Annotated in this window: 104 protein-coding genes and 2 pseudogenes (2 of these 106 cut by a window edge); 53 read left to right on the plus strand and 53 right to left on the minus strand. The window is 70.7% G+C overall.

Annotation, left to right across the window (positions count from 1 at the left end; all coding sequences use genetic code 11):
• The 7 genes from SA2016_RS06095 to SA2016_RS06125 form a co-directional block, all read left to right on the plus strand.
• Window positions 1-283, plus strand: partial view of an APC family permease gene (locus SA2016_RS06095; protein WP_084249348.1) — the 3' portion only. It extends 1163 nt beyond the left edge of the window; 283 of the gene's 1446 nt are visible here — the last part of the coding sequence; its start codon lies off the left edge, out of view; it ends in the stop codon at window positions 281-283.
• Between the two features lie 58 nt (window positions 284-341).
• Complete coding sequence (locus tag SA2016_RS06100) at window positions 342-1157, plus strand: MoaF C-terminal domain-containing protein (RefSeq protein ID WP_066496590.1); 816 nt, start codon at window positions 342-344, stop codon at window positions 1155-1157.
• A 40-nt stretch (window positions 1158-1197) separates the two neighbouring features.
• The gene (locus tag SA2016_RS06105; RefSeq protein WP_066496591.1) at window positions 1198-2610 is read left to right on the plus strand and encodes an aldehyde dehydrogenase family protein; all 1413 of its coding nucleotides are present in this window, start codon (window positions 1198-1200) and stop codon (window positions 2608-2610) included.
• Window positions 2611-2712: 102 nt separating this feature from the next.
• The gene (locus tag SA2016_RS06110) at window positions 2713-3561 is read left to right on the plus strand and encodes an SDR family NAD(P)-dependent oxidoreductase (RefSeq protein ID WP_066496593.1); all 849 of its coding nucleotides are present in this window, start codon (window positions 2713-2715) and stop codon (window positions 3559-3561) included.
• The gene (locus SA2016_RS06115; protein WP_066496595.1) at window positions 3552-4325 is read left to right on the plus strand and encodes an SDR family NAD(P)-dependent oxidoreductase; all 774 of its coding nucleotides are present in this window, start codon (window positions 3552-3554) and stop codon (window positions 4323-4325) included. Before SA2016_RS06110 ends, SA2016_RS06115 begins: the two co-directional genes overlap by 10 nt.
• 131 nt (window positions 4326-4456) lie before the next feature.
• Window positions 4457-4780, plus strand: a complete 324-nt coding sequence (locus SA2016_RS06120; RefSeq protein ID WP_066502077.1) for a YciI family protein — start codon at window positions 4457-4459, stop codon at window positions 4778-4780.
• Entirely contained in the window at window positions 4777-6015 is a 1239-nt protein-coding gene (locus SA2016_RS06125; protein ID WP_066496600.1) for an RNA polymerase sigma factor, read from the plus strand. The genes SA2016_RS06120 and SA2016_RS06125 overlap by 4 nt, the downstream gene beginning before the upstream one ends.
• Window positions 6016-6066: 51 nt before the next feature.
• Here the strand turns inward: SA2016_RS06125 and SA2016_RS06130 are convergent, their stop codons facing one another.
• Entirely contained in the window at window positions 6067-6612 is a 546-nt protein-coding gene (locus tag SA2016_RS06130) for a flavodoxin domain-containing protein (protein ID WP_066496606.1), read from the minus strand.
• A 294-nt stretch (window positions 6613-6906) separates the two neighbouring features.
• Between SA2016_RS06130 and SA2016_RS06135 the strand changes: the two genes are divergently transcribed.
• A complete protein-coding gene (locus tag SA2016_RS06135) occupies window positions 6907-8358 on the plus strand; it encodes an amino acid permease (RefSeq protein ID WP_066496609.1) in 1452 nt (483 codons plus the stop codon).
• A 75-nt stretch (window positions 8359-8433) separates the two neighbouring features.
• Here SA2016_RS06135 and SA2016_RS06140 read toward each other — a convergent pair whose 3' ends face one another.
• Complete coding sequence (locus tag SA2016_RS06140) at window positions 8434-8694, minus strand: hypothetical protein (protein WP_066496613.1); 261 nt, start codon at window positions 8692-8694, stop codon at window positions 8434-8436.
• 154 nt (window positions 8695-8848) lie between these two features.
• Window positions 8849-9769, minus strand: coding sequence for a LysR family transcriptional regulator (locus SA2016_RS06145; RefSeq protein ID WP_066496619.1), 921 nt, complete (start codon window positions 9767-9769; stop codon window positions 8849-8851).
• Between the two features lie 114 nt (window positions 9770-9883).
• Between SA2016_RS06145 and SA2016_RS06150 the strand changes: the two genes are divergently transcribed.
• The 5 genes from SA2016_RS06150 to SA2016_RS06170 all read left to right on the plus strand — a co-directional run bounded on the left by SA2016_RS06150 (window position 9884) and on the right by SA2016_RS06170 (window position 15007).
• Window positions 9884-11074, plus strand: a complete 1191-nt coding sequence (locus SA2016_RS06150; protein WP_229710824.1) for a PrpF domain-containing protein — start codon at window positions 9884-9886, stop codon at window positions 11072-11074.
• An 85-nt stretch (window positions 11075-11159) separates the two neighbouring features.
• Window positions 11160-12557 carry an MFS transporter gene (locus SA2016_RS06155; protein WP_066496622.1) on the plus strand — a complete coding sequence of 466 codons (1398 nt, stop codon included), beginning with the start codon at window positions 11160-11162 and terminating at the stop codon, window positions 12555-12557.
• A 67-nt stretch (window positions 12558-12624) separates the two neighbouring features.
• The gene (gene tcuA, locus SA2016_RS06160; protein ID WP_229710825.1) at window positions 12625-14118 is read left to right on the plus strand and encodes an FAD-dependent tricarballylate dehydrogenase TcuA; all 1494 of its coding nucleotides are present in this window, start codon (window positions 12625-12627) and stop codon (window positions 14116-14118) included.
• Between the two features lie 92 nt (window positions 14119-14210).
• Window positions 14211-14654 (plus strand): helix-turn-helix domain-containing protein, encoded by a 444-nt coding sequence (locus SA2016_RS06165; protein WP_229710826.1) that lies wholly within the window; start codon window positions 14211-14213, stop codon window positions 14652-14654.
• Window positions 14651-15007, plus strand: coding sequence for a HepT-like ribonuclease domain-containing protein (locus SA2016_RS06170; protein ID WP_066496628.1), 357 nt, complete (start codon window positions 14651-14653; stop codon window positions 15005-15007). Before SA2016_RS06165 ends, SA2016_RS06170 begins: the two co-directional genes overlap by 4 nt.
• 84 nt (window positions 15008-15091) lie before the next feature.
• Here SA2016_RS06170 and SA2016_RS06175 read toward each other — a convergent pair whose 3' ends face one another.
• On the minus strand, window positions 15092-15916 hold the full coding sequence (locus SA2016_RS06175) for a DUF6994 family protein (protein ID WP_066496632.1): 825 nt from the start codon (window positions 15914-15916) through the stop codon (window positions 15092-15094).
• A 330-nt stretch (window positions 15917-16246) separates the two neighbouring features.
• Between SA2016_RS06175 and SA2016_RS06180 the strand changes: the two genes are divergently transcribed.
• Together SA2016_RS06180 and SA2016_RS06185 are read left to right on the plus strand one after the other, a co-directional pair.
• The gene (locus SA2016_RS06180; protein WP_066496635.1) at window positions 16247-16888 is read left to right on the plus strand and encodes a biotin transporter BioY; all 642 of its coding nucleotides are present in this window, start codon (window positions 16247-16249) and stop codon (window positions 16886-16888) included.
• Window positions 16889-16898: 10 nt separating this feature from the next.
• Window positions 16899-17228: a CHY zinc finger protein gene (locus SA2016_RS06185; RefSeq protein ID WP_229710827.1), complete on the plus strand. Its 330-nt coding sequence runs from the start codon at window positions 16899-16901 to the stop codon at window positions 17226-17228.
• Window positions 17229-17255: 27 nt separating this feature from the next.
• On the opposite strand, the gene SA2016_RS20760 is transcribed toward SA2016_RS06185, so the two are convergent.
• The 3 genes and pseudogenes from SA2016_RS20760 to SA2016_RS22145 form a co-directional block, all read right to left on the minus strand.
• Window positions 17256-18482 carry an HIRAN domain-containing protein gene (locus SA2016_RS20760; RefSeq protein WP_229710828.1) on the minus strand — a complete coding sequence of 409 codons (1227 nt, stop codon included), beginning with the start codon at window positions 18480-18482 and terminating at the stop codon, window positions 17256-17258.
• 228 nt (window positions 18483-18710) lie between these two features.
• A pseudogene (locus tag SA2016_RS22620) lies at window positions 18711-18887 on the minus strand (DUF4236 domain-containing protein); the annotation flags it as partial.
• Between the two features lie 155 nt (window positions 18888-19042).
• A complete protein-coding gene (locus SA2016_RS22145) occupies window positions 19043-19312 on the minus strand; it encodes a hypothetical protein (RefSeq protein ID WP_229710829.1) in 270 nt (89 codons plus the stop codon).
• A gap of 37 nt (window positions 19313-19349) precedes the next feature.
• Between SA2016_RS22145 and SA2016_RS22150 the strand changes: the two genes are divergently transcribed.
• The 3 genes from SA2016_RS22150 to SA2016_RS20770 all read left to right on the plus strand — a co-directional run bounded on the left by SA2016_RS22150 (window position 19350) and on the right by SA2016_RS20770 (window position 21508).
• Window positions 19350-19790 carry an excalibur calcium-binding domain-containing protein gene (locus SA2016_RS22150; RefSeq protein WP_066496645.1) on the plus strand — a complete coding sequence of 147 codons (441 nt, stop codon included), beginning with the start codon at window positions 19350-19352 and terminating at the stop codon, window positions 19788-19790.
• Window positions 19791-20402: 612 nt separating this feature from the next.
• On the plus strand, window positions 20403-20579 hold the full coding sequence (locus SA2016_RS21355; protein WP_157089117.1) for a hypothetical protein: 177 nt from the start codon (window positions 20403-20405) through the stop codon (window positions 20577-20579).
• 107 nt (window positions 20580-20686) lie between these two features.
• Window positions 20687-21508 carry a protein NO VEIN domain-containing protein gene (locus tag SA2016_RS20770; protein WP_229710831.1) on the plus strand — a complete coding sequence of 274 codons (822 nt, stop codon included), beginning with the start codon at window positions 20687-20689 and terminating at the stop codon, window positions 21506-21508.
• Between the two features lie 26 nt (window positions 21509-21534).
• Here SA2016_RS20770 and SA2016_RS06200 read toward each other — a convergent pair whose 3' ends face one another.
• Together SA2016_RS06200 and SA2016_RS21360 are read right to left on the minus strand one after the other, a co-directional pair.
• Window positions 21535-22596 carry a PDDEXK family nuclease gene (locus SA2016_RS06200; RefSeq protein WP_066496648.1) on the minus strand — a complete coding sequence of 354 codons (1062 nt, stop codon included), beginning with the start codon at window positions 22594-22596 and terminating at the stop codon, window positions 21535-21537.
• 93 nt (window positions 22597-22689) lie between these two features.
• Window positions 22690-23394 carry an 8-oxoguanine DNA glycosylase OGG fold protein gene (locus tag SA2016_RS21360; protein ID WP_141305685.1) on the minus strand — a complete coding sequence of 235 codons (705 nt, stop codon included), beginning with the start codon at window positions 23392-23394 and terminating at the stop codon, window positions 22690-22692.
• 701 nt (window positions 23395-24095) lie between these two features.
• Here SA2016_RS21360 and SA2016_RS21365 point away from each other — a divergent pair.
• Window positions 24096-24545, plus strand: a complete 450-nt coding sequence (locus SA2016_RS21365) for a DUF3761 domain-containing protein (protein WP_141305686.1) — start codon at window positions 24096-24098, stop codon at window positions 24543-24545.
• An 81-nt stretch (window positions 24546-24626) separates the two neighbouring features.
• Here the strand turns inward: SA2016_RS21365 and SA2016_RS06210 are convergent, their stop codons facing one another.
• Window positions 24627-25295, minus strand: coding sequence for a hypothetical protein (locus tag SA2016_RS06210; RefSeq protein ID WP_066496654.1), 669 nt, complete (start codon window positions 25293-25295; stop codon window positions 24627-24629).
• 368 nt (window positions 25296-25663) lie between these two features.
• Between SA2016_RS06210 and SA2016_RS06215 the strand changes: the two genes are divergently transcribed.
• Window positions 25664-28468: an AAA domain-containing protein gene (locus tag SA2016_RS06215; RefSeq protein ID WP_066496657.1), complete on the plus strand. Its 2805-nt coding sequence runs from the start codon at window positions 25664-25666 to the stop codon at window positions 28466-28468.
• Window positions 28469-28486: 18 nt separating this feature from the next.
• Here the strand turns inward: SA2016_RS06215 and SA2016_RS06220 are convergent, their stop codons facing one another.
• The 5 genes from SA2016_RS06220 to SA2016_RS06240 are packed head-to-tail and all read right to left on the minus strand — an operon-like array spanning window position 28487 to window position 31640.
• Window positions 28487-28777, minus strand: coding sequence for a type II toxin-antitoxin system RelE/ParE family toxin (locus tag SA2016_RS06220; protein WP_066496660.1), 291 nt, complete (start codon window positions 28775-28777; stop codon window positions 28487-28489).
• Complete coding sequence (locus tag SA2016_RS06225) at window positions 28774-29007, minus strand: type II toxin-antitoxin system ParD family antitoxin (RefSeq protein WP_066496675.1); 234 nt, start codon at window positions 29005-29007, stop codon at window positions 28774-28776. The genes SA2016_RS06220 and SA2016_RS06225 overlap by 4 nt, the downstream gene beginning before the upstream one ends.
• Window positions 29008-29065: 58 nt before the next feature.
• Window positions 29066-29827 (minus strand): IclR family transcriptional regulator, encoded by a 762-nt coding sequence (locus tag SA2016_RS06230; RefSeq protein WP_066496689.1) that lies wholly within the window; start codon window positions 29825-29827, stop codon window positions 29066-29068.
• A 44-nt stretch (window positions 29828-29871) separates the two neighbouring features.
• On the minus strand, window positions 29872-31194 hold the full coding sequence (locus tag SA2016_RS06235) for an MFS transporter (RefSeq protein ID WP_169803054.1): 1323 nt from the start codon (window positions 31192-31194) through the stop codon (window positions 29872-29874).
• A 32-nt stretch (window positions 31195-31226) separates the two neighbouring features.
• The gene (locus SA2016_RS06240) at window positions 31227-31640 is read right to left on the minus strand and encodes a cupin domain-containing protein (protein ID WP_066496691.1); all 414 of its coding nucleotides are present in this window, start codon (window positions 31638-31640) and stop codon (window positions 31227-31229) included.
• A gap of 129 nt (window positions 31641-31769) precedes the next feature.
• On the opposite strand from SA2016_RS06240, the gene SA2016_RS21370 reads away from it, so the two are divergent.
• Together SA2016_RS21370 and SA2016_RS21375 are read left to right on the plus strand one after the other, a co-directional pair.
• Window positions 31770-32699, plus strand: a complete 930-nt coding sequence (locus SA2016_RS21370; protein ID WP_066496692.1) for a DUF6282 family protein — start codon at window positions 31770-31772, stop codon at window positions 32697-32699.
• Entirely contained in the window at window positions 32699-33466 is a 768-nt protein-coding gene (locus SA2016_RS21375; protein ID WP_066496695.1) for an HpcH/HpaI aldolase family protein, read from the plus strand. Before SA2016_RS21370 ends, SA2016_RS21375 begins: the two co-directional genes overlap by 1 nt.
• A 76-nt stretch (window positions 33467-33542) precedes the next feature.
• Here SA2016_RS21375 and SA2016_RS06255 read toward each other — a convergent pair whose 3' ends face one another.
• Complete coding sequence (locus SA2016_RS06255) at window positions 33543-35264, minus strand: DUF2075 domain-containing protein (RefSeq protein WP_066496697.1); 1722 nt, start codon at window positions 35262-35264, stop codon at window positions 33543-33545.
• On the minus strand, window positions 35251-35580 hold the full coding sequence (locus tag SA2016_RS06260; RefSeq protein WP_066496698.1) for a nucleotide pyrophosphohydrolase: 330 nt from the start codon (window positions 35578-35580) through the stop codon (window positions 35251-35253). Before SA2016_RS06260 ends, SA2016_RS06255 begins: the two co-directional genes overlap by 14 nt.
• Window positions 35581-35601: 21 nt before the next feature.
• Between SA2016_RS06260 and SA2016_RS21380 the strand changes: the two genes are divergently transcribed.
• Together SA2016_RS21380 and SA2016_RS06265 are read left to right on the plus strand one after the other, a co-directional pair.
• On the plus strand, window positions 35602-35778 hold the full coding sequence (locus SA2016_RS21380) for a hypothetical protein (RefSeq protein WP_157089118.1): 177 nt from the start codon (window positions 35602-35604) through the stop codon (window positions 35776-35778).
• The gene (locus SA2016_RS06265; RefSeq protein WP_066496702.1) at window positions 35778-36407 is read left to right on the plus strand and encodes an aldolase/citrate lyase family protein; all 630 of its coding nucleotides are present in this window, start codon (window positions 35778-35780) and stop codon (window positions 36405-36407) included. Before SA2016_RS21380 ends, SA2016_RS06265 begins: the two co-directional genes overlap by 1 nt.
• A 96-nt stretch (window positions 36408-36503) precedes the next feature.
• Here SA2016_RS06265 and SA2016_RS06270 read toward each other — a convergent pair whose 3' ends face one another.
• The 5 genes from SA2016_RS06270 to SA2016_RS21730 form a co-directional block, all read right to left on the minus strand.
• Complete coding sequence (locus SA2016_RS06270; RefSeq protein WP_141305633.1) at window positions 36504-38582, minus strand: hypothetical protein; 2079 nt, start codon at window positions 38580-38582, stop codon at window positions 36504-36506.
• Window positions 38583-38637: 55 nt separating this feature from the next.
• Window positions 38638-40836 (minus strand): hypothetical protein, encoded by a 2199-nt coding sequence (locus SA2016_RS06275; RefSeq protein ID WP_141305632.1) that lies wholly within the window; start codon window positions 40834-40836, stop codon window positions 38638-38640.
• Window positions 40833-41522, minus strand: a complete 690-nt coding sequence (locus SA2016_RS06280) for a hypothetical protein (RefSeq protein WP_066496705.1) — start codon at window positions 41520-41522, stop codon at window positions 40833-40835. Before SA2016_RS06280 ends, SA2016_RS06275 begins: the two co-directional genes overlap by 4 nt.
• Before the next feature lie 61 nt (window positions 41523-41583).
• On the minus strand, window positions 41584-41997 hold the full coding sequence (locus SA2016_RS20785; protein WP_306505427.1) for an aldehyde dehydrogenase family protein: 414 nt from the start codon (window positions 41995-41997) through the stop codon (window positions 41584-41586).
• Window positions 41998-42353: 356 nt separating this feature from the next.
• Window positions 42354-42650, minus strand: coding sequence for a hypothetical protein (locus SA2016_RS21730; RefSeq protein WP_066496706.1), 297 nt, complete (start codon window positions 42648-42650; stop codon window positions 42354-42356).
• 469 nt (window positions 42651-43119) lie between these two features.
• Here SA2016_RS21730 and SA2016_RS21975 point away from each other — a divergent pair, with 469 nt between their 5' ends.
• Window positions 43120-43308 (plus strand): DUF3761 domain-containing protein, encoded by a 189-nt coding sequence (locus SA2016_RS21975; RefSeq protein WP_229710833.1) that lies wholly within the window; start codon window positions 43120-43122, stop codon window positions 43306-43308.
• A 195-nt stretch (window positions 43309-43503) separates the two neighbouring features.
• Complete coding sequence (locus SA2016_RS20795; protein ID WP_084249353.1) at window positions 43504-44433, plus strand: HNH endonuclease family protein; 930 nt, start codon at window positions 43504-43506, stop codon at window positions 44431-44433.
• 26 nt (window positions 44434-44459) lie between these two features.
• Here SA2016_RS20795 and SA2016_RS06295 read toward each other — a convergent pair whose 3' ends face one another.
• From SA2016_RS06295 to SA2016_RS06325, 7 genes are all read right to left on the minus strand, one after another.
• On the minus strand, window positions 44460-45299 hold the full coding sequence (locus SA2016_RS06295) for an NAD-dependent epimerase/dehydratase family protein (RefSeq protein ID WP_066496708.1): 840 nt from the start codon (window positions 45297-45299) through the stop codon (window positions 44460-44462).
• Between the two features lie 72 nt (window positions 45300-45371).
• Window positions 45372-46202: an alpha/beta fold hydrolase gene (locus tag SA2016_RS21735; RefSeq protein WP_066496709.1), complete on the minus strand. Its 831-nt coding sequence runs from the start codon at window positions 46200-46202 to the stop codon at window positions 45372-45374.
• Between the two features lie 77 nt (window positions 46203-46279).
• Window positions 46280-47353: a DNA polymerase IV gene (locus SA2016_RS06305; RefSeq protein ID WP_442758772.1), complete on the minus strand. Its 1074-nt coding sequence runs from the start codon at window positions 47351-47353 to the stop codon at window positions 46280-46282.
• Between the two features lie 78 nt (window positions 47354-47431).
• On the minus strand, window positions 47432-49120 hold the full coding sequence (locus SA2016_RS06310) for a glycoside hydrolase family 13 protein (RefSeq protein WP_066496711.1): 1689 nt from the start codon (window positions 49118-49120) through the stop codon (window positions 47432-47434).
• A gap of 34 nt (window positions 49121-49154) precedes the next feature.
• On the minus strand, window positions 49155-49979 hold the full coding sequence (locus SA2016_RS06315) for a carbohydrate ABC transporter permease (RefSeq protein ID WP_066496712.1): 825 nt from the start codon (window positions 49977-49979) through the stop codon (window positions 49155-49157).
• A gap of 2 nt (window positions 49980-49981) precedes the next feature.
• Window positions 49982-50920, minus strand: a complete 939-nt coding sequence (locus SA2016_RS06320) for a carbohydrate ABC transporter permease (protein ID WP_084249355.1) — start codon at window positions 50918-50920, stop codon at window positions 49982-49984.
• Window positions 50917-52266 (minus strand): ABC transporter substrate-binding protein, encoded by a 1350-nt coding sequence (locus SA2016_RS06325; protein ID WP_066496713.1) that lies wholly within the window; start codon window positions 52264-52266, stop codon window positions 50917-50919. The genes SA2016_RS06320 and SA2016_RS06325 overlap by 4 nt, the downstream gene beginning before the upstream one ends.
• Window positions 52267-52376: 110 nt before the next feature.
• Between SA2016_RS06325 and SA2016_RS06330 the strand changes: the two genes are divergently transcribed.
• From SA2016_RS06330 to SA2016_RS06345, 4 genes are all read left to right on the plus strand, one after another.
• Complete coding sequence (locus SA2016_RS06330) at window positions 52377-53408, plus strand: LacI family DNA-binding transcriptional regulator (RefSeq protein WP_066496715.1); 1032 nt, start codon at window positions 52377-52379, stop codon at window positions 53406-53408.
• 62 nt (window positions 53409-53470) lie between these two features.
• Complete coding sequence (locus SA2016_RS06335; RefSeq protein WP_066496716.1) at window positions 53471-54865, plus strand: FAD-binding oxidoreductase; 1395 nt, start codon at window positions 53471-53473, stop codon at window positions 54863-54865.
• 138 nt (window positions 54866-55003) lie between these two features.
• A complete protein-coding gene (locus SA2016_RS06340) occupies window positions 55004-56308 on the plus strand; it encodes a S53 family peptidase (protein WP_218030613.1) in 1305 nt (434 codons plus the stop codon).
• Between the two features lie 247 nt (window positions 56309-56555).
• Entirely contained in the window at window positions 56556-57848 is a 1293-nt protein-coding gene (locus SA2016_RS06345) for an NAD-dependent epimerase/dehydratase family protein (RefSeq protein WP_066496718.1), read from the plus strand.
• A gap of 42 nt (window positions 57849-57890) precedes the next feature.
• Here the strand turns inward: SA2016_RS06345 and SA2016_RS06350 are convergent, their stop codons facing one another.
• Entirely contained in the window at window positions 57891-58991 is a 1101-nt protein-coding gene (locus SA2016_RS06350) for an aminotransferase class V-fold PLP-dependent enzyme (protein WP_066496720.1), read from the minus strand.
• A 243-nt stretch (window positions 58992-59234) separates the two neighbouring features.
• Between SA2016_RS06350 and SA2016_RS06355 the strand changes: the two genes are divergently transcribed.
• A complete protein-coding gene (locus SA2016_RS06355) occupies window positions 59235-60479 on the plus strand; it encodes a S53 family peptidase (RefSeq protein WP_066496722.1) in 1245 nt (414 codons plus the stop codon).
• A gap of 96 nt (window positions 60480-60575) precedes the next feature.
• Window positions 60576-62135, plus strand: coding sequence for a polysaccharide deacetylase family protein (locus SA2016_RS06360; RefSeq protein ID WP_066496723.1), 1560 nt, complete (start codon window positions 60576-60578; stop codon window positions 62133-62135).
• A gap of 50 nt (window positions 62136-62185) precedes the next feature.
• Here SA2016_RS06360 and SA2016_RS06365 read toward each other — a convergent pair whose 3' ends face one another.
• The 5 genes from SA2016_RS06365 to SA2016_RS06385 form a co-directional block, all read right to left on the minus strand.
• Entirely contained in the window at window positions 62186-62422 is a 237-nt protein-coding gene (locus SA2016_RS06365) for a hypothetical protein (protein WP_066496724.1), read from the minus strand.
• 118 nt (window positions 62423-62540) lie between these two features.
• Window positions 62541-62777: a hypothetical protein gene (locus tag SA2016_RS06370; protein ID WP_066496725.1), complete on the minus strand. Its 237-nt coding sequence runs from the start codon at window positions 62775-62777 to the stop codon at window positions 62541-62543.
• Between the two features lie 12 nt (window positions 62778-62789).
• On the minus strand, window positions 62790-63119 hold the full coding sequence (locus SA2016_RS06375) for a hypothetical protein (protein ID WP_141305631.1): 330 nt from the start codon (window positions 63117-63119) through the stop codon (window positions 62790-62792).
• 323 nt (window positions 63120-63442) lie between these two features.
• Window positions 63443-66670 (minus strand): UvrD-helicase domain-containing protein, encoded by a 3228-nt coding sequence (locus SA2016_RS06380; protein WP_066496729.1) that lies wholly within the window; start codon window positions 66668-66670, stop codon window positions 63443-63445.
• A complete protein-coding gene (locus tag SA2016_RS06385; RefSeq protein ID WP_066496734.1) occupies window positions 66667-69363 on the minus strand; it encodes a PD-(D/E)XK nuclease family protein in 2697 nt (898 codons plus the stop codon). Before SA2016_RS06385 ends, SA2016_RS06380 begins: the two co-directional genes overlap by 4 nt.
• Window positions 69364-69529: 166 nt before the next feature.
• Between SA2016_RS06385 and SA2016_RS06390 the strand changes: the two genes are divergently transcribed.
• From SA2016_RS06390 to SA2016_RS06405, 4 genes are all read left to right on the plus strand, one after another.
• Window positions 69530-70948, plus strand: a complete 1419-nt coding sequence (locus SA2016_RS06390; RefSeq protein WP_066496736.1) for a wax ester/triacylglycerol synthase domain-containing protein — start codon at window positions 69530-69532, stop codon at window positions 70946-70948.
• A gap of 9 nt (window positions 70949-70957) precedes the next feature.
• Window positions 70958-71758: an alpha/beta fold hydrolase gene (locus SA2016_RS06395; RefSeq protein WP_084249356.1), complete on the plus strand. Its 801-nt coding sequence runs from the start codon at window positions 70958-70960 to the stop codon at window positions 71756-71758.
• A complete protein-coding gene (locus tag SA2016_RS06400; RefSeq protein WP_066496737.1) occupies window positions 71755-72531 on the plus strand; it encodes a maleylpyruvate isomerase N-terminal domain-containing protein in 777 nt (258 codons plus the stop codon). The genes SA2016_RS06395 and SA2016_RS06400 overlap by 4 nt, the downstream gene beginning before the upstream one ends.
• Before the next feature lie 65 nt (window positions 72532-72596).
• Window positions 72597-74090 carry a long-chain-fatty-acid--CoA ligase gene (locus SA2016_RS06405; protein ID WP_066496738.1) on the plus strand — a complete coding sequence of 498 codons (1494 nt, stop codon included), beginning with the start codon at window positions 72597-72599 and terminating at the stop codon, window positions 74088-74090.
• A gap of 16 nt (window positions 74091-74106) precedes the next feature.
• Here the strand turns inward: SA2016_RS06405 and SA2016_RS06410 are convergent, their stop codons facing one another.
• Both SA2016_RS06410 and SA2016_RS06415 read right to left on the minus strand, forming a co-directional pair.
• Complete coding sequence (locus SA2016_RS06410) at window positions 74107-74901, minus strand: ion channel (protein ID WP_084249357.1); 795 nt, start codon at window positions 74899-74901, stop codon at window positions 74107-74109.
• Window positions 74902-74976: 75 nt separating this feature from the next.
• Window positions 74977-76023: a LacI family DNA-binding transcriptional regulator gene (locus tag SA2016_RS06415; RefSeq protein WP_066496740.1), complete on the minus strand. Its 1047-nt coding sequence runs from the start codon at window positions 76021-76023 to the stop codon at window positions 74977-74979.
• Between the two features lie 110 nt (window positions 76024-76133).
• Between SA2016_RS06415 and SA2016_RS06420 the strand changes: the two genes are divergently transcribed.
• From SA2016_RS06420 to SA2016_RS06425, 3 genes and pseudogenes are all read left to right on the plus strand, one after another.
• Window positions 76134-77078 carry a dihydrodipicolinate synthase family protein gene (locus tag SA2016_RS06420; RefSeq protein WP_066496741.1) on the plus strand — a complete coding sequence of 315 codons (945 nt, stop codon included), beginning with the start codon at window positions 76134-76136 and terminating at the stop codon, window positions 77076-77078.
• Window positions 77079-77229: 151 nt separating this feature from the next.
• Window positions 77230-77487 (plus strand): annotated as a pseudogene (locus SA2016_RS22625) (hypothetical protein); the annotation flags it as partial.
• A 77-nt stretch (window positions 77488-77564) separates the two neighbouring features.
• Window positions 77565-78542: an MFS transporter gene (locus SA2016_RS06425; protein WP_257125854.1), complete on the plus strand. Its 978-nt coding sequence runs from the start codon at window positions 77565-77567 to the stop codon at window positions 78540-78542.
• Window positions 78543-78637: 95 nt separating this feature from the next.
• Here the strand turns inward: SA2016_RS06425 and SA2016_RS06430 are convergent, their stop codons facing one another.
• The 6 genes from SA2016_RS06430 to SA2016_RS06455 form a co-directional block, all read right to left on the minus strand.
• Complete coding sequence (locus SA2016_RS06430) at window positions 78638-79894, minus strand: ABC transporter substrate-binding protein (protein ID WP_066496742.1); 1257 nt, start codon at window positions 79892-79894, stop codon at window positions 78638-78640.
• Complete coding sequence (locus SA2016_RS06435) at window positions 79891-81006, minus strand: branched-chain amino acid ABC transporter permease (protein ID WP_084249358.1); 1116 nt, start codon at window positions 81004-81006, stop codon at window positions 79891-79893. Before SA2016_RS06435 ends, SA2016_RS06430 begins: the two co-directional genes overlap by 4 nt.
• Window positions 81006-81887, minus strand: coding sequence for a branched-chain amino acid ABC transporter permease (locus SA2016_RS06440; RefSeq protein ID WP_066496746.1), 882 nt, complete (start codon window positions 81885-81887; stop codon window positions 81006-81008). The genes SA2016_RS06435 and SA2016_RS06440 overlap by 1 nt, the downstream gene beginning before the upstream one ends.
• Window positions 81888-81892: 5 nt before the next feature.
• Entirely contained in the window at window positions 81893-82603 is a 711-nt protein-coding gene (locus SA2016_RS06445) for an ABC transporter ATP-binding protein (RefSeq protein ID WP_066496748.1), read from the minus strand.
• Window positions 82590-83372 carry an ABC transporter ATP-binding protein gene (locus SA2016_RS06450; RefSeq protein ID WP_084249359.1) on the minus strand — a complete coding sequence of 261 codons (783 nt, stop codon included), beginning with the start codon at window positions 83370-83372 and terminating at the stop codon, window positions 82590-82592. The genes SA2016_RS06445 and SA2016_RS06450 overlap by 14 nt, the downstream gene beginning before the upstream one ends.
• Window positions 83373-83462: 90 nt before the next feature.
• A complete protein-coding gene (locus SA2016_RS06455; protein WP_066496753.1) occupies window positions 83463-84254 on the minus strand; it encodes an NAD(P)-dependent oxidoreductase in 792 nt (263 codons plus the stop codon).
• Window positions 84255-84341: 87 nt separating this feature from the next.
• Here SA2016_RS06455 and SA2016_RS06460 point away from each other — a divergent pair, with 87 nt between their 5' ends.
• Entirely contained in the window at window positions 84342-85046 is a 705-nt protein-coding gene (locus tag SA2016_RS06460) for a GntR family transcriptional regulator (RefSeq protein WP_084249360.1), read from the plus strand.
• A 59-nt stretch (window positions 85047-85105) separates the two neighbouring features.
• Here SA2016_RS06460 and ligM (SA2016_RS06465) read toward each other — a convergent pair whose 3' ends face one another.
• Window positions 85106-86521, minus strand: coding sequence for a vanillate/3-O-methylgallate O-demethylase (gene ligM / locus SA2016_RS06465; protein ID WP_066496754.1), 1416 nt, complete (start codon window positions 86519-86521; stop codon window positions 85106-85108).
• 186 nt (window positions 86522-86707) lie between these two features.
• Here ligM (SA2016_RS06465) and SA2016_RS06470 point away from each other — a divergent pair, with 186 nt between their 5' ends.
• The 8 genes from SA2016_RS06470 (at window position 86708) to SA2016_RS06505 (ending at window position 95937) form a co-directional block, all read left to right on the plus strand.
• On the plus strand, window positions 86708-88129 hold the full coding sequence (locus SA2016_RS06470) for an aminomethyltransferase family protein (protein ID WP_066496756.1): 1422 nt from the start codon (window positions 86708-86710) through the stop codon (window positions 88127-88129).
• A 22-nt stretch (window positions 88130-88151) separates the two neighbouring features.
• Complete coding sequence (locus SA2016_RS06475) at window positions 88152-89282, plus strand: 4-oxalomesaconate tautomerase (RefSeq protein ID WP_218030629.1); 1131 nt, start codon at window positions 88152-88154, stop codon at window positions 89280-89282.
• 36 nt (window positions 89283-89318) lie between these two features.
• On the plus strand, window positions 89319-90272 hold the full coding sequence (locus tag SA2016_RS06480) for a VOC family protein (protein ID WP_066496757.1): 954 nt from the start codon (window positions 89319-89321) through the stop codon (window positions 90270-90272).
• Window positions 90273-90317: 45 nt separating this feature from the next.
• Window positions 90318-91820, plus strand: a complete 1503-nt coding sequence (locus SA2016_RS06485) for an aldehyde dehydrogenase family protein (protein WP_066496758.1) — start codon at window positions 90318-90320, stop codon at window positions 91818-91820.
• 281 nt (window positions 91821-92101) lie between these two features.
• The gene (locus SA2016_RS06490; protein WP_141305684.1) at window positions 92102-92920 is read left to right on the plus strand and encodes a methylenetetrahydrofolate reductase; all 819 of its coding nucleotides are present in this window, start codon (window positions 92102-92104) and stop codon (window positions 92918-92920) included.
• An 8-nt stretch (window positions 92921-92928) separates the two neighbouring features.
• Window positions 92929-93801 carry a formyltetrahydrofolate deformylase gene (purU, locus tag SA2016_RS06495; protein ID WP_066496762.1) on the plus strand — a complete coding sequence of 291 codons (873 nt, stop codon included), beginning with the start codon at window positions 92929-92931 and terminating at the stop codon, window positions 93799-93801.
• Between the two features lie 39 nt (window positions 93802-93840).
• Entirely contained in the window at window positions 93841-95253 is a 1413-nt protein-coding gene (gene ligM, locus SA2016_RS06500; protein ID WP_066496763.1) for a vanillate/3-O-methylgallate O-demethylase, read from the plus strand.
• A gap of 63 nt (window positions 95254-95316) precedes the next feature.
• Window positions 95317-95937 (plus strand): PadR family transcriptional regulator, encoded by a 621-nt coding sequence (locus SA2016_RS06505; protein ID WP_066496764.1) that lies wholly within the window; start codon window positions 95317-95319, stop codon window positions 95935-95937.
• A gap of 13 nt (window positions 95938-95950) precedes the next feature.
• On the opposite strand, the gene hxlB is transcribed toward SA2016_RS06505, so the two are convergent.
• The 5 genes from hxlB to SA2016_RS06530 are packed head-to-tail and all read right to left on the minus strand — an operon-like array spanning window position 95951 to window position 100210.
• Entirely contained in the window at window positions 95951-96505 is a 555-nt protein-coding gene (gene hxlB / locus SA2016_RS06510; RefSeq protein ID WP_218030628.1) for a 6-phospho-3-hexuloisomerase, read from the minus strand.
• Window positions 96495-97142 carry an orotidine 5'-phosphate decarboxylase / HUMPS family protein gene (locus SA2016_RS06515; RefSeq protein ID WP_066496765.1) on the minus strand — a complete coding sequence of 216 codons (648 nt, stop codon included), beginning with the start codon at window positions 97140-97142 and terminating at the stop codon, window positions 96495-96497. Before SA2016_RS06515 ends, hxlB begins: the two co-directional genes overlap by 11 nt.
• Window positions 97143-97162: 20 nt before the next feature.
• Window positions 97163-98125 (minus strand): sugar kinase, encoded by a 963-nt coding sequence (locus SA2016_RS06520; protein ID WP_066496766.1) that lies wholly within the window; start codon window positions 98123-98125, stop codon window positions 97163-97165.
• Window positions 98122-98886, minus strand: coding sequence for a fumarylacetoacetate hydrolase family protein (locus tag SA2016_RS06525; protein WP_066496767.1), 765 nt, complete (start codon window positions 98884-98886; stop codon window positions 98122-98124). Before SA2016_RS06525 ends, SA2016_RS06520 begins: the two co-directional genes overlap by 4 nt.
• 1 nt (window position 98887) lies before the next feature.
• A complete protein-coding gene (locus SA2016_RS06530; RefSeq protein ID WP_066496771.1) occupies window positions 98888-100210 on the minus strand; it encodes an MFS transporter in 1323 nt (440 codons plus the stop codon).
• A gap of 161 nt (window positions 100211-100371) precedes the next feature.
• Here SA2016_RS06530 and SA2016_RS06535 point away from each other — a divergent pair, with 161 nt between their 5' ends.
• From SA2016_RS06535 to SA2016_RS06555, 5 genes are all read left to right on the plus strand, one after another.
• Entirely contained in the window at window positions 100372-101133 is a 762-nt protein-coding gene (locus tag SA2016_RS06535) for an IclR family transcriptional regulator (protein ID WP_066496772.1), read from the plus strand.
• A gap of 301 nt (window positions 101134-101434) precedes the next feature.
• Window positions 101435-103030 carry a Kelch repeat-containing protein gene (locus tag SA2016_RS06540; RefSeq protein WP_066496773.1) on the plus strand — a complete coding sequence of 532 codons (1596 nt, stop codon included), beginning with the start codon at window positions 101435-101437 and terminating at the stop codon, window positions 103028-103030.
• Between the two features lie 103 nt (window positions 103031-103133).
• Window positions 103134-103511 (plus strand): hypothetical protein, encoded by a 378-nt coding sequence (locus SA2016_RS06545; protein ID WP_066496774.1) that lies wholly within the window; start codon window positions 103134-103136, stop codon window positions 103509-103511.
• 16 nt (window positions 103512-103527) lie between these two features.
• The gene (locus tag SA2016_RS06550; RefSeq protein WP_066496775.1) at window positions 103528-104307 is read left to right on the plus strand and encodes a C1 family peptidase; all 780 of its coding nucleotides are present in this window, start codon (window positions 103528-103530) and stop codon (window positions 104305-104307) included.
• A gap of 1 nt (window position 104308) precedes the next feature.
• Complete coding sequence (locus tag SA2016_RS06555; protein ID WP_066496777.1) at window positions 104309-107110, plus strand: hypothetical protein; 2802 nt, start codon at window positions 104309-104311, stop codon at window positions 107108-107110.
• Window positions 107111-107116: 6 nt separating this feature from the next.
• On the opposite strand, the gene SA2016_RS06560 is transcribed toward SA2016_RS06555, so the two are convergent.
• From SA2016_RS06560 to SA2016_RS06575, 4 genes are all read right to left on the minus strand, one after another.
• Entirely contained in the window at window positions 107117-108448 is a 1332-nt protein-coding gene (locus SA2016_RS06560) for an FAD-dependent oxidoreductase (RefSeq protein WP_066496780.1), read from the minus strand.
• A gap of 135 nt (window positions 108449-108583) precedes the next feature.
• Window positions 108584-109798: a formaldehyde dehydrogenase, glutathione-independent gene (gene fdhA / locus SA2016_RS06565; protein WP_066496781.1), complete on the minus strand. Its 1215-nt coding sequence runs from the start codon at window positions 109796-109798 to the stop codon at window positions 108584-108586.
• Window positions 109799-110157: 359 nt separating this feature from the next.
• Window positions 110158-110805, minus strand: coding sequence for a LysM peptidoglycan-binding domain-containing protein (locus SA2016_RS06570; protein ID WP_066496782.1), 648 nt, complete (start codon window positions 110803-110805; stop codon window positions 110158-110160).
• Between the two features lie 301 nt (window positions 110806-111106).
• Window positions 111107-114238: the 3' portion of a DEAD/DEAH box helicase gene (locus SA2016_RS06575; protein ID WP_066496783.1), read on the minus strand. The gene runs 252 nt beyond the window's last position; only the last 3132 of its 3384 coding nucleotides appear in the window; its start codon lies beyond the right edge, outside the window — the gene reads right to left on this strand; the stop codon is at window positions 111107-111109.

A 114238-nucleotide genomic window follows, 5' to 3' on the forward strand; every position in this document is an offset into this window, starting at 1 on the left:
CGTCATGATGGGCTTCGCCTCCGTCTCCATCCTCGTCTTCTTCATCCGCGAGAAGCTCGAGCGCGGATTCTGGAGCACCCGGGTCGCCCCCGCCGCCGCGATCGTGCTCATGGTCACCGTCCTGGTGATCGCCATCGCGAACTACGACGCGATGCTCTCCGGCGACGGCTCCATCGCCAGGCAGCTGCTGTGGTTCATCCCCTTCGCCTTCGCCGGCGGGGCGGTCCTTCCCCTGGTCAAGAAGGACATCGACTTCGACCGCATCGCCACGGCGGGCGGCTGACCGGGCCTCGGCGCCCATCTCACGCTCCTCTGCAGAACCACCAACGTAAGGAACCTCCATGTCGACCACCCCCCAGCAGCTCGCCCCGACCGAACAGGGCTACGTCCCCACGGACCAGTGGCCCGACGTCACCGTGATGCTCGACGGCTTCGGCGAGCCCACCCTGCCGGCCAGCGACAGCCTCGAGGGAGCACCCCTCGAGGTCCGCTTCGAGAACGGCTGGACGATCGAGCACACGTTCGCCGACGGACAGATCACCTGGACGATCACCGACGGTGAGGGCGCCGGGCAGTCGGGCACCCACCCCTACCGCGCCGTCGAGGTCCGCCCGGGCATCTTCTTCGTCGACTTCGTCAAGGGCGACGGCGCCCACTCCAGCGATGTCTCCATGGTCATCGACCAGTCGGACGGACGGGTGACCGTCGCGGACTCCTCCTTCGTCGACCGCGACGGCAAGGTCCGCATGCACACCGAGATCCTCTCCGGCCGCGTCGCCGGCACCGGCGAGATCGAGCCCCGCCGGCGGACCAGCGAACTCGTCGGCAAGCGGATCTACTACCGCTACAGCCCGACCGAGCACTACGAGCACATCTACCTCAACTCCGGCACCTTCGTCTGGCACTGCGTCAAGGGCGGCGAAGTGGGCCTCGCCGACGCAGACCCCATCCAGGTCTTCGAGCTCGCCGACGGCATCGTCATCCTCCACTGGAGCGAGACCGTCATGCCCGTCGAGTCGATCGTCGTCATCGACCTGGCCAACAAGCGCTCCATCGGCCGGATGTTCTGCTGGGACGGCCCGACCCTGGACACCGTCCACCTGCCCTTCGACAGCCAGTTCACCATCCTCGAGGACACCGCCTACCCGGCCGAATGAGCCCCAGGCGAAGCCCACGAGAGCACTACAGGAGATCACCATGACCACCACGACGTCGTCGATCCTCGACGCCATCACCGTCCCCGAAGGCCACGGCCGCCCCATCCCCGATGCAGCGACCCGCGAGACCATCGGCCATGCCCCCGTCCACGGGCTCGACGACCTCGAGGCAGCGATCGCCGCCGCCCGGGAATCCCAGCCGGCCTGGAACGCCCTCGGTCACGCAGAGCGGTCCCGCATCCTCAACGCCATCGCGGACGACCTCGAGGCCAACCTCGAAGAACTCGCCCGCATCCTCTCCCGCGAGCAGGGCAAGCCCCTCGACGGACCGAACGCCCGCTTCGAGGTCGGCGCCTGCGCAGTGTGGACCCGCAACGCCGCGAACACCGTCCTCGAACCCGAGGTCGTCTTCGAGGCAGGCGCCGCCCGCTCCGAGGTGCACTACGACGCCCTCGGCGTCGTCGGGGCCATCGGACCGTGGAACTGGCCGATGATGATCACGGTCTGGCAGATCGCCCCCTCCCTGCGCATGGGCAACACGGTCGTGGCCAAGCCGAGCAGCTTCACCCCTCTGTCCGTCCTGGCCCTCGCCGAGATCTTCAACCGCCACCTGCCCCAGGGCGTCCTCACCGTGGTGTCCGGCGACCGGGAGGTCGGCGCCGCGATCGCCGCCCACCGCGGCCTGGACAAGATCATGTTCACCGGCTCGACCGAGGCCGGACGCAAGATCGTCGCGTCCTCGGCCCAGAACCTGGCCCGGCTCACCCTCGAGCTCGGCGGCAACGACGCGGGCATCGTACTGCCCGGCACCGACGTCACGGGGATCGCGGAGAACCTGTTCTGGGGGTGCTTCATCAACACCGGCCAGACGTGTGCCGCGCTCAAGCGCCTCTACGTCCACGACTCCGTCTACGACGACGTGGTGGAGGCCCTCGCCGAGCTCGCCCGCGCACTGCCCATGGGGCCCGGCCTGCAGGACGGCAACGTCCTCGGCCCGCTGCAGAACCAGAGCCAGTTCGACATCGTCAAGGACCTGGTCGACGACGCCCGCGCGCGCGGCGCCCGCATTGTGGCCGGCGGAGAGCCCGCCCCCGAACTCGGGCCCCTCTTCTACAAGGCCACCGTCGTCGCCGACATCGAGGACGGCGCGCGCCTCGTGGACGAGGAGCAGTTCGGGCCGGCCATCCCCGTCATCAGGTACACCGACGTCGACGACGCCATCCGCCGCGCCAACGCCTCGGAGCAAGGACTCGGCGCGTCGGTCTGGTCCGACGACCTCGATGCCGCGGTCGCGGTCGCCAAGCTGGTCCAGGCCGGAACCGTGTGGATCAACCAGCACGGCACCCTCAACCCGGATGTGCCCTTCGGCGGGACCAAGCAGTCCGGCTACGGCCAGGAATTCGGCGTTGCCGGCCTCAAGGCCGTCGCTGCCCCCAAGGTCATCAGCCGCTGACCCGGGGGGAGAGGCCTCCGCACCGGGCCACGCGCCGTCGTCGGACGCGGCCCGGTGCGGAGGCGCGCCATCCACCACCACCAGGATTCGGAGGAACACACCATGGCCTACGCCGGCTCCCACGTCGACGGGCACGTCGTCGTCGTCACCGGGGGCGGCACCGGGATAGGTGCCGGCATCGCCGCCCGCTACGCCGCAGAAGGCGCCCATGTCGTCATCCTCGGGCGCCGTCCGGGGCCTTTGGAGGCCGTGGCAGCCGAGATCGGCGCCCACCCTCTCGTCGCCGACGCCGACGCCGGCGACCCGGCAGCCGTGGAAGCGGCTCTCGCCGCCGTCCTCGAGCGGTACGGCCGCGTCGACACACTCGTCTGCAACGCAGGCGGCCCCGGCTTCACCTCAGTGGGCGAGACCAGCGACGCCGGCTGGGCCGAGGCGCTTCACTCCAACCTCACCACCTCGTTTGCCATCGTCCGCGGATTCCTCCCCGCGCTGATCGAATCGGCCGGCCGGATCGTGATCGTCTCATCGCTCTCCGGACTCTTCGCCGGCCCCTCGATGGCCGGCTACGTCACGGCCAAGCACGCCCTGATCGGGCTGACCAAGTCCCTCGCCCGCGACTACGGCAGGCACGGCATGCGCGTGAACGCCGTCTGCCCGGGATGGGTGCGTACGCAGATGGCCGACGAGGAAATGGACGAGCTCGTCCAGAACACCGGGCTTCAGACGCGGCAGGCCGCCTACGACGCCGTGACCGCCGACCTGCCGCTGCGGCGCCCGGCGGCGGCCGCCGAAATCGCCGCCGCCGTCCGCTTCCTCGGCTCTGACGAATCCTCCTACATGACCGGCGCCACCCTCGTCGTCGACGGCGGAGCCCACATCGTCGACCTGCCCACCCTGGCCTTCGACAAGGCCCGGGCGGGCCAGAAGGGAGTCACCTCCGCATGGAACTGAATCTGGACGGACGCGTGGCACTGATCACCGGTGGCGCCTCCGGCATCGGACTCGCCTGCGTGGACGCCTTCGTCGCCGAGGGCGCGCGTGTCACCATCATCGACCGCTCCTCCGAGGGCCACGGCATCGCCGAGGCCCATCGGGAACGCGGCGCTGACGTGGACTTCGTCCAGGCCGACCTCACTGACGAGGGCGACGTCGGACGCGCCGTCCAGCGCATCGTCGCCGCCCGCGGTCAGATCGACACCGTGGTCGGCTGCGCCGGAGTGTCAGGCCCCGTGGGGGCCCGCCTCGAGGAGATCGGCGCCAGCGACTGGGACCAGGTCATGGCGGTCAACGTCCGCGGCAACTTCCTGGTCACCAAGCACACCCTTCCGCACCTGCAGGCAAGCAGCGTCGGCACCGTCGTCTACCTCGCCTCCGACTCGGCCTTCGTCGCCTACGAGGGCATGGCTGCGTACAGCGCCTCGAAGGGTGCCGTCGTGATGCTGACCAAGGCCGTCACCGCCGACTACCCCTCCATCCGCGCCAATGCGCTGTGCCCGGGCATCGTCGACACCCCCATGTCGCGGGCCGACATGGGCCACCGCGAGGGCTTTGACGGAACAGGCTTTCCCGTCATCCCGGCCCGTCAGATCGCGAACCACGTCCTGTTCCTCGCCTCGCCCGCCAGCGCGCCGATCAACGGGACAACCCTTGTCTCCGACTTCGGCTACCTCGCCCGGCCCGCCCTCGGTTCCCTCGACTTCGCAGCCCTAGGGTAGCTCGGAGCTCCTCCGGCGAGCCGGTTCTTGAACCCGTCCGCCCGCCGGTGTCCGATAGGGGCAGGCCCGTTCGTTGCAGGGGTGAGCGGCCGCCCGTCCAGGGCGCCACCGAACCACAGGAGATGATCCTCATGCAGTACCTGGTGTCCGTCCTCAACGACAGCAACGAGCTCGCGACCCCCGAAGAGGACGCCGCGATCGACGCCTTCAACGACAAGCTGCAGGCCGAGGGCCACTGGGTCTTCGCCGGAGGCCTCGGCGCCCCCGCCTCCGCCACCGTCATCGACAGCCGCAACGGCGAGCCGGTCATGACCGACGGTCCCTTCGTGGAGACCAAGGAGTGGATCGTGGGCTTCTGGATCATGGAGGCCCCGGACCTGGGCGCCGCGCTCAGGCTCGCCGCCGAGGGCTCCAAGGCCTGCAACCGCAGGATCGAGGTCCGGCCGTTCCTGTGAGCGCCGCCGACGCCGGGGAGGCGGGGGAGGCGCTCGCCCGGACCCACCGCCAGGAGTGGGTGCGGGTGGTCGCCTCGCTCGCACGGCGCTTCGGCGACCTCGACGTGGCCGAGGAGGCGGCGGCCGAGGCGTTCGCGGTCGCCGTCGAGCGGTGGCCCCACGACGGCGTGCCGCCCAACCCCGGTGCGTGGCTGACCACCACCGCGAACCGCAAGGCGATCGACCGGATCCGCCGCGAGAACAGGCGCGACGACAAGCAGCAGGAGGCCCTCATGCTGCGCGACGAGGCACCGCCGGAACCGCTCGGCGCGGTCGACGACGACCGGCTCCGGCTGATCTTCACCTGCTGCCACCCTGCCCTGGCGATGGAGGCCCGGGTGGCGCTGACCCTGCGGATGGTCGGCGGGCTGACCGTGCCGGAAATCGCCCGCGCGTTCCTCGTACAGGAGCGCGCCATGGCGCGGCGCATCACCCGCGCGAAGGCGAAGATCGCGCAGGCCCGCATCCCGTACCGCGTGGCGTCCGCCGAGGACCTCCCGGCCCGCGTCTCGGGCGTGCTCGCGGTCCTGTTCCTCGTGTTCAACGAGGGCTACCTGGCGACCGGACCGTATACCGACCCCCTCCGGCCGTCCCTGACGGCCGAGGCGATCCGGCTCGCCCGCCTGGTGCGGGACCTCCTCCCGGACGACGGCGAGGCGGCCGGCCTGCTTGCGCTCATGCTGCTGACCGAGGCGCGGCGCACGGCCCGGGTTGCGGACGACGGCGCACTGGTCCCCTTGGGCGAGCAGGACCGTTCGGCCTGGGACACCGCGCTCATCGCCGAGGGCCACCGTCTGGTGCGCGAGCGCCTGGCCTCCGGCGAGGCGCCCGGGCGGTACCAGCTCCTCGCGGCCGTCAACGCCGTCCACACCTCCGCCCGCCGAGCAGGGGACACCGACTGGCGGCAGGTCGTGGCCCTCTACGACCAGCTCGTCCGCCTCGACCCCTCGCCCGTGGTCGCGCTCAACCGGGCCGTGGCGGTGGCCGAACTCGACGGCCCCCAGGTCGGGCTGGCGCTGATGGAGCCGCTGGGGGAGGCCCTGGCCGGGTACCGGGCGTACCACGCCGCCCGCGCCGAGCTGCTGCGCCGCCTCGGCCGCAGTGCGGAGGCCCACGCGGCGTATGACGCTGCGATCGGGCTGCCGGGCAACGCCGCCGAGACTGCGTATCTGAGACGCCGCAGGGACGGGGCCTGAGCGGGGGGGGCAAAGCCGGGCGCCCAGACCGCCCAGCAGGTGTCGGCCGCCTTACCGGGCGGCCTTCTCCAGCCCGGCGGCGAAGTCCTCGGCGAACTGCCGGACGCCGTCCCACTCGGTGTAGACGTAGTCGCGGGAGACGTCTGTGCCGAGGTCCCCGGGCTTGCTCTGGACGATCTTCTTCATCATGTACCGCATGACGAAGTTGAGGTGCGTGTAGGGCAGGCCGCCGCCGAAGAGGCCGATTCTGCCCGGCCGCCACCCGGTCTGCTCCTCGAACCGCTCGACGTGGCCCTCCGCCTCCTCGATGTCGTGCCCCGCGGCGGCCAGGCTCACTGAGAAGAAGGCCGAGGGCGCTCCCGCCAGCGCGTCGAGGTTCTTGCGGACGTAGTCGACGACGCGCTTGTCGTGCTTGCCGCCGTGGACCGAGCCGCCGACCATCACGCCGTCGTAGCCGGACGGAACGGGTTCGGCCGGGTCCTTGAGGTCCGAGACGGTGACCTCGAGGCCGTGGCCGCGCAGGATCTCGGCGATGAAGTGCGCGATCTTCGCGGTCTGGCCTTCGTGCGTGCTGTAGACGACGAGAACCTTGCTCATGGCGGTGCCTCCTGGGGGCGTTTTCCCCATGGTCCGCCCGTCGTTGACGGCCTTGCAGTGGCGAAGGTCCCGCGGGCGCGGCCCGCTGTCGCCCGCAGAGACGCAGGCATTCGTCGGAAGAACCGAACGGTACAGTTCGGAAAAAGTTGCTTTACCTGATGGGATGGATCTCCGGATACTGTTCAAGGTCGATGTGGCCGGCGTCACGTTCGATGGGGAAGTCGCCGCCCGCGCAGGCCGCAGAGTTCGTAAGGGCCCGAACCGCGGGTCCGAAGCACAGGGTGGGAGTTCTCGATGAGTGGGCAGAATCCTCAATCAGTGTGGCGCCGCAAGCCACTGGAGGAGATGGAAGACGAGACGGTCAAGAGCGGGCTGTTCAGGAGCCTCGGGCTCTGGCAGCTCACGGCGATCGGCGTCGGCGGGATCATCGGCGTCGGCATCTTCTCTCTCGCCGGGCTCGTGGCGCACGGCGACGCCGACAACCCCGGGGTGGGCCCGGCGGTCCTGATCTCGTTCCTCGTCGCGGGCCTGGCCTCGGCCGCTGCGGCGCTCTCCTACGCCGAGTTCGCCGGGATGATCCCGCGCGCCGGGTCGGCGTACACCTACGGCTACGTGGCGCTGGGGGAGATCACCGGCTGGTTCATCGGCTGGGACCTGCTGCTGGAGTACATCGCCATCGTGGCGGTCGTGGCCATCGGCATCTCCGGCTACCTGGATGCGTTCCTGGGCGGCTTCGGTGTGCACCTGCCGGCGTGGATGGCCTCCACGGTGGATGAGGGCAAGGGCGGCCTCATCAACCTGCCGGCCATTCTTATCTGCCTGCTCGTCACGCTGATCCTCAGCCGCGGGACCAAGGCGTTCGGCCGCTTCGAGCTCGCCGTGGTGGCGATCAAGGTGGTCCTGATCCTGTTCATCGTGGGCCTGGGCATCTTCTACATCAACACCAACAACTACACCCCGTTCATGCCCAGCGGCTTCGGCCCGGTGATGAGCGGCGCCGCCACGGTCTTCTTCGCCGTCTTCGGCTATGACGCCATGAGCACCGCGGCCGAGGAGGCCACCGAGGGCAAGAAGCACATGCCCAAGGCGATCGTGCTGTCCCTCATCATTGCGATGCTCCTCTACGTCGCCGCGACCCTCGTCCTGACCGGCATGCAGAACTACAAGGACATCGACCCCAAGGCCGGCTTCGCCTCCGCCTTCGCCGGGGTGGGCCTGCCGGTGATCGCGAGCATCATCTCCGTCTTCGCCGTGCTCTCCATCCTCACCGTGATGTTGACCTTCCTCCTCGGCGTGACCCGCGTGTGGTTCTCGATGAGCCGCGATGGCCTGCTGCCGAAGTGGTTCTCCAAGGTGGACCGCGGGGGCACCCCGCAGCGTGTCACCTGGATCGCGGGCCTCGGCTCGGCGTTCCTGGCCGGCGTGTTCCCGATCCGCGCAGTGGCGGATCTGACCAACATCGGCATCCTCGCCGCCTTCGTGGTGGTCTGCGTCTCCGTGATCGTGTTCCGCCGGACCAAGCCGAACGTCCCGCGCACCTTCCGCCTGCCGTGGATGCCGGTGGTCCCCGCCTTCGGCGTCCTGGCCTCGCTGTTCCTGATCTCCCAGCTGCACTGGGAGACCTGGCTGCGCTTCGTGGTCTGGCTCGCGATCGGGCTGGCCATCTACTTCGGCTACGGGCGCAAGCACTCGCTCATGAACCCGGACAGCCCGCGCCGCCTGGAGGAGGCGAGCCAGCGCGGCTGACGCCCCCCCTCTGCGAGGCGGGCGGACGACGGCGGGCGCGCGCCCGCCGTCGTCCGCCCGCCTTTCGCGGTGGCGCTACTTACGCTTCGCGCGGGATTCCGTCATGGCCGCCGCCAGGATGGCGGCGGCGAGCTTCGGGGCATCCTCCCTGCGGAAGTGGATGGTGCGGCTCGTCTCGCACATGCACGCGTGGTCCGGGTCGATCTGCAGGAGCGGGTCGTCACCGGGCAGGATGGCCGGCCACACCGCGAGCACGTCGCCCATCTCCTCCGAATCCTTGTAGACAATGGTGGGGACCACCGGGTTCTTGGCGGGCTTGGACTTGCACTTGGCCATGGGGCTTCCTTTCACTGGCGGCTGCTGCCGCTACGCGGAACGCGCTCCGCGTAGACCCCACTGATTGCGCAGGGGCCTTCCCAGAGGTGAAGAGCAAGTCGGTGCCATACGAGGAGGGTGGCACACGCCTCCGACATTCCTCGGCACCTAGGCCTCAGCCCTGCGCGGCCTTCCACGCCCGCCCGGCCTCCATGAGGATCTGGCCCATGGCCGCCCCGGCTGGCGAGAGCCGCTCGCCGCGCCGGCGGGCGAGGACGATCCGGCGCGTCGGCGGGCGGGGCGTGACGGCGCTGATCACCGCGATGTCCTCGCGCAGGCTGTAGAGGGAGAGCTGGGGGACGAGTGCGATGCCCATGCCGACGGCCACCATGGCCTGAGCCTCCTGGTAGCTGCGCGCCTCGAAGGAGACGATCGGGGCGAAGCCGGCGGCCTCGCACGCCTCCTCGAGCACGGCCAGCACGTTGGGGGAGGTGCGGATGATCCAGGGCTCGTGCCGGAGGTCCTCCATCTTCACCGTGCGCCGCTGCGCGAGCTCGTGGCCCGCGGGCACGAGGAGCACGTTGGGCTCGCGGAAGATCAGCTCGGTGCTCGTGCCGGCGGTGTCCGAGGTGTCCTGCACCTCCCGCATCCACGTGATCGCGAGGTCGATCTCGCGCGCCTCGAGCAGGTGCCCGATCCCGGAGCGCTGGGCGCTGTGGATCCGCAGGTCCACGCGGGGGTGGCGCTCGCGGAAGGCCGCGATCGCCGCGGGCAGGAAGGACTCGGTGACGGTCGGGATCGTGCCCAGCCGCAGCGTCCCGGTGCGCAGTCCGGCGATCTCCTCGAGCTCCTCATGCGCGGCCTGCACCGCCCGCTCGATCTGCTCCGCGTGGCGCACCACCGCGCGCCCTGACTCGGTGAGCGTCACCCCGCGCGGCCTGCGCTCCACGAGCGGCTGGCCCGCCTCGTCCTCGAGCTGGCCGATCTGCTGCGAGACCGCCGAGACCGTGTAGTTGAGCCGCGCGGCCGCGGCCGTGAGCGACCCCGCCCGCGCCACCACGACCAGCACCAGCATCCGCCGGATGTCCATCGCCATGGCCTCAGCCTACAGCAGCGCTTAAAGAGCCTTCAGAAACTTTAGCTGGTGCGGAGCCACCGGCGGTCCCACGATGAAGTGAGGAACAGCCCAAGAGCCTGAAGGAGTACACCGGTGGAGGAACTGAACGGGACCGTCGAGGTCGCGGCGGCGTGGGTGCGCGGCGGGACCAGCAAGTGCTGGATCTTCGCCGCCGAGGCCGTCGACGCCGCGCCGCTGGCTCTGGAGACGCTGCTGGAGAACGCGCTCGGCTCCGGCGACGCGCGGCAGATCGACGGCGTGGGCGGCGCGACGTCCACCACCTCCAAGATCGCGGTCGTCGCCCGCTCGGAGCACGCCGGGGCGGACGTGGACTACCTCTTCGGCCAGGTCGGCATCGCGGACCGAGTGGTGGAGTGGGGCAGCAACTGCGGCAACTGCGCCACCGCGGTGGGGCTCTACGCGGTCCAGGAGGGCCTCGTCCGGCTCGGCGCGGAGCAGACCACCGTCCGGCTCCGCAACGTCAACACCGGCGCCATCCTGCGCACCTCCGTGCCCACCCCCGGCGGCCGCGCCCCCGAGCGGGGCGAGGCGCACGTGCCCGGCGTCGCCTCCGGCGGCGTCCCCGTGGACCTCACCTTCGAGGGCCCGTTCGGCCGCGAGGGGGCATTCCCCACCGGCCGCACGTCCGAGGGCGTCCAGGCGGGCGGCCGCACCGCCGAGGCCACCATCGTCAGCGCGGGGGCTCCCGCCCTCCTGCTCGACGCCGCGGGCCTCGGCCTCACCGGGGCGGAGGGCACCGCGGAGCTCACCGAGCGCGTGCCGATGCTCACCCCCTTCCGCGCCGAGGGCGCCGTGCTCCACGGCATCATCGCCCCCGGGGAGCCGGCGCCGAACGCGGTGCCGAAGACCGGCGTCGTGGGCCCCGCCCGCGACTACGTCGCCTCGGACGGGACCGCCGTGGCCGCGGGGGAGTACGACGTCTCCGTGCGCATGCTCTCCATGCACGCCCCGCACCCGGCGATCGGCCTCACCTCCGCCGTCGCCGTGGCCGTCGCCGCCGCGACCCCGGGCACGGTGGTCAGCCGCTACCTGCCGGCGGACGCCCGCACGGTGCGGATCGGCACGGCGTCCGGCGTCGTGGAGGCCTCGTGGACCACCGCGCCGGACGGGACGGTCGAGGCCGTCTCGCTCCACCGCGCCGCCCGCCGCCTCGCCACGGCGGTGCTGCACGTGCCGACCGCCGGCGCCGCCGGCCAGCCGGAAGCCCCAGCGGAAGGAGCCCAGCGCCGCCCCGCCGCGGCACCCCTCGCCGTCCCGGCCTGACCGGCCTTCCTGACCCGCACCACCTCTGGCGCAGACCATCCCGGGCTGCTTCCATCAAACTGAACTTCTATCAAGGAGGATAGAGTTGCTCACCGCATCTTCGGCGGCCGCCCGCGTGGACCGCCTGCCCATCACCAGAGCGCACAAGATCGCGCTCGTCACCCTGGCCTTCGTGTTCCTCTTCGAGTTCGGGGACCTGAACACCTTCGCCTACGTGGCCCCGGCCCTCGTCAAGCACCTCGCCTTCTCCGTCCAGGACGTCGCCACCGTCACCTCGGCGGCCTTCCTCGGCATGGCCATCGGCGCGATCTTCGGCGGCCGCATCTCGGACCTGATCGGCCGCAAGCGGGCCCTGCTCTTCTCGACGCTGATGTTCTCGACCTTCTCGCTCGTCAACGCCGCCGGGATCAACGTCCCCACGTTCTTCCTGTTCCGGTTCCTCACCGGCGTGGGCCTCTCCGCCATGGTCGTGGCCGCCACCACCTACATCTCCGAGGTGATGCCGGGGGCGCGCCGCGGCCGCATGCAGGCCGCCGTCATGGCCGTGGGCCTGGCCGGCATCCCGGCCATGTCCTTCTCCGCCCGGGGCATCGTCCCCCTCGGGCACGACACGTGGCGCTGGGTGTTCGTGCTCGGCAGCCTGGCCCTGCTCGCGGTCCCCGCCCTCCTTGTCCTGCCCGAGAGCCCGCGCTGGCTTGTGCACCGCAACCGCCTCGACGCCGCCGAGGCCTCGCTCGCCCGGCTCGAGGCCGGCGCCGGGCAGCTCCCGCCGCTCGCCGCCATCCCGGAGCGGACGACGCCGGCCGGTTCCGCGGGCGCGTCCAGCTACCGCGCGCTGTTCACCGGCAAGACGGGCCGGACCACGCTCTTCCTCGCCGTCGTGTGGATCTTCCAGACCCTCGGCTTCTACGGGTTCGTGGCCTGGGTGCCCACGCTGCTGGCCCAGCACGGCTTCAGCGTGGCCGAGTCGCTCGGGTTCTCCGCGCTGACCACCATCGGCGCGGTCCCCGGTGCCCTGCTCGCGTGGCCCGTGACGGACAGGTTCGGGCGGAAGCTGCCGATCGTCGTCGTCAGCCTCGCCACCGCGGCGAGCGGCCTCGCCTACGGGCTGACGTTCAACCCCGTGGCGATCGTGGTGTTCGGCTTCTGCGTGAACCTGCTCATCCAGACCTTCGCGACCCTGCTCTACACCTACAGCCCCGAGCTGTTCCCCACCGCCCTCCGCAACGCCGGGCACGGCCTCGTCTACGGCACCGGGCGCCTGGCGAACATCTTCGGGCCGATGATCGTCGCCGCGATCTTCTCCTCCTTCGGCTACCAGGCGGTGTTCGTCTACATCGCCGCGTGCTGGCTCATCGTCGCGGTGGCCGTGGCCGTGTTCGGCCCGCGCACCGGCCGGCGGCCGCTCGAGGAGGTCTCCGAGGAGGGCGTGGGGCTCCCCCGCTCCGCGGCCGCCGTCCGCACGGAGTCCTCGCCCGCCTAGGGCCGGCACCCCGCGCCCCGGCACCACCCGAAAGCACCACCCCACCCGGATAGAACGGAACATCTCTGTGACTGAGTCGAACCTGCCCCGCACCCAGGCCAAGGCGGCGGACGTGATCGTGGTCGGGGGCGGCAACGCCGCCTTCACCGCGGCCCACGCCGCCACCGTGCGGGGCCGCAAGGTCCTCCTGCTCGAGAAGGCGCCCCGCGAGCTCTTCGGCGGCAACAGCTACTACACCGCCGGCGCCACCCGGATCGCCCACGCGGGCCTGCCGGACCTGGTGGACTTCATCGAGCCGGACGAGAGGCACGCGGTCACCGAGGTGCCCCCGTACAGCGAGGCCGACTACGTGCAGGACATGGAGAAGGTCACCGACGGGCGCAACGACCCGGCCCTGACCGAGGTGCTCGCCGCCGAGGCCGCGCCCGGCCTGCGCTGGCTGCACTCCCTGGGGCTGAAGTACCGGCTCATGTACGAGCGGCAGGCCTACGAGCGCGCCGACGGCAGCTACCTCTTCTGGGGCGGGCTGCACGTGGGCAACGTGGGCGGCGGCGAGGGCCTCATGCAGGACCACCTCGCGGTCGCGCTGCGGCTCGGCACCGAGGTCCGGTTCGGGCAGGACGTGGTGGGGCTCGTGAGCGAGGGCGGGGCCGTGGTGGGCGTGACCGTCCGCGAGGCCGACGGCACCGAGGCTGAGCTGCGCGCCGACTCGGTGGTCCTGGGGGCGGGCGGCTTCGAGGCCAGCCGGGAGCTGCGCGCCGAGCACCTCGGGCCCGGGTGGGAGAACGCCAAGGTGCGCGGCACCCCGTTCAACACCGGCCAGATGCTCACCGCGGCCCTCGAGCTCGGCGCCGACCGGGCGGGGGACTGGGCCACGTGCCACTCCACCCAGTGGGACGCGTTCACCCCCGGCAACGAGTCCAACCGCGAGCTGACCAACCGGCTTACGCGCCAGAGCTACCCGCTGGGCATCATCGTCAACGCCCGCGGGGAGCGGTTCGTGGACGAGGGCGAGGACTTCCGCAACTACACCTACGCGAAGCTCGGCCGGGCGGTGCTCGAGCAGCCGGGGTCGGTGGCGTACCAGATCTTCGACGCGGCCCTGCGGCCCATGCTGCGCTCCGAGGAGTACGACATGCCGGGCGTCTCCGTCGAGACCGCGCCCACGCTCGAGGCGCTCGCGGAGCGGATCGGGGTGGACCCGGAGGCGCTGGCCAAGACGGTCAACGACTACAACACCTCGATCGACCTCTCCATCCCGTTCGACCCCAACGTCAAGGACGGCCGCCGCGCCCGGACCACTCCGGTCAAGAGCAACTGGGCCACACCGCTCACTGAGGGCCCGTTCTACGCCTACCCGGTCACCTGCGGGATCACGTTCACGTTCGGCGGGCTGAAGTCGGACACCCACGGCCGGGTCCTAGACACCGCCGGCGAGCCGATTCCCGGGCTCTACGCGTGCGGGGAGATGCTCGGCGGCCTGTTCGCGGGGAACTACCCGGGCGGGTCCGGCCTCGCGGCCGGGGTCGTGTTCGGACGGCGGGTGGGCTCGCTCGCCTGACGTCTCGCTCATGTTGGGGGGCGGACGACGGCGGGTGGGGACCCGCCGTCGTCCGCTGGGACAGGGTGTATATCAGTCGATATAATGGTGCCGTGGACGAAATCCGTCGGCTGCGCATGGCAGCCGGGCTCACGCAGGCAGAGCTGGCCGCGCGCTCGGGCGTCGCCCAGCCGAATATTGCGGCGTACGAGAGCGGGCAGCGCAGACCCTCCGCGGCCATGCTGGATCGTCTGAGGCGCGCGGCGCGGCCCCGCCCCTCGGCGGTCATCGCAGAGAAGCGCGGGCAGATCATCGCCATCGCCAGAAAGCACAAGGCCAGCAACGTGCGGGTCTTCGGCTCAGCAGCCCGAGGGGACGACACGTCGGGGAGCGACCTCGACCTGCTCGTGACGCTGGCGCCCGACGCCACCGTCTTCGATCTCGCGGAGTTCACGGTCGAGCTCGAAGAGATGACCGGCCTCCATGTGGACGTGGTCTCGGAAGGCGGCCTGCGCCCCGGGGTGAATCGCATCCGGGACGAAGCAGTCGCGCTGTGACGACGAGGGAGCAGGAGCGGACGGTTGCCTGTCTGCGAGACTTCCTCAGATTCAGCGACACCGCGGCGCGGGTCATCGTGGCCCGAGGCAAGGCGGCCTATGACGCTGACGAGGCACTCCGCCTCGCCGCAGAATCGATCCTCCACAAGCTCGGCGAAGCCGTCGCCCGGTTGCCCGACGACTTCACTGCCGCCAACCCGGAGGTCTCGTGGCGGGCGATGAAAGCAACGCGGAATCTCGTCGCGCACGGGTGCGACCACGTTGACTACGACATTCTGTGGGCTGCGTTGGCTCACCGGCTGCCGCTCGAGGCCGAGCGCGTGCGCAGGATCCTCGACCAGTTGAGCCCGTGACGGGACGCCCGGCTGCACTCTGAGGTCCTCGGCGACCTCCCTCGGGTCCGAGCCAGCGGGTTCTCGGGCGTCACAGGGTGCGAGTCAGTGGGGAAGGGGCTGTGCATGGCTGCGGACGACGGCGAGTGGGAGCCCGCCGCCGTCGGTCCAGCTCGGGGGTTGGTGGCGGACCTCAATCTCAGGGTGGTTCTTAACAACCCACTCGGCCATTCGGCGCCCCCGCCGTGCAACGAATTCCAGCGTGGCCTCCCGGTAAGTCACATACTCGGTCGCGGTGACCGGTGTCCTGGGATGCTCGAAGCTCTCAAACGGCAGGTAGAACTGGATCTTTGAGTAATCCGGCGTTACCAAGTCCTGCAGGTGGAAGAAGTCCACAAACTCTTCGAACCCGTTGAAGAGGCCGAGGAAATCCGCATAGGCGTTGAGGACCGCAGTCAGGGGGCTTTCGCCCTCTCCAGCGTAGTGACGACGGATGCACTCAAGGGTGAGGTCCATGCGGTCACCGATCGATCGACGGGCTTTGTTGATGGTGTACGGCTCCTGCGATTTCACGGGCCAGATCATGGCGCTACCGATCGTGTACGGCGGGTTGAGGTAGCGCGACCGTTGGGCTGGGCTGAGCGAGGCGACTGCGCCGGCCAGAGAGTTCGGAGTCAGCCACCCGGTGTAGGAATTGGTGATGGCATCGCTTCCGTACCAGTGCCTCTCCCCAGAGGCATCTGTGTAGATGAGGTAGCCGTTCCGGCGGGCCGATGGCGCCGTCGGGGCGAACAGCACGCCGGAGTTCAGTTTCTTGGTCCATAGCAGCTCGTGATCCACGCGGAGCTGCGGACTGTCGTTGTCCGCGTCGGGCCTGGATTTCGCGGGCTTGTCAGTCTTGTAGTCGAACGAAGTATCGAATACGCGCATGCCGGAAGCTTATGCATACGCGACGTCTTGAGTCAGCCTTTATTCTTATCCGGCTGGGCGCCATCAATTCATCACCACTGGTTCTGGTCAAACGCGCTCCATCGGTGCGTGCACCTCGTCCGGCCGCCACTTGGCGGGGATTGACGAGCCGACGCACAGCGGCACCTCCCCGGCAGGCTCAGCACAGGTGCCCTCGCCGCGCAACCCCACCCCTTTGTAGCGATCGATCCATAGACCGCCGTCATCCGTGGTCGGTTCCCTACAAAACGGACGCGGACCGCGCTTCGTAGCCTTCTTCCAGCACGCTTTCCCGGACCTGTTGGAGGAATCATGAGCAACCCGACGACGCCCGCCCCCGCGCCCCACCGCCCGGCCGAGGGCGGCCCGCGCAAGCCGCGCAGGATGTGGGACTCGCAGTCGCTGGCCCTCGTCTCCGTGTTCGCCGCGCTCATCGCGGCCTCGGCCGTCGTCCCGGGCATCCCGGTCGGCAGCTTCGGGGTGCCGATCACGCTGCAGACCTTCGCGATCATGCTCACCGGCCTGGTCCTCGGCGGGGCGCGCGGCGCCGCCGCGGTGGGGCTCTACCTCGTGGTGGCGTTCGCCGGGCTGCCGATCTTCTCCGGCGGCCGGGCGGGGCTGCAGGTCATGGCCGGCGGCTCCGCCGGGTACATCGTCGGGTTCGTCCTCGCCGCGTTCCTCGTGGGCGTCGCCGCCGAGCAGGTCATCCGGCGCGCCTCGGCCAAGCGCCGGGCCGTGTGGTTCTTCCTCGCCGCGGCCGTGGTCACCGTGGTCGCCTCGCACCTGCCGGGCGTGCTCGGCATGATGCTCAACCTCAAGCTCTCCTGGCAGGCGGCCTTCGCCGCCGACCTCGTCTTCTACCCGGGCGACCTCCTCAAGGACGCCGTCGCCGCCGTCGCCGCGGTGGCCGTGCACCGGGCGTTCCCGGATGTGCTCGTCCGCCGCGTGAAGTGAGGCGAGTGGGGTGAGCGGGGGAGTGCGGGCCGTGCGGGTCTTCGGCGCCACCGTGGACGACCAGACCCGGTGCGTCCACTACCGCACCGAGGTGGACGTGGTGGCCATGAAGTTCGCCTGCTGCGGGCGGTACTACCCGTGCCACCTGTGCCACGCCGAGGACGCGGACCACGAGGCGCAGACGTGGCCGCCGGAGCAGTGGTCGGAGCCGGCGGTGCTGTGCGGGGTGTGCAAGGGCGAGATGGCCATCGAGGACTATCTTGCGGCCACGTCGTGCCCGAGCTGCGGGGCGCGGTTCAACGAGCGGTGCGCGGCGCACCGGCACCTGTACTTCGGGTGAATTGCCTTCCTCCGGCCTAGCCGGTGGTCAGTGTCTTGGCACGTAGGCGGCCGGCACGCTGTAGGAGCGGGCCCACGGCGCAAGCCGCGGTGCTGGGTGGGGCGAGTTCGCCAGCCAAGAGTTGCTGATCTCACTCGCGCGCTGGGCCTGCAGCGAGAGCTTGGCTGCGAGCGCCGAGCCGGTGATCTTGGCATAACAGACGGCGAGCTCGCCAACGGTTTCCGTGTGTTCCAGCAGCGGCAAGTAGTGAGGCGAGGTGGTGCCGCTGAGTTCTCCGACCCGGTCCACGTCGAGACGCACCTCAACGAATGATCGGAGCGTCCCGTTCTTGAGTGTGCGCGTCGCCTTGTGGAGGCTCACGAGCACCAGGCCGACCCCCTCCTCGGGGATGTAGTCGAAGAGCGTGCTGAAGTGGTCCTCGGTCCGGAGCACCTGCACCGCTGCTCCCCACGGCACCAACGTGTGAGTGGTTGCGGGCGGCTCGTTGAGCGGCGCAATCAGCTCCGGCTCTGGGAGAGCCACCGTCACTCGGGCATCCGTCATCTGCGCTCCGTCCCACGCCCAGATCCGGGCGGCAGACACCGGGGCGAACCCGCTGGCGGTGATGCGGCGCACGGGTTGTGAGTACCGGGCAGCATCTTCTCGACTCAGGTATCCGATAGTCCTACCCGCCCACCGGACGCTGATGGCGTTGGAGTCGTAGGGGTTGTCGGGTTCGGGCACCAGCACGACCCGGAGGCCCTCCGCTTCTCTGGACGGCCCGCTCGCGATGCCCGAGGTTGCCGCCGAGCTCAGAGCTGCTCGTACCGCCGGAAGATAGTGCTGCACGCCAACGAGATCCACGTTGGGCCATTCTCCGCGCCCCAGCGATATCTGATACTCGGGGCCAGTGGGACATGGGCTTTGGGGAGCCCACGCCCCTGCGCTTGAGAGTGCTGGCGCGAGGCTCGTCGCCGAGTGCTCGCGATCCGCGTGGCCGGTGAAGGTCGGCGCCCAGTGCTCGTCTTCCCAAGCCTGCCGGAAGCGCCGTCGCCTGCGCCGCCAGACGACGATGGCGACGAGCGCGGCCGCAACAAGCACGCCCGGCGGCGCCGCAACGGTTACGAGCAGAAGAAGTGCAGCGAACATCGTCCACTTGCTGACAGTGGCCCATTTCTCGACTCGGGGATTCCCGCGGCCGAATCGATGAAGCTGAGCCGGATCGGCGCCCACGAACGCCAGTATGCGTTCCGCCTGGGCGATGGTCAGGCGCATCAGACTCGGACGGCACCCTGTGACCCGGGAGACCGCTGCACGGACGTAGTCCCGTTGAAATGACGAGGCAGGCGGAGTGGAGTCCGGCACCAGCATCGCCTGCCAGACGGCGTCGGCGACCGGCGGTCTGCTCGGACGAGGGGATTTCCTGGTTGGCGCGGAGGCCTGCTTCAGTCGTTTGCGCGAATTCCCGGCTCCCGTACTGCTCGTCGACACGTACGAGAGCCCGGTGCCTGGGACGCGCACCGTTTTGGTGATGCGTCCTCTGCTGGAAGCTGTCACCCGGAATGGGCCGCTGCCGGCGCTCACGCTCAGGCCTCGCTTGGATGCAGTCACCCGAATTGGCCCAAAGCTCTTCGACTTGCGAAACCTGAAACCCATAGCGCCGCCTGTTTCCCTTGCCATCGGTGCCGATCACCCTAGCCGGCTCCTCGCGAGTGGCCCTCGCCAGATCCGCCCTGCGTCGAGCCAGGAGCCGTTGGGGGAGGACACCTCAGAGTTTCATTTTACATGTCAAATACAAGTATGATCTGCTGTGCTCGACGCATTCATACAAGCCGCTATCGGCTTTCTGAGGAGAGTGCGGAAAGTTCGATCTTAGGGGGCAGTATGAAAAAGGTTCTGGCAGCCGTCGCGCTGAGCGCGTTGGCCTTGGCGGGATGCTCGGCACACCCGACCGCTTCGGTCGGGAACGCTGCGTCGGCGAGCCCGAGCGCGACAGCGACGACCGAATGTCCTTCACCGATGCCGACTGTCACAGTCACGATCAAGGCCACGCCGGCTTCAACCGATTCCTCGGTCGAGCCTTCGGCTACCTCGACTCCGGACACGACGTCCTTGGGTTGCCCAACCTCGACCGCGACGGTGGTGGCTGCGCTTTACTCAGACGGTGACGCCTGCACGGACGTCGGGGAGCGCTACACCCTGGCCGGGGCGGATCTGGCCTGCACGAAGGACCGTGACGGTTCGATCGTGTGGATGACCAAGTCAAAGGCAGACAAGCTCGCAGCCGATCTCGCCGCGGAGAAGGCTGCCGCCGACGCGAAGGCTGCTGCGGACGCCAAGGCGGCAGCCGATGCCAAGGCCGCCGCCGATGCGAAGGCTGCTGCGGATGCGAAGGCCGCTGCTGACGCGCAGGCGGCTGCGCAGCAGGCTCAGCAGCAGGCGGCCCAGCAGCAGGCCTCGTCCGTGTACTACGCGAACTGCACCGCCGCCCGTGCCGCCGGCGCGGCCCCGCTGTACGCGGGTCAGCCCGGGTACCGGATCGGCCTTGACCGTGACCACGACGGGGTCGCCTGCGAACGCTAAGACCTCGAGGGGGTCCTCAGGACCGCCGCTCACAGACGACGACGCCGGTGACCCGCCCGCTTGGGCGAGCCACCGGCGTCGTGCAATGTGTCTCAGCCGCGCTCGCATCGGGCGCACTATGCCAGAGGTGGGGCTAAGGCGACCTCTTCAATGACGCCATCGCCGCCCTCGCCGCTCAACGAGCGGTGCGCCGCGCACCGGCACCTGTACTTCGGGTGAAGCGACGCAGACGACGGCGGGTGCGCACCCGCCGTCGTCCGCTCGCCAGTTCTGTCGGTGGGGTGTGCTCTGATGAGCCCATGACGAAGACTTCACGCTGTGTCCCGGTGCTGCTGTCGCGGACGGCCGACCGCCCTGCGTCCGGGAGTCACCCGGATGATCGGCGGTCCTACCGTGAAAGGACACCAGCATGAACAGCGTGTGGCACATCTCGGCGGACATCCGCCTCCTCCACGTTCCTGGCGATCCCTCGCCAAGCCCGGTGGAGAGGGTCCGGGCCGTCATGGGGCCCGTGACGGAGGCCGGGGCTGAGACGTTCAGCTTCTCGCCGGACGCCGAGAGGCCCGAGATCGGCGTCGGCTTCAGCGTGGATGCCGAGGCCTTCGAGGAAGCGTGGAGCTTCGCCCGTGGGTGGTCGAGCTCCTCGGCGACCTCGTCGGCCCGGCGGAGGTCGTCGCCCTGCGCGTCTGCGATTACGCGCAGTGGCGCAGCGAGACCGAGCGCAGCTCCGGGAAGCCCGTCCTGCTGAGCCGGATTTGGCCGCCGGCTCGGTGGTTCAAGCGCGCCTAGCCTCGATCAACGTGAACAGCGGGACGGGGGCTTCATACGCGACGCATGCCCGTCCCGCTGTTGTTGGGTTGAGCATCAGGATGGCTCTCGTCAGCGATACTCAGTTCATGGTCATCAACATCAGGCTCATTGACCGCCAGGCTGCAGACCCAGCTGATCCTCTTGGTCGTGATTGGTGGGGCTACGACCCTGACGTCACGCCTGAGGTGCTGTGGGCGAACAACCGTGGCGACTGGCGATTAGATAGGACACGGATCGCAGTTGAGCGCTGGGCAGCGTTCAACTACCAGGATCGGGTGGTGCTGGTGGCGGAACTCGACGGGCCTGAGCATGAGACCGTTCCGGATATGCGTACAGGGAAACCGAAAAGGGCACTCATTGGTCGCCCTCTCTCCGCGGGCCACCCGGTACACGAGGCCTTGATTGGGGCTCAGGTCGAGTACCGGAGAAATCCGATATCGTATGGCCCGGATCCCGTCACAGTCGAAGCCGCAGCCACGGCTGAGAATCCAGATTTGCCGAGGGGAGCGGGCCAAGGCCGACAGATGGACCCAGGCATCCGTAGAGCGATTGAAGACGCTGCCCAAGACCGGCTGATGGACCATTATCGGAATCGGGGCTGGACCGTTACCGACACCAGACTGAACCGCCCTTATGACGCCGTCGCTCTTAGAGGCTTCAAGCGGCTCTACCTCGAAGCTAAAGGTACCCAGAGCCTAGGAGGCTCGGTCGTAGTCACGCGCAACGAGGTGGAACACGCGCGTCAGCATCCGGGAATGTGTTTCATGGGTGTGTGGTCTGGGATGCGTTTGGTGGACGGGAAAGTGGATCGGCACGCCGGGGAATTCAGGGTCGTTCGGTTCGATCCTGATGAAGGGCGCCTCAACGCGCGTGATTTCGATTGGACGGTTCCAGAAGGGACGTCGTGACCTGTAGGCCGTTTTACCTGATCGACCTAGGGTCGCCGCAGGACCGACGCCACCGCACGAGGTAGGGCGCGCAGCTGCTCCGCAGTCAGGTCACGTGCCGGCCGGTTGGGACGCTTCTTGAAGTCCAGCCTTCGCGCTTCTTGAACCAGCTCAACCATGCCCGCTTGAGCTTCGATGGAGTCGGCGATCGCTGGCGCCAGCCCATCTAGCTCCCTGTAATAGAGAAACCTCACCTCTACTGCCGCCGTCTTCGAAAGTCCCGATCCATATGTGAAAAGCGCCAGAGGCCACGTCAAGCCGATGCCATCGGCTGTGATCCCGAAATTCAGAGAAGGAGAGGCGCCCTTCCCGCCCTCGATCTGGAACCCAGCTTGCTTGGCCGCTGTGATCAGTTCGGCCACCTGCTTTGAAGACGCCGGATCGTAGTCCTCGCAGCTCTTTAGATATTCCTCCACGGTCCACGTCCTGCCGCTCGTCCTCGGCGCAGCGGCCTTCGCTTCGACCAAGTCCGCACCGTAAGAGGTAGGGATAAGTATCTCGACCTCCGCTTCACGGGCGTGGGCGAACTCAGCCACTATCACGCCAGTCTCCGGGAGCGTGACGGCGTTGAGGAACTCAACGATGCGCTTGACGTCGTCGTTGAGCCCATCGACTGCGAGTACTAAGTTGAAGTGCCCGCTTGCCAGGTGTTCCGCGACCGCAGCCCTTACCGCACCGTCATCGCTCAGTGCTTCAAAGGGGGACAAGCCGCCGTTGGCTTGCTTCCAGCGCTGCTCGAACTCTTCGACGTCCATACGCCAGATCCGGGATGCATAGTCGAGGACCTGACCGATCACCTCTCGACGGATCTGGGGGTTGGCGCCCAGCTTGCATTCCACGAGCGTGAGCTTCCCGTCCGAGTCGACGATGACAATGTCAGCCCGTCCGGCGCCGGACTGGAACTCGATGCAAGCGACCGCGTCCGCTGATACTCCGGGGACGAGCGACGGGTGGTCGTGGAGGATGTGCTGCAGTGCAGCCTCGCTGTCATAACCCTGAGTGCCAGGCTCATGCCACTGGCCCCCGGGTTGTCTGATCAAAACTCCCATACTGAGCCTAGCGTGCGCATGATCGAAGCATAGGGCTAGTTGGCTAATTGGGCCGTCCTTCAAGCGCCCGGGACGCCATCTGCCCGTCAGGTGTTAGTTGAGCGCCGCCCGCCCGAACGCCCATCGTTCAACGAGATCAGCGGTGCAGCCTGTGAGCTCGGGGTGGCCAGAATCTCGAGCTGACGCGGCGATCGCTTCTAGGGCGGAGCAAGCACGCAAATACGTTTCGCGTGGGTAGTTTGCCGCCGTGGAAAGTCCAGACCCAGGCTCGGTTCCTGCAAGAGTGGCGAGGACGCGGCGGTCGACGATGAGCGCGGGGTGCGTGGGCCTACCCTGTCCCGCGAAGTACATGAGTTTGGTGAAGTAGGCCGGACCCAGATAGGCAAAGGTATTGCGCCCTCGCGAGCGGAAGGCATCGAAAGCAGTCGAGGGACTGGTCTGTGCGGCCTGGAGTGCGTCCAGGAGGGCAGGCGAGGTTGTAGGTGCGATCAACGAGTCAATTCGGCCCCGGTTGTTTCTGCGAGTAGTCCCAGAACCCCACAGAAGCACATGGAAAGTGAAGTCACGGGGATCCCGGCTGCCGTCGATGACCTCGGATGCGAGCGCGAAGAGCGTCCTCCTGTCGAGATAGATGGAAGTGCTGTCTCCACCTAATGGAGGCAGCACTTCCATTCCCGCTCGCCGCAGTTCGTCCCGCCACCACGAGGTACCGAGTTCGAAGCCTTGGTTGAGCACATCCTTCTCGCGGGAGAGGCTGGTCAGCTCGTGGTGTACCTGATCGAGCGTCAGCGTCTCCATCGCGGGGTCCTCTCATCGAACGACTTCTTTTGTACATGTCTATCAGAGGAGCCTACGATCATGCAGGACTGGGTGATGCAGGTATAGGCGGCTCTGCCGGCAGGATGTCTCGTTGGGCTCCCTGAATTTCCCGGATCGTCACGTCTTTTCACTCTGTGTTGACGCTGCATGCCCGCGGCGTCGTTTGGGAAGGTAAGGAAATGAAGAACAGTCTTGGCAGCCAGCTGCCGCCTGCCGCAAAAGGTCCACGCCGTCGGACCTGGCGGATTCTGCTCACCGCAGTTGTGGCAGTCGTACTGCTCTTCACTGCTCCTGTCCTTCTGTGGCTCGTCGCAGTTGTTGTGTTCGTCGTCGGACTTGTGCGTCTGCTTTCTCGGAAGAAGCCGCGCAAACGTGCCGCCCTTGCGGTCATGCTGGCCGCAGGTGCAACCTTCATCGCCGCGTCAGTAGCTGTCGCGGCGACTGCGCCCCCGAACCCCGCGGTCGCAACGAGGTCAACTTCGTCCCCCTCGGCGGCGGCAGTTGTAGCAACTCCGAGCTGCCCGTCGTCGACACCGACCGCCACTGTGACGATCACTGCCACGCCCGCTGCGCCCAATTCCTCTGCGACGCCCGCTGCGCCCGGTTCTTCTGCCACACCGTCGGTTACCTCGACTCCGGACGCGGCGTCGATAGGATGTCCGACCTCAACTGCCACGGTGGTGGCTGCGCTCTACTCAGACGGTGACGCCTGCGCGAAGGTGGGGGAGCGCTACACCCTGGCGGGGACGGATCTTGCCTGCACGAAGGACCGCGACGGTTCAATCGTGTGGATGGCCAAGTCCAAGGCCGACAAGCTCGCTGCCGATCTCGCCGCGGAGAAGGCCGCAGCCGACGCGAAGGCCGCGGCGGACGCCAAGGCTGCTGCGGATGCGAAGGCGGCAGCCGATGCGAAGGCGGCTGCTGACGCGAAGGCTGCTGCTGATGCGAAAGCCGCTGCTGACGCGCAGGCGGCTGCTGACGCGCAAGCGGCCGCCCAGCAGGCAGCTCAGCAGCAGCAGGTCTCGCCGGCGGGAGCAACGGCACTGTGCGTAGACGGAACGTACTCGTACTCGGCGAACCACAGTGGAACGTGCTCGCACCACCATGGAGTCGCTGTCTGGTACAAGTAGCTCCGCGGTTCGTGGGTGGGGGCTGCACCGCCCGCGCCAAAGCGCCAAGAGCCCGCTCGCCCTCTCCGTTGACCTCGTCTTCTACCCGGGCGACCGCTCGGCATTGCGCTTGAGAACCGCGAGCATCCGGGCCTGCATCACCCACACGATCGGGGGGAAGATCCACTGCGAGAGCAGCCAGCGGGCTGCTCGCGGCCGGAAGGTCTCGTAGCCGCCGATCACGAGGCGCGTCCTGCCGCCGGCGAACTCCTTGAGCTGGAAGCCCCAGAGGCCTTCCGTGTAGGCCGAGGGGCGAGGCTGCGCGGGGTCGAGGGGCCTCCCCATGAGGTCGCTGAGCCCGTGGAGCCCGAGGAAGCGGTTCGGCTCGAGGGCGGCGACGGTCCAGGCGTCCACCGCCCCGTAGCGCTTGGTCCAGTACTTCACGGTGTCGCCGCGCTTGAGGTCCTGCCATTCGGGATGGATCCGGTCGGCGCTCGGCCGGCCGCCGTTGTCGAGGCGGTCCCACGAATACCAGCCGCCGCGGTCGCCCCCGAGCTGGACGAGCCAGGGCCAGACAGCCTCGGGCGGCGCATCGATCGTCACGGCCATCGTCGCGCCCCGTTCGCCGTCGGGGACGATGTCCGCCCCCGGGTAGGGGCCGGCGACCTCGTCACGGGTCGCGCCCCAATGCCGGAACAGGGGGCGGAGGGCTGCAAGGCACGCGATGGCCGCCGCGGTGGACGTGCCGAGGGCGGTGAGCACCTTCTTCATGCGTCCAGCGTCCCGAGCGACCCATGGACCCGCAAGGGGACAACGTCACCGCACGGTGCAGGGCCGTCTAAGGGCCGCAGACGTCGACTTGGCGCTCTATCAGCTCGGCCGGTAGGACGTACACGCGGCTGGTTATGTCTTGCCGGGAATTGTCCGGTGAGGCGCACGCGGCCTGTGCGGGGGAGAGCTGCGCCGGTGGCCGCCCCGCCTGGGTGGCCCGAGGGACTGGAGGTAGCCGGCGGGGGAGCCGGCGCGCCCGATGCCCAGCTCCTCGGCGGCTGCGTGAGCTGAGCTTTTGGCGCCGACCCCGTGACGCCCGCCGCTTCGATTGCGGCGATAGGCTCGGGGTGTACTCAGGGGGGGTGGCCATGATCGATCCGCGCGCCGAGGCGCTCCTTGTCTGGTCGACGGACCGAGGCGACTGGCAGGACAAGACCGCCGAGGTCGACTCTTACCATCGGGAGGGCCAGCACTTTCTCGTCCGGTTCGTGAGGGGAACCAGAACGTACCGCTATGGCCCGCAGAAGGTCCTGGTTCTCCAGCACCCGTCCTCGATGAGCCTCGAGGGCGCGTGGGTAGAGGCCGCCGGCCGGCGGGTCCCGGACCCCCGAGCGGCCTACCGGTTCGACGGACCCTCCGGAGCCTGGGTGCGGATCTTTGAGCGGCGCGGGGAGACTGAGCTGCACCACCTGCACCCCGAGCACAGGGTGCGCATCGAGGAAGACGTCGAACAGGCAGGGCTGGCGGGGCACGTTCTCGCCTACTGGCGGTCCATCGTCGCCGCCCTTCCGTCAGGGCCGCAGGGCCCCGACCCCCTCAAGCGTGAGTACGAACGCCTCACGACCGTGCATCCGGACAGCGTGCTTGCCCGGTACCTCACGGCGAAGCCGCTTGAACCCGCCGAACACGACGCCGTTCCGATCGCGCCGTTCTCCTCGAATCTCAGCCAACGTGCGGCCGTGGAGAAGGCGCTGCGCTTCCCCATCTCGGTGATCGAGGGGCCGCCCGGGACCGGCAAGACGCAGACGATCCTCAACCTCATTGCCACGCTGATCGCGAGTCCCGGCGCGTCGGTCGGTGTCGTCGCGTCTAACAACGCCGCCGTCGAGAACGTTCGGGACAAGCTGGCAGGGAGGGGCATCGGCTATGTCGTCGCGGATCTGGGGCGCGCCGAGAAGCGGGAGAACTTCCTCAAGAGCCAGGCGAACCGCAACCATGCGATCGGCGAGATGCTCGCCGAATCGACGGACGACCCCGCGGATCCGACGAAGATCCGGGCGCTCGCCGAGCGGCTCACCACGGCCCAGCGAGCCGAATGGAACCTCGCGACGCTCCGGCAGGAGCGAGATGCCTACGGTCTGGAACGCGAGCATTTCCTAGAGTTCCTCCGGAGCCAGGACGTCGTCGGCGGCGGCCCGCTGCCCCTGCTTGGCCGGTCCTCAGAGACACTCATCGACTTCCTCGTTGAGGCGGCGCTCGAAGGCACGCGGCCCAAGCGGTTCCGTTGGTTGCGAAGCATCGTACGCCGGCTCAAGTACGGGTCGCTAGGCGGTGCCGCGCTGGGGGATACCGACCTGAAGCTGCGCGTCCAGGCGGCGTTCTACGACCGCCGCATCGCTGAACTGGACCGGGACATCGCGGACCACGAACGCCGGGTGGAGGACGGCGGCCTCGCCGGCATGCTCGCCGACCACCGGCTCCTGTCGGAGCGCTTCCTGCGCTCGGCCCTCCGCGGGCGCTACGGCTCACGCGGGCGCGTCCAGTACAGTCCGGACGCGATCCGGGCCGGTTTCCGCGCTTTCACCGTCGACTATCCCGTCATCCTGAGCACGTGCCACTCCCTCCGCCGCAGCATCGGCCAGGACAACCTGCTCGACTGCCTGATCATCGACGAGGCCTCCCAGGCGGACCTGCTCACCTCTGCACTTGCGATGGCCTCATGCCGGCGCATCGTGGTCGTCGGAGACCAACGACAGCTGCCACCCATCGTCGGGGAGCGGCCCGGCGCAGGCGAGGTGCCGCCCGCGCCGTCGTACGACTACCGCACGCACAGCATCATGTCCTCGCTCCGACAGCTCTATGGAGATGCCCTGCCAGTCACGATGCTCCGCGAGCATTACCGCTGCGATCCGGCCATCATCGGGTTCTGCAATGAGAAGTTCTACGACGGCCAGCTCATCCCGCTCACTGAGGGCCCGCGCCGGCCACGGCCGATGATGGTTGTGAGGACGGCCGAGGGAAACCACATGAGGCAATTCCGCGACGGCGGTCGGGTCAACCGGCGAGAAGTTGACGCCATCATCGACGAGGTGATCTCCACGCACTGCGCCGGTATCCCCCGGGCAGAGATCGGCATCACGACGCCGTACCGGCGGCAGCTCACGGAGCTGCAGGGCCGCCTGGGCTCGGCGGCAGACCTCATGGACATCGAGGCAGACACGGTTCATCGGTACCAAGGCCGCGAGAAGCGTGCGGTCATTATGAGCGCTGTCCTCGACGACACCGCGGCCGGTCGAAGCGGCGTGAAGTTCGTCGACGATGCCCGTCTCGTGAACGTCGCCGTTTCTCGCGCGAGAGAGCGTTTCATCCTCGTCACCGATCACCGAATGCTGCCGACGAGCAGGAATCTGCGCGACCTGATGGGCTACATCCAGTACCAGGATCCGGCTCAGCTCGTCGACAGCAGCATCGTGTCCGTCTTCGACCTGCTCTACAGCAGCTTCTCCGCGCGCCTCCGGCCGCTTGCGGGGCGGGTGGCAGGGCATCTCGGGCAACGGTCGGAGGACATCGCCTGGACGGTGCTGCACGGCATGCTCGGCGAGGAGCCGTACCGGGGCCTCAAGGCGGTGCCCCAGGTGCTCCTTCGCCACCTCGTGCCCAGCCGCGCTCGGCTGAGCGCGGACCAGGCGGGATTCGTGCGCCGCGGGTCCTCGCTCGACATCGTGGTCTACAACCGGCTCACCCGGGCCCCGGTCCTGGCGATCGAGGTGGACGGCTTCGCGTTCCACGACGACAACCCCGTCCAGCTGGCGAGGGACGAGCTCAAGGACCGGGTCCTAGTCGCGATCGGGCTGCCGTTGTTACGGCTCTCCACGACCGGCAGCGGCGAGGAGGAGCGGATCAGGAATGCGCTGGACGCGGCGCTCGCGGGGATGCACCATGGCGTGCGATAGCCGGCGGCGGAACGGGACCTAGAAGTGCCGGGTGGGGTCCATGCGTTGGTGCAGGATGCGGATCACGTCGACCGTCGTATCGGTCTCGACGTAGAAGATCAGGTGGCTGCCGATCGCGTAGCGCCGGTACCCGGCGCGGATCTCGTCGCAGGGGCGGCCGCGATCGGGGCGGTCCGCGACCCGTTCGATGGCGCCGCGCAGCTCTCCTACGTAGATCTCGGCCTGGCCGAGACCCCAGCGGTCGGCTGTGTAGTCCCAGATGGATGAGAGGTCCTGTACCGCGGCCGGCGTGAGCCGGTACTGCTTCACGGGCGCTTCGCGGCGATGAACGCGTCGAAGTCGAAGGGTTCCGGCTCGCCGCTGGCCTCGCCCGCGCTCAGGGCTGAGCGCAGCGCGGAGAGTCGGGCCTCCTGATCCTCCAGAAGCCGGAGGCCGGCACGGACAACCTCGCTCGCGGACCCGTAGCGGCCCGTCGCGACCTCGTGGGCGAGGAAATCGGAGAAGTGGGCATCCAGGCTGATCGACGTATTGCGCGCCATGGACCAATGATACCAAAGCTTGGTACCCGGGACGCCAGATTTACGCCAGCAGGCTTTGCTATGCCGCCGTCGACGCCCCGAGCAGCCCCGACAGTGCGGCCGCGGAGGCCTTCAGGTCGGTGATGTGGCGCCCCTCCGCCGAGGTGTCCAGCACCCCGACGGGGGCAACGAGGGCGAGGGTCGCGATGATACTCCCGCCGGCGTCGAACACCGGCGCGGCGACCGCGGCAACGCCGTCGATCACCGCCTCGCTCACCGCGAACCCGGCGCCGAGGGCCTCTGTGAGCTTCCGCTCCACCTCGCCACGCGAGGTCCCGAGCTTCGCCAGCGCCCGCTCCCGCACGGCCGGCGAGCCCCACGCGAGGAACGCGAGCCCCTGGGCGGACTGCGGCCCGAGCGGCGCCCCGATCCGCACCGTCATGTTCACGGACTTCCCGGCAGGCTCCTTGGACGCGACGGCCACGGCGCTGGAGCCCGTCCAGAGCCCCAGCACCGCCGTCTGGCCCGTGCGCTCGGCGAGCGTGGCGAGGAGCGGCTCGGCCACGTCGATGATCTTGGGCCCGGTCAGCATCGACGCGGCGATGCCCATGATGAGGGGCCCGGGCCGGTAGTCGTTGTCGTTGATCCGCTGCAGGAACCCCTCGGAGGCGAGGGACTGGAGGTAGCGGTGGGCGGAGGTCCGCCCGATCCCCAGCTCCTCGGCGACGTCGTTGATGCGCACCTCGGTGCGGTCGGAGCTGAACATCCGCAGGATCTGCGCGCTCCGGCTCACCACCTGCAGCCCGCCGGCCGGCGCGGCGTCGTCCCTCTCCGTTGGCATAGCCCACACTCTAGCCCGTGCCACGGCCCGCACCGGCGCGGCCGTCACGGCCGACGCTCTGCGGCGATCGTGTGCTCGGCGAGGTTGCGGTCCTTGGTCTCCGGTCCCCACAGCGCCCCGACGATGAGGCAGATCCCGCCGACGCCGAGCAGCACCGTGGGCGTGAGCTTGAGCGGCATGAGCCCGGACAGCGCGGCCATGTAGAAGGCGTAGAACGAGGGGATGATGAGCGCCAGGGAGTAGCCGACGCCGTAGCCGGTCGCCCGGATCTCCACGGGGAACCGCTCGGACATGTACGCCCCGATGGCCCCGAACGCGGGCACGCCCAGGAGCGCGATCGCGGCGACGGCCACGGTCGCGGCCCAGAAGCCCCTGACCGCCCCGGAGGCGAAGAGCACGAACAGCGGGATCGCCAGCAGCGAGCCGACGCCGCACAGGACGAAGAACGCCCGGCGGCCGATCCGCTGCGAGAGCATCCCGAACAGCGGGTAGGCCACGGTCACCACGGCGAATGCGATGATCATCAGCGTCGAGGTCTGCACCGCGCTGAGCCCGGTCGTGGTCGCGATGGTGGGCGGCAGGATCACGATCGAGGCGTTCGAGGAGAACCACACGCCGGTCATGAGCAGGAACGCCTGCGCGAGCGGCTTGCGGTTGGGCCCGGCGAGGAGCTCCTTGAACGGGTTGACCCGCTTGGTGGACGTGTTCTCCCAGGCCGGGCTCTCCTCGACGCCGCGGGCGTACGCGATGGCGAAGCCGATCGAGATGATAGCGCCCACGATGAACGCGATCCGCCAGCCCCACTGCGAGTAGGCCGACGTCGGGCTGCCGGCGGGGGCGAACGTGAGCACGAGCAGCGTCAGCGCCGAGATCACCACGTAGGAGGACGGGAAGCCGAGCGCGATCAGGCCGGCGTTGCGGCCGCGGTTGCGCTTGGCCGAGTGCTCCATCGCGAGCGGCACCGCGCCGGTGTACTCGCCGCCGAGGAACACCCCGCCGATGAACCGCAGCACGATCAGCGCCACCACGCCGGCGATCCCCACGCTCTGGTAGCCCGGCAGCGCCGCGATGAGCCCGGTGGCCACTCCGGCGCCGGCGACGGCGACGACGGTCGCCTTCTTGCGGCCCACCTTGTCCCCGAGCCAGCCGAAGATGATGGACCCGAGTGGGCGCGCCACCAGGGTGGAGGCGAAGACGAGGCCGCCGAGGATCGCCGTCGTGGCCGGCCCAATCGAGGCGGGGGTGAAGAACGCCATCGCCGGGGCGAGGGCGATCACCGGCAGGTAGATGTCGAACATGTCGATGAAGAACCCGGCGCTCGCGCCCACCACGGCGCGGCGCTCGTGCCCGGATGCCGCGGTGCCCACGGTCCCAGTGTGGCCGTGCAGAGCCGGCGCCGTCATGACTGCGCCCCGATCGTGAGCGGCTCCTTGTGGGCCAGGTTCGCCACCCAGGCGGTGAGGTGGGCGTAGTCGGCCCGCGGCGGGACAAAGATGTCGATGTTTACGCACGGCCCGGAGGTCACGTCGATGTAGTGCTCCTTGCCGCGCTGAACGAGCATGAGGTCGCGCGGGCCCATGTGGTGGGCCACGCCGTCCACGTAGTAGTCGGCCTCGCCCTCGAGGATGAACACGAGCTGGTCGAAGTCCTCGTGCGAGTGGGGGCGGAGCTCGAGGCCCTTCTCCACGGTGTTCCACACGATCATGACCTCGTCCGTGGCGTAGGCCTTGCGGGTGATGCCCGGGCGGGCGACTTCGAGCGGGACGTCGTCGAAGCTGACGACCTCCGAGTAGAGCGATTCGTTGAGGGACACCGCGATCTCCTTTGACCTTGTGTTCCGTTTATCGGAACAGCTTGTGCGCAATGTGGAACGAGCGTAGCATCGCGATCACGGTCACTGTCAATGCCCCTCGAGGGCGGAACCAACGGAAGGACAGCAACGATGCTGAAGCCCGAAGGCCACGAGCCCGTCACCATCGACGACCCGGAGGTCGCCGCGATGCTGGACGGCGCCGTCGACCTCCACGTCCACCCCAGCCCCTCGCCGTTCCCGCGCCGGCTGCCCATCGCCGAGGCGGCGTGGCAGGCGCACGAGGCCGGGTTCCGCGCGATCCTGGTCAAGAGCCACCACCACTCGATGGTCACGGACATCCGCGCGGCGTCCGAGGCGCTCGGCGGCCTGCCGATCCCGGTGGTCTCCGGGGTGGCGCTGAACAACTACGTGGGCGGCCTCAACCCGTACGCGGCCGAGCTCGCGCTCGCCCAGGGCGGCCGGATGGTCTGGTTCCCCACGATCTCCTCGCACGCCCACATCTGCGTGCACGAGGCCGAGGGCCAGAACATGCGCTTCCCCACCAACAACCTGGGCCTGCGCCACACCACCGAGATCGGCATCCTCGACGCCGAGGGCGCCCTCAAGCCCGAGGTCCTGGACATCCTCGAGGTCATCAAGGCCCACGACGCGATCATGTCCTGCGGCCACCTCGACGCCGACCAGACGGAGCGGCTCATCGAACAGGCCTCCTCCATGGGCATCAAGCGGATCCTCGTGAACCACCCGAACTTCGTGATCGGCGCCGAGCCCGAGCGGGTGCGCCGCTGGGTGGGGCTCGGGGCGCGGATCGAGCACTCGATCTGCCAGTACGACGACCGCACCTCGTTCTACCAGTGGGGCCTGGACACCCTGCTCGGCTTCGTCCAGGCCGCCGGCGTGGAGAACACGCTGCTCGGCTCCGACCTGGGCCAGGCGAACAACCCGCTGCCGGTGGACGCCTACGCGCGGATGGTCCGCGGCCTGCTGGACGCGGGCGTGTCCAAGGAGGATGTACGCCGGCTCATCGCCGACAACCCCGCCGATCTGCTGGGGATCTGATGTCGCTGCCTGTGTCCCTGCGCGAGCTCATGGCCGAGCGACCCGTCCTCGGCACGTTCCTGAAGATCCCGCGGTTCGAGATCGTGGACGTCCTGGCCCTCTCCGGGTTCGACTTCGTGGTCTGCGACTACGAGCACTCGCAGATGTCGGTGGGGGAGGCGTGCGACGTGGTCCGGGCCGGCCGGGCGCGCGGCCTGCCGGTCCTCGTCCGGGTCCCCGCCCTCGACCGCGGCGACATCAACCGCCTGCTCGAGGCCGGCGCGGCGGGGATTCAGCTGGCCCGCGGCTCCGGGCGCGCGGCGGGGGAGCTGCGGAAGCTGGTCTCCTACCCGCCGCTGGGGACCCGGTCGGTGTCGCTGGCGCAGCCGGCGGCGGACTATGGGATGGGGGTTTCCTTGGCTGCGCACTTCGAGCGGTCGAACTCCACGGTGCTGGCCGTGGGGCAGTTCGAGACCGCCGACTACGGCGACGGGATCGACGCAGCCATGGCCGCCCTGGACGTGGCGTTCATCGGACCGGTGGACCTGTCCGTGGACCTTGGCACGCCGGGGCAGCTGGACTCCGCGCCCATGCGCGCGGCGGCGGAAGCGCTCGAGGCTGCCGCTGCGGCCCGCGGGGTGCCGATGGGGATCTTCGCCGGCTCGGCGGAGGCCGCGGCCGACGCGGTGGCGCGCGGCTACCGCTACATCGTCGCCGGCTCGGACCTGACGATGCTCGCCGGCGGGGCGACGCAGTTCAGTGGGCTGCTGCAGCCCGCGGCTGGTTGAGCAGAGTCACGGTGGTTGAGCGGAGTCGAAAACACGGACGACGGCGGGTGCCCGGCGCGGCGGGGCCGCTCGGCGATCACGTGGCGCGAGGGATGAACCGACTCAGGTACGCGCGAAGGGCGGGATCGCAGACGTAGACGTAGGTGCCTCGCATTCCACGGGTGAGCAGAACGCCGTAGATGTTGACGATGTACTCCAGTAGCTGCTCGTCTGAATACACGATGCCGAGACGGGGGTTGTTCTCCTTGCCCTTCTTGTCGTGATAGCTGCTGCGGTCCGACACGATGCGCTGCAGCATGGGGTCGTACTTCAGTTCGGGCCCGATGATGACCCCGGCGTAGTTGAGGTCGTACCCCTGGACTGTGTGGATCGACCCGACTTCGTTGACCGATTTCGGTGAGTTGATCCAGTCGCGGTCCGTCGAGTTCCAACGGAGCCGGCAGCCGTCGATCTCGATGTCGTATGCCTTGGGATTCTTCTTGCTGACCCAAGGCCAGGCATACCCAGCGACGAGTCTCGCCAGCTTGGACTCATGCTCCTTCTCACGGATCTTCCCGAGCATGTCTGTCAGATCCTCGTAGAGCGCGAACTCGTACTCGTCGAACCGCTGGGGCTCGGGCGCAGATTGCGTGAGCATCGACCTGACGTAGGTAACGTAGTCCTCACCAGCGTGAAGGCGCATCTGGGTCAGCAGGCGGTACAGACGGTGGTCGTCCTTGGCCCCGGAGAGCAGAGATTCCATGCGCTCTCTAGGCAGGTCGGCAGGACGGACGCTTTGGGCGGCGTCGACCAGGAAGATCTGGTGGGTGCTCTGCTTCTTGATCCAATCGAGCTGCGTAAGCGCGTCGTCGTCCGACCCGAACAGGCGCTCGTTGATCGTTTGGAAGTCCCTGTTGCGCACACCTGAGGACTGGTTCGCGCGTTGCGAGAGCCGATGGGCCTCGTCGACGATCAGCAGATCGTATGGTGCTTCGCTGAAGCCGACGTCGAACTGCGATACGACCATATTCTTTGTCAGGCCCGGTGTCTTGGCGAAGACATTCTGGAGCGACTGGCGTAGCGATTGCTGAGGTACCACAATTGCCACGCGGAAGTCGCGGAGAAGGTCGGGATACCCCTCCAGAAAATACTCCGCGAAGATCGAGTCACTCTCCACGACGTCTTCGTTGTGGTGCGATCGGATGTCGCTGAGCAGCTTCATAAGGTAGATCGCAACGATGGTCTTGCCCGTGCCGGGGTCACCTTGGATGACGATGGTGCTCGGCCGGCCGTCCTCAAGATCCTCGAAGAGGCCCTCCAAGATGTCGTTGACGGCTCCCGCCTGGTCTTGGGTCAGCGCCTTGAATGGAGAGAGCTTGAAGAGGTCGCTGTTGACGATCTGAGGAATCGTCTGACTGAACATGCCCTCCTTGCGGAGGGTCTCGAAGACCTGGTCGAACGTCTGCTGGTACTGGCCTCTGTCGTAGTAATCGGCATCGGTGATGCCCTCATTGCGGTTCTCCACCGTGAACTTGCCGTCGCCCGCGAAGAACCGAATGAGGTAAGACTCGAGATCGAGGCATGCTGACTTGTTGAAGCGGTCGTCCACGATGACCCGAACGGCGTTGAGGCTGCCGCGGCCGTTTGCGATGTGCTGCGTCATACGGGTCGCCGCATTTAAGGACTCGCCGACGTAGATGCTGCTGTCGTTGTTTAGCGTGTAGACCACCGGCCAGTTGCGGTGGCGTGTGTCCCCCGCAGCCCATAGTTTGACTGAGTCACTGTCGAGCGCGAGGCGCTCGATCCTAAAGCTGGTCATGCTTGGTGCTCCGTCCCCGCGAAAGCTCGACTGGGTATTTAGCGCGGGTGACCTCCAGCTTCTCGAGCACGACGTCTAGCGGGTCCAGTCCCAATCGGTCCGCGAGGAGCAGGCAATAGGTGAGCACATCGGCGAGCTCCTCCTGTACGCGTGAGCTATCCTCCGGTGGCCCCCACTGGTAGCACCCCAGCAGCTCACCGGCTTCAATGGACACACTCTTTGCGAGGTTCTCGGGTGAATGAAATTGCTGCCAGTCGCGCTCACGAACGAATTCGCGGAGCTCTCGCAGAAGGCGTTCGAGACGGTCCTGACTCACGCGCTCCACGCTATCAACAGCGTGCGACAATTCGGGCTGGCTGGAACTGGTGGCGGCTCGGACCTGGGCCAGGCGAACAACCCGCTGCCGGTGGACGCCTACGCGCGGATGGTCCGCGGCCTGCTGGACGCGGGGGTGTCCAAGGAGGACCTGCGCCGGCTCATCGCGGACAGCCCCGCCGATCTGCTGGGGATCTGATGTCGCTGCCTGTGTCCCTGCGCGGGCTGATGGCCGAGCGACCCGTCCTCGGCACCTTCCTGAAGATCCCGCGGTTCGAGATCGTGGACGTCCTGGCCCTCTCCGGGTTCGACTTCGTGGTCTGCGACTACGAGCACTCGCAGATGTCGGTGGGGGATGGGTGCGACGTCGTGCGGGCCGGCCGGGCGCGCGGGCTTCCGGTTCTGGTGCGGGTCCCCGCCCTGGACCGCGGCGACGTCAACCGCCTGCTCGAGGCCGGCGCCGCCGGGATTCGGCTGGCCCGCGGCTCCGGGGCGGCGGCGGGGGAGCTGCGGAAGCTGGTCTCGTACCCGCCGCTGGGCACCCTGTCGGTCTCGCTCGCGCAGCCTGCAGCGGACGACGGCATGGGGGTTTCCCTGGCCGGGCACTTCGAGCGGTCCAACTCGACTGTGCTGGCGGTGGGGCAGTTCGAGACCGCCGACTACGGCGACGGGATCGACGCAGCCATGGCCGCCCTGGATGTGGCGTTTATCGGGCCCGTGGACCTGTCCGTGGACCTCGGCACGCCGGGGGAGCTGGACTCGGCCCCGATGCGTGCCGCGGCGGAGACGATCGAGGCGGACTACGCATGGCAGGCCACCGGCAAATAGGAGGTTCCCTAGACCGGACCGCCGGAAGTCAACGATGAGCTGGCCGTCGCGCATGGCCTCCTCCATCAGAGCTTGATCGCACTCGCGGTCCGTCGACTACCTTGATTGCGACGGGGCTGTACGGCTGCCCGGCACAGCGACGAGCACCATGTGTCGACTTACCGGGTCACCCTCGATTTCGAACTCAGTGTGACTGATGAGCGTTTTGATGTGAGGGGGCGGACCTGTGGGATCGAAGGCCTTGTGCCGGAGAGCGACGAGGAACCCAATACGGATGTCGTTGCCCTGGTAAGTGGCGGCCTGCTTGAGATACGCAGTCCGATCTTCCATAGGAACGCGAGTAGCGTCGACCTTCATCTCGATGTGGAGGGCGAAGCCATCAAACGTCAGGCGGATGTCGACGCGGCCTCCGCCGATGTGCGAAACTTCGTACTCCGCGCGATTGCCGAGGTTTCCGACGAGGAAGTTATACAGGTCGTCGTGGATGGCATTTTCGTTAGCCGCGGGGTCGAACAGGTACTTGTAGTGATTCGACTGGCCGTTGGTCCGACTGGCCACGAAGTTGATGATGAGGACCAGGATCTCGTCGACGATCGGGATGACATCGCCCTTATAGTCCGGGCTCCTCGCGAGTTTCTTGCGGAGGATGTCGAGCAGCTCGGTGTGCACGAGATTGAGGTGACGGCGTGCGGTCGCCACGTGGTCGAGCCGTTCTTCGATCGCGGCGAGCGTCGCCGGTGTCATCTGTGCGATGAGTGAGGCGTCAGGCGAACCTGGGGGAACTAGCGTTCCGATCACGGGCGGTAGCGGCGCCGACCGGACGGCGCCGTCGACTTTTCCCGACGTCTCGCCACCCTTCGCCGCGCCTCGTGCCACTTTCAGGATCGTTCTCGCGGCGTCTAACCGCTCATGCAGATCCTTATCGTCACATGTGGTCGCGGTGCTGGCGAGCTCTGCCGTGTACTCCGCAAGGTTGCAGAGATGACTCGAGTTTGAAGCGAAGCCACACTCTATGACTGGCTGGATGAGGTCTTGAACGCCAGCAATATCAGCATCTCGACTGCCCACGCGGAATGTACGGGAACTGAGGTAGACGTTGAGGAGGCCATTGATAACGACCTCGGTTTGGTAAAATCCGTCCTTGCCCAACTGTGTATGCAGTTCATTGAGGTCGGCGGCGAGACTAGCCCAAGCCCTCAGCGCTGCGGTCTTGCTATTGCTATACCAGTGATCCAACCCGCTCGAGTCGACGCAGAATTGGCGCACTTGGTCCCGGATGCCACCGAGCGCGTCAGCAGAGAGAGATTGACCGCCGAACGCATCCATAGGATCGCCCGTAAGAATGCCTGCGAGTAGGTCCCGCAATCCGAGGATGATCGCGAACATCGGACGGGCGTCGGGGCGCCGGTAGGTTGTGGCCGCCACCTCAAAATACTTGGCCGCCTCTTCGAGACGCGGGTCCATGTCGGTGAGTGTTGGCGCCCGCAAAGCGGCGACGAGCGCTGCCATTGCAAGCGCCCATGCCGCGTCAGATTCAACCTCTTCGGCAAGGACTCTGTCACCACCATCTACTGGATCGATACCGCCGACAACACGAACCACGCGCAAGAGTGTCTCAGCCTGCGGCGAGATGTCGATCGCTGTGCTGATTGATCGGATCACGGCGCGCGCCATCGGCGCAACCACAGGCTTCTTGAATTTTTCAAGGATCGCCAATAGCCCAAAAAGAGAACCATGCCCGGCTGCAACTAAACAGGTTAGAGCCTCAAGGGCGCCAGCAGACAGCAAATCGGGTATGGGACCACGGGCGGGGTGCGCAAGGAACGCTGCGGCCTTGAGCTCTAGGCCAGCGGCCAGCGTGTCGCCAGCAAGTTTAACGGCGAACGCGCTGGTGAGCAGCGGCTCGATGGAGGCCGCGAACACTGCCGGCTGGTCAGTAATGAGAATTGCGTCTGCCACAGCCGAAAACGCAGCCGCAACGTCCTCACCGCCAAGATTTGCCTCACGTACGATGAGATTCGACACGATAGGAAGGGCAGGGGTCCCGGCAAGGGCTGTGGCTTCCGCAGCGACGCGAGTCCAGCCACCAAGGTCGGCCACCGCGGTGGGCGGGAACGGCTTCCCGCCGGAGGCCCGCGCCATATCCAGAACAGCATCAGCGAGGCAGTTGCTCATGTCCCTCCGTCCGTAATGTTGTTGCGCGCCATTTCTGCCCAAGGACTACCAGGGGTCACCAGACGAAGCTGTCGCCCTCAGCGATAAGCCGGTTATTCCCGGGCAACAACTCCACCAAGGGACCTGTGCTCCTGGTGGCGACGATGATCTGCATTGGTGCCTCCCGGGCCACATCCAGCAACGCCGACAGCATCGTGGCTAAATCTCCGTCCGGCATCTCCTCGGCGGCCGGCGAATCAAGCAGCAAGAAGCCTGGATGTCGTCCGATTCCCTCGATGTATCCGTGCTTGATCAGCGAGATAACAGTGGCAATCTTCAGCCGAAGTTGTTCACCGTGTGTCACCTGACCGTACGTCGATTGGTCGCCGTTCTGCCGCAACGTCATGTTTGCTGCGCCGTCGAGCTTGATGTTGCTCAAGCTGTCCGCTCCGAAGTTCACAACCAAGCGTTCGATCTCAGCCGAGATTCTTGCCAGTAGGGGGTCCTGATGGCCCTTTACCCATCTGCTGAGGACCCTCTCCGCGGCCTCGGCGACGGCCAACTGGATTGGGTCGATCGGAGATACATCAACGGGTGAGGCAGGAGTGGCGAGAGCTTGCGCCGCGCCTTCTGCGCGAGCCAATTCGATCTCGAGCAGCCGACGATCCTCGACCGCCTGAGCCAACACCGCATCCAGTGCGGTCTCGGTGACGAGCCCGTCGTGGGTCACCTGAAGCTCGTCGATCTGTTTCCGCAGTCCAGCCATGACGATCTCGACCCGCGCGGCGGCTTCCTCAAGCGCCTCGATCTCTGTCTTTGGTGCTAATTCCTCCCCATTGTCCTCGGACACGGCGGCAGTCGCCCCCACCAATGCGGTGGTGACCGCTTCGTCGACAGAGCTGGCAACGACGACGTTCACCTTCAAAGCTTCAAGGTTCAGGTCGCTAGTGCAGACCGAGCACTTATGCTGCTCCGGCTCGGCGGCTCGCCTGTCCGCCGTCACCCCGGCGGTACACCGAGGACACACGGTCGGCTCCATTTGATGGAAGAACTTGGTCAGCAACGCGTGCTCGTACTCGGTGTGATGTCGTGCCCTCGCCGCTTTTAACTGCTGCCGGACGGTGTCTGCGGCGACCGACTGGCTCAGCAGTTGCGTCTCCGATTCATGTATTTGGCGTACGAGGTCGCTGATTCTGGCATTCGTCTGCGCGAGTTTTGCTGGGTCGGGAGTGCCCTCCGGGAGTTCAGCGATTTTCGCCTCTACCGCCTTCGCAGCCTTCTGTGCGGCAGCCAGAGACCCTTCCATCGCTTCAGTCGCGGTCTTCGTTCGCTCAGCTGCGGCCTTCCGCTTCGCTTCTAGGGACCCGGCAACAGTCGATGCGGTGGCCAGAACTGGTACCCAGTCGGTACCGATGAACATCTGCATAAGCCGGACGCTGAGGGTCGCCTCCTTGCCGATGATCGACTTCAGGTCCTTCGGCCGAACCCACAGCGCGTTGACATATGAAGCCCACTTGTGAGTAACCGGCTTCCCTGATTGCGACACCGTGAAGCTCTCCAGGCGCAGCCGGTTCAACATCACCGAGCTCATCGCATCCTCGAATGCTTCGTCGTCGTCGAATGTCGCTATGACGGGGCCATGCGCCCCATTCTCTTCGATGACAGTTACCGAGCCGTTGCTAACATTGCCGTTGTCTGCATCGAATGCGACGCGAAGCCTCTCAGTGCCAACAACCCAGTCGATCTCCACGTGCTCGACCCACCGGCGTACTGCGACGGAGAACACCGCGCAACGGCCTGATAAGGACCACAGGAGAATCTCCACGACGCTCGACTTGCCTCGCAGGTTGCTGCCTGAACCGATGCCGTTCACACCGTCAGGAGGCTCCCACATGAAAGCGAAGGGCACTAGCGCCTGAAAAACAGCAGTATTGGACTCCACTCTCTCGGTGCCATCGCCCCGGTAAACATCCGGATCAGCGCCCACGATTTCCGCACAGCCGCCGCCCACGCTCACGATCTGTTGCTTGTCCGGGTCACCACCCATTTTCTCTAGAGGAAAACCGGCCGCCTCTGGATGCGAAGGGTGCAGCCGCTTCGTCCCTGAGAACGACACCCGGGACACTCTCAGATGAACTGGCACGCCCTTAGAAGCCGACGTAGGTATCCCCAGATCGTCCAGTATCGTGTCAACTGCGCGCACCTCTAGCTCTAGCCGGTTCTCCTTCTGGCGGCGCCGTAGGACCTTGACGATCTCCTCCGCGAGCGTGCTCACAGGCCGCTACCCCCGGCCCCAGCGACGTCTAGCGCCAGACTGTCCAGGCGCTTCCGCACGTGCTCAGCGATCGGCGCAATATCCAAGCCGAGCTCCGTGCCCGCGTAGGTCGCCTGCTCGTACTGCCGTTCTTTCAGCTTGCTACCCACTGTGTCTCCCGCTACCTTCGCCACCAAATCCGCCTGCCGCGCGTACCATCCAAGGACTGGGTCGGTCGTCAGCTCGACCACCGCCTGTTCTCCCGCAGGCGTCAGAAACATCTGGTTCCGATGGCTCTTGGCTCCTGGCTCTCCTGACCGCCGGAAGGTCGCCAAGCCGTATGTCTCCAAGAGTGCCATCGCGTCGTCGATTGCTTCGTATGCGCCGTAGAACCACCGCGGCATCGGGTAGTAGTGCAGATCCGGCTCGGGGTCGTTGAGCAGGCTCCGGGCTATGGTCAACATCTCCGTTCCCAGGGCACCTGAAGCAACCGCCGAAATCAATTCGTCAGCCAAGTAGTCCGGGTTCCTCATCCAGAAATCCATTGCTTGCAGGCGCAACTCGCTTCGAACCGCCTTCACCGCCGAAGGCGGATCAGCATCAGCCACCGCCTCCCCCGTCCGGTCCATCAGCACGAGGAGGCGGATCGCGTGCTGCGTGCGCGTGTGGGCCGGTCGTTCGATCGGAATGGCGACGTCTACCGCCATCAAGCACCCCCGTCTACTATGACCGTTCTGATCCCATCGAAAATATCGAGAAGAGTCGTCTTCAGCTGTAATTTTGGCGCGTGTCGCGGTGGCTCAAGTTGTTCGAACTATACTCGCGGCCGTCATGACGGACCCAACGACCCCCCTGATCGAGGATGGGCCGGCATAGCGGCTGGTGTCTCCGGGGTGATGAGCGCGAACGCGCCCGTCGCCTCCCGCCGCGTGGTGATCGGGTGGCCGGGGCGCCGGAGGGCAGCACGTCCCCGGACGGCGCCCAGCCGAGCGAGCCGAAGAAGCGCAGTACGTCCGCGGCGCGCTTCACCTCGCCACCGGCCTCGACCAGAGTCTTGCCCTCCTCGCGCACGAGGTCCGCGGCCACCTGCCCGGCGCGCTCCTCGAGCAGCGTCGCGGCCTTGAGCAGGACCGCGCCGCGGGCCGGGGCGGGCAGCGCGGCCCAGGCAGGCTGGGCGCGCACGGCCGCGGCGACGGCGGCACATCCCGGACAGCACTCGTCACAAGGGCGTGCTGCCGGACCCAGTCCGCAAGCGGGATCTCGCGGCGGGTCAAAAAGTCTTGACGGCCCTTGTGCGCGGGTCCACTCTTGACCTTGCTCAGCTCAATGGCGATCCCCAAACAAGGTCTTCGGCGGCGCGAGCTGCAATTGACTACAACTGTATCCATTGGGGGAGCGATGAACGCAACACGCAATTGGGGTCCGTCAACTTGGGTGGGTGCGTCGATAGTCGCACTGTTGCTCCTGCTGACCTTCTTCACTCCCATCTCTTTTGTCTGGGTCTTCTTCCTTTTCGGCACCACGTTGGTGACGGCTCTCTACGCGCTCATCACGGGACGACATTCCTGGTTGCGGTTCGGGGGTCGCAAAGTGGCGGCGATCGGGGTCGCCGCGTCCATCGTCGTCGGCTTCACGTCGATGGCGGCGGCCGCCGCCACCATGCCAGTACCGGCGGCAGTCAAGGCCTCTCGGAGCGATACCGCCCCCCAGGCCACAAGCAGCGCGACCGCGTCACCCGCATTGTCACAGACAACGCAGCTCTCACCCTCGCCGACGCCAACGCCCCAGTCTTCGACCGCCGAGCCCTCTACGACGGCATCGTCCGCAGTGACCACATCGCCGTCCGCGGCGCCGCAAGTGGCCTATTCAGCCGCTGTGCGAGCTGCGGGCGGTGCGGTTCTTCCGGACAAGGCCACTACTCCTGGGGCGACCAACCCCGCGGTCACCCAATCCACCATTGGTGCAACCATCTGCGTGACGGGCTGGACGGCACAGGTCCGGCCCCCTGAGGAGTACACCTCGAACCTCAAGGTCTCCCAGCTCGCCGGGGGATACACGTATAGCGGCGGCACCAATCCAGCTGACTACGAGGAAGATCACCTGATTCCGCTCGAATTGGGTGGCGCTCCGTCTGACATCCACAATCTCTGGCCAGAGCCGTCCAACCTCACCTCAGGAGGAGCCAAGTCGAAGGACGAGCTTGAGAACAAGCTCCACGAACTCGTATGTGCCGGAACTCTGGGGCTCGGGACGGCCCAACAGGCCATCGCCTCTGACTGGTGGGCCGCCTACGGCACCTACGTCGTGGCTCCGGCAGCGCCAGCGCCGGCTGCTCCGGCCCCGGCAGTACCCGCCCCTGCGGCTCCGGTTCCTGCCCCAGCTGGAGGGCCGGCGGGAGCCACCGCACTGTGCGTAGACGGCACATACTCGTATTCGGCGCACCATAGCGGAACGTGTTCGCACCACCATGGAGTCGCGGTCTGGTACAAGTAGCTCCGCGGCCTACGCGGTCGAGGCCAAGACATTGAATCGTTAGACGCGGGAACAGGCCGTCCCCAGGGAAGGGTGCGGCGATCGCCTCCCCCCGGGCTCAGGATTGGCTCAGGAGATCGTGAGAAACCGGAGCTGAGGGAGCACTGCCCAGCACAATGGGGGCGAAGACTCACTCACATCCCGGGGGAACACTCAATGCCGCACCTGCACCGCCCGCACCCAGCCACCGCCAAGCGCCCGCTCGCCCTCTCCGCCTTCCTGGCAGCCTCACTCGCTGTGGCGAGCAGCGCTGGGGCGACGGCCGCGCCCGCCCAGGCGGCCGGCGTCGTGCCTCAGACCACGACGACCACCACCTACGCCGCCCCGAACCCGGAGCCGGTCTACGGCACCGAAGCGGCCGCCCTCCTCGAGACCATCCCGGTCAAGGGCCGCGCCCCCAAGACGGGCTACGACCGCTCCCAGTTCGGCTCGGCCTGGCTCGACGTGGACGGGAACGGCTGCGATACCCGCAACGACATGCTCAACCGCGACCTGACGGACATCGCCTACGTCACCTCCGTCCCCTGCACGGTCGCCTCCGGCACCCTCGCCGACCCCTACACCGCCACCAGCATCGCGTTCCTCCGCGGGATGGGCACGAGCGACGCCGTGCAGATCGACCACGTCGTCGCCCTCTCCGACGCTTGGCAGAAGGGCGCCCAGCAGCTCACCTATGAGCAGCGCGTGGCCCTGGCCAACGACCCGCTGAACCTCCAGTCCACCGACGGGCCCACCAACGAGCAGAAGGGCGACGGCGACGCCGCCACCTGGCTGCCGCCGAACAGCGCCTTCCGCTGCGCGTACGTCGCCCGCCAGGTCTCCGTGAAGGCCACCTACAGCCTGTGGGTCACGCAAGCCGAGCACGATGCCATCGCCGGCATCCTCGCCCAGTGCCCCGGGCAGCTGGCCCCCACGGACCAGCCCGATCCGTCCGCGCCGCAGGCCCCCGCCCCGGCGCCGGCGCTGCCCACCGTCACGCCCGGCTCCTACTGCAGCACGGCGGGTGCCCAGGGCGTGAGCTCCACCGGCGTGCTCTACACCTGCAAGACCTCGGCCACGGACACGCGGCTGCGCTGGCGGCAGTAGCCGGCACGTAGCACGGGCGGGCTACGTCACGCCCGCGGCGAGAACATCGGTGGCTCGGGCGAGGAGAACACGCCGCCGATGCAGCGCCGGTCCCACTCCGAGCCCTGGGCGGCCCCGGCCGCGTCGGCCGGCAGCTCGCCGGCGTAGGCCTCGGCGTCGTCCTCGGGGAAGAAGCCGATGGCCCGGCCGCCGTCGGGGGAGAGGTAGCCGCGGGTGTTGCGGGAGACGCCCCACACGATCCGGAAGCCCTTCGCCGCCTCGGAGAGGGCGGCCTCGAACAGGCGCCCGGCGTCGGCGGGGGAGAGCCAGGTGCTGAGCATGCGCTCGTTCTCGGGCCTGGCGAACCTCGAGGCGATCCGCAGGCACACCACGTCCAGGCCGTGCCGGTCCGCGTAGAGGCTCCCGAGCGCCTCGACCGCGGCCTTGGACACCCCGTAGAAGGTGTTCGGGCGGACGGGGACGTCGTCTGGCAGCAGGTCGCCCTCCGCGGGCACCGGTGTGTAGCCGGTGGCGTGGATCGAGCTCGCGAGCACCGCCTTGGGCACGTCGGCCGCGCGCGCCGCCTCGAGCACCGCCTGGGTGCCGTCGATGTTGGTCCGGGAGATCTCCTCCCAGCTCGCCTCGAGGGGGATGCCGGCGAGGTGGACGACGGCGGCGCAGCCGGCGAACGCTTCCCGCAGCCGGTCGGCGTCGTGGATCGAGCCGATGACCCACTCGCAGCCCATCGGGTCGGCCGGCTCGGCCTGGTCGAGGCAGACCAGCTCGTACCCGCAGCGGCGCAGGTGGGGGATGATGTCGCGCGCGAGGCTCCCGGCGGCGCCGGTGAGGGCGATGCGCCCGCGGCGTGCGGGCTGGGGTTCGGTCATCGGGTCGGGGCTCCTTTCGCCACGGGCCAGTCTGCCAGTGGCCCGCGGAGTCCCGCGGGAGGCGGAGCGCGCCTACGCCGCCTGCGCGAGGAACCGGCGGAAGGCGGAGAGGATCACCTCCGAGGGCCGGTGCAGGGCGCCGTGGCCGGCCCGCGGGACCACGAGGCTGGTGCTGCCCGGGAGGGCCGCGGCGACGCCGGCGGCGATGGTGCGGAAGTAGCCGGGGCTGTGGGCGCCGGCCAGGAGCAGGAGGGGGACCGCGATGCCGGCGTACCGCTCGGCGGTCTCGCGGCTGCCGTCCAGCAGCGCGAGCTCGTGCGCCAGGGAGGGCACCATCTCCCTCCAGGCGTGCCCGTCCCTGGTCAGGTGGGCGACGCTCCACACGAGCGCCCGCGCGGCCGGGTCGGGCAGCGGCACCCTCGCCATCACGGGGTCGATCTCCCGGGAGAAGACCACGACGGCGCCCACGTGGTCGCCCCTCGCGGCCGCGGCGGTGAGGGCGGGGAGCATGCTGGTCGGCAGGCACCCGCCGACGTTGACGGCCGGGTCGTAGACCGCCACCCGGCTCACCGGCAGCCGCAGCGCCGCCTCGAGCGCGATGCCCCCGCCGAAGCTGTGGCCCAGGACCACCGAGCTGCCCGTTGCGTCGAGGACCGCCTGGAGGTCCGCCAGCTCGGTCTCCATCGAGTAGTCGGCCGGCTGCGGGCCGGAGCCGCCGCGGCCCCGGCGGTCGTACAGGTGGATCGGGAGGGTCGCCGAGAGGCCCCGGGCGAACCTCGCGTAGGCGGCGGTGCGGATCAGGCTGCCCCCGGCGAGGACCGCGCCTGGCCCGCTGCCGTAGCTGTAGAGGCGCAGGGAGCCGCCGTCTGCGGTTCTGATCGAACGGATCTGGACGGCGACCACGGCGGGCTTCTTCCTCGATGAGTGCGCTCCCAGCCGCGACGATGTGGGGACATGGTAGGCCCGGACAGGCCTCGCCGTCACCAGCCCGCGCGGGTGGGCGTGTGCCCCTCCCTGGCATCCTCGGGCATCGCCAGCTCCGCCCGCAGGCCGAGGAGCCGGATCGGGCGCCCGGGCTCGATCGAGGCCGCGAGCTCGAGGGCGCGGGCGACGACCTCCCCAGGGTCCGAGGTCTCGGGGATCTTGCCCCCGTGCGTCGTCGTGTCGAACGGGGCATACCGGACCTTCAGGGTGAGCCCCACCACCGGCCGCCCCTCGGCCGCGACGTCCTCCAGGACGCGCGCCGCCAGCTCCCGCACGGCCGCGTCCACCTGCACCAGGTCGGTCAGGTCGCGCTGGAAGGTCGTCTCGCGGCTGTGCCCGCGCGCCACCCAGGGCGTGCTGTCCACCACGCTCGAGCCGTCCCCGCGCCCCAGCTGCGCGTACCACGGGCCCATCTTGGGGCCGAACTCGGGGACCAGGTCCTGGGGATCGGCGGCGGCCAGCTCGGCGACGGTCCGGATGCCGAGGGTGGCCAGCCGGGCCGAGACCCTGGAGCCGACGCCCCACAGCTCCCTGGTGGGCCTGCCGCCCATGACCTCGAGCCAGTTTCCGGCGGTGAGCCGGAAGACGCCGGCCGGCTTGCCGAAGCCGGTGGCCACCTTGGCCCGGACCAGGGTGTCGCCGATCCCCACGCTGCAGTGCAGCCGCGTCCGCTCCAGGACGGCGGCCTGCAAGGATCGCGCGTAGGCCTCCGGATCGTCGGTCTCGACGCCCACGAAGGCCTCGTCCCAGCCCAGCACCTGCACGGTCGCTCCGGGCTGGGCGCGCAGGGTGGCCATCACGGCGTCGGACGCCTCGAGGTAGGCCTCCCGGTCCACCGGGAGGAAGACGGCGTCAGGCACCTTCCGCGCGGCGATCCGCAGCGGCATGCCGGAGCGCACCCCGTAGACCCGGGCCTCGTAGGACGCGGTCGAGACCACGGCGCGCTCCGTCGGGTCCCCCCGGCCGCCCACGATGACGGGCCTGCCCGCGAGCTCGGGCCTGCGCAGCACCTCGACCGCTGCGAGGAACTGGTCGAGGTCCACGTGCAGCACCCACGGGTTCTGGCTCACCCCCTCAGTGTGCCCTCCTGGAGCGCCCGGGCGGAGCAGGCCGACGACGGCGGCTCGGCCCGCCGTCGTCGGCCCACCTCAGACCCGCACCCAGGCGGTCGCCTCGCCGGGCAGCTTGCCGCCCTCGACGGGGGCGCTGGCCAGGAGCACCTCGCCCTCGGGCAGCTCGACGGGCGCCTCGCCGAAGTTGGCCACGACGTGCCAGCCGCCCGGGCGGGCGAAGTGCAGGACGTCGCCGGACGAGGCCTGCCAGTCGAGCTCCTCGGCCCCCTGCAGCCGGTGGCGCAGCGCCAGCGCCCGCCGGTAGAAGGCGAGGGTGGAGCCGGCGTCGGCGGTCTGGACGCTCGCGGCGTAGTCCCGGAACCAGGCCGGCTGGAGGAGATGGGAGCCGTCGGCGCCGAAGCCGAACGAGGTGCCGGTGGGCTCCCACGGGAGGGGGACGCGGCAGCCGTCGCGGCCCACCTCGTTGGCCCCGTTGCGGAAGTAGATGGGGTCCTGGCGGTCCGCGGCCGGGATCTGCCCCACCTCCGGCAGGCCGAGCTCCTCGCCCTGGTACAGGTAGGCCGAGCCGGGCAGGGCGAGCATGAGCAGCGTCGCCGCCTTCGCCCGGCGCAGGCCCCGCTCGGCGTCGACCTCGCCCGGGTCGCCGCCGGCGAGCAGCCAGTCGAGGCCGTCGGTGCCCAGCCCGCGGCGGCCGGTCCCGTTGGGCAGGCCGTAGCGGGTGGCGTGCCGCACCACGTCGTGGTTCGAGAAGACCCACGTCGAGGACGCGCCGGACGCCGCGGCCAGCGCCAGGTTGTTCTCGATGACGGTGCGGAACTGGCCCGGGTTGAAGTCGGCCTTGAGCAGGTCGAAGTTGAACGCCTGGCCGAGGCCCTCGGCGGAGGCGTACCGGGGGACGCGGTGCGGCGCGACCCAGACCTCGGCCACCGCCATGCGCGGCGGGGTGTACTCGTTGAACACCTTGCGCCACTCCGCGTACACGGTGTGGACCTCGTCCCGGTCCCAGAGCGGGTGCTCGCCCCCGCGCAGGACCTCGTCCGGGTCCGTGGTCCACAGCCCGTTCTGCGCCGCGGCCATATCCTTCTTCAGCCCGTGCGCCACGTCCACGCGGAAGCCGTCGACGCCGCGGTCGGACCAGAACCGCAGGGTCGTCAGGAAGTCCTCGTGCACCTTCGGGTTGTCCCAGTTGAGGTCCGGCTGCTCCTTGGCGAACAGGTGGAAGTACCACTGCCCAGGGCTCCCGTCCGGCTCGGTGACGCGCTCCCACGCGCTGCCGCCGAAGAGGGACTGCAGCCCGTCCGGCGGGAGGGCGCCGTCCGGCCCCCGCCCGTCCCGGAAGATGTACCGGCCGCGCGCGGGGGAGTCCTTCGGGGCGGCGAGGGCCTCGGTGAACCAGGCGTGCCGGTCCGAGGTGTGGTTCGGGACGATGTCCACGATGACCCGGATCCCCGCCGCGTGCAGGGCCGCGGTCATCCGGTCGAAGTTGGACAGGGTGCCGATGCGCGGGTCCACGTCGCGGTAGTCGTCCACGTCGTAGCCGCCGTCGGCGAGCGCCGAGGGGTAGAACGGGCTCAGCCAGACGGCGTCGATCCCGAGCTCGGCCAGGTAGGGGATCCGGGAGGTGATGCCGTTGAGGTCGCCGATCCCGTCGCCGTTGGAGTCGGCGAAGCTGCGCGGGTAGATCTGGTAGACGGCGGCCTGCCGCCACCAGTCGGCGTCCGCGCCGGCGAGCGGCCCGGCGTCGAGGGGCTGGGTCTCTGTCATGGGTCCTTCAGTGTGGGGTGGGGCGGGCTGGAGGTCAGCCCTTGACGGTGCCAGCAATCATGGCCTTGATGAAGTGGCGCTGGAAGAGCAGGAACACGATGATCGTCGGCGCCATGATCAGCAGGGAGCCGGCGTTCAGCAGGACCACGTCGGTCGAGTGCAGGCCCACGAAGTTCTGCAGCGCTCCTGCCATGGTGCGCTGGCTGGGATCGTCGACCAGCACGATCGCCTCGAGGAACGTGTTCCAGGTCCAGAGGAACAGCAGCAGGCACAGCGAGGAGACGGCCGGGACGGCGAGGGGCGCCTGGATCCGCAGGAAGCTCTGCCAGGCCCCGGCGCCGTCGATCGAGGCGGCCTCGCCGAGCTCCTTGGGCATGGTGAGGAAGTGCGCCCGCATCCAGAAGACGGCGAAGGGCATGAACTCGCCGATCAGCACGAGGGTGAGGCCCAGCCGGCTGTTGAGCAGCCCCATGTCCCGCAGCTGGTAGTAGAGCGGGACGATCGTCGCCTCGCGCGGGAGGGTCAGCCCGAGCAGGAGCAGGACGAAGAAGACCGCACCGCCGGGGACCTTGAGCTGGCCGAGGCCGTAGCCGGCCATGGTGGCGATCAGGGCCGCGGCGGGGACCACGCCGGCGACGAGGAGGAGGCTCGAGAGGAGCAGGGGCGTGATGTTGGCGACGTTCCAGGCGTCGATGAAGTTGTGCCACTGCGGGTCCGCGGGCCACTCGATCCCGACTGGGACGGTCCCCTGCCGGTGCAGCGCCGCGGTGAGCATGCTCGCGAGCGGGACGATGGAGAAGAGCATGGCGGCCAGGAGCAGGACCAGGCCCGGGAGCCGTTCCTTCAGTGGTGCCCTCATGGTCAGTCCTCCGTCCTGAAGAGCCGCTGGAGAGGCAGGACCACGGCCAGGATCAGGACCGTCAGCACGAGTGCGAGGGCCGAGGCCAGGCCGACCTGCGCTTCGGTGAAGCCGAGCTGGTACACGAGCACGCCCGGGACCATCGTGGAGTAGCCCGGACCGCCCTGGGTGGACATGAAGATGATGTCGAAGCTGGCCAGGGCCGAGATGATCGTCACCGTGATGCAGACCCCGAGCTCCTGCTTGAGCCCCGGGAGGGTCACGGAGAGGAGGGTCCGCACGAACCCGGCCCCGTCCAGGCGCGCGGCCTCGTAGATGGAGGCGTCGATCTTCCCGATCCCGGACAGGAGCAGGATCATGCAGAAGCCCAGGTTGATCCAGGTCCCGATGATCCCCACCGCCGGCAGCGACCAGGTGAAGTCGCCGAGCCACGCGCGGGCGAGGCCGCCCAGGCCCACCGCGGAGAGGACCTGGTTGGCGGTCCCGCTCGAGGAGAACATCCAGACCCAGGCGATCGCCGCGGCCGCGCCGGGGATGATCTGCGGCAGGAAAAGGACCGTTCGGGCCAGCGTGCCGAAGGCCTTGGCCCGGATCTCACGCAGGAGCGCCGCCATGAGCAGGCCCCCGGCCACGGGCAGGACGGTGAAGAAGAGGATGAGGAAGAACGCGTGCGCGATGCCGGAGAGCAGGTGCGGGTCGGTGAGGACGCGGACGTAGTTGCCGACGCCGACGAAGGTCGCCACCGTGATCCCGTTCCACCGGTAGAACGAGTACTGGATCGCGGCCGTGAGCGGCTTGAGCACGAACACGCTGTAGAAGACGAGGGCGGGGAGGACGAACAGCCATCCGCCCCAGCGCCGGAGCGGGCGCCGCGGCCTGCGGGACGGGGCCGCGGCGGCCCCCGGGCGGGTCTCGGGGGCCGCGGTGCGGAGGGCGGTCACTTGTTCAGGTCCTGCTGGTACTGGGTCTGGACGGCCTTGAGCGCCTCGGCGGGCGAGGTCTTCCCGGCCGCGAGCAGCTGGACCTGGGCGGTCCAGACGCTGCTGGCGCCGCTGCTGGCGTTCTGGACGTACTGGACCTGCCCGTCGGCGGCGACGAGGCTGGAGAACGCCTTCTGGATCTGGCCGGAGAGGGCGTTCTTCGTGGCGGGGACGTCCCCGGAGCCGCTCGGGGCGAAGCCGTTGTCCACGGCGATCTGCCGGGCCTCGGGCGAGGTGAGGAAGTTCAGGAAGGCCGCCGCCGCGTCCTTGTTCTTCGACTTGGCAGGGACGCCGAAGTTCGACGCCGGATCCGACATCGCGAGGACCTTGCCGCCGGCCTGGGTCGCGGGCGGGAGCACGAACCCGACGTTGTCCCCCATCTGCTTCTGGAGCGAGGAGGAGTCCCAGTTGCCCGAGGCGTAGAAGAGCGCCTCGCCGCGGGCGAAGCGCCCGAGCGCGTCGGTGGCCTGGGTGCCGTTCGTGTCCGCGTTGAAGTAGCCCTTCGCGGCCCAGTCGGCGATGGTCTGCGCGGCCGCGGTGGCCTCGGGGGTCGCGATGCTCGCCCCGGGCTGGTCGAAGATCCACGCGTTGAGCTGCTTCTGGCCCACGCTGTTGTTGAGCGCGAACTGCAGGGCGGTGGCCAGCTGGCCGGTCTGGTTCCCGGCCATGATGCCCGTGATGCCGGCGGCCTTGGCCTTCTGCAGGTCCGCCTCGAGCTCGGAGGTCGTGGCGGGGGGCTGGGAGATGCCCAGGCGGGAGAGCAGGCTCTTGCTGTAGTACAGGCCGGTCACGGTGAAGCCGGAGGCCACGGTGTACTGCGCCCCGGTGCCGCGCACGCCGTCCGGCGTCGAGGTGTACTGCGCGAGCTGGCCGCCGGGGAGCTTGTCCCAGTGGTAGGCGGACGCCCACGGCGCCAGATCGGTGAGCAGGCCGCTCTTGACGGTGTCGCCCAGCGCGCCGATGCGCGCGATGTCCGGCGGCGTCTCGGAGGAGAGCACCCGCGGGGCGTTGACCGCCTGGACGTTGTCCGGGTCGAAGCGGGTGGTGATCTTCACGTTCGGGTGCTGCTTCGTGAACGCCCCGATCAGCGCGTCGTCGATCGGCTTGAGCCCGGCCCCGTCGTAGAGCGTGAGCGTGACCGGCTCTGAGCCGAGGTCCGTGCTGGCCGTCGAGGGCGCGGCGGCCGCGGCGGACGAGCCTCCCGGCGGGCTGCAGGCGGACAGGAGCGTCGCGGCGAGGGCCGCCGTGGCGGCCAGCGCGGCGGCCGCGGCACGGGTGCGGGCGGGGCGAAGACGGGTCAGGCCCATAGGTGGTTTCCTCCACTGGCGGGATCGTGCGCTCCACCTTCGGAAGCGCTTCCGAAAGTGTTGTCGGAAGCGCTTCCGAAGTCAAGGGGACGCCGGGGTAGGATCGCCGTGTGAACTCCCAGACGGCGCCGAGCCTCGCCGATGTCGCCCGCCACGCCGGGGTCTCGCTCTCCACGGCGTCGCGCGCCCTCAACGACGCCTACGGGGTCTCGGCCGTCACGCGCGCCCGGGTCCTGGAATCGGCCAGCGCCCTCGATTTCGTGGTCTCGCCCGATGCGCGGCGCCTGGCCAGCGGGACCACCGGGCGGGTCGCCGTGGTGGTGCCGCACATCGAGCGCTGGTTCTTCGGCCAGATGGTCAGCGGGATCGAGCGCGTGCTCTCCGAGGCGGACTTCGACATCCTGCTCTACCACGTGGACGACGCCGAGGACCGCCGCGAGTTCCTGGCCAGGCTGCCCGCCCGCCGCAAGGTCGACGCCGTGGTCGTCGTGGCGTTCCCCGTGGGGGAGGCCGAGCGCGAGCGGCTCGAGCTCATCGGGGCCAAGATCATCGCCGCGGGCGGCCAGTCGGCGTCCTACCCCTACGTCTGCATCGACGACGTCAACGCCGGCCGCCTCGCGATGGACCACCTCACCTCCCTGGGCCACCGCAGGATCGCCATGATCGCCGGCAGCGACCCGGACCAGCCCGGATGGCCGGCCACCCCCGGCCGGTCACGGGCCTACGAGAGCGCCCTGGAAGCGCTGGGGGTCAGCCCCGACCCCGCGCTCGTCAGGGACGTGGACTGGAACCCGGTCAACGCCGGCAAGGCCATGGCGGACATCCTCGATGCAGCCGGGGAGCCCCCGACCGCGGTGTACGCCCACGGCGACGAGCTCGCCTTCGGCGTCCTCCACACGCTGCGCCACCGCGGCTACCGCGTCCCCGAGGACATCTCCGTCATCGGCATCGACAACCACCCCCTGGCGGAGCTGCTCGACCTGACCACGGTCGCGCAGGACGTCGGCGAACAGGGCGCGGCGGCCGCCCGGCTGGTCCTGCAGGCCCTCGGGCGCGCACAGGCCGAACCGGGCGCGGCCCCGGGCGTCGTCGCCCCCGTGCACCTCGTCGAGCGCGCCAGCACCGCCCCGCCGCGCTCCTGAAACCGGCCGGGTCGCCCACCGGGTCCCCGCCGGGAGACCCAGCCGAGGGATAGAGTCCACCCATGCCCACCTCCGAGACCACCGGCGCCGCCACCCTCGAAGCCCGCCTCCCCGCCGGCCGCGTCCTGACCGCGCAGGCCTCCCTCGCGGGCTACCTCCACGACGAAGGCGAGTGGGCCGTCTACGGCGACCCGCGCGCCGTCGTCCGTCCGGAGAGCACGCAGGAGGTGGCCGAGGTGGTGCGCTGGTGCGCCGAGACCGGCACCCCGCTCGTGGCGCGCGGGGCGGGGACGGGGCTCTCGGGGGCGGCGAACGCGATCGAGGGCTGCGTGGTGGTCTCCTTCGAGCGGATGAACGCGGTGCTCGAGGTCAACGCCGCCGAGCGCTGGGCCCGGGTCCAGCCCGGCGTGGTCAACGACGACCTGCGCGCCCAAGTGGCCCAGCACGGCCTCTGGTACCCGCCGGACCCGGCCTCGTCGCCCTGGTCCACGATCGGCGGCAACGTCGCCACGAACGCCGGCGGCATGTGCGGCGTCAAGTACGGCGTGACCCGGGACTACGTGCTCGAGCTCGAGGTGGTCACCGGCACGGGGGAGATCACCCGGCTCGGCACCCGGACCGCCAAGGGGGTGGCGGGCTACAACCTCGTGGGCCTCATCGTGGGCTCGGAGGGCACGCTCGCGGTCGTGACCGAGGTGGTGGTGCGGCTGCGCCCGCTGCCGCCGGCGCCGATCACGGTCGCGGGGATGTTCGACTCCCTGGTCGACGCCGGCCGGGCCGTGGCGCTCGTGGCCGAGTCCGGGATCAGCCCCTCGGCGCTCGAGCTCGTGGACCGCCACTGCCTCAAGGCGGTGGATGATTGGAAGCACATGGGCCTGTCCACCGACGCGAACGCGGTGCTGATCGGCCGCACCGACGCCCGCGGGGAGCAGGGCGAGTTCGAGGCCGCGGAGCTCGCGCGCTGCTTCGAGGAGGCCGGGGCCAGCGTCGCCGCGGTCTCGGCCGACGAGCAGGAGTCCGAGGCCCTCTACGCCGCCCGCCGCCTCGCCTACCCGGCGCTCGAGCGGCTCGGCCCGGTCCTCACCGAGGACGTCTGCGTCCCCAGGGCCAAGGTGCCCGACGTCCTCGCGCGCATCGAGCAGATCGCCGCGGCCCACGACGTGCTCATCGCCAACATCGCCCACGCCGGGGACGGCAACCTCCACCCGCTCATCATCACCGAGCCCGGGGACGAGGCCGCCAAGGCCCGCGCGCACGCGGCGTTCACCGAGATCATCGACGCCGCCCTCGCCGCCGGCGGCACGGTGAGCGGCGAGCACGGCGTGGGCACCCTCAAGCTCGACGGGCTCGCCAAGGAGCTCCCGCCCGCGAGCCTGGCCCTGCACCACGCGGTCAAGCACGCCCTGGACCCGCACGGCATCCTCAACCCCGGCCGCGCCATCCCGCCGCTGCCGTAGCGGGGCAGGGGACAGAGGCGCACGACGGCGGCCGCGCACCCCGGGCGCGCCGCTCGCCCGCCGCCGGGGGCACCGCTGTGCAAGGCTTTCCTGAGTTTCCCCCAAGATCGCCCTGCCCGGCCCCTACCCGTCCGTAACGTGGTGTGCGGAGCTGGCCGCCGGCCAGAGTCAACGCACCCGCGGCAGGCCCGGACCCCCTGCCGCGCACCACGCACAAAGGGGGCGGTCCACATCAGGAAGCTACTCTCCGCCGCCGGAACGGCGCTGCTCGTCGCGGCAGCGCTCGCCACCGGCACCACCGCCGCGACCGCGGCACCGCCGGCCGCCAAGGCAGCCAGCCACTCGGTCAAGGTCTGCGCCGACGCCAAGCCCGGCGAGGCCGCCTGCGCCGCCCGCGCGGCCACCGACCCTGCCGGCAGGCGCATCACCAGCAACGCCCTGCCGCCCGCGAGCGCCCTCACGCCCGCGCAGCTGCGCTCGGCCTACAACCTCACCGGCACCGCCTCGGGCGGGCGGACGGTGGCGATCGTCGACGCCTACGGCTACCCGAACCTCGAGCGCGACCTCGCCGCGTACCGGAAGCAGTTCGGCCTGCCGGCGTGCACCTCCGCCAGCGGCTGCCTCAAGGTCCTGAACCAGACCGGCGGCACCAAGCTGCCCAAGTTCGACCTCGGCTGGGCGCAGGAGCAGGCCCTCGACGTCGACGCCGTCTCCGCCGCCTGCCCGGACTGCAAGATCGTGGTCCTGCAGGCCAGCACCGCCTCCTTCACCAACCTCGGCACCGCTGTCCAGACCGCGGCGAAGCTGCCCGGCGTCGTCGCCATCTCCAACAGCTACGGCGGCTCGGACGCCTCCGACGCCACCTACGGGAAGTACTACAACTTCCCGGGCATCGCGGTCACGGCCAGCGCCGGCGACAACGGCTACCAGGGCGCCTCCTACCCGGCGGCCTCCTCCTACGTCACCGCGGTGGGCGGGACCAGCCTCAACCAGGCCTCGAACACCCGCGGCTGGACCGAGTCCGTCTGGTCCGGCACCGGCTCCGGCTGCTCGGCCTACAACGCCCCGCTCGCCGCGGCGGCCGGCTTCAACACCGGCTGCGCGAACCGGGCGATGAACGACGTCGCCGCCGCCTCCGACCCGTCCAACGGCGGCCTCGCGGTCTACTACCCGACCTCGAGCACGAGCTCCACGTGGGGCCAGTTCGGCGGCACGAGCGAGGCCTCGCCGATCATCGCCTCCGTCTACGCCCTCTCCGGCAACACCGGCTCGAAGGCCACCGGCACGTACGCCAACAGCATCCCGTACGCCCACACCGGATCGCTGTACGACGTCGCCTCCGGCTCCAACGGCACCTGCACCACCACCCAGTGGTGCACCGCCCGCACCGGCTGGGACGGCCCCACCGGCCTCGGCACCCCGAACGGCACCGGCGGCTTCTGACCGCTGCGGCCTACCGCGCCACAGGCTCCGACGGCCCGGGCCCGCGTTTCTCATTGGGGGGACGCGGGACCGGGCCGCCGGCGTTGCTGGTGTGCTCGGGGTGCCGCCTGTTGCTGTTGCGTTATCGGTGTTTGCTCGGGGCAACCTGTGCGTTCCACCATGGGTCGGTGGGGAATCTGGGACCCCGCGGCACAGGGGCGGACGCGGGGAACGCGTCCGGCCGTGGCGAAGAGCGGAAGGCACCCTCATGCACCCCCAGAGCTCATCCTCCCCATCGGGCACAATCATGGTCCTCGGCGGCGACGGCTACCTCGGCTGGACGCTCGGACTGGCACTGGCCAGCCGCACCGGCCGGCAGGTGGTCCTCGTGGACAACCTCATCAAACGCCGATGGGAGAAGGAGGCCGGGGCGAAGGTCCTCGTGCCCCTCAAGACCCCCAAGGCGCGCATCGCCGAGTACGAGAGGCTCTACGGCGGCCAGAACCTCTCCTTCGAGAAGGTCGAACTCCTGGACCCCGGCGCCGTGGAGCGGGTCATCGCGAAGTACCGGCCCGCCGTCGTCATCAACGCTGCCCAGCAGCCCTCGGCGCCGTTCTCGATGAGCAGCGCCAAGAACGCCGCCGCCACGTTCTCGAACAACATCGTGGGCCACCTCAACGTCCTCTGGGCCATCGCCGGTCTGAGCAAGGCGACCACCTACATCAAGCTCGGCTCGGCCGGCTGCTACATGGGCACCGACACCGACTGGATCCCGCTGGAGAAGAAGGACTTCACCTTCGAGGACCACGGGGCCCAGCATCAGGTCCTGCAGGGCTTCCTGCCCATGCAGGCCACGGACTTCTACCACCAGTCCAAGATCACCGACCTGCTCATCGACGACCTCTGCTCGAAGATCTGGGGCCTGAAGGTCATCACGGTGCAGCAGGCCACCATCTTCGGGGCGACCATCCCGGAGAACCACCCCGAGGAATGCGAAGGCCTCGCCGCCCGGTTCAACTACGACTCGGTCTTCGGCACCGTCTTCAACCGCTTCGTCTGCCAGATGATGATCGGCCACCCGCTCACCGTCTACGGGGACGGGAGCCAGAAGACGGGCCTGATCAGCCTCGCGGACACGGTCGAGAACTTCCTCGAGTTCACCGACCTCGACGTCGCCCCGGGCGAGCACCAGGTGCTGCACAACTACACGCATCGCCTGAGCATCAGCGAGATCGCCCAGCGGCTCGCGGCCATCGACCCGTCCACCCAGATCAGGCACCTCGCCAACCCGCGCCAGGAGCCGGTGGGCCGGCTGGACCCCCACGTCGAGGTGCACGAGGCGATCGCCGCCCGGCACGCCGACAAGGAGGCCCGGCTCCAGGCGGACATGGCCGCGATGCTCGAGTTCACGTACCGCTACCGGGACAACATCGACCCCTCGATTATCCTGCCCACCGTGGAGTGGTCGGTGGAGGAGACCGAGGCCCCCGTGCCGGTGCGGCGGGACCCGGGCGCCGTCCTCCCGGCCCCGGCCTTCTACCGCGAGGTCGCGGAGGGCTAGCTCGGAGGGGGCTGGCTCCGGACGGGCTCGCTCCGTACCGGATCAGTTCCGGGCGCGGTCCAGGAAGTCGCGGGTGTGCCGGGCGAGGACCTCGGCCTCCTCGAGCGTGGACTCGTGGATGAAGGACATCCGCGCCACGTCCTCGACGACCTTGATGTAGACGTTGCGCTCCATGAGGAACGCGGACAGGGCCTCCGGGTGCGCGGTGCGCATCGAGACGATGTTGCTCTGGCGCGTGCCGTGGTCGATGAAGTCGATGCCGTGCTCGCGCAGGATGCCCTTGATCCCCTGCAGCAGGGCGAGGTTCTTCTCCTGCACAGCGTCCATGCCGAGGGCGTTGAGCTCCCGCAGCGACGCGTGCAGCGCCGCGAGCCCGGCGACGTTCTGGGTGCCGTCCTGGAAGCGCGCAGCCGTGTCCTTGAGGACGTAGGACTCCTCGTCGAACCGCTCCATGCTGCGGATGCCCACCCGGCTGTGGCGCAGGGACGGCATGAGCCCGCGCCGCACGTACATGAACCCGATGCCCATGCCGGCGCGCAGGTACTTCTGGCCTCCGCACACGAGGATGTCCACGGGCGTCTCGGCCAGGTCGAAGGAGCGCGCGCCGATGTGCTGGACGGCGTCGATCACGAGGAAGATGCCCCGCTCGCGGCACACGCGCGAGAGGAGGGCCAGATCCGGCATGAACCCGTCGTAGCGCTGGGCCGAGGACATGCTGATGGCGCGGGTCCTGGGGCTGACGGCCTCGAGCAGCCGGTGGAAGGCGGCCTCGTTGTCGCGGCCCGTGATGACCCTGACGGTCACGCCGTCGTGCCGCTTGCGCAGCCACGGCAGCAGGTTGGCCGGGTACTCGTTGCCGAGCACGAGCACCTCGTCGCCCGGATCGAGGGGCAGCACCTCGCTGGCGATGATGATGCCCTCGGTCGTGTTCTTCAGGTAGGTGATCTCCTCGGGCGCGCAGTGGAGCAGCCGCGCGGCCTCCCCGGCCATCTCGTCGGCCAGCCGGTCGTAGCGGTAGAGCACCTCGGGCGGGCCGTACTGGTAGAAGTCGGCCATGAAGTCCCGGGCGGCCTCGTAGGCAGTCCGGCTCATCGGCGCAACGGTCGCGTAGCTGAAGAAGGTCTTCTCGGCGATGGGCTTCATGGTGCTGCGCAGCCTACTGGATCGGTGCCCTCGCGGGGGAGAGGCTGCGGTCTGGCGTCCACCGGCCGCCGCGGGCGCGCTGACCTGCCACGGCGAGGTTTCCTTCAGCTACTGCCCAGTTGCCCTACTGCCGGGCGCCCGGGGCACCTACCCTCGAAGCAAGGGCTGGCCGTCGCCAGCGATTAAGCAGATGCGGCAGGCACGTTGTCCGCCTGCGGCGTCCGGACGCCAGGAGGAGCCCCCATGATCAGGAAGCTACTGTCCGCCGCCGGGGCGGGACTGCTCGTGGCGGCAGCCCTCACCGCCGGAGTCCCCGCAGCCAGCGCGGCGCCGCCGGCGGGCGCCTCGGCCGCCCCCCTCGTGGTGCGGGGCGCCGGTGACCCGTCTATCCAGATCTGCCCGCCCCCGGGGCCCGGGCAGGTGGCCTGCGCCGCCCGCCAGGCGATCGACGCCGTCGGCCGGGCCGCGGGCGGCGCGGCGGCCCCGCCCGCCGGAGCCCTCACGCCCGCCCAGCTGCGCTCGGCCTACAACCTCAAGGGCACCGCCTCGGGCGGGCGCACCGTGGCGATCGTCGACGCCTACGGCTACCCGAACCTCGAGCGGGACCTCGCCGCCTACCGCAAGCAGTTCGGCCTGCCTCCCTGCACCACGGCGAGCGGCTGCCTCACGATCGTCAACGAGAACGGCGGGAAGGCCCTGCCCCGGTTCGACCTCGGCTGGGCCCAGGAGCAGGCCCTCGATGTCGACGCCGTCTCCGCCGCCTGCCCGGACTGCAGGATCGTGGTCCTGCAGGCCAGCACCACGGAGATCACGAGCGTGGGCACCGCCGTCCAGACCGCGGCTAAGATGCACGGCGTCGTGGCCATCTCCAACAGCTACGGCGGCGCCGACGCTTCCGATGACGCCTATGGGAAGTACTACAACGTGCCCGGCATCGCCGTGACGGCCAGCGCCGGGGACTCCGGCTACCAGGGCGGGTCCTACCCCGCGACGTCCTCCTACGTCACCGCGGTGGGCGGCACGAGCCTGACGCCGGCGCCAGGGACCAAGCGCGGCTGGGCCGAGAGCGTCTGGGCCGGCACCGGCTCGGGCTGCTCCGCGTTCAACGATCCCCTGGGCGCGGCCGACGAGTACGGCACCGGGTGCGACAACCGGGCGATGAACGACGTCTCCGCGGCCTCCGATCCGGCCCATGGCGGCCTTGCGGTCCACTATCCGACCTCGGCCGCGAGCGCCAGCTGGGGCCAGTTCGGTGGCACGAGCGAGGCCTCCCCGATCATCGCCTCGGTCTACGCCCTCGCCGGCCACACGGGTTCCAAGGGGAAGGACACGTACGCGAACAGCATCCCGTACGAGCACTCGGAGGCGCTGTTCGACGTGCAGTCCGGCTCCAACGGCACCTGCACCCCCGCGCTCTGGTGCACCGCCGGCCCGGGCTGGGACGGCCCCACCGGGCTCGGCACCCCCAATGGCACCAGGGGGTTCTGACCGGGAGGACCAAAGCCTCACGCGGCAGCAGGGCTCCCAGGAGGATCATGGGCACCACAAGCCCGGGATCCTCCTGGGCAGGCCCGAGGGGTCACGATGCGCCGCTTCCCAGCCGTCCTCGCGATGTTCGCGCTGCTGGTCCTCACCGGCTGGACGGCCGGGGGCGGCCCGCTGCCCGTCCTCGTCCCGGCCGCCCTCAACGCGATCGACGCGCACTACGAGCAGCTCGGCGGCGCGGCCTCCTTCCTCGGCGCGCCCTTGGGCTCCGAGTACCCCGTGGCCGGCGGCGCGGGCCGGGACTACCAGGGCGGGAGCATCTACTGGAGCGCGGCCACCGGCGCCTGGGAGGTCCACGGCGGCATCCGCACCGAGTACCTCGGCCGCGGCGGCCCGGGCGGCTTCCTCGGCTTCCCGCGCACCGACGAGACCACCACCCCGGGCGCGGGCGGGCGTTACAACGACTTCACGGGCGGCTCGGTGTACTGGAGCACGGCCACTGGGGCGCACGAGGTCCACGGCGGAATCCGCGCCGAGTACCTCGGCCGCGGCGGTCCGGCCGGCTTCCTCGGCTTCCCGATCCGGGACGAGAGCCCCACCCAGGCGCCGACGGGACGGTACAGCGAGTTCACGGGCGGCTCGGTGTACTGGAGCCCGGGCACCGGGGCGCACGAGGTCCACGGCGCCATCCTGGCCAGGTACATCGGGCTCGGCGGGACGGCCAGCGTCCTCGGCTTCCCGGTGACGGACGAGACCGCGGCGCCGGACGGCGTGGGCCGCTACAACCACTTCAGCGGCGCGAACGGCTCCTCGATCTACTGGGACCCGTTCTGGGGCGCCCACGAGGTCCGCGGCGGGATCCGGTCCCAGTGGGCCTCGCTCGGCTGGGAGCACGGCCGGCTCGGGTATCCGATCAGCGGCGAGTACGGCATCACGGGCGGGCGCCGCAGCGACTTCCAGCACGGCGCGATCCTGTGGAACTCGGCTACCTCCACCACGCAGGTCATCTACACGGCCCTCCCGGCCTCGCTGAACGGCGTGGACCTCGGGCGCATCCCGACCAGCCGGAGGGTCGTCGCGCTGACGTTCGACGCCGGCGCCAACAATGCCGCCGTCCGCTCCATCCTGAACACCCTCGCGGCCAACGGCGTGCCGGCCACGTTCTTCCTCACGGGGGCCTGGGCGAACCTGTTCCGTGCCGACGTGGCCGCGATCGTCGCCGGCGGCCACACGGTGGGCAACCACTCCATGACGCACCCGTACTTCACCACGCTCACGGACGCCCAGATTGCCGCCCAGGTGGGCAATGCGCAGTCCGCGATCCTCGGCGCCGGCGCCGACCCGCGTCCCTTCTTCCGCTTCCCCTACGGTGACCGCGACGCCCGCACCATCGCGGACGTCAACGCCGCCGGGTACGCCGCCATCCGCTGGACCGTGGACACCCTCGGCTGGGAGGGCACCGTGGGCGGGACCCGCGGGCCGGACTTCGTCCTCCAGCGCGTCATGGCCGCGGCCCAGCCGGGCGAGATCGTGCTCATGCACCTCGGCTCGAACCCGGACGACGGCTCGACCCTCGACGCGGCCGCCCTCCCCGCCGTCATCGCGCAGCTGCGCGCCGCGGGCTACGGGTTCGTGACGCTCGACGCCGCGCTCGGCTAGCGCCCCGCGGGCCAGGGCGGTGGCGTCAGCGCCGGCTCACGTCGGCCTGGTCACACGGGGTACCGCAGCAGGTGCCAGTAGGGCGAGCCCGGAGTGACGTACGCCCACTGGTACTCGTCGACCCCGATGCTCGGCAGCCACAGCCAGTTGCCCACCACCACGAGGCCCGGGCACGAGTAGCCGCAGGCGGGCGGAGGTGGCGGGGCCGCGGCAGCTTCCACTGCCGGGGCAATCAGGAGCAGGGCGGCCGCGACAGCCACGGCCCCCGCGAGCTTCTTCATCGTCATGGTCGATCCCGTCGAGACCCCGAGACCAGGAGACAGGTTCCCTCAGTCCAGCCATTGTCCCCAGCGCCCCTCGCCGCGGTCAACGGACGGCGGCCCGAAGGAAGTAGCGGACCGTGGTCTATCTGCCGGCCAGGTCGTCGGCCACCCGTCGAAGGTCTTCCATCCAGCCCTTCGAGCGGTTCGGCTCCCGTGCGGCCCCTTCGAAGTTCTGCAGCGCCTGGGCGAGGCTGTCCAGCGCGGCGGAGATGTTGGCCTTGACCGCGCCGTAGCCCTCGTTGGAGCGGGGATCGGAGGACGCGGCCACGAGCAGGTCCGCTCCGGCGCGAACGACCAGGGACGCCTCGAGTTCGTTCATGTGCAGGATTCCTCAGGCAAGCTGGGGCCGAGGTTCGCGGTCGTTCTGCAGGGCGACCGCGCACGTGAAGCCGGCGAGGTCCTGCCAGTGCAGCGGAATGGGCTCGCTCGGCGTTGCGCCGACAGACGAGAGCCAGGCCATGAGGTCGGCCCGGTCGTCGAACGTCAGGTGCGTCCCATCGATGAGGGCGCCAGCCATGAGCTCCTCGATGTCCTCGGGACGGGAGATCACCGCCTCCCACCACCCGTTCTCGGTCCAGCCGCCGAGGCGACGGACCGCGAGGGATAGCTTCGATCCGGACAGGAGGCCGGAGGCGGCGTCCGAGATCATAGTGCGGTACATTCGGCGGTCGTGGTCTTCCATAGCATCCCGTCGGGTGGTGGCGAAGAGGATGCAGCCGAGGCCGGTGACGTCATACTCTCGTGGAGTCGAGGAGGTCGCGGGGCAAGCCAGACGCCGCGGACGGCCGATGGCCGTAACAGCCAAGTATACGCGGCCAACGACTGGCCGATCGTCTTTGCGGACGTTCCGGCGCGCACGGTGGTCACCGACGGCAAGGACCTCGACCAGTACGGGTACGCCGGGCCGCCCCTCGCAGGCCTCCGGGACAGCGTGGCGGGGGACACCCTGACCTCCTGACGGGCGGGGACGCGTGCCAGGAGCCCTCAGGCCACCTCGTACACGCGCCCGAGCGCCGGCAGGTGCATGAGCACCCGCACCACGGGCCGGCCGGTCGCGGCCTCGACCGCGCGCCGGTAGGCGTCCATCTGCCCGAGGTAGTGGGCCCGGATGTGCCCTGCCGGGTCGTGGCCCGGGTACGTCTTGTGGTCCACGAGCACGAACCCGTCCGGGCCCTCGAGCAGCAGGTCGATCCAGCCCTCCATCGTCTGCCCGTCCGGGCGCCAGCCGATGGCCGCCTCCCGGTGGCGCACCCAGCCGGGGAACTCGGCATCGAGCCACGCCTCGAAGCGCTCTCCCGCGGTGGTGAGGAGCGAGGCGTCGATGGTCCGCGCCACGCCCCACCGTTCCACGAGGCGCCCGGCGAGCCGCGCCCGGCTGGCGGGGTCGAGGACGCGGAACTCGGTGCCGAGGTACGCGTGCACCGCGCTGCCCACGGCGCCCCACTCCTCGGAGCCGTGCGTGGCCAGGGGCGCGCCGAGCACCGCCGCCTCGCGGATCTCTGCCTCCAGGCCCTCCGCGGACACCTCGCTGGCCTTCAGCCGCGCCGGGCGGCGGACCGCGCCGGCCCCCGCGGCGGGCGGATCGACGAACCGCGGCAACCACCCGCCGTCGTCCGCCACGGCCTCCGCCGGCTGCAGGCACGCGAGCCGCGCCGGGATCTGGGTGTCGCGGCAGACGGTCACCGCCCCGGCTGCGGGCTCCTCGCCTGCCTTCCACGCCACGAGGGACTCGATCCCGAGGTCGTTGAGCATGCTGGGGGAGCCGTTCTTCGCCGTGAGCACGGTGGTGTGCGCGGCGCGGGTCATGCCCACGTACATGAGCCGGGCCTGGTTGCGCTGCTCGCGGGCGAGGAATCGCGCGGCGGCCTCGGACTGCTGGGCCCGCTGGTCCAGGGCCGACCCGCCGTACGGGAACGGGCTCGGCCACAGCCGGATCCACCGCCCTGCGAGGGGATCGGCGAGGTCGAGCTCCCGGGTCTGCTCGACGCCGGTCCCGAACGGGCGCGCCTTCGTCTCCTTGTCCAGGCTCTCCATGACCACCACGGGCCACTCGAGCCCCTTGGCGCGGTGGTAGGTGAGCACGTTGACCACGTCCGGGCCCGAATTCTCCGCCGACTCGTGCTCGTCCGAGGCGAAGTACTCGAGGAACCCGCGCAGCGTGGCCGGCTCCCGGAGCGCGCGGCACCGCTCGTAGTACAGCTCGACCGCGCCGCGGAAGGCGTCCAGGTTCCGCAGCCGCCGCTCGGGGGCGAACCATCCCGCGATCAGCTGCGGCAGGCCCAGCACGCCCGTCACGGCCTCGAGCACCTCGGTGGGGGTGGCGGCGACGGCCTGCTCGCGCAGCGCATCGAGGGCGGCGACCACGGGCACGGCCCGCCACGCGTCGTGCACGAGCCGGGGCCCGGCGACCACCTCGCCCGCCTCGTTGCGCACCTGCTCGCGGGGCACGACGGCGCCGAGCAGCTCCCGCTGCCACGTCAGGTGGGAGGGGTGCTCGGGGTGCAGGGCCACGAGCTCGGCGAGGGCCACGGTGTCGTACCGGTCGGCGACATAGGCCATCCCGGCCCTGGCCAGCTGCACCTCGCGGGCGCCGCCGAGGGCGCGCGGGTCCAGGCTGGCCCGCAGCCCCAGGGCGTCGAGCGCCGCCGCGACCGCCCGGACCTCGGCGTTGGTGCGCGTCAGGACGGCCACGTCGCAGGGCCGCAGGCCGGGGCGGCGCCCGAGGAGGTCCTTCACTCCGGCCGCGGTGGCGCGGAGCCGGTCCTCGGCGCGGCCCGCGGGCCGGGACCAGGCCTCGACGCTCCCCGGGTCCTCGCCGAGGGCGGCGGCGCGCGCCGGCGGCAGCTCGAGGTGCACGGACTCGGCCGTCATCCCGTGGTCCGCGAAGACCCGCTCGAACACCGCGTTGGAGAGGTCCACCACCGCCTGGCGCGATCGCCACGTGTGCGAGAGCTGCTCGCGCCGCTCCGCCGGGACCCGCGCCATCACGGCCTCCATGAGCTCCGGGTCGGTGCCGCGGAACTCGTAGATGGCCTGCTTCGGATCCCCCACCCACACGGAGCGCCGCACGAGGGCGCCCAGCTCGAGGAAGAGGGCCAGCTGCAGCGGGCTCGTGTCCTGGAACTCGTCCACCACGAGCACGTCGACGCGGGCGCGGAAGGATTCCCGGAAGGCGCGGTTGTGCCGGGCCAGGTCCAGGACCCTGGCCTCCTGGTCCACGAAGTCCATGAGGGCGTTGACCCGCTTGAACTGCTCGTAGGCCTCGAGGGACTTCGCGGCACAGCGGAACAGCCCGCGGACGTAGCCCTCGAGGTCGGCGTGGAGGGCCGGGTTGGAGAGCAGCTCGGCGCCGATCCGGTCGCGCAGGGGCCCGAAGATCTTCTTCAGCGGCGCCGGGGCGCCCGAGCCGAGGAAGCCGCGCCACACCTCCCACGGGGTCGTCTCGACGCTCTGGGCCCGGGCGATCCGGTCGAGGACTTTGGGGTGGTTCTCGAGGAAGGACTTCGTGGTGAGGTTCGCGGCGGTGCCGTCCTCGTGCACGCCGCGGGCCACGGTCCTGTCCAGCTCGGCCCGCAGCGCGTGCAGCTCGCGGAACCACTCGGGGCGGCGGTCCTCGCCGGGCGGGTCGAGGAAGCCCCGGAACCCGGCCCACGAGGGCTCCGCGCAGGCCAGCACCGCGTTGGCGTCGAGCCGGTTGGCGCGGGCCAGGTTCACGATCCGCTGGAGCGTCTCCTCCCACGACTCGACCCCGTACCCCTGCGCGAGGTCGGGGTGGGTGCCCAGGCGCACGGCGACCGGGGCGAGGACCTCGGCGTGCTCGGCGCGGATCTCGTCCGTGGCCAGCCGGAACATGGCCGCGAGCTGGTCCTCGCCGATCACCTCGAGCGCGGGGGAGAGGCCAGCGTCGATCGCGTACTCAGCGAGCAGCTGCCCGCAGACGCTGTTGACCGTGCCGATGAGGCTCGCCCCGAGCTGCTGGGACGCCGCCGCGAGGGCCGGTGCCGGCGCCCCGCCGCCGGCGTCGAGGAGCCGGGCCGCGATCCGCTCCCGCAGCTCCCCGGCGGCCTTCTTGGTGAAGGTCGTGGCCATGATCTTCTCCGCCGGGGTCCCGGCCGTGATCTCCTGGACGATCTTCTCGGTGAGCGTGTACGTCTTCCCGGTCCCTGCGCTGGCCGAGACCATCGTGACGTTCTCCAGCAGGTGCGCGCTCACGAGTAGTCCCCCCTCAGCCCGCAGAGGGCCCCGAAATGGCAGAACCGGCAGCCCGGTTCCACGTACAGGCGGCCCACCGCAGTCTCGGCGTCCTTGACGGTGGTCGGCTCGCCGCCCTCGGCGGCGGCCGCCTCGGCCTGCGCGGCGGCGAACGCGTCCTCCACGGGCTTGGTCGCGGTGACCCGGCCGGCGAGGACCTGCTCCACCGTGAACTCGGCCGACCGCACCGCCCTGCCCCACAGCTGGGCCGGGTCCTCGTCCCGCGGGATGGCCGCCCCGAAGTGCCCGTGCGCCGAGGCGAACGCGTGCTGCTTGAGGAGGAAGTACGCGGTCGGATCGTCCGGAGGCGCCTCGCCCTCGTGCAGCGCCCACTGGTACAGGGCCAGCTGCAGGGCGGTGCCCTCCTTGATCTTCTGGCGCAGGTGCTTGGCCGAGTTGTACCACTTGAGGTCCACCACCACGGTGCGGCCCTGCTCGTCGATCCCCACGGCGTCCGCGCTGCCGCGGACCGGGACGGTGAGGACGCCCTCCGGGGTGACGAGCTGCAGATCCTTGGAGATCGGCTTCTCGACCTCCTGCAGCGCCACGCCGCCCTTCTCGAGCCCGCGGAAGAACTCCCGGGCGGCGACCGTGACCGCGTCCACGACGGTGAGCCGGCGCGCCTTCTGCCCCGGCAGGAGCAGCTCGGAGGCGAGCTGGGGGAGGAGCTCGCCGATGACCTCGGCGATCTCCTCGTCCTCGGGCACGGCCCGGTGCGCCGCGCGGATCCGCCCGTGCAGCACCTCGATGACCCGGTGCGCGAACGAGCCGATCATGCGGCTGCCCTCGGGGATGTCCGCGACGTCCGGCACCCGCAGGGCGCCCTTGCGCTCGAGCGCCCACCGCATCGAGCAGCCCAGCAGCACGTCGAGCTGCGAGTAGGACATGGTCTCCGGCGCGAGCGCCGCGTTGGCCCCGACCTCCTGGACCGGATCGGGTGCCGCCGGCCGGTGCGCCGTCGCGCGGGCGAGCGTCGCCGTCCGGCCCGCGAGGCTCCACGCCCCCTGCCCGTCGGTCAGGTCCGCCGGCGCGCGGGTCGCCCGCCTGATCCGGTCGCCGAGCCCTTGGTCCGGGGCGGCCGGGGGCCCGTAGCGCTCCACGAGGGCTTCGAGCAGGGGGTTCGGGACCACGCGCTCGCCGTTGCGCTGCGCGAGGTGCACGAGCACGAGCCGCCGGCACCGGGCTGCGGCGGCCAGGGTCTCGCGCACCGCCAGCGCCGTGAGGTCCTGCGGGGTGGGCAGCTCGACGCCCACCCGGGCGAGGGAGGCGGCGTCGTGCGGGTCCCAGCGCCGCACCGTGGGCGCGGCCGCCGACTGGAACCCCCACCAGAGCGCGTCCTCCACGTCCTCGCCGAGCTCCACGAGGTGGTTCAGGCGCAGCCAGGGCGCGGCCTCGGCCCGCCCGAGCGGCTCGGCGCCGGGCGTGACCACGGAGGCGATGATGCGCCGGAGATCCTTGCGGCCCACGTGCCGCAGCGGGGCGACGAGCGCCAGGACACGGCGCAGCTGCGCGGCCGTGGTCTGAAGCCGCGGCACGACGGCGGCCCTCGCCGTGAGCGCCGAGGCGAACCAGGCCGCCGCGTCGACGAGCTGCGCTCCGCTCGGCAGGCGGTGCTCCACGTCGGGCAGCAGGCCCGTGCTGAACAGCCTGTCCAGGGTCGCGGCGAGCTCGGGACCTAGCGTCTCGTCCTCGCCGATCGCCCGGATCGCCGCGTCCCACACGGGCCCCCGCGTCCCGGGCTCGCGGCTGAGCGCGCGCAGCAGGTGCCGGGCCGCGCGGCGCCTGACCGGCGAGTCCTCGAGCGTGAGGAACTCCGCGAGCAGGTGCACGTTGACCGGCTCCCACACGAGCTCGAAGAAGAGGGGGATGAGCTGGTCCTGGGCGCGCCAGGCCGAGCGGGCGCCAACGCCGAGCCGCGGCTGGCCGTGCAGGGCCAGGTACTGGTCCAGGACCGCTGTGGGGTCCGAGCACACCACGGCCGTGCTCGTGCCGGTGCCGGCGGCGAGCCAGCGCGCGGCGTGCTCGGCGGCCTCCCACTCGGTCTCGGCGGCCAGGACCGTCAGCTCGGGCGCGCCCGCGGGCTTCGGGGCCTCGCTGATCCTGACCCCGCGCCGGCGCAGTGCCCCGATGATCCTGCGCCACACGGCCGGGAAGGTGTCCTCGGGGTGCTGCAGGACCAGCTCGTCGATGCCGAGCGGCAGGGGGCTGCCCTCGAGCTCGGCGAGCAGCTCCACGACGTCGTCCGCGAGCGATGGCGCGAGCGGTCCGTTCCCAGCCCGCTCGCCGCCCGCGGTCTGCCGGCCGAGGCCCTCCGCCGCGGCGAGGGTCTGCAGCAGGGGAGAGGCCTCGCCGTCGAGCGCGCCATCCCAGCCGTTGGCCACCGCATCGTCGCGGGCGGCGAGGAGCTCCTGGGCCGTGGACCAGGGATCGGCGGCGAGCGAGCGGTGGAACCAGGCCTCCGGCGCGTCCAGGTGCTCTAGCCGGCGCAGGTACTGGCTCACGCGCTCGGCGTTGGGCACCTCTGGGCGGGTGAGCCCGAGGCGCGTCTGCAGGAGTCCGATGAGGTTCTTGCGGCCCACCCGCACGCGGTTCAGCCCCGGGCTCGCGTACGCCCACGGCGCGCGATCGAGGAACCACCCGAACTCGACGATCATCCACTCACCCTAGCCAACCCGTCCGACAGAACGGGCGCGCCCCAGCCCAGGGCCACACGGCGCTGGCCCTCGCCGTGGGGCCAGAGGGACCTACTCCCCGCCGCAGCGCGCGCCTACGCTGGCTCCAGACGCACCGGGAGCCGGCGCTCTGGCCGGAGGAGCAGCCGTGACGCGCACAGGGATCGAACGCATCAGCAGCAATGACCTCACCGTGCTCGCCACCGACCGGGGGCCCGCTCCCATGCACATCGCCGCCGTCCTCGAGTTCGAGGCCGGAGCGGTGCCCGCCTTCGCCGAAGTCGCTGCCGTCCTCGAGCAGCGGATCCCGAGGATCCCCCGCCTGCGCCGCCGGCTGATGCGGACCCCGCCGGGCGCCGGACGGCCCGTGTGGGTCGACGACCCGACGTTCCGCCTCGACCGCCATCTCTCCGAGACCGAGGTTGCCGGCGGGCAGGAGGGCATCCTCCGCACCGCAGCCCATCTGGCCTGCCGCCGCCTCCAGAAGGACCGGCCGCCCTGGGCCGCGCACTGGGTCCACGGGGGCCCACGCGAGCCGGCAGCACTCGTGTTCGTGGCCCACCACGTCCTCGCGGACGGGCTCGGCGGCCTTGCAGTCCTCGCGTCCCTCGGTGACACCGCTCCCGCGCAGCGCGCGCCCGCCCAGCCCGCGCCCCAGCCGCCCCCTGCTGCCGGTACCGCAGGTCCTGCCGCCTTCCCGCAGCCGCAGCCGCGCCCGAGGGACCTCTTCGTGGACGCCTGGGCCGAGCGGCTCTCCGCCCTCGCCAGAGTGCCGCGGGCGCTCCCGGCGGCGGTTGCCGGCCTGCGCGAGCTCGGCCTGATCGGAGGCGGGCGCCGGCACGCGGCGCAGAGAGGCCAGCGGCCGGGCCCCCGGAGCGCCCGAGCGCGGGTCCGTGCCGCCCGCACGTCCTACAACCGGCCCACCGGGAGCCGGCGCAGCATCACTGCCCTGGCCGTCCCGCTCAGCGACGTCCTCGACGCTGCCCATGCCCGGCACTGCACCCTCAACGACCTGGTCCTCGTGGCGGTGGCAGGAGCCCTGGGGACCGCCCTGCGGGCGCGCGGCGAGTCCCCGGGGTCGTTCGTGGTCTCGGTCCCGATCTCGTCCCGCCGCGGAACCGAGGCCGCGACGCTCGGCAACGCCAACGGCGTCGTCCCCATCGAGGTCCCCAGCGACCCCGACCCCGCCGTGCGCCTCGCCCGCGTCATGGAGCAGACCGCGGCCCGCCGGGGCGCGCGGCGCGGCACGTCAGCCGGGCCGCTCGGGGTCGCCTTCCGCACGCTGGCCCGTGCCGGGGTCTTCCAGCGCTTCATCGACCACCAGCGGCTCGTGAACACGTTCCTCTCGAACATGCGGGGGCCCGCGGAGCCGCTCATGCTCGCCGGGCACCGCGTCACGCGGATCATCCCGGCGAGCATGACGCCCGGCAACGTGGGAGTGTGCTTCACCGTGCTCTCCTACGCGGGCCAGCTTGTCGTCACCGTGCTCGCCGATCCGGGCGTGGTTCCCGAGCAGGACGAACTCACCAGCCTGCTCTCTGGAGAACTCGCGCGCCTCACGGGGTAGCGTGGGCCCATGGAACGTCTCACCTCAGCTGACGGAACCACCATCGCCTACGACCACCTCGGCACCGGTGCCCCGCTCATCCTCGTCTCGGGGGCCAGCGTGGACCGCCGCGGCGACGCCCACCTCGCGGACGCCCTGGCCGAGAGCTTCACGGTCTACAACTATGACCGCCGCGGCCGCGGCGACAGCACGGACACCCTGCCGTTCGCGCCCGAGCGGGAGATCGAGGACATCGGCGCGCTCCTCGACCGTGCGGCGCACGATGCCGGGTCGGCGGCCGCCGTGGTCGGCCTCTCCTCGGGTGCCGCCCTGGCCGCCCGGGCCGCCGCCGCGCTGCCGGTGCGAGCGCTCGTGATGTGGGAGCCGCCGTTCATGACCGACGACGCCGGCCGCGCCCGCGCACGGGAGTACACCGCCACGCTCGACGCGAGGCTCGAGGCCGGGGACCACGACGGCGCCCTCACCACCTTCCTGCGCTACGTGGGCCTGCCCGACGCCGCCATCGACAGCACCCGCCAGTCGCCCACCTGGGCCACCGCCGTGCGCCTTGCCCCGACCCTCGCGTACGACAACGCCGCGATGGGCCGCAACGGCGAGGTCCCCCGGGAGGTGTTCGGCCGCATCACCGCCCCGACCCTGGTGCTCTCCGGCGGCGCGAGCCCGGCCTTCATGCCGGCAGCCGCGCAGGAGGCCGCCGCCGCGATCCCCGGGGCCTGCACGGGCGTGCTCGAGGGGCAGACGCACAACGTCGACGCGGCCGTCTTCGCCGCGGCGGTGAAGGAGTTCCTCGCCGCCCAGCAGCCGGCGTGACCGCGGCCGCCGAGTTCACCGCGGCGCTCGACCGGATCGCCGCGCTCGCCGACGCCTTCGCCGAGGCTGCCCGGGATGCCGCGGCCCAGGACCCGGGCCTCGCCCAGCCCGTCGCTGGCTGCCCGGGCTGGACGGCGCTCGGCCTCGTGGACCACCTCTCGGGCATCCACCGCTGGGCCGCCGCGGCGCTCGGCTCCGAGCGCGCCCCGCGGCTCGAGGACCGCCCCGAGCGGGAGGCGCCCGTCGAGTGGTACCGGGCGAGCGCGGCGCACCTGGTCGCCGCGCTCCGCGCCGCCGGCCCGGAGGCGCCAGCGTGGACGCTGTGGGACGGGCGCACCGCGGCATTCTGGGCCCGCCGCCAGGTCCACGAGCTCGCCGTCCACACCTTCGACCTCCTCGAGGCCCTCGGCCGCGCCTCCGCGTGGCAGCTCCCCGAGGACCTCGCCCTCGATGGCATCCGCGAGGTCCTCGACGGCTTCTACCCGCGTCAGGTGAGGCTCGGGCGCTCGAGGGGACTGCCCGGCGTCGTCCGCCTCGAGGTGACGCACGACGACGGCCGGCCGGCGGCGTCCCTCGTCCTGCCGGCGGCGGTCCCCCGGCGAGGGCGGCGAGGCGCTGCTCGGCACCGTGACGGGCAATGCACGGGAGGTCTACCTGGGGCTGTGGGGGCGCCGCCCGCTTCCGGACACCGCGCCCGAGCTGGCCCGGGTGATCCACGAGGCGCGGCTGGTTCCCTAGGCCCCGCGAATGGGACTGAATTCCGGTTGACGTGAGACTCAGTTTCACGGTTGAATCGTCTGTGGCCTACGCCACAGTAGCTTCCTGCCCAGGAGTCCCCATGAACCTTGCCGCGTACCTCGAGTCCACCGCCGCCGCCCACGGGCTGCGCACCGCCATCACGTGCGGCGAGGAGGCCTGGACGTACGCCGACCTCGCGGCTGCGGCCGCGCGCGCCGCCGGGCTGCTCGCCCGCGTCAGCGTCGGAGCGGGGGACCGGGTGGGGGTCATGCTGCCCAACGTGCCCGAGTTCGCAGCCCTCTACTACGGCGCCCTGCGCGCCGGAGCCGTCGTGGTGCCGATGAACCCGCTGCTCAAGCAGCGCGAGATCTCCTACTACCTCGAGGACTCCGGGGCGACGGTGCTCTTCGCGGCCGAGGACGTTGCGGAGGAGGCAGCCGAGGGCGGCCGGGCCGGCGGGGCGCGCGTCATCCCGATCGGGCGCGGGGCGTTCACCGGGGCGCTCGCGGGGGAGGAGCCGCTCGGGGAGGCCGTGGAACGCGCGGACGGGGACACCGCCGTCATCCTCTACACCTCGGGCACCACCGGCCGGCCCAAGGGCGCGGAGCTGACCCACAGCAACCTCATCCGCAACGCGGACCTGACGGTGCGCACCCTCCTGACGCTGACGTCCGAGGACGTGGTGTTCGGCGGCCTGCCCCTGTTCCACACCTTCGGCCAGACCTGCGCGCTGAACACCACGGTGATGGCCGGAGCGACGATCGCGCTCCTGCCGCGGTTCTCCGCGCAGGCCGCGCTCGAGATCATCGACGCCCAGCACGTGACGGTGTTCGCCGGCGTGCCCACGATGTACAGCGCCCTCCTCGCCGTCCCCGACCACCGCCGCTACGACACCTCGTCCCTGCGGGTGTGCATCTCGGGCGGGGCCGCGCTGCCCGTGGAGGTCCTGCACCGGTTCGAGGACGAGTTCGGCTGCATCATCCTCGAGGGCTACGGCCTGTCCGAGACCTCGCCGGTGGCCGCGTTCAACCACCCGGACCGGCTCCGCAAGCCCGGCTCGATCGGCACCGCCGTGGAGGGGGTCGAGCTCCGGGTCGTGGGGCTCGACGGCGAGGACGTCCCGCAGGGCGAGGTGGGCGAGATCGCCGTGCGGGGGCACAACATCATGAAGGGCTACTGGAAGCGGCCGGATGCCACGGCCGAGGCCATCCGCGACGGCTGGTTCCTCACCGGGGACATGGGCCGGGTCGACGCGGACGGCTGCCACTCGATCGTGGACCGGAAGAAGGACCTCATCATCCGCGGCGGCTACAACGTCTACCCGCGCGAGGTCGAGGAGGTCCTCTATGAGCACCCCGCCGTGGCCGAGGCCGCCGTGGTGGGCGCCCCGCATGCCGAGCTCGGCGAGGAGGTGGTGGCCGTCGTCGCCCTCAGCGCCCCCGGCGCCGCGACGGCCGAGGAGCTGCGCGAGTTCGTCAAGTCCCAGGTCGCCGCCTACAAGTACCCGCGCGAGGTGCGGATCGTGGACCGGCTCCCCAAGGGCCCCACCGGCAAGATCCTCAAGCGGGACCTGCGGGCCGAGCTCGCCGGCTGAGCCGGGCGGCTGGGCGTCAGGCTCCGGGCCACGTGCCGCGGCGCTCGGCCTCGCGGGCCTCGAGCGCCGCGGTGAGCCGCTCGACCCGCTCCGTGAGCGCTTGGACCTTCGCCTCGAGGCTCTGGTCGATGGCCTCGACCTCCGCCTCGACGTCCTGGACCTCGGCCTCGACGGCCTCGACGCCGGCCTCGACCTCCGCGGCGGTCTGGGACGTCATCGTCTCGACGAGCCACGCGGCGATGGAGGCGGTGACCACACCGAGGACCGCGATGCCGGAGACCATGAGCGCGGCGGCGACGAGCCGGCCGATTACGGTCACCGGGTAGTGGTCGCCGTAGCCCACCGTGGTGATGGTCTCGAGCGCCCACCAGATCGCCGCCCCGAAGCTGCGGATGTTGGAGCCGGGCACGTTCTGCTCGACGTCCTCGACCGTGAGCGCCCCGCAGTACATGAGCATCCCGGCCGCGGCGATCACGTAGACCACCAGGCGGCCGCGCAGGGCGTTGCCGGCCTTGTTGTGGACCACCCGGAGGAAGGTCACGAGCCGCAGCGGCCGCAGGGCCGGCAGGGCGAGGATCGCGAGCTCGTGCAGGTTGCGGACGAACCAGCGCCCCCGCTGGGGCGCGAGCCACAGCTGCCCCGCGTAGTCCACCACGAACACCGCCCACGCGGCCCACAGCAGGCCCTCGGCCCACGCCCCCTCCTCGGGCGGCAGGTTCCCGATGACCTGTACCGAGTAGGCGCCCAGGAACACGACCGCAGCGGCGAGTGTGGGCCACTCGGTGAGCTCGCGCCAGCGTTCCTGCGTCATGCCCGAAGGGTACCGCCGTCTGGCCCCGGTGCGCCCGGTCCGGTCGGCCCGGTCATTTCCTGGCTACTCGGATCCTCACCCGGCCGCGTCCGGCCGGGGGGAGGGGCGGGCGGTGGAGGCGCGGGGGATGAGCGTGGGAGCGAGCGTCCGATGGGCCGCCAGGGCCGGCCTTCCTTGGAGCGAGTTCAGGAGCGCGTCGACGGTGGCGGAGGCGATGTCCCGGAAGGGCACGCGGACGGTCGTGAGGGGGACCGGGAGCCGCGCCACGAGCGGGATGTCGTTGTAGCCGACGATGGAGAGGTCCTTCGGGATGGCCAGTCCCGCGCGCTGGATGACGGACGTGAAGCCGAAGGCCGTGTTGTCGTTGACCGCGAAGACCGCCGTGGGCCGGTCCCCGGTGGCGAGGAAGGCCTCCGCCGCGGCTTCGCCGCTCTCCATGCTGAACGACGACGGGTAGACGAGCTCCGGGGCGTCCTCGATGCCGGCCTCGCGCAGCGCCTGCCGATAGCCCTCCCGGCGAGACAGGGCGGTCGGCGCGTGGTCGGGGCCGGCCACGAGGCCGATCCGGCGGTGGCCGAGGTCGATGAGGTGACGGGTCGCGAGATAGCCGCCGAGCACGTCGTCGCCCACCACGCTCGGGCTCTCGCCGTAGGAACGGAGCGCCAGCACGTGGGGGATCCCGCGCTCGAGGAGTTCCGTGCACAGGCCCCCCTCCGTGGTGGCCGTGGTCAGGATGAGCCCGTCGACGCGCGAGGCGAGCATCGCCAGCCCGTTCTCCCGCTCGAGGGCCGGGTCGTCATAGGTGGTGGCCACGAGTGCGTGGTAGCCGCGCGCCGCGCTGGCTGCCGCGATCTCCTCGAAGAGCATCGCCATGACCGTGTCGGTCAGCCGGGAGACCAGGACACCGATGGTGTTGGTCTGCTGGCGCCGGAGGTTCGCGGCGGTGGGGTTCGGCTCGTACCCGAGCGCTTCGGCCACCGCGCGGATGCGGGCCGCGGAAGGGCTCCGATAGAAGCGGTGCTCGCGGTTCATGGCCCGCGAGACGGTCGACCGTGCGACGCCCGCCGCCTCGGCGACGTCAGTGATCGTCGGCCGCGTGCCGCTTGATTCCTTGGCCTCCATGGCGCCTTTCCCTGACCTCTTGACGTGCTCTCGTGATCAAGCTTACAGTCGAAGCAATCGATAACGGAATCGATTGCACAAACTGGATCGATCACTCGAAGGAGAGCCACATGAGCACCATCGACCTCCGGGGCCTGGTCCCCGCCCCCGTCACCCCCTTCACCCGCGACGGCGACGTCGACGTGGACGCCATCCACCGCCTCGGCGGCTGGCTCGCCGGCGTGGAGGGCGTCAAGGGCCTCGTTGTCCTCGGCCACGCCGGGGAGGGCACGTTCCTCACCCAGGCCGAGCAGGCCCTCGTCATCTCCTCGTTCCGCGATGCCGCGGACGGCCGGGTGCCGGTCATCGCCGGCATCACCGGGGAGGGCAACAAGGTCGCCGCCGAGGAAGCCCAGCGCGCGGTGGAGGCCGGCGCCTCGGCCGGCCTCGTCTACCCCTCCCACGGCTGGCTGCGCTTCGGGTACCAGAAGGGCGCCCCCCAGACCCGCTACCAGGAGATCTACGAGACCAGCGGCCTGCCGCTGATCCTCTTCCAGTACCCGGACGCCACCAAGGCCACCTACGACCTGGACACCCAGCTCGAGATCGCCGGCCAGGAGGGCGTGTTCGCGACCAAGAACGGCGTGCGGAACATGCGCCGCTGGGACACCGAGATCCCGGTGCTGCGCGCCGCGTTCCCGGACCTGCAGATCCTCACCTGCCATGACGAGTACCTGCTGCACACGATGTTCGACGTCGACGGCGCCCTGGTCGGCTACGGCGGCCTGGCCCCCGAGCCGCTCGTCGAGCTCATCGCCGCCGGCAAGGCCAAGGACTACGCCAAGGCCCGTGAGGTCCACGACCGCCTCCTGCCCGTGACCAAGAACGTCTACCACCGCGGGTCCCACATGGAGGGCACGGTCGCGCTCAAGGAGGGCCTCGTGGCCCGCGGCATCCTCGAGCACGCCACCGTCCGGCACCCGCTCCTGCCCCTCGCCCCCGGTGCCCACGACGAGATCGCCCTCGCCCTGGCCTCGGCCGGACTCGGCCGCGTCGGCGCCCCGGCCCGCGCCTGACCGCTACCGGCACCGGACCGCACCGGCACTGAGCCGGTCCCGGCACTGAGCCGAGCGCACGACGGCGGGCGCCCGCCCGCCGTCGTGCGCCCACCCGAGCGGAAGCTCACCTAGGATTCACTGGAGCCTCAACGACGAGGAAGCACACATGATGTCCGTCACCAAGGGAGCCCTCAGCGTGGGCACCGCAACCCTCTACTCGCGCCGCGAGATCCGCCTCATCCTGGCCTTCGCCCTGCTGGGCACGCTCTTCGACGGCGCCGAGCTGAACCTCATCGGCTACCCGCTCGTGTACATCTCCGGCAGCCTGCACGTCTCGACGATCGCCCTGATCACCGTCGCGACCGTGCAGGGCTTCGCCTCGATCCTCGGCGGGTTCGTCTTCGGCACCCTCGGCGACACCCTCGGGCGCCGCCGTACCTTCGCGATCTCCGTCGTCGCCTTCGGCATCGCGGCCACCCTCGGGGCCTCGCGGTCAACTACGAGATGTTCATGGCCACCCGCGTCCTCGCAGGGATCGGCATGGGCGGCCTCTTCGGCCTGTCCTTCTCGATGTTCACCGAGTGCTGGAAGACCGCCCGCCGCGGCACGATGGGCGGGATCATCCAGGCCATGTACTTCGTTGGAGAGATCCTCACCGAGGGCGTCCTCTTCCTCTTCCTCACTGTCCTCGGCCACGACCTCGGCTGGCGGGCCGGGTACATCGGCATCGGCATCATCAGTACGGTCATCGGCATCGCCTCGCTAAAGCTCCTGCCGGAGTCCAAGCAATGGCTCGCCTACCAGCAGCACCTCAAGGCCGGGACCCTGCCCGAGGACCTGCGTCGCACCAAGGTCCCCGTCGTGGACATCTTCAAGCCGCAGTTCGTCGTCGGCACGGTCCTGTTCATGGTCCTCTCGACGGCCATGTTCCTCACCACGAACTCCGTGGGCGCCTACCTCTCGACCTACCTGCTGGCCACCCAGAAGCTCCCGCTCGACACGGTCAGCCTCATCGTCCTGATCGGCTATGTGGCGACCATCGTTGCCTACACGCTCACAGGGGTCGTCTCGGACACCATCCGGCGCAAGTACGCCTTCACCCTCGCCTCGGCGGTCGGGACGGTCGGCTTCGTCTGGTTCCTCGTGCTGCTGGGCACCAAGAGCGCGCACGTCGGCCCCGACTTCTGGGCGTGGCCGGCCTTCTGGGCGCTCATGCTCTGCGCCGCGGCGGCGGGCGGCTTCGGGGTCCTCGGGGTCTGGATGTCCGAGTTCTTCCCCACCCGCATCCGCTCCACGGGATCCAGTGCGAGCTACTACGTGGGCCGCGGCCTCGGCGCCGGCATCTTCCCCCTGTTCGCGCTCACGATCGCTGGCACCGTGCCGTTCGCCCTCGCCCTCGGCATCATCGGACCCGTCACGGGGCTCGTCTTCTCCCTGATGGCCCCCGACCGCACGGGACGGGCCATCGCCGACCTCGAGTAGCCATCCCGGTCCGCACGTACGACGGCGGCGGCCCACCTCGCGCGAGGTGGGCCGCCGCCGTCGTCGGTCACCGCAGGAGCGGCGGTGGGTGCGGCTCAGCCGAACTTCTGTGCGGTGGCGTAGCCCTTGCCGTTGTACTTCTGGACGAGCACGGAGGAGATGGCCGGCTGGCCGTCCATGGTGGTGTCCACCGTGGTGCCCTGGAGCATGAGCGGGGCGTTGAAGCCCTTGATGCTGCGCAGGGCCTTCATGAAGGAGTCCCGCGTGGGGTCGGTCATCTTCTGGAACGCCTGGTCGAGCGTGGCGCCGGCGATGTAGCTCCACATGCAGTGCGGGAACGCCGGCATCCCCTGGTAGTTGCCGTACTGCTTGAGGTCGGAGAGGAACTTCACCACGTCCTGGTCCTTGGCGAACTCCGGGCTCTGGGGGGCCTTGGAGAAGGCGACCGAGTAGATGCCCGGGTAGGCCGAGGCCCCGCCGGGGGCCAGGATGGCCGTGGGGCTCGAGGTGTTCGAGGGCAGGAACCAGCTGGGCTTCCAGCCGATCTGCTGCGCCTTCTGCAGGGTCGCGATGGTCAGCGGGGTGATGGACATGGCGTTGAAGAACACGTCCGCGCCGGTCGCGGCCAGCTGGGTGATCTGCGCGTCGACCGAGGTGTCCGTGGCCTCGTAGGTCTGCTCACCGACCACGCTGATGTTCGAGGCACCCTTGATGGCGTCCTTGAAGCCGGAGACGTAGCCCTTGCCGTAGTCGTCGTTCTGGGAAAGGATCGCGACCTTGTGGGTGCCGCCGGAGGAGGCCAGCAGCTTGCCGAACGCCCCGCCCTCGTTCTGGTAGGCCGGGACGAGGCCGAGCTGCCAGGGGCTCTGCTTCTGGTCGCTGAAGATGGGATCGCCCGTCATGACGAGGACCTGGGGCACCTTCTGGCTGATCGCAGCCTCGCGGAACGCGCGGTTGGTCGGCGTCCCGAGGCCGATGCCCTCGGCGAAGACGTTGTCCGAGACCATCTGCTGGAAGTTGGAGAGCGACTTCTGCGGGTCGTAGGCGTCGTCGTAGGTCTTGATGTCCACCTTGCGCGTCTTGCCGTCGCCGAACTTGATCCCGCCCTCGGCGTTCTTGGCGCCGAAGTAGGCCTTGGCGCCTGCGACGGTGCAGGTGCCCGGACCGGCGGTCGCGCCGCTGAGCGGGGTGGTGATGCCGAGCGTGATGGACGTGTCGGTGATGCCCGGCGACGCCGCCGTGCCCCCGCCGCTGCTCTGTGCGCCGCCCCGGCATCCTGTCAGCGAGAGCGCAAGGACCGACGCCATCGCGACGGCGCCGAGGAGCCCCCGTGTCCCTTTCCGAACGTTCATGATCGACCGTGCCTCTCTGTTTTCTCGGGTGCCTCCGGCGCCGCGTCCGGGATCTGGACCTGCGCGGGAGCGTGGTGCGGGGGAGTCCCCGTGGTGGAGTGGTGCTTCTCGGTGGCGGAGGGGGCACCGGCCGGGAGGGCACCCCCGGCGCGGGCGGCGGTGCCGCGGCGGGTGAGCCGGCGGAGGACCCGGGGCAGGCTCACGAGCCCGTCCGGCAGGAGGAACAGCACCGCGAGGAGGATCACGCCCTGGCTGATGGTGGTCAGGTTCGGATCGACCGCGTTGGTCAGCTGCGGCACGACGATGTAGTACGCGCCGCCGATCAGCGACCCGACGATGCTGCCGGCCCCGCCGATCACCATGGCCGCGAGCAGGCTGATGGAGTGGCCGAAGCTGAGCGTCTCGGGGGAGGTGTACTGGACGGCCGCCATATAGAGGAAGCCGCTCGCGCCGCCGAACACCGAGGCGATCGTGAACGCGAGGACCTTGGTCCAATACGGGGAGACGCCCATCGAGGCCGCCACCGACTCGTTGCCCTTCACCACGGCGAATGCGCGCCCGTACTTGCCGCGCACGAGCCGGCGGGCCAGGAGGAACCCGACGCCGGCCACGAGCAGGACGATGTAGTACTGCCACTGGTCGTTGAACAGGCCGGACCAGTCCGGGGCGTTGGAGAAGATGGCCGAGGTGCCCTGGGAGCCCCCCGTGAAGGTGTCGAGCCGCTTGGCCAGCGGCACGCCCACGATCGGCAGCGCGATCGTGACCATCGCGATCGCGAGGCCGCCGAGGCGCGCGGCGGCGAGGGCCACGAGCAGCCCCACGATCCCGGTGATGACGGCGGCCGCGACGAACACGAGGACGATGTTCCAGCCGTGCGTCACACCGTAGGCGGTGACGTAGGCGCCCAGACCCAGGAAGAAGATCTGCCCGAGGTTGACCTGCCCGGTGTAGCCCATGACGATGTTCAGCCCGAGCACGGCGACCGCGTACACGCCGATCCGCACGAGGCTCTGGTTGACGATCGCGGGCAGGAAGAGCGGGGCCGCGACGAGGACGACGACGACCAGGACGGCGACGGCGATCCGCGCCCGGCGGGATGTCAGCGCTGCCATCAGACCCGCACCACGACCTTCCTGCCGAACAGGCCTTGGGGACGGAGGAGGAGGATCACGAAGATCAGCGCGAACGGGACGGCGATCTTGAGGTCGTGCCCGATCAGCGGCACGTACACGGCGACGAGGTTCTCGAGCACGCCGATGCCCCACGCCGCGGCCACGGCCCCGATCGGGCTGTCCAGCCCGCCGAGGATCACGGCGGCGAGCGCGTACACGAGAGCGCCGTCGAGCATCCCCGGGGTCAGCGTCAGCTGTGGCCCGACGAGGGCCCCGGCCACCGCGCCGAGCGCGGCCGCGAGGCCCCAGCCGACCATGAGCAGCCGCCCCACGGGCAGGCCGGAGAGCGCCGAGGAGGCGGGGTTGTCCGCCACGGCGCGCAGCGCGAGGCCGAGCTTGGTGCGAAGGAACAGCAGCTGCAGCAGGGCCATGATCGCCACGATGGTCACCGTCGTGGCGAGCGAGCGGACGCTGACCACGGCGCCGAGGACGTGCACGCTCGAGAGCGGGAACAGCGAGGGGAACTGCAGGTTGTTGTAGCCCCACAGCACCGCGACGATCCCCGTGACGAGGGTGAGCAGGCCGATAGTGACGACCACGGCCGTGTCCGGGTCGCCGCGCTCGAAGCGGCGCATGAGGAACCGCTCGACGAGGGCGCCGAGGCAGAACGAGAGCACGATCGCCAGGAGCACGGCCGCCAGGAGCGGCAGCCCCGCCTGCACGAACGCGTACGCGATGTAGGCAGAGAGGACGGCGAGGCCTCCCTGGGCGAAGTTGATCAGGCCGGTCGCCTGGTTCACGAGGACGATCGCGAGGGCGAGGGCCGCGTAGATCGAGCCGGTCGAGAGGCCGTCGACGACGAGCTGGATGAAGGTCTCCATCGGGTTCAGCCCCCCAGGTAGGCGCGGCGGATCTCGTCCATGCCCTTGAGCTCGGCCGAGGTCCCGGTCAGCACGGTCCGCCCCGTCTCGAGCACCGTGGCGGTGTCGACGAGGGAGAACGCGAGGTTGGCATTCTGCTCGACCACGAGCATCGCGATGCCCGAGTCGACGCGGAGCCGGCGGATGGCCTCGTAGACCGTCTTCGCCGTGCTGGGTGCGAGGCCGAGGGAGGCCTCGTCGAGCAGGAGGAGCTTGGGCTTGGCCATGAAGGCCCTGCCCACGGCGAGCATCTGCTGCTCGCCGCCGGAGAGTGCCGCGGCCCGGGAGCCGATGCGGTTGCGCAGGTTCGGGAACAGCTCGAGGCAGTACTCGATGTCCTTCTCAATCTGCCGGCGGTCCTTGCGCAGGTAGGCGCCGACGGCAAGGTTCTCGCGCACGCTGAGCTGGGCGAGCGTGCCGCGGCCCTCGGGCACGTGGGCGATCCCGAGCGCTGCGACCTGGTCGGGCCGGAGGCCGCGGATGTCGCGGCCCGCGAACCGGATCGTCCCGCCGGTGCGGACCGTGCCGCTGATGGCGCGCAGCGTGGTGGTCTTGCCCGCGCCGTTGGCCCCGAGGACGCCGACGGCGCCGCCCTCCGGCACGGTCAGGGAGACACCCTCGAGCACCTGGACGGGGCCGTAGGAGGCGGTGACGTGGTCGAGCTCAAGCAGCGTCATCGGCCGCGTCCTTCCCGATGTAGGCCTCGATCACGCGCGGGTCGGACTGCGCCTCGGCCGCGGTGCCCTCCATGAGCTTGCGGCCGTGGTCCAGCACCACCACGCGGTCCGTGAGCGCCGAGATGAGGCCCATGTGGTGCTCGACGATCACGATCGTGATGTCCTGCTCGTCGCGCACCTGCTTCACGGTGGCGATGAGCTGCTCGACCTCGCCGTGCGAGAGCCCGGCGGCGGGCTCGTCGAGCAGGAGCAGCGTGGGCCGTGCCAGGAGCGCCCGCCACAGCTCGATGCCCTTGTGCAGCCCGTGCGAGAGCTCGTCCGCGGGCCGGTCCGCGGCCCAGGCGAGACCAGCGCGGTCGAGGAGCTCGAGCGCCTCGGCGCGCAGGCCGCGCTCGGCTCTGGAGGTGAACGGCAGGCCGAGGGCCCAGGAGAGCGGGCCGCCCGGGAGGCGGGTGTGGCCGCCGAGGACCACGTTCTCGAGCACGGTGGCGCGCAGCTGGAGCGCGGGGTGCTGGAAGGTCCGGGAGAGGCCGATCCGGGCCAGGTGGGAGGGAGCGCGCCCCACGGCCTCGGTGCCGTCGATCGTGATTGACCCGGAGCTCGGCCGGTAGTGGCCGCTGATGCAGTTGAAGAGCGAGGTCTTCCCGGCGCCGTTGGGTCCGACGAGTCCGAAGATGGTGCCGGGTTCCACGTCGAAGCTCACGTCCTGGAGCACTGTGACGCCGCCGAAGTGCAGGTTCACGTCGCTCAGGCTCAGGCGTGCTGCCATCGGCGTACCTCCGTTGTGCGTCATTGCCCACGGCCTGTGGAACGGATCACAGTCGCTTGGGAATGAAGCTACGGATCGGAGACGAGATTGTCAACGATTTTGGATTCCGGAGGGTGGGGCTCCCGCGGACACCGCGTGGAGCCACTCGATGGTCGCGTCCGTCACGGGATGGGCCGACCCCAGGGCGTCGAGGTAGGAGCGCACCTGGAGCATCTCCTCCTCGCGCCGCACGGCGTGGCGGCGGGTGCCCTCGAGCAGGCGCTGGACCAGGGCCGGGCCGCCGGGGCCGAGCTCGGCGGCGATCTGGTCGGTGACCCAGTCCGCGGCGCCGACAGTGCTCGCGGCCGTCACCGCCTCGAGGATCGTGGCGGCGAGCCCCTTCATGAACACGCTGCGCAGGAGCTTGAGGCCCGCGGCGGCCCCTGGTTCCGGCCCCGCCCCCGTGGCGGGGATGCCCAGCGCGGCGAACTGCGCCGTCAGCACGGCCTCCGCGGGGCCGCTGACGAGCAGCGGCGTGCCGATCCGGGCCCGGGGGACCGGGGCGAGGACCGCGACGTCGGCGAACCCGACGCCGGCCTCGGCCGCCCGCTGCGCGAGGCGGCGCTTCTCCTCGGGTCCAGCCGTGTTGAGGTCGGCGAAGACCGCGCTCGGCGCCATCGCGGGCAGCGCCTCCGCGAGGGCTGCGGCGGCCGCGCGGGCGCCGACGAGGCTCAGCACGAGGTCGGCGCCGCGGACCGCCTCGGCCGTGCCGGGGGCGAGCGCGACGCCGGCCGGTGCGGCGGCGGCGCGCGGGTCGGCGGCGGCGACGTGGGCGCCGCGCGCGGCCAGGTCCGTCGCGTAGATGGTTCCGGCCTCACCGAGGCCCAGGACGGCGATGCGCATGCGGTCCTCCCGCGATTGGTTCTAAGATTGTCGACAATAGCGCGCGGCCGTCCGGGCCGCGAGGGCCCTCCAGGAAGCGAGCGCACCATGGCGGCAGCACCGGTGAACGAGGCGACGGCGGCCGCGCTGCCCGCCGTCGGCCCCTCCGAGGGCGGGGCCCAGTCCCGGGTGACCGACCTGATCCGGGACGCGATTGTGCGCGGCGAGTACGCGCCGAACCAGCGGCTCATCGAGGCGGACCTGAGCGCGGCGTTCTCCGCGAGCCGCGCCACGGTGCGCACCGCGCTGCTCGAGCTTGCCGGCGAGGGCCTCGTGGAGCGCCTGCCGAACAAGGGCTCGCGGGTGCGGGCCATCTCGGTCGACGAGGCGATCGAGATCCTGGAGGTGCGCATCGGTGTCGAGGGCCTGTGCGCCGCAAAGGTCGCCGAGCACCTCACCGACGAGCAGGCCGCCGAGTTCTCCCGGCTGCGGGCGGACATGGTGGCCTCGGTGGAGGAGGGCGACCTCGTCGAGTACTCGCGCCTGAACCGGGCCCTCGATGTCCGGGTCCGGGAGCTCAGCCACCACGCCACGGCCTCCGACGTGCTCGCCCGGCTGCACGCCCAGAGCGTGCGGCACCAGTTCAGGCTCTCGTCCCGCCCGGCCCGCGCCAAGGTCTCCGTGCTCGAGCACACCGCCATCATCGACGCGATCCTGGCGCGGGACCCCGAGGCCGCCGAGCGGGCCGTGCGGGCCCACCTGCTCAGCGTCATCGAGGCCCTCCGAGAGGTGACGGCCCGCGAGGCCGTCTGAGCGCTCCGCCGGCCTCGCGGGGTCCCGGCAGGGCCCGGGCGGCCCTGCCGGCACTCGCTCTAGGAGCCCGCGGTGCGCCAGCCTCCGTGGTACTCCGTCCGCGCCGTGACGGAGTACGGGGCCGGGCTCACCACGGCGCGCACGGCGAACTGCTCGTGCGGCTCCACCGTGGTCTTGGCCGAACCGCCGTCCGGCTCGCCCCACACCACGCGCAGCTCGGTGCCGAGCTCGACGTTCGGGTCCACCGTGGCGAGCGAGAGGCCCCGCCGCTCGTTCGCGGTGACGCCGGTGAACAGGGAGAGCCCCACGACGGTGCCGTCCGCGTCCACGATCGAGTCGTAGTTGGACGAGCCGTAGTTCGCGTTCGGCAGGTCGAAGAACTGGTAGCCCGGCCGGTCGCGGTCGAGGAAGGACGCCCAGATGGCGGCCAGGTCCTCGTCATTCCAGGCGAGCGTGACCTTCTTGCGCTGGGCTGCGGGATCGAGCTCCTCGAGGGCGTCGCGGCCGATGAAGTCGTGGTCGAACTTCACGAACGAGCCGTAGCCGAGTTCCCACGGGTTGAGGTAGTAGTCCTCGATGTCCGCCGAGACGAAGGAGCCCGCGAGGGCGTTGATCGCCTCGTAGCTGTCCGCGGGGAGCCACTCCCGGTAGGCGCGCTCGGCCTCGCCCGTGTAGATGGCCGGGAGCGGCGAGGGGATCCAGCCCGACTCCAGGGTGTTGGAGGAATAGGCCCGCGAGCCGCAGGGCTCGATCCCGAACTCAGCGCCGGCGGACAGGACCGCGTCCCGGACCCGCCCGTGCTGCTCGTAGGGCCCCCAGATCTCCAGCCCGGGGGCCCCGGCCATGCCGTGGCGGAGGGTGCGCACCCTGCTGCCCGCGATCTCCATCTGGCCCATGTGGAAGAACTTGACCTTCTCCACTGGGCCCCCGGCGAGCTTCTCGATGACCTGCCACGCGTTCGGGCCCTGGATCTGGAACCGGTAGTACTGGCGCGAGACGGCCTGGCCGTACGGGCGCGACGGCGAGCGGTCGTCGTAGGTGTACTCGACGTCGTAGCCGCCGGTCTCTGCGTGGAACTGGAGCCAGTTGGCCACCGGCGCGCGGCCCACGAACACGTACTCGTCCTCCGCCTCGTGGAAGAGGATGCCGTCCCCGATCACGCCCCCGTTGGAGGCCACGGGAACGAACTGCTTGGCCGTGTCGACCGGGAAGTTGGCGAAGCTGTTGATGCCGGTCTCGGACAGCAGCCGCAGGGCGTCCTTGCCCTTGAGGAAGAAGTTCACCATGTGGTGCGACTGGTCGTAGAGCACGGCGGCCTCGCGCCAGGCCTTCTGCTCGCGGCGCCAGTTGGTGAACTCGGCCGGCACCACGGGGTAGATGTACGTGCCGAGCTGGGAATTGCGCAGGTGCTCGACCGTGCTCTGGGGCGTGCCACCGGCCGCATCGAGCACTTCTTGGAGGTTCTTCTCAGCCATGCGTTCTCTCCTTCGACTCGACGAGTGCTCCCGACCGAGAAGGCGGCCGCTGCACTGACGACGCAATTGGTGACAATAATGTATTCGATACCTTGACCGGAGGCTAGGGCCGTGGTTGTCTGGCAGGACACCCCTCCGGAGCCTCGTTCGGGGCCCGGCCGGCACGTGCGAAGGGAAGGGTCGACGATGACCGCAGAATCACTGGCAGGCGCAGAGTCACCGGCAGGCGCCGGGCAGGCGGCCACCGAGTCCCTCGCAGAGGCGATCGCCCGCGTGGGCAGCCCCGTGGAGCTGCTGCGCAACCAGGACTGGCCCGCCTTCACCTTCCCCGTGGCCCCAGAGTTCACGAACTGGCGCGACGAGCAGCGGGCGTGGAACACGACCGTGGCCCTGATGGACCAGTCGCACCACATGACCCAGCTCTTCCTCGGCGGGGCCGACCTGATCCCGCTGCTGTCCTCGATCTCGCCCAACACGTTCGGCAGCTTCCGCCCCGGGGTGGCCAAACAGCTCATCGCGGTCAACCAGGGCGGCTACCTCATCGGCGACGGCATCCTCTTCTACAACGAGGACGCCCCCGAGGGGCTCGTGCTGATCGGCCACCACCTGCTCATCGACTGGGTGCGCTTCAACGTCGAGAAGGCCGCGGCCGCTGGCAAGGACGTGCACCACCGCCTCGAGGCGAACTCCCACATGCGCCAGGGACCGCCCACCTTCTACCGCTACGAGCTGCAGGGCCCGCGCGCCAACGAGGTGATGGAGAAGGTCTTCGCCGGGCCCATCCCCGAGATCAAGTTCTTCCACATCGGCGAGGTCCGGATCGCCGGGCGCCCGGTCAAGGCCCTCTGCCACGGCATGGCCGGCCAGCCCGGGTTCGAGTTCTACGGTCCCTGGGAGGACCACGAGACCGTGCTCGACGCCCTCATGGAGGCGGGGGAGGAGTTCGGCATCCGCCGGGTCGGAGCCAAGGCCTACTCGGCCTCGCCGCTCGAATCCGGCTGGGTGCCCACCCCGTTCCCGGCGATCTTCGACGACGACTTCGCCGAGTACCGTGCCTGGCTCCCCGCCGCCCGCGCGGGGTCGATCGGCGGATCCCTGTACTCCGAGGATGTGCACGACTACTACATGACCCCCTACGACATCGGCCTGGGCCGCTCCGTGCGCTTCGACCACGACTTCCACGGCCGCGAGGCCCTCGAGCGCCACGCCGAGAACCAGCGCCGCCGGAAGGTCACCCTGATCTGGGACGCCGAGGACGTCGCCGCCGTGGTGCGCTCGCAGCTGGAGCCGGGCACGCCGGCGAAGTACCTCGACTTCCCCAAGGCTCGGTACGGCCTGTTCCAGATGGACGAGGTCATCCACGCCGGCCGGCGCGCGGGCATCTCCACCGACGCCGGCTACGTCGCCTACGACCAGCTGTACATGTCCCTCGCCACCGTGGACACCGACGTCCCGGACGGGGCCGAGGTCGAGGTGGTCTGGGGCGAGGACCCCATCTCCCGCAAGGCCTCGGTCGACGCCGACCACCGCCAGGTCCGGATCCGGGCCACCGTGGCCCCGGCGCCCTACCACGAGTTCGCGAGGACCGTCTACCGTGCCAACGCCTGACGGGATGATGCCTGACGGGATGATGCCTGACGGGATCCCCTGCCTCCTGATGCGCGGGGGCACCTCCAAGGGCGCGTACTTCCTCGCCTCCGACCTGCCGGCGGACCCCGCCGCCCGCGACGAGCTGCTCCTGCGCATCATGGGCACGCCGGATCCCCGGCAGATCGACGGCCTCGGCGGCGCCCACCCGCTCACGAGCAAGGTCGCCGTCGTCTCGCCCTCGCCAGATCACGGCGGCGGCCCCGGCGGCCCGGCGGACGTCGACTACCTCTTCCTCCAACTCGGCGTCGACGAGGCCTTCGTGACCGACCGGCAGAACTGCGGCAACCTCCTGGCCGGGGTCGGGCCCTTCGCCGTGGAGCGCGGCCTCGTCCCGGCAGGCCCCGAGCGCACCGAGGTGCGCATCCGCATGGTCAACAGCGACAGCGTCGCGACGGCACGCTTCGCGACGCCGGGCGGCGCGGTGGACTACGACGGCGACCTCGCGATCGACGGCGTGCCGGGCACCGCCGGCGCGATCTCGCTCGACTTCGAGGACACCGCCGGCTCCTCGACCGGGGCGCTGTTCCCCACGGGCAGCGTCCTCGACACGGTCGAGGGGGTCGAGGTGACCTGCGTGGACAACGGCATGCCCAGCGTCCTGATGCGCGCAGCGGACCTCGGCGTGCGCGGCGACGAGGCACCCGCGGACCTCGAGGCCGACGCCGAGCTCGCCGCCAGGCTCGCAAAGATCAGGGCCGCCGCGGCCGAGCTCATGGGCATGGGGGACGTCAGCGGCACGACGGTGCCCAAGCTCGTCCTCCTCTCCGAGCCCCGCGCCGGGGGAGCGGTGTCCACCCGCAGCTTCCTCCCCGTGCGCGTGCACACCTCGATCGGCGTCCTCGGCGCCCTCACCGCCGCCGCGGGCTTGCTCGCGCCCGGCTCCGTGGGCCACGCCCTCGCCGTCCTGCCCGAGGAGGGCGCGCCCTTCCGGATCGAGCACCCCACGGGCCACTTTGACGTCGACGTGGCGCTCGCGCCCGTCGAGGCTGCGGGCAGCGGCGCCGCCGGCGAGGGGACCGCCGCCGGAGGGCTCGCCGTCGTCCGCTCCGCCGCCCTGCGCACGGCCCGGAAGATCTTCGACGGGCGCGTCTTCCCCCGCCCCCGCCTCTAGGACCACCACGCGCCCGCAGCACGAAAGAGGACAGCAATGACCGACTACACCTCGTTCGACGTGGCCCATCTGGGCAACGTCGAGCTCCTCACCCCGACCTTCGAGAAGAGCCTGTGGTTCTTCCAGGACCTGCTCGCGATGCGGGTCGTGGCCGAGGCGGGGGACTCCGTCTACCTGCGCACGTGGGACGAGTACCAGCTCTACACGATCAAGCTCACCGCGTCCGACGACGCGGGCGTGGGCCGCACCACCTTCCGCACCACGAGTGCCGAGGCGCTCGAGCGGCGCGTGGCGGCGATCGAGGAGATGGGCCTGGGCATCGGGTGGGAGGACGGCGAGGTCGGCACGGGGCGGACCTATGCGTTCCGCGACCCCGACGGGCACGAGATGGGGATCTACTACGACACCGAGCGCTATGAGGCCACGGACGACAGGCCGGCCCTGAAGAACCAGGCCTCGCGGTTCCCCGGACACGGCGTCAACGCCCGGCGCCTGGACCACATCAACTACCTCGCCAAGGACGTGGTGGCGAACGGCGAGTTCGTCGCGAAGGCGCTGCGCGGGCGCGAGTCCGAGCGGATCAGGCTCGACGACGGCGGCTACGCGGCCTGGTGGTTCCACTTCAACAACAAGTCCTACGACATCGTGTACTCCGACGACTGGCTCAAGCACGGCAACCGGCTCCACCACCTCGCCTTCGCCCCGGACACCCGCGAGGACATCCTCAAGGCCGCCGACATCTTCCTCGAGAACGGCATCCACATCGAGTCCGGCCCGCACAAGCACGCGATCAACCAGACCTTCTTCCTCTACGTCTGGGAGCCGGGCGGGAACCGCATCGAGTTCGCCAACGCCGGCGCCCGCCTCCTGCTCGACCCGGACTCGCCCGTGGTCGAGTGGAGCCAGGAGGAGCGGAAGAAGGGCCAGGCGTGGGGGATGAAGACCATCGAGACGTTCCACACGCACGGGACGCCGGTGGTCCGGCAGTGACACCCTAGAAGTACCCACCAAACCGCACGAAGGAGTGTGGAGACCATGACTGAGACACTGGACACGTCAGCCCCGGCGGCGCCCGTCACCACGGGCCTGTACATCGGCGGCGCCGAACGCCAGGCCGCCGCGACGCTCGAGGTGGCGGACCCCGGGAAGCCGGGGACCGTCGTCGGCCACGCGGCCGCCGCGAGCGCGGCTGACGTCGACGACGCCATCGCCGCCGCCAAGGGCGCCTTCCCGGCGTGGAGCGCGCTCGGTGCGGCCGAGCGGGCCGAGCGCATGCGCGCCGCGATCGAGGGCATCGCCGAGGCCCGGGACGAGGACGCCGCGATCCTGTCCCAGGAGAACGGCAAGATCCGGCTCGAGGCCTGGGTGGACTCCCTCGTCTTCGAGATCCGCTGGAACCTCGCCCTCGCGCTCGCCGACCAGGTCGACGCCGCGACCGTCCTCGCGCCCGCGCCCGGCATCCCGGTGACGACGACGGTCGCGTACCAGCCGCTCGGGGTCGTCACGGTGATCGTGCCGTTCAACTGGCCGATCGCGATCCTGGGCGCGTCCCTGCCGCACGCGCTCCTCGCCGGCAACACCGCGATCGTCAAGCCGCCGCCCACCACCCCGCTCGCCACCACCCGGGTGGTCCAGCGCATCGCGGAGAAGCTCCCGCCGGGCGTGCTCAATGTGGTCACCGGCAAGGACGCGGACATGTCCGCGCTCATCACGAGCCCGGACATCGCCAAGGTCTGCTTCACCGGCAGCGTCGGGGGCGGCAAGAAGATCATGGAGATGGCCTCGGGGTCCCTCACCCGGGTCACGCTCGAGCTCGGCGGCAATGACCCGGCCGTGATCCTCGAGGACGCGACCCTGGACGATGCCGAGCTGGACCGCCTCTACGCGGCCATCTTCGACACGACCGGGCAGATCTGCATGAACGCCAAGCGCGTCTATGTGCACCGCTCGCGGATGGACGAGGTGGTCGCGGGCCTCGCCGCCCGGCTCGAGAAGGCCGTGATCGGCTACGGCCTCGACGAGGGCACCACCATGGGGCCGCTGCACTCGCCCGTGCAGAAGGCCTTCGTGGCCGAGCTCACCGAGGAGGCCAAGGCCTCCGGCGCCGACGTCCGCGAGTTCGGGACGCTGCCCACGGACCCCGCGCTGGCCGGCGGCAACTTCCTGCGCCCCGCGCTCGTGATCGACCCCGACCCGGCGCTGCGCGTCGTCACCCACGAGCAGTTCGGCCCGGTCATCCCGATCCTGCCCTTCGACACGGAAGAGGAGGCGGTCCGCGCCGCGAACGGCACGTGGGCCGGGCTGTGCGGATCCGTGTGGTCCGCGGACGCGGCCCACGCGGACCGGATCGCCCGCCAGCTCGTGTGCGGGTATGTGTGGGTCAACGACCACGGCGCCACCCGGCTCGACCTGCGCGCCCCGTTCGGCGGCATGAAGCAGTCCGGGATGGGCCGCGAGCAGGGGATCGAGGGCGTGCGCGCCTTCCAGGACACCCGCTCGGTGGCCCACCTCGATCCGGACGCCCTCGCGGCCGGCTAGCGGCCACCGCGGACCCAGGGGGCCGGAGGGCGCCGCCGCCGACCGCGGCGGGGCGCGTCCTCCGGCCCCCTCTGCTGCGGTGCCCGGGGACTGCCGCGGGCCGTCTCGCCATCAGGAGAAGCCCGGACCAAATACCTATAGACATTCCCTATGGAGATAGTTAGATTCGAGGGAGGACGCAACGTGGCGCCCGCGCCGAAAGGAGCCGGAACGTGGCAAAGAGCGCACCCGCGGTGAACCGCGAAGCATCACTGCAGCTGATCGACAACTTCTCGCTCGAGATGACCGGCAAGGACGTGCCCGGCCTGCTCGAGGCCAAGGACCACATCCCCGCCGGGACGCGGATCAACATCACCTTCCTCGGCAACGAGGACCTCGAGATGCGGGTGGCGGCCGCCCGGGCCGTCCGGGAGAACGGGTTCACTCCCGTCCCGCACATCTCCGCCCGGCGCCTCAAGTCCCAGGGCGAGCTCGAGGAGTTCCTCGGCCGCCTGCAGGAGGTCGGCGCGACCGAGCACCTCTTCGCCGTCGGCGGCGACCCGGCCGCGCCGGAGGGCCCCTACGAGGACTCCCTGGCCGTGATCTCCAGCGGCGTGCTCCAGCAGTACGGCGTGCGCGAGGTCGGCATCGGCGGCTATCCCGAGGGCCACCCCGACATCTCGAAGGAGACCCTCGCACGGGCCCTCGAGGACAAGGCCGCGGCGCTGAAGGACCAAGGCCTGGGCGCCGTCATCCTCACCCAGTTCGCCTTCGACACCGAGCCGGTGGCCGAGTGGATCGCGGGCGTGCGGGCCAAGGGCATCGAGGCCCCCATCCGCGTGGGCACCCCGGGGCCCGCCGGCATCAAGCGACTCCTGGGCTTCGCCCGGCGCTTCGGGGTGGGCGCCAACGCCATGATCGTGAAGAAGTACGGCTTCTCGCTCACGAACCTGCTCGGCGAGGCCGGCCCGGAGCACTTCGTCGACGACCTCGCCTCCGCGCTCACGGACGCCTGGCCGCACCCGGGCATCCCCGGCAAGGTCGGGCTGCACTTCTACACGTTCGGCGGCCTGAAGGCGACCGCCGACTGGGTCCGCACCTTCACCGCCGAACGGTCCTAGGCCGCGCCGTGGCAGTGCACACCGAAGCGCGGAAGGACAGGGCGTGCCTGATCGTGCACGGCCCCGACAAGCCCGGGATCGTGGCGGCCGTCGCGGCGCTCGTGACCCGCAACCAGGGCAACATCGTCACCCTCGACCAGTACTCGACTGACCCCACGGGCGGGGACTTCTTCCAGCGGGTCGAGTTCATCCGGCCCGACCTCGCGGTGGCGATGCCCGAGATCGAGGGGGACCTCGCGGCGACGCTCGGCCCGCTGGGCATGCAGTGGACGCTCACGGACCTGTCCGTGCCCAAGCGGATGGCGATCATGGCCTCGACCTCGGACCACTGCCTCCTCGAGCTCCTGTGGCGGCACCGGCGCGGCGAGCTGCCCGTGACGATCCCCATGGTGATCTCGAACCACACCAACACCGCCGAGGACGTGCGCTCGTTCGGCATCCCGTTCTTCCACGTCCCCTCCGCCGGCCCGGACAAGACCGCCGCCGAGGAGGAGATCCTCAGGCTGCTGGCCGGCAACGTGGACTTCGTGGTCCTCGCCCGCTACATGCAGATCATCTCCGCCGACTTCCTCGACCGGGTCGGAGTCCCGCTGATCAACATCCACCACTCGTTCCTGCCCGCGTTCATCGGCGCCGCGCCCTACCGCAAGGCCAAGGAGCGCGGGGTGAAGCTCATCGGCGCCACGGCCCACTACGTGACCAAGGACCTCGACGAGGGCCCGATCATCGAGCAGGACGTCGCCCGCGCCACGCACGCCCACACCGCGGCAGATCTCCAGGCCCGCGGCGCCTACGTGGAGCGCGCCGTGCTCTCCCGCGCCGTGCAGTGGCACGCCGAGGACCGCGTGATCCGGCACGGCAACCAGACCATCGTCTTCTGACCCATCCCCAGACCCCTCCCGCATAGAAAGAGGTTCACCGTGGCACCGAAGAATCTGCAGGAAGTCCTCGACGCGTCGAACGGCGCCGTCGACCTGCTGCGCAACTCCCAGATCGGCTCCTACATCTACCCGGTGGTCCCGGCGGACTTCCAGAACTGGATCAAGGAGCAGAAGGCCTGGCGCGAGACGGCCGTGCTCTACGACCAGTCGCACCACATGGACAACCTGTTCCTCAAGGGCTCGGACGCGATCAAGCTCATCACCGCGACCGCCATCAACTCCACCGCGAACTTCCCGGTGGACAAGGCCAAGCAGTACGTGCCCACCACGGCCTCGGGCCACGTGATCGGCGACGGCATCCTCTTCCGCGAGGCCGAGGACGAGTACGTCTACGTCGGGCGCGCGCCGGTCACGAACTGGCTCCTGTACCAGGGCGAGACGGGCGGCTACGCCAACCTGGACATCACCGCCGACCGGCGCTCGCCCTCCCGCCCGTACGGCCACGCCGTCTCGCGCCAGTACTACCGCTTCCAGATCCAGGGCCCCAACGCGTGGGCCGTGATCGAGAAGCTCAACGGCGGCCCCGTCGAGCAGCTGAAGTTCTTCAACATGTCCACCATGACGATCGACGGCACGACGGTCCGCACGCTCCGCCACGGCATGGCCGGCGCGCCGGGCCTCGAGGTCTGGGGCCCCTACGCGGACCACGACCGCATCATGAACGCGATCGTCGAGGCCGGCGCCGAGTTCGGCCTCGTGCCCGTGGGCTCGCGCGCCTACCCCTCGAACACGCTCGAGTCGGGCTGGATCCCCTCGCCGCTTCCGGCCATCTACACCGGCGAGGCCGAGCGCGGCTACCGCGAGTGGCTCCCGGCCGACGGCTACGAGGCCACGGGCACGCTGGCCGGCTCGTTCGTCTCGGACAGGATCGAGGACTACTACCTCACGCCCTGGGAGCTCGGCTACGGCTCGTTCGTGAAGTTCGACCACGACTTCATCGGCCGCGACGCGCTCGAGAAGATGGACCCGGCCACCCAGCGCCGCAAGGTCACCCTCGCCTGGAACGCCGAGGACATGACCAAGATCTTCGGCTCGCTCTTCGACGTGGACGGCCCCCAGTACAAGTTCTTCGACCTGCCGCTGGCCAACTACGGCTCCGCCAACTACGACTCCGTGGTGGACGCCGACGGCAACGTGGTCGGGTTCTCGATGTTCACCGGGTACAGCGCCAACGAGCGCCGCGCACTCTCGCTCGCGACCGTGGACCCGAACGTCCCGGAGGGCGCCGAGATCAAGGTGGTCTGGGGCGAGCCGGACGGCGGAAGCCGGAAGGCCGCCGTCGAGCCCCACGAGCAGATCGAGGTCCGCGCCGTGGTCAGCCCCGTCCCGTACTCCACCGTGGCCCGCACGGAGTACCACGGCGGGTGGCGCACCAACTACCAGACGGCCTAGGTTGGGAATTCGGCACGGGGCGCACCGCCGCCCCGTGCCGAGTCCGTCTCTCAAGGAGGTCGCATGAGCCTGAGGTTTGCGCTGCTCGCCCTGCTCCGGGTCGGCCCGCTCTCGGGCTATGACCTGCAGAAGCAGTTTTCCCTCTCGGTGGGCCACGTGTGGCATGCCCCCGACTCCCAGATCTACCCCGAGCTGCGCAAGATGGAGGCCGAGGGCCTCATCGAGGGCGAGGAGCAGCCGCGGGGCCAGCGCGCCACCCGGCGGGTCTACCACGTCACCCCCGCGGGGGAGCGCGCCTTCCTCGACTGGATGGGGACCCCGCTCGAGTACGCGCGGGTCCGCGACCCCGCCCACCTGCGCGCCGCCTACCTCGAGGCCGCGACCCCCGCGGCGGCGCGCGAGTTCTTCCGCGCCCACATCAGCCAGTGGGAGGGGGAGCTGGCCCAGTGGGAGGGCGAGCTCCGGCGCATCGACGCGGTCGCGAACCCCATGCTCGCCCGGCGGCTCGCCGTGACGGAGCCCGGGGCGCGCGAGCGCACCGTCGCGTTCAAGCGCTTCACCTACGAGGGCCTCGTGGACCGCGCGCGCTCGGAGATCGCCTGGGCGCGCCGCGGCCTCGAGCTCGTCGAGGGGCTCGAGGCGGCCGACGGCGGCTGGGCCGGCTCGCGCGCGACAGGCGCCTGACCTCCGCTCGCCCCTACTCGGTGTTGGCGTGCGCTGCCTTGGCGGCCGCGTTGTCGACCTGCCGCCGTTCGGCGAGGATCAGGCACACCGCATCCAGCGTCAGGTGGGTGGCCTGGTCGAACAGGCTCGAGAGCGGCTGGATGCTCGGCGGCTCGCCGGGACGGCGGTGCTTGGTGGCGGCGGGGAGGACGAGCCGCGCGGCGCCCAGCCGCCCGAGCGGCGAGTCCGGGTCCGAGGTCACGGCGTGCACCCGCGCCCCGGCGCCCGCGGCGGACTGGGCGATCTGCACGGTGTGGCCCGTGGTGCCCGATCCCGAGACGGCGACGAGGAGGTCTCCGGGGCCCACCGCCGGAGTGGTGGTCTCGCCGACCACGTAGGAGGTCAGGCCGAGGTGCATGAGGCGCATCGCGAAGGCCTTGGCCATGAGGCCCGAGCGGCCCTCCCCGGTGACGAAGACGCGCGGCGCCTCCTCGAGCGCGCGCACCGTCCCCTCGAGCTCGTCCCGGTCGATCCGCGCGAGCACCGGCTCCAGCTCTCGGGCGATCGTGGTCAGGGGGTCATCGGCCACTGCGGGTCCTTTCGTCGGAGCTGTCCAGGCGCTCGCGGAGCTGCTCCGCGGCGGCCAGGGGGTCGGGCGCGCCGGTGACGGCCCCGCCCACGATCACGCGGAGGCGCGGGATGGCCGCGAGGGCCGGCAGGTCGTCCGCGCCGAGGCCGCCGGCGAGGGCGAGCCTGCGTCCCGCGGCCCACGCACCGAGGAGGCTCGCCGGGCCGGCGTGCGCGGCCTGGACGTCCTTGGCGACGTGCGCGGCCAGGACGACCTCGTCGGGCAGGTCCGCGGCGAGCCGGGCGCGCCGCTCCTCGGTCGTCGCCATGAGGTCGACGACCGTCTCCGCACCATGGTCCTGCGCGGTCCGGATGGCCTTCTCGAGGGTCGCGTCATGGGCGACGGCGAGGACGGTCGCCGCCCGCGCGCCGGCCTCAAAGGCCATGCGGAACTCGGTCGCCGCGTCGTCGGCCGTCTTGAGGTCCGCCAGGACGGGGGTGGGCCCCGCGGCCGCGGCGATCTCGCGGACCAGCTCCATGCCGTGGGCCTTGATGAGCGAGGTGCCCACCTCGATGACGTCCGCGGAGGGGGCCAGGGCGCGCGCGAGCGCGAGGGCCCGCGCACGGGGGATGCGGTCGAGTGCTATCTGGAGCTCCACGGGGAGTCCTCCTTGAGGGGTCAGTGAGCCGGTGCCAGGGTGGCGCCGGCGGTGAAGGCGGAAAGCTGCTCCCGGGTGGGCAGGCCGTCGCGGTCGCCGCGGTGGGTCGTGGCGAGGGCGCCGACGGCGCTCGCGCGCTCGAGGGCGGAGGCGTCGTCGAGCCCGTCGAGGTAGGCGCTGATGAGCCCCGCGGCGAACCCGTCGCCCGCCCCGACGGTGTCGACCACGCTGACCCGAAAGCCCGCATGGTCCCACCGGTGGCCTGCGGCATGGAGGGACGCTCCGGCGGCGCCGTCCTTGACGGCCACGCGCGAGGCCCCGAGGCCGAGATAGAAGTCGGCGATGCCGTCGGCGCTGTCCCGGCCCGTGAGGAGCCGCCCCTCGGACCGTCCCGGCAGGACCCAGTCGGCCCTGGCCGCGATCGCGTTCGTCGTGTCGATGAGCTCCCCCTCGCTCGTCCACAGGGTGGGCCTGATGTTCGGGTCGAACGAGACGGTCGCGCCGTGGGCGCGGGCGATCTCGAGGGCGCGCAGGGCGAAGGCGCGGGTGCTGGCCGAGAGCGCGAGCGGGATGCCGGTGAGGTGCAGGTGCCGGGCCGAGGCGATCGCCTCGTCCGTGTCCTCCGTCGAGGCGAGCCGGCTGCCGGCCGAGCCCGCACGGAAGTACCGCACCTCCGGATCGCCCCCGAGCGCCAGGCCCTTGAGCTGGAAGCCGGTGGGGGCGGTCCCGTCGACGCTCGCAGCGCGCGTGTCCACGCCCTCGGCCCGGAGGGTCTCCAGGGCGTAGGTGCCGAAGGGATCCGCCCCCACGCGCCCGATCCAGCCGGAACGGTGCCCGAGCCGGGCGAGCCCGACGGCGACGTTGGTCTCCGCGCCGGCCAGCCCGCGCTCGAAAGTGCTCACCGCGTGCAGGGGGCCGGGCTCGCACGCCATGAACATCGCCATGGCCTCGCCGAACGTGACCGCGTCCAGGGCCCCGCTCATGCCGCCGCCTCCTGCCGACCCGCCCACGCCTGGACCGGGTTGCCGAGCTCGCCCAGCCCGTCGATGCGCACGGACACCGAGTCCCCGGGCGTGAGCGGAACGTCGCGTCCCGGGGCCCCCGTGAGGACGAGGTCGCCGGGGCCGAGGGGCATGAGCCGGGCCAGGTAGGCGAGGATCTCGTCCGGGTCGCGGGCGAGGCCCGCGGTGGAGGCCCGGCTGGCCTCGGCGCCGTTGACGGTCATGGTGACCGGGAGGTCCTCCGGATCGAGGTCCGTCTCGATCCACGGCCCGACGGGGGTGAAGGTGTGCCGGCTCTTCGCCGCGGTCCAGAGCGGGTCGTCGCCCTGGGCGCGGCGGTCGGTGACGTCGTTGGCCACCGTGAAGCCCAGGACGCAGGAGCGCAGGTCCGAGGCCCGCACCCCGGAGGTCTCCCGGCCGATCACGAGGGCGAGCTCGCCCTCGGCGACGGTCCGGCCGGCGTCGTCCGGCAGCCGTAGCGCGGCACCGGGCCCGACGACGGTGCGCGCGGCCTTCAGGAACGCGGCCGGCGGGAGGGCCCTGTCCGCCGCGCCCGTGTTGTGCGCCATGCCGACCACGGTGCGGGGCTCGACCGGGGCGAGCAGGCGCGCGCCGGCCGCCGGGATGCGGGCCCCGGTGTGCCGCGGCCGGTGCGCGAAGGGGTCGTCCAGCACCGCGAACTCCTCGCCCTCCCAGCTCGCGTAGTCCGTGCCGTCGGCGTGGGCAATCCTGCACACCCGCACGTCAGGACTCCGAGGTGCGCAGCGTGGAGCCGGACAGGGCGGCGGCGCGGGGCCGGACGAACGGGATCAGCACCGCGGAGCCCGCGAGGCTTACCGCCATGAGCAGGAAGGACGCGCTGCTCGAACCCGTGGCGCCGTCGAGCCAGCCCACGAAGTAGGAGCCGACGAAGCCGCCCAGCGCGCCGAGGGAGTTCACGAGCGCGATCGCCGGGCCGGCGACGTCGCGGGGCATGAGCTCGGGGATCGCGGCGAAGAACGGCCCGTACGGGGCGTACATCGCGGCGCCGGCGATCACGAGGAGCACGAACGCGGCCCAGAAGTTCTTCGTCCCGAGGAGGTAGGAGCCGTAGAAGGCCACGGCGCTGAGCGCGAGCCACGGCCAGACGTAGCGGTTGCGGTGGCCGGAGAGGTCCGAGAACCGGCTGTTGACCACCATGAGCAGCACCGCGAACACGTACGGGATCGCGGAGATGAGGCCGGTCATGCCGATGCCCGCTCCGCTCGCCGCCTTGACGATCGAGGGCAGCCAGAACACGAAGCCGTAGACGCCGAGGCTCCACAGGAAGTACTGCACAGACAGGATCACGACGTTGCGCGACCGCAGCGCGCTCCACAGCGAGGCCGCCGGGGTCATCGAGCGCTGCTCGGCCTCCAGGGCGTCCTCGACGTAGCCGCGCTCGGCCGGGCTGAGCCAGCCCGCCTCGTGCGGGTGGTCGGAAACGAGCGCCCGGAAGACGAAGGCCCAGATGATGGCCGGAACGCCCTCGATGATGAACATCCAGCGCCACGAGGTCGCCTCGACGAGATAGCCGGACACCGCGGTCAGCCACAGGACGGTGACCGGGTTGCCGAGGATCAGATAGGTGTTGGCCCGCCCGCGCTCGGCCTTCGTGAACCAGTGGCTCAGGAAGATCACCATGGCGGGCAGGACGGCGGCCTCGACGACGCCGAGGAGGAAGCGCACCACCATGAGCCACGGGACGGAGGAGACGACGCCCTGCAGCGAGGCGAGGATGCCCCAGGCGATCAGGCTCCAGAAGATCAGGGTGCGGGCGCTGCGCCGCTCCGCGTAGATGCCCGCGGGCACCTGGAACAGGAAGTAGCCGAGGAAGAACAGGGCGCCCAGCAGGGCCGAGACCCCCGCGTCCAGATGCAGATCGCCCTTCATGCCGCCGGCGACGCCGATCGAGTAGTTCGACCGGTCGAGGTACGCCAGGGAGTAGGTGACGAACGCGATGGGGAGCAGCCGGGCCCAGCGTGCCCGGCCCGGAGAAGCTGCGGCCGCGCGGGCCAGTCCGGGATGTGTTGCCGACTGGTCGGACATGAGATCACCTCACTGTGATGTTCCATATGATGGAAGGGCTTATCGCCACTTGGAAGTTAGTCTGCTCCCTTCCGGGGTCCTGCACAAGGGGTTGGACGCAACAAATTCCTCCAACCGGCAGATGCTCCCATATCGTGGAATGGTTCTGGCATACTGAGGCCATGACCCAGACTCCTCCGGACATGGTCGGGAAGGCCCTGCTGCTCCTCAGCCTGCTCGGCGACTATCCCGACGGGGCATCCCTCTCCGAGGTCGCCAGGAGGGCCGGGTTCCCCCTGAGCACGGCCCACCGCCTCGCTGCCGCCCTCGTGCGCGACGGCTACGCGTGCGTCGACGAGGTCAGCCGGCGCTACAGCCTCGGGCTGCAGACCTTCTCCCTCGCCAGCCGGGTCGCCCACCGCCACGGGTTCGCAGGGTCCGCCCTTCCCGTGCTCCGGCGGCTCGCCGACCAGACGGCCGAGAGCGCGCTCATGTCGGTCATCGACGGCCACCACCAGCTCTATGTGCACCACGTCCAGGGCAGCCACTCGGTGAGCGTCAGCGGGGAGCCCGGGCGCCGCGGACCGCTGCACTGCACCTCGATGGGGAAGGTGCTCATCGCCTTCGCCGCCGAACCCGTCCGCAGCGAGCTCGTCGAGACCCTCGAGCTCACGGCCTACACGCCCCACACCATGGTGGACCGGGAGCAGTTCCGGAAGGAGATCGAGTCCGTCGCCGCCCAGGGCTACGCGATCGCCGACGAGGAGCACGAGGCCGGCATCCGCGCCATCGGCGTCCCCGTCCGCAACCCGGACGGCGTCACCGTGGCGGCGCTGTCCGTCGCGGCCCCCGCGTACCGCGTGAGCCGGGAGAAGCTCCTCGACTACCTCCCGCCCCTGCGCGAGGCCGCCCAGGAGCTGACCGTCCTCCTGCCCCCGCGCTGACCCCCAGCCAGTCGGGCCCAGCAGGCGCGCGCCGGCGGCGAGGGCCCTCGTCGCGAAGGTCTTGACGGCCCCGGGGCCTATTAATAAAATCGAGTTACAAATTAACCGGTCGGCCCGGAGAGCCCCCCAGCATCGCGGCCGACGCACCCAGCCGGCAGCCCGTCCGCCCCAGTCCGGGACGGGCGGGCGCCAGCCGCTCCGCCCGGGGCAGGGCCTTCAGGCCGGCCCCACGGCGTCGCCGCACGCATTGCGGTTCCCCATTCAGCCGGGCGGCCGCGGCCGCCCCTGCGAAAGGGCATCCATGGGAACATGGGCAGCTCTCGCGCACCAGCCGGCCTTCCCGATCGGGACCATGCTCCTCCTCACCGACGGCACCGTCATGTGCCAGTCGGGAGGCTCACGGAGCTGGTGGCGGCTGACGCCCGATGACACCGGCAGCTACGTCGACGGGACGTGGACCCAGCTCGCCGACATGCACAGCTCGCGCCTCTACTACGCCTCCGCCGTGCTCCGCGACGGGCGCGTCCTCGTCGCCGGCGGAGAGTACAGCGACGCTGGCGCGGACACGGACACGGCCGAGGTCTACGACCCCGTCGCCGACACGTGGACGAGCATCGGCAACCCCGGGTGGGGGCACCTCGGCGACGCGGCCGCGTGCCTGCTCGCCGACGGGCGCCTGCTCGCGGGCAATCTCAGCGACGGCCGCACCGCCGTCTACGACCCCGGCGCCAACACCTGGACCGCCACGGGCACCATGGCCGCGCGCTCCAACGAGGAGTCATGGACGCTGCTCCCGGACGGCTCCGTGGTGACCGTCAGCTGCGCGGACCACCCCCATGCCGAGCGGTACATCCCGTCCACCGGAGCGTGGATCAGCGCCGGCTCCACGCCGGTCGAGCTCGTGCAGGCGTCCTCGATCGAGATCGGCCCCGCGCTGCTCATGCCGGACGGGCGGGTGTTCTGTGCCGGGGCAACCGGCCACACTGCCCTCTACACGCCGTCGGGAGACCCCACCGGGACGGGCTCGTGGGCCGCGGGCCCGGACTTCCCGGCGGACGCCCAGGGGCGCCTGCTCAAGGCGAAGGACGCGCCCGCAGCGCTCCTGCCCAACGGGCGCGTGCTCTGCACGGCCGGACCGGCCGGCGACGCGGCGGGGGACTGGCCCACCCCCACGATGTTCTTCGAGTTCGACGGCGCGGCCCTCACCCGCGTCGCCGACCCGCCGAACGCCGACCAGGTCATCTACCAGGGCCGCATGCTCCTGCTTCCGACGGGCGAGGTGCTCTACGGCGCCCAGACGGCTGCGCTCTACGCGTACCAGCCCGACCCGGGGGGAGAGGCGGCCTGGGCGCCTGCCATCACCTCGGTGCCCACGAGCCTCGGCATCGACGGCACCTACACCCTCATCGGGACCCAGTTCAACGGCCTCTCCCAAGCCGTGGGCTACGGCGACGACGCGCAGATGGCCACCAACTACCCCCTCGTGCGGCTCGTCGGGACGTACTCCGGCAAGGTGCGGTACCTGCGCACGGCCCACCACTCGACCATGGCCGTCGCCACGGGCAGCGAGGCCGTCTCCACCGAGTTCACCGTGCCCAACGACCTCGAGTTCGGGCCCTACGAGCTCAGCGTGGTGGCCAACGGCATCGCCTCCGCCTCGGTCCCGGTCACGGTGGGCCTCGGATCCGGGCGCGCCCAGTACCTCGTGGTGGACACCTGGACCCCGAGCCAGGACGGCGCGCTGTGGGCGTACGTCGGCGGCGCCTGGCGCGGCCGCACCATCGGGCAGTCCGAACTCGTGGGCATCGCCCAGGACCTGTTCGCCGCGGATGCGGTGGACGTCTGGTGGGATGCCGCAGGGCTCGTCACCGCGAGGGCCTGGTCCTCGCCGCACTGACCGCGCACCTCCCTCGCGCCCGCCTTCGCCTCTCGCACCCGCCCCCGCCTCTCGCACCCGCCCGCGTCTCTCGCACCCACCCGCCCCCCCTTAGGAGCCCGCCATGCACACCCCCACCCAGGCCGTCATCGACCAGCTCGAGGCCGCCTCGGACGCCCTCGCCGCCGCGCCGTCTTCGTCCACCCAGCCCTCCGCCCCGCCCCAGCCCGGCGCCGCCGCGGCGAAGCAGCCCACCCCCGGCGCCGCCCCCGCCGGAACCGGCGGCAACGCCACGACCCACTACCTCGTCCTGGACCACTACGTTGCCGGCGGCCCCGCCGCGCTCTGGGCCTACGACGGGGCGGCTTGGCGCGCCGGGCTGATCTCCGAGCCCGGCGACGAGCAGGGCGTCGTCCAGGTCGCCTTCGCCGCCAACCGCGTGGACGTGTGGTGGGACACGAGCGGCTCGCTCAGCGTGATCCGCTCCTGGAAGTACCTCTGAGAGAGGAAGAACCGCCATGACCGCAGCACCAGCTTCGCGCGGCGCCCACTCCTACGGCTGGGTGCCGGATGTCCCGGACCAGCGCGACCACCTCTTCGCCGCGCCCCGCGAGGTGATCGGGGCCCTCCCGCCCTCGGTGGACCTCACCGCGTCCTGCCCGCCCGTCTACGACCAGGGCCAGCTCGGGTCCTGCACCGCGAACGCGATCGCCGCCGCGCTCGAGTTCGACGCGGACAAGGAGGGCATCGCCGGCTACACCACGCCCTCGCGCCTGTTCATCTACTACAACGAGCGCGCCATGGAGCACACCGTGGCGAGCGACTCCGGGGCCCAGATCCGCGACGGGATCAAGTCCGTCGCCGCCCAGGGAGCGTGCCCCGAGGCCGAGTGGCCGTACACCATCGCGCAGTTCGCGGCGAAGCCCGGCGAGCAGTGCTACATCGACGCCAAGCAGCACCGTGCGATCGCCTACCAGCGCGTGGCCCGGTCCATCGCCCAGATGCAGGGCTGCCTCGCCGCCGGCTACCCGTTCGTGTACGGCTTCACCGTGTACGAGTCCTTCGAGGGCCCGGAGGTCGCCCAGACCGGCGTCGTGCCCATGCCGGCGCCCAACGAGCAGACCCTCGGCGGCCACGCCGTCCTCGCCGTCGGGTACGACAACGCCACCCAGCGCTTCCGCGTGCGGAACTCGTGGGGCCCCGGGTGGGGCCAGGCCGGCTACTTCACCATGCCGTACCAGTACCTGCTCTCCACCGGGCTGGCCAGCGACTTCTGGACCGTCCGGACCGTGGCCTGACATGGGCGGCGACCCCAGCACTCCGCGGGCGGAGGCGCGTGACATCCTCGAGCTGCGGGTCCACGGCGTCCGCAACACGCCGCCCCAGGAGATGCTCGGGGTCGCCGTCGAGGCGATCGAGGTAGCCCGGGACGGCGCCATCCCGCTCGCCGACAGGCTCGCCGGCTTCTACACCGCCAAGGACCCCGACCCGGCCGCCGCCACCCGCATCGAGGCCTACAGCTGGGGGCACCTGGACCGCTTCGCGAAGGGCCGCGGCTTCCTCACCGGCGTGTGGCGCACGGCGTACAACGTGGTCTGGTTCCTCGTCGCGCCGTTCGGCTTCGCGAACGCCGGCTACTGGGCACGCGCGTTCGAGACCGACCCCAGCCGCGAGGGCGGCCTGCGCACCGGCAGCGGCGGCGGGATCACGCGGCTGTTCGGCCTCGCGCTCACGCTCCTGCTCACCTCCGCCGTCTCCACGGTGGTGTTCGACCTCGTGGCGGTCCAGTGCTTCCTGCCCGCCGACCGGTCCGGCACGTGGCGCGTGTGCAGCGCCCTGCCCGGCCAGCTCGACGGGCTCGGGCAGTGGACGCGCGGCCAGCGGCTGGCCCTGTTCTCGCTCGCGCCCCTCGCAGCCGTCGCGGCGATGGCCGTCCTCGGGCTCATCAGCGACGTGCGGTTCCGCACCCGGATCCACGACGCCGCCAGGGTCCGCGCGGCGCACGGCGCCCCGGACGCGCTCCCGCTCGCCGTCCCCGAGATGTGGATGAGGCGGCGGGTGAACTCGCCGACAGGCCTGACGCACCTCGCCGCGAGCCTCGACCTCGTGGTGGCGACGCTCGCGTGGGACGCCGCCCCGCACGACGGCGCCGCCGCACCGACGCTGTTCGTCCTCGCCCTCGTGCACCTCGCCGCCTCAGCGGCCATGATCGCCTTCTGGGCGAGGTCGGTGCGCGCCCCGCATCCGCTCCCGGTCGCCGACGGCCTGCTCCGGCGGTTCGCGGGCAGCCGCGACGCGCAGGCCGGGGTGCTGCTGGTCCTCGCCGCCGTCATCTACGTGCTCTGCCTCGTCCTCGAGATCTGGGGCGCGGGCACCGACGTCCCCGGCCCGTTCGGCGGCGGCCAGCTCACCCCGACACTCATCCTCGTGGCCCTCACGGTCCTCGCCACCGCCGGCTGCGTGGTCCGCGCCGGCTACAACGAGTGGATCGCGGCGGCCGTCCTCTCCGCCGGGACCGCCGCCCTCTGGGCCCTCCTCGCCGGCTGGCTGGACCCGTTCGGGCCCGGCGCGAACGCAGCGGCGCTGGCCGTCGTCGTGCTCAGCGGCGTGGCGGTGGTGGTGCCGTACGTGTCCCTGCGCGGCAGGAACGCGCGCGCCCGCGAGGAGGCCTGGCACGGCGCCGGCCCTGGGGTCTTCATGTTCCTCGGGCTGCTGGTCGGCGCGTTCCTCGCGAGCGCTCTCGCGCTCGGGGCCGGCGCCTTCCTGCGCTCGGGCCGGTTCCAGACCAGCGCCGTGCCGTCAGACCCGCTCTTCCGGGCCGTGTCCCTCCCGGGCGGCGCGCACGACATCGCGGTGCCGATCGCCTTCTGGGCCTTCGGCGGGGTGCTCGGCCTCATGGCCGCGGTGGTCACGCTGGTGCTGATCGTGGTCGGCCTGCTGAAGCTGCGCGCCACGACGATCGACGACCCCGCCATCGACCCGACCGAGGAGTGCTACCGCCCCGAGATCGCCCGGCAGCGCCGCGCCAGCGCCTTCCTCCAGCGCGCCGAGCCGCTCCTGCACTTCCTCGCCTGGACTGTCGGCGTGGCCGTGGCGGTCTCCCTCGCGCTCGCCGTGCTGTGGCAGTACCGGGACCGCAGCGGGCGCTGGGCCTGGGTACGCGGGGTGCTCGCGCGCGCATTCGGGGCCGACTCCGTGGCCGTCCTGTGGCAGGCCGGCCAGCTGATCGTCCTCACCGCCGTGGTGCTGGGCGGCACGGCCGTGCTCTCGTTCGCCGTCGCCAAGGCGGCCGCGCCCGAGGCCGCGCGCCCGCTCGGGCTGCTGTGGGACCTCATGGCGTGGCTCCCGCGGGCCGCCCACCCCTTCGGGCCCGCGTGCTACAGCGAGCGGGCCGTCCCGGAGCTCGCGGACCGGATGATCCGCTGGCTCGAGCCGGACGGCGCCCCGGACCCGAATCGCAGGGTCCTGCTCGCGACCCACAGCCTCGGCACGGTCCTCGGCGTCGCGGCGCTGTTCCACCTCGCCGCGACCGGGCACGCGGACCTGCTCCCGCGGGTGCGGTTGTTGAGCTTCGGGATGCAGCTGCGCCCCTACTTCGGGCGGTTCTTCCCCGAGCTGTTCGGGCCGGACGTCCTCGGCACCCCGGGCGTGGGAGCGCCGTCGTTCTGGACCGCGGATCCGTGGAAGGGCAAGGACCTGCCGGCCCTGGGCGCCCCGCCGCGCAGCCGCGCCCGCGTCCTGGCCCGGGCGGGCGTGGCGGCCGTCCGGGGCACGGACGCGCACGACGGCGCGCGCTCGGCCGCCGCGGGACCGCTCACCGCGCTGCTCGGCTCGGCCCCGCGCCCTGCCGCGGGCACTGGCTCCGACGGGGGAGGAGCCCCGCAGGCCGGGCGGGCGCAGCCGGTGTGGCTGAACCTGTGGCGGCGCACCGACTACCTCGGGTTCCCGGGTTACTCGTACGCCCAGGACGCCAACGTCCTGGACCGGCTGGCCCTGGAGATGGAGCCCGATTCCTACATGGCCCAGGTCGCGACCCACGGCAACTACCTGCCCACGGTGGCCTACCTCGAGGCGCGCCGCGACCTGCTCCTGAACTGGTAGGGCCGGTCAGCGCGGCCCCAGGCGCTCGAGCCGCCGGGCCCAGCTCGGGGCGTGCTCGGGGCGGGGGCCGATGGCGATGAACCGGGCCGGGATCCGCTGCAGGACCGGGAAGCGGGCCAGGAGCTTCAGGGGCAGCGGCAGCGTGGTCGCCGAGGTCGCGAGCGCACCCCTGAGCGCGCGGTTCACCACGCCCCGGTGCGCGAGGCGCTGGAACGCCTGCACGAGCCTGGTCGGCGGGAGCCGGCGCCGCTGCAGCTCGGCGAGGACGTCCTCGGGGACCGGCCCGGGGGAGTGGCGCATCCGCTGGCCCACGATCCGGGAGGCGGCGACCGCGTCCTGGATCGCCAGGTTGATGCCCACACCTCCCACGGGGGACATAGGGTGGGCGGCGTCGCCGATGAGCAGCAGGCCGTCCCGGTGCCAGGTGTCGAGCCGCTCGATGCGCACGTCGAGCAGCTTCACGTCGTCGAGGCGCTCGGGCGCGGCGTCGAGGCGGTCGGCGAGCCATGGCTGCAGCCGGGCGAGCCGGGCGCGGAACGCCCCGAGGCCCTCCGCCCGCAGGGCCTCGTCCTGGCCCTTGGCGATGAGGTAGCCGCACTGCCACGTGTCGCCGCGGTCGATCATGATCATGAACTCGCGCCCCGAGAGGCGCCCGACCCCGCCGTCCGGGTCGCCGGGATGCCGCGGAAGCCGGAACCACTCCACGTCCACGGGGACGCCGAACGCCCGCGGCTCGAGGCCCGCCCCGGCCCGCACCGCGGACCAGCGGCCGTCGCAGCCCACCACGAGGTCCGCGGCCAGCAGGTGCTCGGACGGCCCCGGCCCCGCCGCGCTGCGCCCGGCCGCCGCGGGCTGCGCGGCGCCGTCCTCGGCCGCCGGGGGACGGTAGTCGCGCCAGCGCACGCCGGCGACGCGGCCGGCGTCGTGCACGAGGCCCACCACCTCGGCCGAGCGCAGCAGCGTGAAGTGCGGCTCGGCCGCCGCCGCGTCGGCGAGCATCTCGAGGAAGTCCCACTGCGGCACGAGCGCCACATGCCGGTGCAGCCCGGGCAGCGAGCGGCCGAGGTCCGCCAGCCGCACCGTGCCGGCGTCGAGCTGGACCTCGGCCTCCTCGAGGAGCCGGTGCGGGAGCGCGGCGAACGCGGACCCAAGCCCCAGCTCGTCCAGGAGCGTCAGCGTCGAGGCATGGACGGTGTCGCCGCGGAAGTCGCGCAGGAAGTCGGGGTGCTTCTCGAGCACCACGGTGTCGATCCCGCCGCGCGCGAGCAGCAGTCCCAGGACCATGCCCGCGGGTCCGCCGCCCACCACCGCCACCCTCGTCCGCTCCGGTGCAGCCATGGGCCCAGAGTACGCGCGCCCGGCCCGTTCCGGGCCGCCCCGTTCTGGGCTGCTCCGCTCCGCTCCGTGCACGGCGCGGGCGGACGACGGCGCGAGGCCGGTCGCGCCGTCGTCCGCCCGTGGCGGGTGGTCGGGTCAGTTCTTGATGTAGCCGTTCGGGTTGAGGACGTACTTGGTCGCGGCGCCCTGGTCGAACTCGGCGTAGCCGCGGGGCGCGTCCTCGAGGGTGATCGCCTTGGCGTTGACGTTCTTCCCGATCGAGACGCGGTCGTGGAGGATCGCCATCATCAGGCCCCGGTTGTACTTCATGACGGGGCACTGGCCCGTGGTGAAGGACAGCGACTTGGCCCAGCCGGTGCCCAGGCTCAGGGACAGCGAGCCCTTCTTCGCGGCCTCGTCGATGCCACCCGGGTCGCCGGTGACGTAGAGCCCGGGAATGCCGAGCGCGCCGCCGGCCGCCGTGATGTCCATGAGGTCGTTGAGCACGGTCGCCGGCGCTTCCTTGGCGCCCGCGCCGTGGCCCTTCGCCTCGAAGCCGACCGCGTCGATGCCGCAGTCCACGAGGGGCTCCCCGAGGATCTGCTCGATCTGATCGCCCGGTGACCCCTTGGTCAGGTCCACCGTCTCGCAGCCGAAGCTGGCGGCCTGCTTGAGCCGGTCGGCGTTCATGTCGCCGACGATCACGACGGCGGCGCCCAGCAGGAGCGCCCCCGTCGCCGCCGCGAGGCCCACCGGCCCGGCGCCGGCCACGTAGACGGTCGAGCCGACGCCCACGCCCGCGGTGACGGCCCCGTGGAACCCGGTCGGGAAGATGTCCGAGAGCATGGTCAGGTCCATGATCTTCTCGAGCGCCTGGTCCTTGTCCGGGAACTTGAGGCAGTTGAAGTCGGCGTAGGGGACGAGCACGTAGTTCGCCTGGCCGCCGACCCAGCCGCCCATGTCCACGTAGCCGTAGGCGGAGCCGGGGCGGTCCGGGTTGACGTTCAGACAGATGCCGGTCTTGCGCTCCTTGCAGTTCCTGCAGCGGCCGCAGGCGATGTTGAAGGGGACCGAGACGAGGTCGCCGACCTTGAGGAATTCGACGTCCGGGCCGGTCTCGACAACCTCGCCGGTGATCTCGTGGCCGAGGACGAGGTCCGGCGGGGCCGTGGTGCGGCCGCGGACCATGTGCTGGTCGGAGCCGCAGATGTTGGTGGTGACGGTCTTGAGGATGACCCCGTGGGGGACCTTGCGGCCCACGTTGGCCGGATTGACCCCGGGCCCGTCCTTGAGCTCGAACGTCGGGTAGTCGATGTCGATGACCTCGACCTTGCCGGGCTCCTTGTAGGCGACTGCCTTGTTTTCTGCCATTGCTGGGTACCTCTCCGCTCCAGTGAAGCAGGGGCCCCCGCCCCCGCATGATGATTCAGTGGACCGTCTCGGGCGCCAGCAGCGGATTGGGGGACCGCGTGAGATACCGCTGACGTCGTTGTGGGGCGGTTCCTGCACCGTAGGCACGCGCGCAACGGGGGGTCAAGGGGCAGAGGTCCCCGCAGGCACAACGACGCCGCACCGGCGCCCCGCTCGGCTCCAGGGGAGCGGCGAGGCGCCGATGCGGCGTCGTGCGGGCGGGCTGGGCCCCAGGGGGCGGGCCCAGAACGCGCCCGGTACCCAGCTGACGGTGCGCCCTTTTTCCAAGGGCGCACCGCAGGCGGGCGAGGGCTCCGGGATCAGGCCGGGAGCTGGAGGACCTGGCCGGGGAAGATCAGGTTCGGGTTGGCGATCGTCTTGGCGTTGGCGTCCGCGAGCGCCTGCCAGCCGCCCTGGACACCGAGCTTCTCGGCGATCGTGCTGAGAGTGTCGCCCGAGACGATGGTGTAGGTCTTGCCGCTCACGGCGACCTCGGCGGCGTGGCGGGCCGGCGCCTGCTGAACCGGGGCGGCCTGCTGGACCGGCGCCTGCTTCACGGGGACGACCTTCTCGACCGGGGCGGACTGCACCTGGATCGGGGTCGGGTTGGCGCCGGCGGTGCCGGAGAGGCCCAGCTTGGCCGAGCAGGCGGGCCACGCGCCCCAGCCCTGGCCGGCGAGCACGCGCTCGGCGACCGCGATCTGCTGCGCACGGGTGGCGGTGGTGGGCGAGCCCGTGCCGCCGTACGCGGCCCAGGTGCTCGGCGTGAACTGGAGGCCGCCGGAGAAGCCGTTGCCCGTGTTGATGGACCAGTTGCCACCGGACTCGCACTGGGCGAGCGCGTCCCACGTGGACCCGTCAGCGGCGTTCGCGGCGGGAGCGCCGAGGGCGGCAGCGCTGAGCGCGGCGCCGGAAGCGGCGACGAGGGCGAGGGAACGGCGTGCAGCGGTAAGGGTGATCTTCTTCATAAGAGTCTCAGGATGCTCGGGGCTCCACCGGCACTCCTTCCGTCCCCGGAACTCGTCGTGCGCCGCCGGCCCCTGACAGCTCGAAGGTCAGGTCAATGGTGTCTGCGCAGACGGCGGCGAACGGTGGACGGCAGCACCCGGCATATGTGGCCAACGGCTGTTGGCCGCAGGCTTTATGACGCCTCGCAGTGAGCTATCGCGGGCGGAGTCCGTTACCGAACTGATATCTACGGTAGGGTACAAGTCCTCTGTTGCCAAATCGTGATCCGAGGAAGCGTGGTGGGAGCGTGCGCCGGCGAGGCTAGGCGAGGAGACCGCGGACGTCCTCGGCGGTGAGGCTCGAGGAGAACATCGCGTCGTCGTCCACCACGGAGGAGAACAGTGCGGCCTTCTTCTCCTTGAGCTCCATCACCTTCTCCTCGATGGTGCCCTTGGCCACCAGACGATACGTCATCACCCTCCGGGACTGTCCAATCCGGTGCGCCCGGTCCACCGCCTGCGCCTCGGCCGCGGGGTTCCACCACGGGTCGAGGAGGAAGCAGTAGTCCGCCTCTGTGAGGTTCAGCCCGAACCCCCCGGCCTTGAGCGAGATGAGGAACACCGGGGCCTCGCCCTCCTTGAACCGGGAGACCACCTCGCCGCGGCGCCGGGTCGAGCCGTCCAGGTACTCGTAGGCGATCCCCGCGGCATCGAGCCGTTCGGCGGCCTTCTTCAGGAACGAGGTGAACTGGCTGAACACCAGGGCGCGGTGCCCCTCGGCCACCACGTCGTCGAGCTGCTCGAGCAGGGCATCGAGCTTCGCGGGCATCACGCCCTCGTGCGAGTCGTCCACGAGCGCGGGGTCCAGAGCCATGAGCCGCAGGAGGGTCAGGGAGCGGAACACGATGAACCGATGGCGGTCCAGGTCCTCGACCAGGCCCAGGACCTTCTCCCGCTCCCGCTGCAGGTACTGCTGGTAGAGGGAACGGTGCTTGGGGGAGAGCTCGACGTCGAGGCGCTGCTCGAACTTCTCGGGCAGCTCAGTGGCGACCGCCTCCTTGGTGCGGCGCAGCATGAGGGGGCGCACCCGACGGCGGAGCCTCGCCAGCCGGTCGGCGTCTCCGCCCTTCTCGATGGGCCTGGCGAAGTCCTGTGCGAAGTGGCTGGCGGCCGGGAACAGCCCTGGCGACACGATCGCGAACAGGGACCACAGCTCCATGAGGTTGTTCTCGAGCGGGGTGCCCGTCAGGGCGAGCTTGAAGGGGGTCTCGAGGTCACGGGCGCACTGGTGAACCTTCGTGGCGCGGTTTTTGAGGAACTGCGCCTCGTCCATGATGAGCCCGGACCAGTCGAGCGCGGCGTAGGCCTCGAAGTCGAGGCGGAAGAGGGCGTAGCTCGTGACCACGATGTCCGCCCCGTCCGCGGACGCGGCCACCGGCGTGCCGGACTTCCCCTGGGTGTCCGTCAGGGCCACCGTGCGCAGCCCCGGGGCGAACCGCCCGGCCTCCGCCTCCCAGTTCGGCACCACGGAGGTGGGCGCGAGGACCAGGAACGGGGGCTTCGCCGCGGCGTCCGGCTCCGCTGCGCCCGGCTGCGGGGCGGGGGCGGTGTCGCGCGCATGCAGGATCAGGGCGAGGGTCTGAAGCGTCTTGCCGAGGCCCATGTCGTCGGCGAGCACCCCGCCGAGGCCGTGCCGGTGCAGGAACGCGAGCCACTGGAAGCCCTCGTCCTGGTACGGGCGCAGGGTGGCCGCGAGCCCGCCGGGCACGGGCACCGGGTCGAGGGCGCGCGGGTCGAGCAGCCCCTCGACCGTCTGCTTCCACCGGGCCGGTTCGACCGTCTCGCCCGCGAGCTCGGAGATCTCGTCCCACAGCCCCGCCTGGTAGACGCTCAGCCGCGGGGGCCTCTTCGCCGGCGGCCCCTCGATGCGCCATTCGCGCAGCTCGTGGGATTCGTCGATGATCCGCTTGAGCCGGCGGATCTCCGGGGTGTCGATCCGGAACCAGGTCTTGTCCGGCATCAGGACCTTGTCCCGCCCGCGCGCCAGGGCCGTGAAGATGTCCTGGAAGGGGATGCTCCGGTCCTCGATCTTGACCATGAGGCCGAGGTCGAACCAGTCGTTTTTCTCGGACTCGACAGCGCTGAGCACGAGCTGCGGGGCGCCCTCGAGGCGCCGGTAGTCCGGCTTGGTCCCCTCGATGCGCACGGCGACGCCGTCGAGGCGCTCGAGGGCCGGAAGGGTGCGTTCGGCGAAGTCCGCCGTGTCGAGGTCCTCAAGGCGGGCAGGCCCGACCAACGCCCCCGCGAGCGGGCTGTCGGCGAGGGCCTCCGCCACGCGCTGGAGCGTGCCCTCCTCGGCGGCCTCGTCCCGGTGGAGGCCCTCCCCGGGGACCGCCGCGAGCGGCAGCTGCCGGACGGCGTCGCCCGTCGGGTACTCCCAGTGCCAGGCGAGCCGCAGCTCGTCCCGCGGCCCGAAGCTCGCGGTGAGCACGAGGAGGGGAGGCTCGACGGGCGGGAGGTCCACGGCGTCGTCGGCGGTGATGGTGACCGAGCGGGCGAGATCGGGGTAGAACTCCGCGAGGAACGACTCCCGGTCCGCGGCCGGGATCTCCACCCCGCCCGGGGTTCCCAGGAGCGCGCGCTCGCGCTCGCCGAGCCGCGACTCGGACTGCGCGAGGATGATCAGCTCCCCGTCCGCGCCGGTGCGCACGATCGCATAGGCGCCGTGGTCGGCGATCGTCCCGGCGCGCTCCATGGGCAGGGCGACGCCGTCGACCGCGAGGGTCGGCACGAGCCGGAGCGCGGCCGGGTCATCCTCCCCGGGGAGGGCCTCGAGGCCGACGGCGGCGGTCCCGTCCGCGAGCGTGACGCCGGTCCCGCGCCGGGCGGCAACCAGCTCGAGCCCGAGCGGGGCCGCGGCGCCGAGCAGCGTCCACAGCAGCGGGCTCGTGAACTCGTCCAGGTACAGCCAGGGATCGTTGCCGTTCCAGTAGCCCGACCCCGTCCCGAGGCGCAACGCCTGCAGCTCGCGGAGGAGCTCGAAATGGGGCGTGTAGAAGTCGCCGACGTGGTCGGGCCGGCCGAACCGGCTCCAGGAGAGGTCCCCGCGCAGCCATCGGCCGGTGGCCGGGTTGTACTCGACCGGACGCATGCCGAGCCGGTGCTCACCGCGTCGGCGGGCACCGGACCGGGCGAAGCGGCCGCCCAGGCGCGCCTCTACGTCGCGGAGCTCGAACTGGAGCCCGAGCCGGCCCGAACGCCCGTGCACGTGGCGCTCGCCGGCGGGGTTGATGATGCGCCGCAGCTCGCCCTTCCAGGCCGGTTCGGCCGTCCGCGCGGCGCTCTGCTGGGACGCCTCGGCGCGGAGCCGCTGGGTATTGGCCGCGAGCACCACCGCGCCGATGTGCTTGCAGTCCGCCGCGATGGGGCAGGTGCACCATCCGCCGGCGTAGCG

The sequence above is a fragment of the Sinomonas atrocyanea genome (assembly GCF_001577305.1).
Taxonomy (GTDB): Bacteria; Actinomycetota; Actinomycetes; order Actinomycetales; family Micrococcaceae; genus Sinomonas; species Sinomonas atrocyanea.

Coding starts and splice junctions, on each gene's coding strand:
- SA2016_RS06100 (WP_066496590.1), top strand. CDS start 342: ATGTCGACCACCCCCCAGCAGCTCGCCCCGACCGAACAGGGCTACGTC.
- SA2016_RS06105 (WP_066496591.1), top strand. CDS start 1,198: ATGACCACCACGACGTCGTCGATCCTCGACGCCATCACCGTCCCCGAA.
- SA2016_RS06110 (WP_066496593.1), top strand. CDS start 2,713: ATGGCCTACGCCGGCTCCCACGTCGACGGGCACGTCGTCGTCGTCACC.
- SA2016_RS06115 (WP_066496595.1), top strand. CDS start 3,552: ATGGAACTGAATCTGGACGGACGCGTGGCACTGATCACCGGTGGCGCC.
- SA2016_RS06120 (WP_066502077.1), top strand. CDS start 4,457: ATGCAGTACCTGGTGTCCGTCCTCAACGACAGCAACGAGCTCGCGACC.
- SA2016_RS06130 (WP_066496606.1), bottom strand. CDS start 6,612: ATGAGCAAGGTTCTCGTCGTCTACAGCACGCACGAAGGCCAGACCGCG.
- SA2016_RS06135 (WP_066496609.1), top strand. CDS start 6,907: ATGAGTGGGCAGAATCCTCAATCAGTGTGGCGCCGCAAGCCACTGGAG.
- SA2016_RS06140 (WP_066496613.1), bottom strand. CDS start 8,694: ATGGCCAAGTGCAAGTCCAAGCCCGCCAAGAACCCGGTGGTCCCCACC.
- SA2016_RS06145 (WP_066496619.1), bottom strand. CDS start 9,769: ATGGCGATGGACATCCGGCGGATGCTGGTGCTGGTCGTGGTGGCGCGG.
- SA2016_RS06175 (WP_066496632.1), bottom strand. CDS start 15,916: ATGCGCGTATTCGATACTTCGTTCGACTACAAGACTGACAAGCCCGCG.
- SA2016_RS06180 (WP_066496635.1), top strand. CDS start 16,247: ATGAGCAACCCGACGACGCCCGCCCCCGCGCCCCACCGCCCGGCCGAG.
- SA2016_RS20760 (WP_229710828.1), bottom strand. CDS start 18,482: ATGCGCCTGACCATCGCCCAGGCGGAACGCATACTGGCGTTCGTGGGC.
- SA2016_RS20770 (WP_229710831.1), top strand. CDS start 20,687: ATGGTCATCAACATCAGGCTCATTGACCGCCAGGCTGCAGACCCAGCT.
- SA2016_RS06200 (WP_066496648.1), bottom strand. CDS start 22,596: ATGGGAGTTTTGATCAGACAACCCGGGGGCCAGTGGCATGAGCCTGGC.
- SA2016_RS21360 (WP_141305685.1), bottom strand. CDS start 23,394: ATGGAGACGCTGACGCTCGATCAGGTACACCACGAGCTGACCAGCCTC.
- SA2016_RS06210 (WP_066496654.1), bottom strand. CDS start 25,295: ATGAAGAAGGTGCTCACCGCCCTCGGCACGTCCACCGCGGCGGCCATC.
- SA2016_RS06215 (WP_066496657.1), top strand. CDS start 25,664: ATGATCGATCCGCGCGCCGAGGCGCTCCTTGTCTGGTCGACGGACCGA.
- SA2016_RS06225 (WP_066496675.1), bottom strand. CDS start 29,007: ATGGCGCGCAATACGTCGATCAGCCTGGATGCCCACTTCTCCGATTTC.
- SA2016_RS06230 (WP_066496689.1), bottom strand. CDS start 29,827: ATGCCAACGGAGAGGGACGACGCCGCGCCGGCCGGCGGGCTGCAGGTG.
- SA2016_RS21370 (WP_066496692.1), top strand. CDS start 31,770: ATGCTGAAGCCCGAAGGCCACGAGCCCGTCACCATCGACGACCCGGAG.
- SA2016_RS21375 (WP_066496695.1), top strand. CDS start 32,699: ATGTCGCTGCCTGTGTCCCTGCGCGAGCTCATGGCCGAGCGACCCGTC.
- SA2016_RS06255 (WP_066496697.1), bottom strand. CDS start 35,264: ATGACCAGCTTTAGGATCGAGCGCCTCGCGCTCGACAGTGACTCAGTC.
- SA2016_RS06265 (WP_066496702.1), top strand. CDS start 35,778: ATGTCGCTGCCTGTGTCCCTGCGCGGGCTGATGGCCGAGCGACCCGTC.
- SA2016_RS06270 (WP_141305633.1), bottom strand. CDS start 38,582: ATGAGCAACTGCCTCGCTGATGCTGTTCTGGATATGGCGCGGGCCTCC.
- SA2016_RS06280 (WP_066496705.1), bottom strand. CDS start 41,522: ATGGCGGTAGACGTCGCCATTCCGATCGAACGACCGGCCCACACGCGC.
- SA2016_RS20795 (WP_084249353.1), top strand. CDS start 43,504: ATGCCGCACCTGCACCGCCCGCACCCAGCCACCGCCAAGCGCCCGCTC.
- SA2016_RS06295 (WP_066496708.1), bottom strand. CDS start 45,299: ATGACCGAACCCCAGCCCGCACGCCGCGGGCGCATCGCCCTCACCGGC.
- SA2016_RS06310 (WP_066496711.1), bottom strand. CDS start 49,120: ATGACAGAGACCCAGCCCCTCGACGCCGGGCCGCTCGCCGGCGCGGAC.
- SA2016_RS06315 (WP_066496712.1), bottom strand. CDS start 49,979: ATGAGGGCACCACTGAAGGAACGGCTCCCGGGCCTGGTCCTGCTCCTG.
- SA2016_RS06325 (WP_066496713.1), bottom strand. CDS start 52,266: ATGGGCCTGACCCGTCTTCGCCCCGCCCGCACCCGTGCCGCGGCCGCC.
- SA2016_RS06335 (WP_066496716.1), top strand. CDS start 53,471: ATGCCCACCTCCGAGACCACCGGCGCCGCCACCCTCGAAGCCCGCCTC.
- SA2016_RS06345 (WP_066496718.1), top strand. CDS start 56,556: ATGCACCCCCAGAGCTCATCCTCCCCATCGGGCACAATCATGGTCCTC.
- SA2016_RS06350 (WP_066496720.1), bottom strand. CDS start 58,991: ATGAAGCCCATCGCCGAGAAGACCTTCTTCAGCTACGCGACCGTTGCG.
- SA2016_RS06355 (WP_066496722.1), top strand. CDS start 59,235: ATGATCAGGAAGCTACTGTCCGCCGCCGGGGCGGGACTGCTCGTGGCG.
- SA2016_RS06360 (WP_066496723.1), top strand. CDS start 60,576: ATGCGCCGCTTCCCAGCCGTCCTCGCGATGTTCGCGCTGCTGGTCCTC.
- SA2016_RS06365 (WP_066496724.1), bottom strand. CDS start 62,422: ATGACGATGAAGAAGCTCGCGGGGGCCGTGGCTGTCGCGGCCGCCCTG.
- SA2016_RS06370 (WP_066496725.1), bottom strand. CDS start 62,777: ATGAACGAACTCGAGGCGTCCCTGGTCGTTCGCGCCGGAGCGGACCTG.
- SA2016_RS06375 (WP_141305631.1), bottom strand. CDS start 63,119: ATGTACCGCACTATGATCTCGGACGCCGCCTCCGGCCTCCTGTCCGGA.
- SA2016_RS06385 (WP_066496734.1), bottom strand. CDS start 69,363: ATGATCGTCGAGTTCGGGTGGTTCCTCGATCGCGCGCCGTGGGCGTAC.
- SA2016_RS06395 (WP_084249356.1), top strand. CDS start 70,958: ATGGAACGTCTCACCTCAGCTGACGGAACCACCATCGCCTACGACCAC.
- SA2016_RS06405 (WP_066496738.1), top strand. CDS start 72,597: ATGAACCTTGCCGCGTACCTCGAGTCCACCGCCGCCGCCCACGGGCTG.
- SA2016_RS06410 (WP_084249357.1), bottom strand. CDS start 74,901: ATGACGCAGGAACGCTGGCGCGAGCTCACCGAGTGGCCCACACTCGCC.
- SA2016_RS06415 (WP_066496740.1), bottom strand. CDS start 76,023: ATGGAGGCCAAGGAATCAAGCGGCACGCGGCCGACGATCACTGACGTC.
- SA2016_RS06420 (WP_066496741.1), top strand. CDS start 76,134: ATGAGCACCATCGACCTCCGGGGCCTGGTCCCCGCCCCCGTCACCCCC.
- SA2016_RS06425 (WP_257125854.1), top strand. CDS start 77,565: ATGTTCATGGCCACCCGCGTCCTCGCAGGGATCGGCATGGGCGGCCTC.
- SA2016_RS06430 (WP_066496742.1), bottom strand. CDS start 79,894: ATGAACGTTCGGAAAGGGACACGGGGGCTCCTCGGCGCCGTCGCGATG.
- SA2016_RS06435 (WP_084249358.1), bottom strand. CDS start 81,006: ATGGCAGCGCTGACATCCCGCCGGGCGCGGATCGCCGTCGCCGTCCTG.
- SA2016_RS06440 (WP_066496746.1), bottom strand. CDS start 81,887: ATGGAGACCTTCATCCAGCTCGTCGTCGACGGCCTCTCGACCGGCTCG.
- SA2016_RS06445 (WP_066496748.1), bottom strand. CDS start 82,603: ATGACGCTGCTTGAGCTCGACCACGTCACCGCCTCCTACGGCCCCGTC.
- SA2016_RS06450 (WP_084249359.1), bottom strand. CDS start 83,372: ATGGCAGCACGCCTGAGCCTGAGCGACGTGAACCTGCACTTCGGCGGC.
- SA2016_RS06455 (WP_066496753.1), bottom strand. CDS start 84,254: ATGCGCATCGCCGTCCTGGGCCTCGGTGAGGCCGGAACCATCTACGCG.
- SA2016_RS06460 (WP_084249360.1), top strand. CDS start 84,342: ATGGCGGCAGCACCGGTGAACGAGGCGACGGCGGCCGCGCTGCCCGCC.
- ligM (WP_066496754.1), bottom strand. CDS start 86,521: ATGGCTGAGAAGAACCTCCAAGAAGTGCTCGATGCGGCCGGTGGCACG.
- SA2016_RS06470 (WP_066496756.1), top strand. CDS start 86,708: ATGACCGCAGAATCACTGGCAGGCGCAGAGTCACCGGCAGGCGCCGGG.
- SA2016_RS06475 (WP_218030629.1), top strand. CDS start 88,152: ATGCCTGACGGGATCCCCTGCCTCCTGATGCGCGGGGGCACCTCCAAG.
- SA2016_RS06480 (WP_066496757.1), top strand. CDS start 89,319: ATGACCGACTACACCTCGTTCGACGTGGCCCATCTGGGCAACGTCGAG.
- SA2016_RS06485 (WP_066496758.1), top strand. CDS start 90,318: ATGACTGAGACACTGGACACGTCAGCCCCGGCGGCGCCCGTCACCACG.
- SA2016_RS06490 (WP_141305684.1), top strand. CDS start 92,102: ATGACCGGCAAGGACGTGCCCGGCCTGCTCGAGGCCAAGGACCACATC.
- SA2016_RS06505 (WP_066496764.1), top strand. CDS start 95,317: ATGAGCCTGAGGTTTGCGCTGCTCGCCCTGCTCCGGGTCGGCCCGCTC.
- SA2016_RS06520 (WP_066496766.1), bottom strand. CDS start 98,125: ATGAGCGGGGCCCTGGACGCGGTCACGTTCGGCGAGGCCATGGCGATG.
- SA2016_RS06530 (WP_066496771.1), bottom strand. CDS start 100,210: ATGTCCGACCAGTCGGCAACACATCCCGGACTGGCCCGCGCGGCCGCA.
- SA2016_RS06535 (WP_066496772.1), top strand. CDS start 100,372: ATGACCCAGACTCCTCCGGACATGGTCGGGAAGGCCCTGCTGCTCCTC.
- SA2016_RS06540 (WP_066496773.1), top strand. CDS start 101,435: ATGGGAACATGGGCAGCTCTCGCGCACCAGCCGGCCTTCCCGATCGGG.
- SA2016_RS06545 (WP_066496774.1), top strand. CDS start 103,134: ATGCACACCCCCACCCAGGCCGTCATCGACCAGCTCGAGGCCGCCTCG.
- SA2016_RS06550 (WP_066496775.1), top strand. CDS start 103,528: ATGACCGCAGCACCAGCTTCGCGCGGCGCCCACTCCTACGGCTGGGTG.
- SA2016_RS06555 (WP_066496777.1), top strand. CDS start 104,309: ATGGGCGGCGACCCCAGCACTCCGCGGGCGGAGGCGCGTGACATCCTC.
- SA2016_RS06560 (WP_066496780.1), bottom strand. CDS start 108,448: ATGGCTGCACCGGAGCGGACGAGGGTGGCGGTGGTGGGCGGCGGACCC.
- fdhA (WP_066496781.1), bottom strand. CDS start 109,798: ATGGCAGAAAACAAGGCAGTCGCCTACAAGGAGCCCGGCAAGGTCGAG.
- SA2016_RS06570 (WP_066496782.1), bottom strand. CDS start 110,805: ATGAAGAAGATCACCCTTACCGCTGCACGCCGTTCCCTCGCCCTCGTC.